The sequence below is a fragment of the Virgibacillus sp. GM2-2 genome, from assembly GCF_055329585.1.
In genome coordinates this window covers 1-112361 of the sequence record NZ_JBUZWC010000011.1, presented here as the reverse complement: position 1 = coordinate 112361, position 112361 = coordinate 1, and the positions used below count along the sequence as shown (strand labels likewise).

Sequence of the window (112361 nt, the reverse complement as noted above, 5' to 3'; positions counted from 1 at the left end):
CAGGAAGTGGTTTTCTTCCGAGGAGGCTGAAGCGTTGCCCGCGGAAAGCGAAATGATTTTCCGTAGCGGTAGGTTATCTTCTATCAGAGTAGTTCGCAGTTTACCGATACTGGGAAAAAAAACATCTCATTAATGAAAGTATAGTAGCGAAGTGGAAATTAGCGGACCTCAGAGCCCTTATTTGAACAATATCAGGGTAAATGTGGTTGTTCGAGGACACAGGAGCCCTTATTTAGTAAAAAAACCTGATTTTAACCTGTGTTTTTACCTATATAAGGCACCCAGAGTCCGCTAGACCCCTAAAACATGCCCGAAAAGTAAAAATAAGGGCTTCTGTGTCCGTTACCGACTAGTGACTAGTCACTTTAGACTAGTTCACAGTTTACAGATTTTGTATCAACTACAATAACCTTTAGAAAACAGCAGTCTTACATTCATGGGGAGTGAAAAATAAAATGAAATATGGATTTTGGTTACCAATCTTTGGGGGATGGCTACGTAATGTTGAGGATGAGAATATGCCTCCAACATACGATTATGCAAAGCAAGTTATTCAATCCGCAGAAAAGTGGGGGTATGACACCACATTAATTGCAGAGCTGTATTTAAATGATATTAAAGGAATTGAGCATGATTCTATTGAGGCATGGTCCACTGCTGCGGCACTCGCAGCAGTTACAGAAAAGATTGAAATTATGGCTGCAGTAAGACCTGTTTTCCATAACCCAGCTGTTACCGCAAAAATGGCAGCAAATATTGACCACATTTCCAATGGACGATTTACATTAAACGTCGTTTCTGGTTGGTGGGAAGAAGAAGCACGCCAATACAATGGTGATTTCACAGAGCATGATGAGCGTTACTTACGAACAGAGGAATTTTTGGATGTCTTAAAAGGTATGTGGACAGAAAAAACATTCACTTATAAAGGAAAGTTTTATGAAGTTACGAATGCGCACTTGGAGCCAAAACCAGTACAGCGTCCGAACCCTATTTTATATGCAGGGGGAGAAAGCCCGCGAGGTAAGCAAGTAATTGTAGATGCATGTGATGCATATGTCATGCATGGAGGAACAGTGGAAGAGATAAAAACAAAGGTTGAAAATATGAAATCTCTTCGCGCCGAGGCCGGGAAACCCCCATTTAAGTCCTTTGGGTTAGCCGCGTACATTATTTGCCGCGATACAGAAAAAGAGGCTTTGGAAGAGTGGAAGCGTATTACTGACGTTAAAGAATCTAGTGGTTATGCAGGCTACCAGGACTTCGTTGGAAAATCACAGCTCGAACAACAAGTGAAATTAAATGAATACTCTGTTTCGAACCGAGGACTGCGTCCGAACTTAATCGGTACACCAGAACAAATCGCTGACCGAATTATTGAGTTTGAACATGTTGGTGTAGATCTATTACTACTTCAGTTCTCTCCACAATTGGAGGAAATGGAACAATTCTCGAAAAAAGTTATGCCTTTAGTTGAGGAAAAACGTAAAAATAAGAAAGCGTGAGCCCTAAAATGGTAAACACAAAAGAACAACAGGAGGTCTTTTTGTGACGAAAAAAATTTATATCATTCACGAAAATAAAGAATGGACTGCGCATCTGATAAAACGACTAGAGCAATTAGAGCTACCATATGAAGAATGGCATTTGGATGAAGGAATGGTTGATTTATCTGCCGTCCCACCAGAGGGAATCTTTTATAGTCGCATGAGTGCTTCCTCCCATACGCGTGACCATCGTTTTGCACCCGAGTTAACCGAAGCCGTTCTTGCCTGGTTAGAACGACATGGACGGACAGTAGTAAATGGTAGTCGCGCACTTCGTTTAGAAGTAAGTAAGGTAAACCAATACATGGCCCTTGACGCTGCTAATTTCCGAACGCCGAAAACAATTGCTGCCGTTGGCCGAGATCAAATCATCCAAGCAGCTAGGGAGATAGGCGTTGATTCGTTTATTACCAAGCATAATCGTGCAGGAAAGGGACTTGGTGTCCAGCTATCTCATTCCATCGATGCTTTAAAAGAATATCTCGATGGTCCATCATTCGATCCGTCCATTGACGGCATCACGCTAATTCAAGAATATATTCAGGCCCCTGAACCATACATCACACGTTGTGAGTTTGTCGGTGGTAGATTTGTATATGCTGTGCGTGTAGATACATCGGAGGGATTTGAACTATGTCCTGCCGATGCTTGCAAAATCGATGATTTACTTTGCCCAGCAGGCGAAGAATCCGTTGAAAAGCCGAAGTTTCAGGTTATCAATGATTTTGAAGATCCTATTATTAAAAAATATGAACAGTTCCTAAAGCAAAACGACATCCAAGTTGCTGGTATTGAATTTATCTATAATCAAGATGGTGATATTTTCACCTATGATGTCAATACGAATACAAACTATAATTCTGATGCCGAAGCGAAGGCTGACAAATACGGAATGCTAGAATTGGCAACGTATCTCGGTAACAAATTACAAACCATATAATCACGGTATAACCCCACAACTGTTGCTAAGTTGTGGGGTTATTTTTGTACAGAAACCTAGGTTATAGATCTACAACAAAAGCACTTAGTCCCTCCCTATCCCACTTCCTATGATAAACTTAAAGGATAGTAATTATAGGTAAAAGAGCAAATGGAAATACTAGTCGTAAAATAGATTCAGCTTGATAAAGGAGATAATTTTATGGTTAAAGATGTAACATTACATCAACTTTTTGACCTACAACAGAAAGAAAACCATACATTAGTTGATGTACGTTCACCAAAAGAATATAACGAAGCAACAATTCCTGGAAGTATTAATATTCCAGTTTTCGATAATAATGAGCGAGCTGAAGTAGGAACTATTTATAAACAAGTAGGACCTGAAGCGGCAAAAGAACGTGGCTTGGAAATATTTTCAGCAAAGCTCCCTGAATTCATAAAGTCTTTTCAACGCATTCGTACACCTAAAGCAGTATTTTGTTGGCGTGGTGGCATGCGAAGTAAAACCGCTGCCACAGTCCTTGAATTAATGGATAATAATCAAACATTTCGTTTGTCTGGGGGGATTCGGGCATACCGACAGTGGGTCGTTCAACAACTAGCAAACTATAAAATGACCTCAAAAGCTTATGTGTTAAATGGGTATACAGGATCCGGAAAAACCATTCTATTGAATAGGTTAAAAGAAAAGGGCTACCCAGTACTCGATTTGGAAGGCATGGCAAACCACAGAGGATCTATTTTTGGCCAAATTGGATTAAATCCTAGTAACCAAAAGAAATTTGACTCTCAATTAATAGAGAAATTAATGGCATATGAAAATGAATCATTTATTTTTATGGAAGGTGAAAGTAAACGGATTGGAAAGATAGTAATACCAGATTTTTTGTACAACCACAAAGAAAATGGATTACAACTATTCATTCATCTACCGATAGAGGAACGTGTAAAAAATATTCTAGAAGATTATCGCCCGTGGAACAACCCAGAAAAATTCATGGAAGCTTTTTTACTGATAAAGAAACGAGTCCATACACCAATTGCGAAGCAAATTCATGATCATTTAACCAATGAGGAATATCAATCTGCCGTCAAATTACTGCTCGAATATTACTATGATCCAAGATACGAGCATGCTGCGGAGGCATATCCTGAGGACAAAAAGATTATGATCACTGCGCAAACAATTGAAGAAGCCTTTCAAAAGATTCAACATCTACTATACGAAGTGAAATCGCTTTAGAAAATTTTTGCTTACCCTTAAATGTTCATGGCGACCGCCCTTGGCGTATCGCCAAGCTTTAATGACGAAAACCTTAGTTGCCCATTACTGATATCCTTAAATCGTATACATTTCTATCAGTGTAAAAAGGAGGATGACATTTTTGAAGATTTATGTAGACGCTGATGCTTGCCCTGTGAAAAATACTATCATTTCGATTGCAGCAAATTCGCAAATTCCAGTTACATTGGTAAAAAGCTTTGCTCATTATTCGCATGAAGATGAAGCACCAGGTGTGCAAACAATCTATGTTGATACCGGAGCCGACTCTGCTGATTTTCGAATTATGCAATTGGCTCGGAAAAATGATATTATTATCACCCAGGATTATGGATTAGCATCACTTGCATTAGGAAAAGGGTGCGTTGCTCTTCATCATAAAGGATTCGAGTATACCCAGGAAAACATCGATCAACTATTACACACCCGTTACACAAGCGCTATGGCTAGAAAAAGTGGCAAACGAACGAAAGGACCAAAAGCCTTTACCGAGGAAGATCAGCAGAAATTCAAGAAACTACTTCTGAAAAAGATTGGGTAGTATTGATCAGCTACCTAATCGTTTCTGTAAAAAATATAAATCAAATCCTTTTGGATGGTCCTCTATTTTCCCAAATACTTCATAGCCATTTTTTTGATAAAATCCAGGAGCTTGAAAGCTGAACGAATCGAGGTAAATTAAACGGCATTTTTCTTCTTTTGCATATTCCTCTAGTTTTTTCAGTAATATTGTTCCATATCCTTCTTTGCGATAACGTTGGTCCACCCACAAAAATTCGATGTGAACATGATGCCAAAACATATTAGCGGTGATGCCACCAATTATTTCTCCTTCGTCATCCCTTATTACGAAGCCAAAATCGACATTTGGTGTTTTAATAGAATCGGGCAATACCTCCATATTATGCTCGACGACCTTTTTCTTAATTAAATCAAAATCTTTAGCTATAATATTGCTTGTTACATTCAATAGATATACCCTCTTTCTATTCCATAATTTATTAAGGTGAGATATGGATCCCCGTGCAGTTCTAGCACATCGCAAAACGCAGATTCCGTCTTGTATCCTTGTATTTTCCGTTCAACTACTTTTTCTTTTATCACAGGGTTTTTCTTCATAATCTCATGCTCAATTTTCATATGAAGATAAGCAAATTGTTTATGTACTACCTGATCCTGACCAAATAATTCAAATTCAAAGCCATTAAAATCAAAATTTGCCTTGAGAACATCTCGGTCTCGTATTCTCGTTTGTTTAATCCTGAAATTCGGTAGTTTTCCATATAAAGCTAATAATTTTTGCTTAAAATCTTCAAAATCAGTTACGTGAAAAATAATATCTAGATCGGAATTATCCAAGTCTATATTGATTGGTATCGTCCCACATAAAACTGGAGTGTACACTTCTAGATCCTTCATGACGCCCAAATCCTCAATTGCTTGAAATGCCTTTTTCTGTTTTTTATTTCCGTCCCTCAAAAGCTTCATCGAATCAAGCACACCCTTACCTCCCCACAACCTTTTATATACTAACAGGAACCTGGTGCTTTTACCAAGCACCAGGTTCATTTTTTTATAACTTTCCAATATAGTTTAACGTTTCAACATCTTGTGCATCTGTACTACCGTCTAAAATCTTTCGGACATCATTAATGGTATCGTGGAGACTGACTGATTCTCCCTTTTGTTTCGTGAATTCTTCGGCAACATAAAACGGTTGGGTCAAGTATGCTTCTAACCGTTCACCACGTTTGTAGGTCGTGATTTCCGACTTCGGAATACTTTCCATTCCTCTAACATTTACCAATGAACGTAATTCATGATATCTGCGTAATAACTTTTGTGCCCGTTGCTGGGTAGTAAGATGATTCTGGTCAATATGTGCCCCCTCCAAAACGGAAGAAGTTGAATAAACCGGATTCACTGCTGGGTATTTGTACCTGAAAGAGAGATCCGCATCGAAACGCCAAAGTGTTTCCAACGGACCATAAGGAAGATCTTCATCGACAACATCTCCTTTTAGATCAACTAAAAATGTTGTGACACCTTTTATATCAATCGCATTTAATTTTTCTTGCAGCTCGTAAACTTTACCTGTTAATACGTGACTACGGTCTGCAGCAAAAGCAATTTCTTTGTCTTTTCCAGCAGCAGCCATTTTTTCGTAAGCATCGTCAATCGATGTTGCAACAATATCTGCATAATCAAGGATGTCATTTACTTCTGGATAATCGCCCTCCGGCTTCAACAATACCGTTACAAAACCTTCATTTCGCAAACGATGGAATAACTCCGTGACAACAACCAATTGTCCCATACCTGGTCGCGATACCAATCCAACTGTTCCACCCTTTGCAAGCGGTGCAAACAAATCGAGCGTCTTAATTTTCGTTTCAATCATCTCAACCGTCTCCCCTCGAATAATTAATTCATCCAAACTACATTCAGCAAGTGATGCTAACGCAACTAATGTGCGCACCTCTGATCTGCCAACAGGAATTTTTCCAGTACACAGGTTGGATACTGTTGCAGGGCGTAATCCAACAGACTTTGCTGCACTAGTTAAGTTGGGTACACGTCTGCGAAGCAATGAAACATTTAAGCTAAGATTTTCCATGTCATCTCCTCCTTACTTTATATAGTAATTTATATTACGTTTAAATGCAACAAATAATTACTTCAAAGAGTAAAAATAATTACACAAACCATATTAAGATGTTTTATGATACAATTAACAGAACGAATGATCGCATTTTAGAGAAGGAAGTGATATAGGTGAAATCTGCATTAATCATTATTGATGTGCAAAACGGAATGTTTCAAATGGATCCCCCGGTATATGAAGGTAAAAAACTTTTACAAAACTTGAAAAAACTTATTTCTTTTGCACGTAAAAATAATCATCTTATCGTATATGTACAACATAACGGGCCAACTGGAAGCCCGTTAGAACCAGGTACAGACGGTTGGAAAATTCATAAAGACATTGAACCTAGAAAAACAGATATAATTCTAACCAAAAATACGCCCGACTGTTTTTATAACACTGATTTGGAAGAACACCTGAAAAACTTTGAGGTTGAACATTTCATTTTGTCAGGCATCCAGACGGAATTATGTGTAGATACAACTTGTAGACGAGGATTCAGTCTCGATTACGCTGCAACACTTGTCACAGATGCCCATAGTACGTTTGATAAAGCGGCGATTTCTGCTCAGCAAATAATTACGCATCATAATGAATTATTACGTTGGTTCTCGGCTACGAAAACGGTTGATGAAACTGTATCAAATTAAGGTCCCTGCTGATATACTGTAGAAGGTTACTAAAGAACAGTTTGAGGAGGAATTTACATGTATCAGCGCATACAAAAATTACCCTTGGCAGAACAAATTGAATATATTACTCGCAAGCTGGTTTCAATTGAAAGTATTAATGGTACAAGTGGCGAGGTCAACTTAGCTAATTCTGTTAAAGAATGGCTACAATCTTTTCCTTATTTTAAAAACAATCCCACCCATGTCTGGGAACAATTAGTTCCAAATGATCCACTTGGGAGAAAAAATATATTTGCTTTTATTCGGAATCCTTCCCATTCAACGAAAACGATTATTTACCATGCACATATGGATACGGTTGGTACGGATGATTTTGGCAACATGAAAAAAGCTGCGTTAGATACAGATGCGTTGGAAGCATATTTTAAGGACTATCCATTTAATCAGGACGTTCAAAAAGACGCACATTCCGGCGATTATCTATTTGGGCGAGGATCAGTTGATATGCAAAGCGGCCTAGCCGTTCATCTCGCAAATTTGCTTTATTTTTCAGAGCATCTAGATGAATTACCTGGCAATATTTTATTTATGACGAACCCTGATGAAGAAAGCCAACATAAAGGCGTTACTTCGTCTATTGCAGAAATTAATCGGTTAAAAGCAGAAGAAAACCTTGATTACGTCGTGGCAATAAATACGGATTTTATCACCCCAATGTATGAAAACGACCCACATCGCTACATTTACACTGGTTCCGCTGGTAAACTTTTGCCAAGCTTTTATATTTATGGGAGAGAAACACATGTTGGAGACACATTATCTGGAATTGATCCAACACTTATCTCCTCGGAACTCAATAGACGGATTAATAACAATTTGGATTTAACCGAAAACATCGATGGAGAATTAATTTTACCACCCTCGTGTTTATATCAAAAAGATACGAAAACGTCCTACAACGTTCAAACAGCAAAAAGTAGTTATTTATATTTTAACTATTTCATTTATGAAGCAACTGCAAAAGAAGTAATGGATAAATTAGAAAAAATAGCAAACGAAGCATGTGAACAGGTGGCCGAAGAAGCAGCGAGACAATATGGGGAGTTTGCTCGGCGAAGCAACTTACCTGCTGTAAATGGTCGAAAGTGGCAGATTGAAGTAACGACCCTTGCAGACTTTATTTTAGAATTAGAATCGATGGGACTACATCCGAAAGAAGTATCGAAGCGGGTAATTGAGGAGCACAGCTATTTGGATGAACGAATGTTATGCTTTAAAATCGCTGAGGAACTACAACAGTTAGACCCAGATAAAAAACCAAGGGTAATTATTTTCTTTGCGCCACCATACCTACCACATAACTTTTTGAACGAGACAAATCAAAAGGATAAGAAGCTTTTACAAGTCGTACAAGAGTCAATTGACCATGCTCGCAAGGAAACGAATGAGATATTTGCCATCCATAAATTTTTTCCATATCTAGCAGATGGAAGCTTTCTTTCCTTACATGAAACGGACGAGGAAATTGCAGCATTGATTAACAATTTTCCAGAAATTGAGACGCTGTACCCAATACCGTTTGAAGAAATAAGAAGATTGAATGTCCCTTCCATTAACATGGGTGTTTACGGAAAAGACGGCCATAAATGGACAGAACGAGTCTATAAACCTTATTCATTCGAGGTGCTTCCTACTCTAATACGAGATACTACAATTCGTATGCTAAAAGCGTTTCATGAAGCTGGAGTGCAAGTTGAACAGTAAAAACATAGAAGGAGATTGGAACATAACTAGTCCTATCAATTTAAATGACGAGCAACGATCTATATTAGCTCCGGAAATATACGTAGACTCCTGCGGGAGGAATGGCATCGGTGAGACCCCGGAGTGCGAAGCACGAGGAGGCTCACCAGCCACCCGCGGAAAGCGAAGTATATTTCCGGAGCGGTTTTTTTACACCATTTTAAATTATGGTTCGGATTCTCTTTGATAAAGTAACTTTTATCCCAACCTCATCCTTAATTTTCATTTGCAATAATAGCAGGCAACTCAATTAAGTCCGCTACTGTATAATCCGTCACAGGAGCATTATAATGGTCATCCTGTTTCCAAACAGTTTTCATCCCAACCTTCTTTGCTGCTTGGATATCATTCTCCGGGTGATCGCCCACAAACATACATTCATTCGATCTAACACCAAGCTGATGAAGTGACTTTTGAAAAATTGCAGGATCAGGTTTTTTTAGCCCTTCCCACTCGGAAATAAGAATCGAATCGAAATAATCCTTAATTCCTAGCGATTTAATGTTATCCAATTGAAATTGTCCTTGTCCGTTTGTAATCATGCCTAGCCGAAGTGACATTTTTCCAAGTTCATCCAACGTTTCAACAAGATTCGGAAAAGACACGACATGATTTTTAAATTGTTTCACATAGTCGTCTAGTAGAAAGGCCGGAGATAGTTGTATATTATTTTCTTCTACCAATTGTCGATACACTTTATCCTTCCAAACATAACCCCTGTTATCTAATTCAATAAATCTCGAAATATAGATTGATTTTGGAATGTGACCTAGATAATTTTTCAATCGCTCGTATTGATCAGTTATAAAATCTTTAACCGATGCATCCCGGTTCAACAACGTCCCATCCAAATCAAATATAACTGCCTTAATCATTCGTTCACCCCATTCTTCTCGTTTCCACTTCTCATTATATCAAGCTTTATTGGAGACTAATGGCAATTTATCGGGTTTTCGAACCACCCAATGAATCAAGCATCCTACTTCTTTTCAAGAATAACAACTTTCAGGTAGTTTCCTTGTGGATACATAGGATTCGTTTTAAAGTCTGATGGTAATGAAAACTCCTCTAAAATTTTATACTTCGTGTTCAGTTCGTTGAATGCTTTATCAATAAATCCCTTAAACTTCCGCATGCCGAATGATGCATTATTCGTTGAAGCGACAATCACACCATTTTTCTCCGTGATAGCTATGGTATCCTTGATCAATGCAGGATAATCCTTTGCTGTACTAAAGGTATGTTTTTTTGACCGAGCAAAGCTTGGTGGGTCTAAAACAACCATATCAAACTTTAATTCTTTCCGTTTGGCATATTTAAAGTAGTCAAATACGTCCATTACCCTTATAACCTGCTGCTCAAAGTCTATTCCATTCACACTAAACTGTTCAATTGTCTTGCTTTTACTTCGCTTTGCGAGATCCACATTTGTAGTTGTTGTTGCCCTACCTAACGCAGCAGCTATAGAAAACGCACCAGTATAAGAAAATGTATTTAATACATTTCGACCTTTAGCGTATTTATCCCTGATAGCCTTCCTTACCTCACGTTGGTCTAAGAACACGCCGACCATCGCGCCATCATTTAAATACACCGCATAATTCATTCCGTTTTCTTTCACGATGATTGGAAATTCACCGCGTGTTCCTTTTACAAAGTCATCGTCATCAATGTACAGACCTTTTGTATCAAACCGCTTCTTCTCATAAATTGCTTTATAGTCACAACGTTCATCAAGTGCACGGATAACTTCGTCTTTAAATGAGTAAATTCCCGCGCTATACCAATTAATCAAATAAAAACCATCAAAATAGTCAATGGTAAGCCCGCCAATTCCATCTCCCTCACCATTAAAAACTCGAAATGCGGTGGTTTCATCACTTTGATAAAAAGATTCCCTAGCATTCAAAGCAGCATCTATTCTTGATTTAAAAAAGGCATAATTTATCTCTTCATTTTTGTTATAGGTTAACACCCAGCCAAGTCCTTTATTTTGCTTTCCGTGGTAACCCTTAGCGATAAATCGACGATTGGAATCAATTAGCTGTACGATGTCCCCTTCTTTTTGAAGTACATTTACATTCGAAATAGTATCATTGCTAATCAATGGATACCCCTTTTTATATTCAGATACAGCGTTTGGTTTCACATGTAGATCAATAGTTTTCGTCATGCTTTCATCCTTCGACTTTGTTTTCTCCTATTATTACACGGGAAAAAGAAAAGCGAAAGGAATACCAAAACAGCAATTAGAAAAACTCCCTCTGTATGATTGAGTTTTCTTTCAAATACTCTATTATTCGCAGGATTTCTAACCATCTTGAACTAGTAAAAACTTGACATAACCAAATCGGCAACCCGTTTTAGGCAAAAAAAGGGGGGAGTGCTGTTGGAATAGACACTATTCCATAATTTTTCCATATAAAGCACTTGCTCCAAATGCCCTTGGTGATTCACCCTCCCATGTCTCAACGGGTCATTTGCCCTTTCAATCCTTCGTTACATCTGTCCAAGAGTGGAGCCTGACTTTTGCTCGGCTAACGGGTCTGTGCCCTATTGTTTTTCTACATCAGTCCTCTTTGTGCTTGTTTATGAAATCCCACGAATAATTAAATATTCGATAATAATTCTTATCAAGTTAAAAGTAATTCGTTTTTCTATTCTAATTCTTCCCTCATGGGAAAACCTTGTCCACATATAAAAACACGATTTCTTTATGCAGCTCTTTCGACCTGCGGGATTACCCGTTCTGAGCTATAAAAGGTTTTATGTCTCATCATGCCCACCATCATGCGTGCCAATTTTCCACATAACTTCATAATCGAATTAATTTTTTTCATACCCTTTTCCTTAACATTTCTCCGGTGTAATTCCCAAAACTCTTTATTGTTCCTAACTAAACTCAGTACGGCCAGAAATAGCTGCTTCCTCAAACGTGACCTACCTCGTTTTGTGATTGTAATTTCGCCTTTATGCTTACCAGAACTGTTCTCTCCTAAATGGAGTCCCGCCAGACGTAAGATTTGATTTCCATGCTTAAAATTGGGGATGTGCCCTATTTCAGCTACAAGGCTTGTGACTAGTAAAGGACTTAGTCCCTTTATATCTATTAATGGTTCATAAATCGATAGATCCGCAATTAAGCCTATTGCTTTTTCCTTTATTTCCTCAATCTGTTTTGTTAACTGTTCATATTGTTCTAGCAATAATTTCAGCATCCAAGTAGCCTTATCCATCCCATCTTCACTTGCAATACTACATTTCGCCTGCTTGATAAGTTCTTTCGCATGAGCTTTACTAATCCGTTTAACATCCTTTTTCCATGCTTTTAAAATATCCTCCTCACTCATTTCCCTGATTTCTTTTGGAGACGGGAATCGTTTCAGGGTTGAGATTGACATTTTACCAGTCCAATCTTTGAACACCTTCGAATACTCGGGAAACCATTTATCCAACCAACGGTGTATTTGATTTTGAACACTTACGCGTTGCTTGGTGATGAACTCATGAAGAGACATTAATTCACGTAAATCTTTATATGGCCCCTGAGGTAAATGTAATACTGAATAGTATCCATTTTTAATCATATCCGCAATTACTAAAGCGTCCTTTACATCATGTTTGGTTGGTGAGTTATCACGATTTTCCTTATTCTTTTTTACAAGATACGGATTCACCGTAACAACTTCTATATCTTTTTCCATCAACCAGTACGCAAGGAGTAACCAATAATGACCGGTTGGTTCCATGCCAATGATCACTTGCGTTTTCTGACTATCTTTTTGTAGCGACTCAACCCAAAACATCAATTGTTCAAACCCAGCCATGTCATTTGAAAATTTAAGAGACTTTCCAAGTTCAATTCCACGAAAATTAACAGCTCTAGCGACGTGAATTTCTTTAGCGATATCAATTCCAACAATTAAATGATCAGGTGAAATATGTTCAATACGTTGATTTTGGATTTGTTTTTGTTTAAACTTCATAATATAGAGCTTCCTTCTATTGATTGATTTTTTAAGGGCTTTTGACCCGTTGCATATTTCAATCATAAGAGGAAGTTCTTTTTTGTTCAAACCCTAAATTTAACGCCCTACAGGATTGCTCGGCGTTCGCCTTGTCCTTAATAGCGAATGCCGAAGTTTTTCTTATAAGGTCTACCATAACTTAAGCTTTCTGACGTTAGAACAAAAAAAAGAGGCACATAGGTACCTCAACAATTTCTATAGCTTCCTGACTTTAAAGTTATCGGTTAAGACTGCCCAATTTTCAGGGAATGGGTTTCCTAACACCCAATAGCTAACACCTCGTAAACCATACTCTTTTACTGTTTCGTATTTTGCTTCTACACTGCGAGCATCTTCAAACCACACTTCATGTTCTTGCCCTGTTTCATCAACGTAATGGAAAAATGGTGATTCGTACGTTTCATGGTATTGAATCGAAACATTGTACCTTGCCGCAAGTTGAACCGCTTCCTTTGGGCTGACTAGTGTCGCAAAAGTACCCTCTTGCCACGGGATTTTCCAATCACGTCCATATAATGGTACACCCATAAGAATCTTTTCAGGAGGTATTACCGTTACAGCAAAATCTAACACTTCACGCACTTCATTGAGCGGAGCAATAGCCCAAGGTCTTCCGCCTGCCCAGCCCCATTCATACGTCATAATAATCACAAAATCAACGATATTTCCGTGAGCTTCATAATCATGCGCCTCATACAATAACCCTTGTTGGTCTGCACTATCCTTAGGAGCTAAAGCAGTCGACACAGTAAAACCTTCTGGATGTAACCGAGCTACTAATCGTCGTAAAAAGTCATTATAATTTTCCCGATCTTCAGGATACACATATTCAAAATCTATGTTTATACCCGTATAGCCTTTTGTCCGCATTATTTGTAAGATATTTGTAATTAACGTTTCCTGTAATTCTGGGCTTCTTAAAATAGTTGCTGCTAGATCTGAACTGAATTCACCATCTGTAAAATTTGTTAAAACTAAAAGTGGTGCAGTATTCGTTGCATCCGCTGCTTGAAGTAATCCTGCCTCTTGCATTTCAGTTAGCGTTCCATCCGTCCGCATACTATACATAAAAGGTGATAGATAGGTAAAATTACTTCCAAGTGCGAGTACCTCTCTACGTGCCTGTTCATCTGTTTGTGTAATATAGGTATTGACTTCCTTTACCGGTCTAATTGCATTTGGAATCCGAAGCCGCTGCCCAGGATAAATATACGATGGGTTAGCTATATTGTTCGCATCCACGATTTGATCAACTGGCACACCATATTCTTGTGCGACACCCCACAAAAACTCCCCAACTTGAACAATATGAATGGAATACGGGATTTGTAGTAATTCACCAACAAAAATCAACGATGAATTCGTAATGTTATTTGCTGCCGCAAGTTCAGCAACTGTTACCCCGTAACCCTGTGCAATTTCCCATAACGTATCGCCTGGAGTCACAACATATTCTTGATCAGGATTCGGAATTACTAGCGACTGACCTATAACCAATACATCAGGATTATCAAGTTGATTAACTAATATAATCTGATTAATATCTACATCATAACGCTGCGCAATTCTCCACAACGAATCACCACGCTGCACTACATAAATATCCATTTCATCTCTCCTCCAAATATCATATCTATCTGTCATGATATTCATAAGGAGAAAATTGGTGAGTCGTGGAGTTTTTATCTACGTTTTCGTTACCCTTCCCATAAGTATTCAATTCCTAGAAAACCATTTTGTTTTACTTTTAGGTCCATAGGTACGCTGATTAACAGGAGTTGGTCACCTCGTCTAAAGGTGCTATCCATTCCCATTAAACTTTCACCTAAAAATTGCCTTACTGATAATGGTTGTTTATATGTAGTAAAATTCAACTCTTGTTGTGCAGGCTTCCTTATCGTTAATATATTTGATGATACGTCAAGTCGTGGTGGTCGAATTTCATCTGATATGTCGACACCTTCTACGTATGCCGGGGATTGATAAAACGTTACATCAATTCGTTTTTCATTATCGGCTCTTCTCTCAACAAAGATGGAGATTTGATTAACATCATTTTCAGAGGCTGTTATCGTTAATTCATTACTTTTGAAAGGAAAGTCCCATTTCTTAGCAATGAATTTTCCGTCGATATCCTCTTGGTTACCATTTGATACTAAATTGTGTAAGTATGGAAAACCATAATCCTTTTCCATGATTTCAGCTGCTGCATCCTCATTATTCGGTATAAAAAAATTCAATCCGAGAGCAGCTAACAAAACTATTACATACGCTCCAACCAACCATCTCATTTTTTGCCCAGATAAAAAATTTCTTTTAGCCATTAGTTTCGTAACTAGAACAATTACACCAATAATAATGACAATCATAATAATTGGTAAGAATGAAAAAATCATATTCACTTTCTAACCTCCATTCTATTCGAAATTATAATTGAAAAGAAAAATAAAATTGCAGATGTAAGCACTACCTTAAGAAAAAATGACCAAAGGGACGGTTCTTGGAAAAAAAATTCACTTAGCGGTATTAATGGATAGGTGCCCGTTTGAAGACCTACCGTTGTTAATACTCCTACCAATAAAACAGGTAATAAAATAATAAATAGTTTACTGATCTGTACCACCATCCCGATAATATATCCAATTGAACCAAACAAAAACACAGCAAGACTGGTCGCCACCAATCCAACCAGAAATTCTTTAACAGTTAAACCTGAACTCAGCCCAACAATACTATCACTATCAATTACAAAATATAAAAACGCTTTTATAAAATAGCCCGATAATATTGCTGTAGTTCCACCGATTACGCTTGCCATCGCTAAAAAGATAACGTTTGAGATATTGGCGGTAAGTCGATTCGTTACAAAGGTAAAATCATCCTCCCTGTAGGCTCTAGTCGTTAAAAGAACCGCACTCACAAAAGCCCATATTATCGTAAATACGATAACAATATCAGCTGAATAATAACTAACATTTACATAAATTCCATAACTACTTCCACCATACATACCTGTATTACCTAACAAGGAAAACACCATAGCTATAATCTGTAAAACGATTAAAGGACCAAAAACTCCAATATAAGCTTTCAATTTATATTGAACCTGCTTTTTGACAAGGTTACTACCACTAATTGTTGTCAAAGACATCGTCAATCCCCCCTGCTTTTTCATTCGTTAAATAAACGCATAAATCACTCGAAGACACTGAAGTAAAAACAATCCCTGCCTCTTGCGCCTTTTCCAATTCTTTTTCAGAAAAATTGTTTCTTACCACCGTATGTATACGACCATCTCTTAAATCCCTTGTGTAAAAAACTTCACGCTCATTCATTAACACATTAATATTTTCTGTTATTCCAGTAGCAGCAATTGCATACTCTTTCAATTCATCAATTGGTAAATGGAGCCTTTCTTCTCCTCCTTGGATAAGTAAAATATCCTCTAAAATATCCTCCATCTCTTCTAAATAATGACTCGAAATGATAATGGACCTAGGATGAGCCAAATAATCCTTTAGTAAAGCTCGGTAAAAATCCTTCCGAACGCTTACATCCATTCCGGTAGTCGGCTCATCAAAGATGGTTAAGGAACAGCGAGATGATAATCCTAAAATCATATTAAACGTACTTTTTTTACCTTTTGATAGATTGCTATGGATCTGCTTTTTATCAAATGAAAAATAGTCAAAAAGGCGTAACGCAAGCTCTTGATCCCACTTCTCATATAGACGTTCAGCTTCCTTGAGTATTTCTGCCAGCGTTAATGCAGTTGGAAGATTCATCTGATCATCGATGAAAATAGTGTTTGCAGAAACTAATAAACTGTTATACGGCTGCTCAGAAAACACCTTGACCTCACCTGCAGACTTCCGCCAATATCCTGCCATTATTTTCAGTAAGGTTGTTTTACCAGCGCCATTTGGCCCAATAAGTCCCGTTATCTTATTTTCTTCAATGGAAAAAGAAATTTCATTTAACGCTTTTATCCGCCGATGCTTTTTTGATAAATTAGTGCATTCTATAACTTTCACTCATCTTCCCCCTTGTTCTTAAACGTTCTAATCATGCTAATTAATTCCTTCTCACTAACCCTCAGTCGCTCAGACTCTGTTACTATTTCTTTTATTAGTCGTTTTAATTTGTTGTTCTTTCGTTTTTCAGTAATGATTTCAATTGCGTTTCCCGAAACGAATTTTCCAAGTCCACGTTTGTTGAAAAGTATCTGTTCATCCGATAAGATATTTAATCCCTTTGCAGCGGTTGCAGGATTAATTGTGAACATTTCAGCAAGCGTGTACTGGGAATAGACCTTCTCACCTACCGTGAAGTTTCCACTCAAAATCTCCGTCTCAATCCACTCAGCAATTTGGATGTATAGTGGCATCGTCCCGTCCGTATTAAGAATCATAAAGATCCCTCATCTCTTTATCTGCATTAGTGCATTAGTCATGTAACTTAGTATACTACTAAAGTTTATTATAAACAATAATACGGGTAAAAATATTTTGACAAAATACTTCCAACGGAATATAATAAATCAAAAGTAAGGAAATGTAAGGAATGGAGGTTTGAAGATGTCAATGCATGCAAAAATAACGAGTAAAGGACAAATTACTGTTCCCATTGAAATCAGACGAATGTTAGATGTTCATACTGGGGATGTAATTTCGTTTGACGTTAATGAACATGGAATAGTTATAAATAAGTTAAATCACCCATTAACTATTCAAGAAAGATTTGCGAATTATGATTTTAAGAAGTCAAAAAAGCAATTAGATAACGCAATGAAGGAAATTGACTCGGGTGTAGATATCGGAGGGGAAGAAGTATGACATACAACGCCAAGCAAGGCGATATTATCCAAATAGATTTTAATCCACAAAAGGGACACGAACAAAAAGGTAGAAGACCAGCAGTTATTGTAAGCAACAACTTTTTCAATAAACTAAGTAGCCTAGCAATAGTCTGCCCAATCTCCAACACGCTTTCGGACTTTCCACTAAATGTTAATTTAGATAAGCGAACTAAAACAACTGGATCTATTCTTTGCCAACATATAAAGTCACTTGACCTTACTGCTTGTAATGCTACCTTTGTCGAAAAGCCACCAAAGGAGATCATACAAGAAGTACTTAACATTGTGCATAGTGAATTTTAATTGAAAGAAGGTGCCTGGTACACAAAACACCAAGCACCTTTCGATCACGCTCTCACATAATCGTCTTCCGGCCACGTTTCACACGTATATGCCATTTCCCAGAAAGCTAACTCTAATTGACAACTTTTCCGAAATGCTGTTCTAATTTTTTGTTTATCTGCCGGACTTGCCTCTTCTGCCAGTTGGTCTAACATCTTCCGCATTGCCATCGTAGTTTCTTCTACACTTTCATCTGCATAAAACGAAATCCATGGATAAAAAGGATGCCCTTCATCAGGTTGGAAACCTTTCATCAATTCTTGACCTATTTCTAAATATGTCCATGGGCAAGGCAGTAAGGCGGCAATAATTTCAGCAAGACTTCCCATATGTGCGTGATACATCATATGCTTGACATAATGATCAGCTGTTGGTGGAAGCGGATAACCTTGTAATTCTTCATACGTTAAACCAATTTGTTCACAAAAATTGTTGTGCGGATGAACTTCACTGTTCAGTACAAAGTCTATTTGATTGTTAAAAAAATGAATATCTTTACGTGTGCTAGACTTCGAGATTGCCACACCATAAATATACATAAATGCATTTAAGTATTCATAGTCCGCCTTAATATAATGCGCTAATGCTTCTTTAGGAACACTGCCGTTCCCAATTCCTTGCACAAAGTTGTGGTTAAAAATTGCTTCGTATACATCCTGATTTTCTTTTCGTAACTCTTCCGTAAATGTCATTTAAAAACCTCCTTAAATTTTTGATACCAAATGCTAAATATTCAGTGGGTTCGTTTGCTTTACACGAACCAACACCAGATACCCAATGATTGCGCCAGATACAGTACTCACTAGAAACGATGGTAAAAATGCGAAGGCACCAAGTGAGCTACCCATTAATAAATTCGCATACGGAACTGCAAATAACGATCCGATTATTCCAGTACCAACTATTTCACCAACAACGGCAAGAACTTTTTTACCAAATTTCTTATACAAATATCCTGCCAAAAACGCACCAATCATACCACCTGGGAAGGCTAGCAGAGTGCCCAGTCCAAGCATAAGACGAATCAATCCAGTCATGAAGGCAATAATAACAGCTGGACCAGGACCGAGTGTAATAGCTGCCATCACATTGATTGCATGCTGGGCGGGATAGGCTTTTGCGATTCCTGCTGGAAACCAAAGAAATTGTGCACCAACAATACCCAACGCTATAAATACTGCCATTGTTGTTAAAAGCCGAGTCCGATTCACTTCATCACCTCCTTATTGGATGGATATCTAGTGGCAATATCTAATTCACGCGCCGCTACTTCCACATCCTCTGCAACACTTATTGCAGAAATAACAGACACCCCCGCAGCGCCGGAACGTATAATTGTATTGGCATTCGTACGCTTGATACCTCCAATCGCAACAATAGGGATGGATACTTCCTTAGATATCTCCTGTAATCGATCAATACCAACTGGTTCTCGGGCATCCAATTTAGTGGTTGTTTCATACATTGGTCCCACACCAAGATAGTCAGCTCCCTGCTCTTCAGCAAGTTTTGCCTCCTCCACAGTTGAAACAGAAAGCCCTATCGCCATGTATGAAGGAATTTGCTTTTTTACCTCTATAATCGACTCATCATCCTGTCCAATATGAACCCCATCTGCTTGAAGGCTCATTGCCAGTTCCACATCATCATTCACAAAAAATGGAATTCGGTGTTTAAGACAAATATTTCGCAACTCAACTCCTAATTTAAATCGGGCCACGCCTGTTTTAGCACCTACTCCTTTTTCCCGATACTGAAAGGCTGTAATTCCCCCATTAATGGCTTGTTGCAAAACCTGAGCTGGCTCCTCTTTTGTATTCATGCTTCCCATAATAAAATAAACACGTAAATCACTTCGCTCGATCATAGGTATTACTCTCCTTTTAGTGAAAGCTCGCGGACGTTAGCCTTTTCTCTCACTTTCTCATCAGTTAGCCTATATAGTTCGTCAAGAAAAGCAGGCAAAAAGCTCCCCGGTCCATTCGCATTCAGCAAAGCTCGTTCCGAAGCCACACCATAGCTACATACGGCTTTGACTGACGCTTCATAAAAATCAACACCAATACTTAAAAACGCCCCGACTACCGCTGTCAATAAACAACCCGTACCCGTTACATTCGGCAGCATTTCAGTACCATTTTTACAATGTGAAAACTGGTAACCATTCGTAATTAAATCCGTTTTGCCAGTTGCAATAACAACTGCATCATATTTTTTCGCTACATACATGGCTACTTTCGAATCCAATTCACCAACCATGGAGTCAGCACCTTTTACCTCCGTATCCAACTCACCAAGAACAGCTATTTCACCAGCATTTCCACGAATCACCGTTACATTTATTTCGGATAAAATACGTTCTACAGATTCTGACCGAAATGTCGTTGCACCAATAGCTACAGGATCTAACACCACAGGAATACCCTTTTCATTTGCAGCTTTCCCGGCTAAAATCATCGCTTCTACCTGGGCTTGTGTGCACGTTCCAATATTTAACACTAACGCATCCGCATGAGCCGCCATTTCCGCCACTTCCTCAGGTGCATTTGCCATTGCTGGCGACGCCCCAAGAGCCAACAACCCATTTGCAGAAAAATTTGCCACCACCGTGTTCGTGATATTATGAATTAATGGTTTTTGTGTCCTTATTTGCTCTAAATAATTCATTGGAAAATCCCTCCACTCATTTTTGGTAATCCATGTAATCGGTAAGCCCAGTGATTTGTTGGCCCATTTCCTTTTCCAAGCTTTAAACTGTAGCTAATTGCGGCTGTAATAAACCTTTTCGCTTCTTTCACCGCTTCATATACAGATCTCCCTTTTGCCAGTTCAGCAGCGATAACTGCAGAATAGGTACAACCAGTTCCATGCGTATGTTTTGTCTGAATGCGTGTTGCAGGAAATCGATGAATGGTCGCACCATCATACAAAATATCGATCGCTTCATCATTCAAATGATGACCGCCCTTAACAACGGCTGCATTTGCACCAAGTTCATGGACAATTCGTCTTGCTGCATCCTCTGCATCTGCTATAGAATTAATAGTTTCTGAGAATAAAACTTCAGCTTCTGGTATATTGGGTGTTGCCACCGTCGCAAGTGGAAGTAATCGGTCAATCAACGTTTGTTTTGCGGTTACATCCATTAAATGATCTCCGCTTTTGGCAACCATTACAGGATCAATTACATAAGGTATCGAATTTTTACTAATTGCATCAGCTACTGCCTCCATCATCTCGGATGTAGCAATCATGCCTGTTTTGACAACATCGGGCGAAATATCAATCAGGACACTATCCATTTGCTTTTGAATAAATTCCACTGATAGATGCTCGAGTCCTTGAACACCTAAAGTATTTTGCGCAACGATGGAGGTCACTACGCTCATCCCATAAACTTCCCGCTCTTGGAAAGTCTTTAAATCAGCTTGAATTCCGGCACCTCCTGTCGGATCAGTGCCTGCAATGGTGAGAACTGTTGGAATAGAATGTTTCATAGAAGAACCCCTTTCATGAAGAAAATCCAATAGGGGCAGTGAAGAATTTCTGGTGTACGTTTTTTGAAAACAAAAAAACCACACCAGAAATTGGAGTGGTTTGTAGATAACGTTAATGAAAGACAATAATGCCTTTATATAAACGAATTAACCGACCTCCACTTTCCTACGCTAGTATGAACTAGATCAGGTTCAAAGGGATTAAGGAAATCCTTATCTCAGCCTAATGGCACCCCTAGTGGACTTTCTATTAAGTTATAACCTTACTAAAACATGAATGGCTTTTTTTGTCAATTGTACATTAGCCAGTACAAATCATAATGACATGTTGATCCGGATCTCGTACCGTAAAAAAGGAAAAGTCATCAAATTCAACCAGGTTCTCATCTAGTTCAATCTTTAATTCTTTTACAAATGCAAGCGCTGCGTGAATATCATCGGTGTGGAAATTGAATAACGGATAGGGTGAAGGAGTAATTTTTTTCTCCTGTTCTTCCGGACCAGCATCAAGTGTTAATCCTGTGTAGTCGTTAATTTCCATGTTATGTACAGGATCAGAAATTTCTTGTGGATTATACTCCTGGCCAAGTAATCTTGCATACCATTCCACCGATTTTTGCAAATCACTAACATGAACAAAAATTGTATTGATCTGATTTTTTACTGGACTAATCATCTGTATCCCTCCACTAAATAGTTTTGATCATTCGATAGTTAGTAAAAGCAGTTTCTGCTATAATTTTCGCTTGTTTCCGTTGTACTTGAAAACCATGTGCTAGAAAAAATGGTTTAGCAGTAATACTTGCTTCTGTAGACAATTGCTGTAGATGACGCCACCTTGCGTCACACTCCAGCTGTCCCAAAATTTTCGAACCAATTCCTTCCCCCTGATGGTCTTTATGAACATATAGTAAATCAATTAATCCTTCATCGGTTAGATTACCAAAACCTACAATATTCTCCTCCATAACCACTACATAAGTTAGGCTTTTTTGAAGACGAGCCACCCACTCTTCAAGTGTTGGGGAATTCCCCGCCCAAGCTTCTACTTGTTCAGCAGAGTAATCATTTCGATTTACAGTTAGGATCGTATCCCTAAATAATTGCATTACATCCTGAATCATACGCGACTTAAATCGTTTTAATTCCAACATTTTTACCTTAAATGCTGGAACGCGTCATTTTCATACAGGTCTGGTAAGAAAGCTTCCAACAAATTACCATCCGGATCAGTAAACTTGAAATGCGCTTCACTTCCACCTACAACAATTGAAACATCCATTTCGGTCAGTCTCTGTTTACATATTTCAGCTTGTGCTGTAGGAATTGCAAAAACTGGATGTGTTCCGTTCTCCAAATTTAATGGCAATGACTCATTTTCAGCTAGCTCGATCAAACATACAGCAACCGAAGAATCATTAAATCCCAAAACAACAGTCGTATCATAATCTTTTACTACCTTCAGACCGAGGACCTCCTGATACCACTTAGAAGAAATTGTCATGTCAGTAACCCGAATATTAATTTGATAAACTCCATTGAATAAATTCAACTTTCACTCACTCCTCTATTAAATATTTTAATGCTTCCGGAAATCTGTTTCTAAAAAAAGCATAGCTATGCTCTGCTCCTTCAAAGACTTCAAATCTAGTATTCTTCACTTTAGATTTTACAAGCTCAACCACCTCTACATTGGAATGTAAAAAGGCTTTACTGATTTTTTCATCACTCGTTTCTTTATCCCCACAATCCAAATAGATACGCTCAAGTGCTAACATATCAGTATTACGTATTAGGTCACTGAGCTCTTCCTGATTACGAAAAAATGCAGAAGAAATACCTGCTATTCGGGTAAAAGTTTCTGGATAACGACAACCTGCATAGAGCGACATCGAGCCACCAAGTGATATTCCTGCCATCGATGCCGATTTCCTATTTGTTCGGTATTTTTCATCGATTAGCGGTTTAAGCTCCTGTACGATAAATTCTAAGTAGCTGGCACCTTTACCACCAATTACTCGATCATCATTAAAATGCTCTTTACTGTATTTGCCATTCACCCATGGGCACAGCTCATTCACGCGTTCTTCAAAAACAGGATTTGAATCAATACCGACGACAATAATATCTATTTGATTTTCATCTAAGTAACGCTCAAGCCCTAGAGACACACCACCGATTGCTTCTTCATCATGGAAAACATTTTGACCGTCGTGCATGTATAAAACTGTATAATGGTTCAAGAACTGGGTATAGCTTTTTGGTAGATAGACGCGAATCATTCGATCATCCTTAAATGGGGTTCTCATCGAAAACGTATCAATCATTCGGAAACTTCCTTCCTCATTTTTACGAATTCGAAGCGACTACCATTTGTATCCTGCATAAACGTATTTACTTCTATGAATCCAGCTTTTTTATATACGTTAATCGCTCGCTTATTAAAAGTAGCAACTGATAACGTGAAGGTGGTTGGGTTATATGTTGACGTCGCGAATGCTAATCCCGCCTCCAAAAATTGCCTACCATTTCCATTCCCAGTTAAGTCGGGTCGCATGCCAAGTCCAATATCGATAGTTCCCGGATTGGTTTGACGAAAACTATAAAAACCAATTACCTCGTCATCACGCTTTACCACAAAAGTTGAATCTCCACGTTGCTTAGGATCGATAAATTCTTGAAGATCTTCCTCATCAGCTTGAATATCGTAAAACGCATATTCTCCATCGTAATGCCAATTGTACGCAATGTCTTCTGCCTCTTGTTGATTCATTCTAGAAAATTGATAGTTCATATAACGCCTTCCACCTTGAAAGTTATAAGGAATAGAAGATTCTAGTAATGCTTTTACTCCCGTCTCATGGTAGGGCATCAACTCAGAAGCAGTTTCTAAATCAATCCACTTCACTTCTGAAATTCCAACGTTAACATCCGTATCCTGAATAGCAATTTCGCCTTCGATCACTTTTCCCCTGAAGGTTACAAACAATGCATGATGGCCGTTTTGCTCCATAAATGCTTCATTTACCGATACAATTTCTCCTACCTCGATTGTTAAACCTGTTTCTTCTTTCGCTTCTCTTACAGCAGCTTGCTTCAATGTCTCTCCTGCCTCAACCGCTCCACCAGGCAATGTCCAGTTATTGAATTTATTATTTTTCACCATTAATACTTTGTTTTCTGACTCATCATATATTAGTGAATATGCCACATCTACTCGTTGCAATGTAGAACCCCCTTTATTTATTCTCTATCCAAAATCGTCGCTTCACATTTCCATCTTCTTCTGTAAAACTTTCATCCTCTATTCCGCCGTTATTCAAAATTACTTTTGCTGATCCAATATTATCTTCATCACATGTAACAAGAACTCGATCCATCTTTAGTTCACGACATTTAACTAGGGCTTCAGCTAAAATACGGGTAGCATATCCTTTCCTGCGCTCAGATGGACGGACACCATACCCGATATGACCTCCAACATTATATAAAAAGTCATTTAGTTCATGACGAATATCAATCATTGCTAAAATACGGTTTTTATCGTTTACCAAAAAATAATTGGTGCTAGGCAGCCACTTACCACTTCCTTTTTCACGATCGGCCAACGCTATTAAATATGCTTCGTAACGTTCAAATCCATTCAAATCAAAGCTACTCGGGACCATTCTTGCTTGTCCCCATTCTTTAGCATAGCTTTCATGTTCTTCTTTCCATTCCATACCTGGTCTTACTAATTTCATTTCAATCACCACTTACATGTTTTATTATTCTCGTAGGATTACCGTTAATTTCAGCATTTTCAAAGTCTATTAGAACCTGTTGCCATAACAACCAAGGACCATACGGAATATCTTTTAAAATACCCATCAACGTCATAACCTTCACCTCTTGTATTGATAATAATCCTGTACTTCATATGATTGGAATCCGCAATTCTCATATAACGTTAAAGCATGCTTGTTTTCAGCAGCCACTTCTAACAAGATGCCATTGCCAGTTTTCTCCTCGGCAATAACCGTTTGCGTCAACGCCATCCTTCCATAACCTTTTCCTTGGAAACGCGGGAAAACAGCGAATCCATAAATATAGCTTTCTCCATTTTCACGTGTGACCCCAATTTTGCCAATCGTCTCTTCGTTGACATCAATCATATAGGATATTTTCTTACTGTTTTCGTTCTTATTGAATTCACGTGCACCTGATTCGTCGAACCCAAAGCACGCTACATCTAATTTAACTTTAGTTTCAAAATCATCTTCGGTTGCTTTTCTTAATTGGATAAAATCGTTCCTTAACTTTAATTCTGTTGGTTGCCACTTCATTTGGTATTCGGAGAAATCATATGTTGCTGGATATTTTTTCAACCAACGCTTGGCAGAATGTGATTTCGCTGGTGCATTAATTAAAATCTCCGCTGCATTACTTGGAATCTCTTTCATCGCTTCTTGAAATAGGGCTGAAAAAATTCCAGCACCTCGATCAGCTGGATGAACCATTCCACAAATCTCATATTTATTACCAAATGGATAAATTGCTAGATATCCCACCAATTTACCGTTTTTGTGGTGAAAAAAATCTCGTTTCACATTTTCCTTTCTTGCCTGAAGCATTTCCCAATTCAACTTTAGCTGTATGTTTTCCTCATTTTCACATCTATTTTGTAATTCCTTAATAGCTTTTAATTGTTGTTCATTCAACATGGTCTTCACCTTTTCAAATTTTTTAGTTTCCTAACTCTATTTATTTCTTCATGAAATGGCGAAAATCCTTCATCAATACCGAAATAAACAAGAGAAATGGATAAATCATAATGTGTTTGTTAAAATCGGTCATAGGACGTACTTGAAGGAGAATGTGAAATGAAAATTGTTTCGATTGAACCAACACCAAGTCCACATTCGATGAAAATAAACGTGGATGAAAAACTCCCAGACATGCAGACAGAAAATTATAAGCATGATGATGATTTACGCAATGCCCCAGAATATATTAAAAAACTTTTTGCGGTAAACGGAGTGAAAGGAATTTATCGCGTGATAGACTTTATCGCTTTAGAAAGAAATGCTAGAGTTGCTTGGGAGGAAATACTCCCAGAAGTACGTAGTATTTTAGGATCAAGCGAGGATAATCTCGAAACTACTTCTTCTGAAAAAGCTGAACCTGATGAACACTTTGGCGAAATAAAGGTTTTCATCCAAATGTTCCGCGGTATTCCAGTTCAGGTAAAACTCCAAGAAGGTGACGATGAGCAACGTTTCGGACTTCCAGAACGGTTTATGGAAGCAACGATGAAAGCAACAGAAGCCTCAACCAACATGTTGATGGAACGTAAATGGGTGGAACAAAGTCCACGTTACGGTGATATAACCGAAATTGGCCATGACATCGTCGAAGAACTTTCTGCCAGTTATGACCAAGCTCGACTAAATGAATTGGTGAAAATCGCTTTATCTGATGATGGCCCAAGTGAAAAAATTACAAAGCCACAAAGTAAAAAGGTGACACTTGAAATGCTAGATAATTCAAGCTGGAAAGAGCGTTATGCAGCACTTGATCGAATGGATCCCACACTCGATGATTTACCCGTTTTGGATAAAGCATTAGACGATGAAAAAGCATCTATTCGCCGGCTTGCTACTGCATATCTTGGCATGATAGAGGAACCTGAAGTGCTTCCCTATTTGTATAAGGCGCTTAAAGATAAAGCAGTTAACGTGAGACGAACGGCTGGTGATTGCTTATCAGACCTTGGTTTTAAGGATGCTATCCCAGAAATGATTAAAACACTGACCGACAAAAGTCGGATTGTTCGCTGGCGTGCAGCGATGTTTTTATATGAAATTGGGGACGAAACTGCTATTCCCGCACTACAGGAAGCGATGGATGATCCAGAATTTGAAGTACGTATGCAGGTAAAAATGGCTCTTGCACGCATTGAAGGCGGCGAGCAAGCAAAAGGTTCGATATGGCATCAAATGACGGAAGCAACGAAACAAAAATAAGTTTATTCATGTAAAAAGACGCCTATACAAATGTATAGACGTCTTTTATGCGTTTACGGCGAAAAACCATGTGTTCACATTCACATGTACTACCTTGTTTCTCGTCTTATGCAATTCAGCTCATCGCAGAAAATAAGTATATCATAATTAGACGAATAAAAATATACCTACTTCACCAACTTTATCACTACACGAACAACCTCATCCTCAGCTTCCTGATACGCATCCAGCAAGCCTTTCATAGCAATATCCTTTTTTGCAACCACACGTTGTTTTACTTCAACATAAAATGGCTCTGTAAAAGGAAACTCCTCCAATGAAATAGTTCGCTCATCAACCCAACCTATTTCCAGTTTTTGATTCTTAAAAAAAGAAAAAGTATCTGGCACTGGAAATCCTTCTTTATAAAAATAATGCTCGTCCGCTTTTGATACACCGGGTTCATTTAGGCAAACATACAAGGATAAATTATCGCAAAAATTTAGTAAATCATAGTGAAATGGAAACAACTTAGAATCATAATTTTCCAATTGCCCTTTAATCTTGTGTTGACGCTCCTTTTCATTCCGAACAAATTCCCGCGCTTCCTCACTTTTGTCATCCTCTGCAAACCGAGCATAATGATGGCTACACAACATTGCCGCATAGTCATCCATCACCTGTACATCATCTATTCCATGCTTGTAAAAAACAAATTTAGATACATTCGGAAAATCCATAAAAGTGTATGGAAAATTTGTCTTATCATTCAAAAATGGCGCAGCATCAACAGGTATCCACCCTCTATCATGTTCTGCTATAGCAAGTTCAACTGATGCTCTTTTATCACTACCTAGAAAAAAAGAATCCTTCCATTGTAAAGCAAATTCTCCAGATATTCGTGCATGGTCATCCTGTGAAATCATGACAATATCATTCTGTCGTTCCCTGATAATCATTTTTTCGATCCTCCGATCAATTGAACGCTTATCGCAAGCTTTAATGGCAAAAGCCTTTAGTTGCACTATTTTAATATCCTTTAGTTATAAGAGAAAAATACCTCTTTGGATTAGCATATCCAAAGAGGTATTTCGTTGCAACAATTACCAAGCTTTAATCGGCCCGCAGCCAATTCGTTTCCCTGCATTTCCAGATGGCTGTGATCGATAATCATCTGGATTCTGGTGAATCATAATCGTCTTTCCAACAACGTCTTCCACCTTAAATCGGTTTGTAAAAAATGACATGTACGCGTACCCATTATTTGAAAATAAAACTGGAAAATCACCCGGGTGATTACCGTGCGGTTGGTTGTGTGGATTCCAGTGTCCTCCTGCCTCTTCATATGGCTCAGGTTCTTCCATACTCCCACATGTAGCATGTTCATGAATATGAAAGCCATGCGGACCAATTGGAGCTTTATTACCGTATCCAGGTTCATAATCTGGTAAACCCGTTACTTCCACCGTAACGTTCGTACCATAGGGGACATCTGTGAAAACAACATACCCATGCAACTCAGGTGCCAATTCACTTCCCCTTATTTCAGCAACAGCTCGGGATGTCATTTGACGATAAGGATCAAAATGGTATGCACCATATTTATTATAATTATTTGAATACATATTGCGTAATCCTCCTAAAAACTCTTATGATTACACATCATATGCCCATTCAATGATTTGGTGCGCCACGTGTACCATTCACAATACGGAACACTTTGTTTTGATCTTTTATTAAATGTCATGGATGGGGGCGATTCGTAGCTCTTGCAGGACAGGATAGTATCGGTGAAATTCATCAAAACTACGGCAAACTCCATTATTTTATCGGCGAAAAACAGATTTCCATCGGCTTTCGCGGTATTATGTAAACGCGTTAAAACAAAATTATATTAACGTTGCCCTTGCCATCATTCCCGAAAATCTAGCCTTCCACACTACACCAATTTTACCAACTATTAAAAATTCACCCTTCATGTTTATGCTGCAATCTTAGGATTTATGAATGTACTTTTATCGCTTTGACCTCATGCCTTCTAGTATCTTGATGTCCGAACGAATAAATGTATCATACGATTCCGACTCCATCGGAACAATCGCGATTTTCCCATCCTTATCATAATGACAACCAAACCCATGTGTTTTTACTAAAGATGACGCCCGTAGACATGCACGCGATTTACTGAAAAAAACTTCCCTTTCCTCTTCCGTTCCATTCAAATTATTTCGAATGCAATGCGTTTGAAAGTCTAATTCGTCCTGTGTATAAGCATACGGTTTACCAGAAAGCATTTCATAATGTATGCGTGCCACTGTTTTCTTCGGTTTGTTTTGTGGCACCTTTGATTCTGTCCGCTTCGTGTCAGGTGAGACTTTAATGAAGTTATCTTGTAAGCCATTCTCACTGTCTCCTTAGTTTTTCGTTAGTTACCATGGAAATCCAAATAAATCCTTTGATTCATCTAACTCCATTCCAAGCTCGTTTGCTGTAATAGCTAGCAACTCTTTACAAAAATAATGGCTCTTGTGAGTGATTATTTTATCGTTTTCGATTTCAATCTCTGTCACGTCCCACAGCTTTTCGACAGCATCAATCGTCCGTGTAAAGACTACAATATTTTTTCCCCATAGACTTATCATCTCACCATGAATAGCAATCGAACGCGGTCCGGAAGCCCAGTCCCCCATAGAGTTAGTTCTAATTTGAGCTTTTCCAATATCCATCCCAGTTCCGACAATATGGTTTGTTGCATGCTCATCTAGCAAACTACCAATGGTTTGAAAATCACCTTCCATAAACGCATTCATATACTTCGTAGTAATCGTTTTTTCCGTTTCAGCTAATGGTTTAGCTTTAAAATTAACCCTATCCTTTTGGCTGATCGATTTTATCTTTTTTCTTGCTAGATGAATGTTCGAGTTGACAGCGCCTTCAGTAGACCCAATCAGTATCGCTGTTTCTTTTGCGGTAAAATCAAATGCCTCTATTAACAAAAATACAGCCAGTTGTTTCGGTGTTAGATTCACCGTTAAAAATTCCATGGCATCTTCCATTTTGTCTTCATCTACTTGCCCCTCAGTAGCAACTAATTCTATCTCATAGGACTGAATATCCAATTTATTTCTTCTACATTGATCAATCCATGTATTAGATGCGATTCGAAAAAGATACGACTTTGGTGATATCCGTTGCCTTATTCGTGTTAATGAAGCAAATGCCTTTAACATGGTTTCCTGCACCAGATCTTCCGCTTCCCAAGGGGATCCAGTTAAATAGCTACAGTACCTCCACAATTCTGATCGGTAAGGCTGAATGAGTTGGTTAAAATCATCATTTAATGCCTGGGAAGTCGTTCCAATTTCATGTAAATCGTTTTGATTAGCCACGTATGTACCCTCCTATATATTACTTACTACTATATAGACGAAAATAATAGGTAAAACCATACTAGGAAATAAAAAATTTTTTTAGCGAATTAACTATCACTGTTGAACAAGCTGAATCCAATTTCCGCATGTATCATTAAATACAGCCACAATGGTTTCTCCTATTTCCGTTGGAACCATCCCAAATTCAACATCTAATTCTTTCATTCTTTCATACTCACCATGAATATCCTCAACCGCAAATGAAGTAAAAGGAATGTCCCCTTCAAACAGTTCCTTTTGATACGTCCTGGCCGGTTCAAAGGCAGGTTCTAATAATAGTTCCACACCATTCTTTTGATCAGGCGAGACAACTGTGACCCATCTCCGATCACCCGCAGATTTGTCCATTTTTTTAACAAATCCAAGAACCTCTGTATAAAATTTCAATGCCTTATCTTGATCATCAACGTAAACATTTGCTATGTAAATTTTCACGTTATCACCCTTTCTCTCTAATTTATTTATAGTCATTGTATCACTTTGCGCAGCACACAACATTTAATAGAATTCAAGCCTCCATGCGATAATCCAATGACCACATAAATCAATTCCTTGTGCTAAAATTACACTAAACGATGAAACGGGGTGTCTTTTTGAATAAACTAACATTAGGTAATAGTGAGTTAAAGGTGCCAAACATTGCATTAGGTTGCATGCGAATGAAGGATCTATCCAATCAGGAAGCAGCGTACGTTATTCAGAATGCATTGGAAAATGGTATTAACTTTTTTGATCACGCAGACATCTATGGTAAAGGTGAATCGGAACGAATTTTTTCACAAGCTATTAACATGAATCCGTCGGTTCGAGAAAAAATGATTTTGCAAACAAAATGTGGTATTCGGAAAGGGTCTTTTGATTTCTCCAAAAGCCATATAGTAGAATCCGTCAATGGCAGTCTTGAACGATTGAACACGGACTATCTTGATATTCTATTACTCCATCGACCTGACGCATTAATGGAACCTGAAGAAGTAGCTGAAGCATTCAACGAGCTACAAGAAAGTGGAAAAGTACGGCACTTTGGAGTAAGTAACCATAACCCCTTACAAATTGAACTATTGAAAAAACATGTAAAACAAGATTTAATTGTGAATCAACTACAGTTAAGTCTTATGCATACTAGTATGATTGATGCTGGACTTAACGTGAATATGCAACATAATCCCTCTCTTGTAAGAGATAATGGTATACTCGATTACAGCCGTCTAAATGACATGACAATTCAAGCATGGTCTCCTTTTCAATATGGAAAGATAGAAGGCGTGTTCGTTGGAAATAATGATTTTCCTGCAGTGAATGCAAAACTGCAACATCTTGCTGAGAAATACGGAGTAACGGATTCAGCAATCGCCATCGCCTGGATCTTACGTCACCCTGCAAAGGTTCAGCCCGTTGTTGGAACCATGAATCCAGAACGCCTAGGAGGTATTGCTAAAGCTTCACATATTAAATTAACGAGAGAAGAATGGTATGAACTTTACCTTGCAGCAGGAAATAATCTACCTTAAACATAAGAAGAACCTAGTTGCCACTAGGTTCTTTAAAGAATAAACTGCGACGAAGTTTTCTTTCTAGAGGAAATTGCACAGTTGCGGACACTGGATTCGCTATTTTTATTTTTGGGGCGTGTTTTATGGGTTAAGTCGACACAGGATACCTTATTTAGGTATAAACACGATAAAGTTACTACTTTTTGACTGTGTAGGGTCTCCTATGTCCACAAACAGTCACATTCGATCTTTTTATACACAAATAAAGTTTCTTCTGATGTCCGCTTACCACAGTTCAAAATGCAGAACGACAAAGAAGGCACTGCGGATCTTCTAATGCATTACATTCTACTAATTTTTGTTTAAACTCCAAAAAGTAATCAACTTTTCTTCTTTCCCGGAAACCTAGCTTATCGCCAAGTTTCCGAGCAATAGACTTCATTTTTTTATTCGTTTCAATAAATCGATAAAGTTAATTAGCTTATCTAAAGAACTAATATTGGCATTACACTTCTCATTATCCTGACAAATATAATTTCCTTTAACCGTATAGGAATCCCTATCCTGACCTTTGTTTTTTGTTGTAAACAACCCTATTTCTGCATAGCTATTACAAATCGTACACATTCCTTTTTGATTGATTCGTTGAAATGTACCTTCTAGCCCAATCAATCTTCTTTCATATTCTGTAACAATCAATCGTTTATTCGAACCGGGATCATCCCAAGCCAAATAAATAAGTTCCCTCCTATCGACATTTTCCATTTTAGGCACTTTGAGCTTCTTAACCTTTGGGAATAATCGCTTAATCGATTGCTCTGAAACTTCCTTAAAAGGTATGACATATTCCTTCAATCTAGAGAAATAGACTTCTGCATCATTACTATCCTTAATTGCAAGAATTGGTTCTATCAACTTTTTTTGCTCCTTACTAAGGTCTTCAAAACAATTTAGCACTTTTCCCATTATGAGGGACTTTAGTGCGTTTAGAACATCATTATCGTTTACCGTTGCATAGCCATTAATCAGATTCTGCACTTGCTGCCTAATAAAGTTATATTGTTCACATCTTATAAAAGCTTCCATATAATCACCTCGTCTTTATACCATATATTAGTATACGTTTACGTGTCTTACAGGAAAAGGCAGTAAACAACTAATAATCAAACTTTACATACTGTGCTTAACTTTAGTTTATCTCATCGCGGTATCCACAGCTTCTTAAAATCAAAATGACCAAACGACTGGAATTCAACATCCTTAATCATTGGATGAAAGGTTCGTTCTTTAAAAGGATGATGCTGGAAGATAAGTAAGTTGTTCGCTCGTATATATGATTCAATTTCTGACATAATTACTATTCTTCCAGCTTTGTCCAATTGCTTGAATCTCTCTAACTTTTGATCAATCCACTTCAAATCCTTAGAAGAAAACATCCGTCTGAATAAAAGTGTTTCATTACTAAAGGCACCTAAAAAGGATAAATGTTCATCTAGTGAGGACACCTCTCCCATAAAAATTAAGTCCGCATCTTCATCCATTTTCTGACCGTAAAAATCATTGAAATCATATGCGCATAAATTAAATTGAATTCCGTATTCTTCTGCCTCTCTAACGAACCACTCCACTTCTTCTTTTGCACGTGGAAAATCTAAATGGTACACCTTTAAAGGCTCTCCATTATACCCTGCTTGCTCTAATAATTCTGGTATTATTGCTGCTTCCTTCGTTTGTTTAATGGATCGCTCTACCGAAAAACTACTTGCCTCAATCCAGTTTCCCCAGCCCATCGACTTTGCCATTTTATCCATATTCAACAGATGAAAAATTGCCTTACGAAAGGGCGGTTCCAGCACGATGTTTTGTTTGTGAAAATTAAATGTTAAAAACCGAAACCCAGTCTCAATTTCTTGTATTTTATAAGGATCCACCATTTCTTCCTTATCAACCGTATAATTTACTAATCTTGCAGCTTCACTAGAAACCTTATAAAAGTGGACCTCATCAAGGAGTGGACGTTCTTTAAAGTAACCGTCAAATGCCTCTATAACCAATTTATCTGGACGTCGCTTCTTCAGCATAAATGGCCCTGTTCCAATCCATTCATATTCATCAAAGGTAACGTCAGCGGGCAGTATACAGAAATTTGACGAGGCTATAAACCGAAGAAAAAAAGGATTTGGTCTCTTTATATGAATCCTTACCTTATACGCCCCTTCGCATTCTACTCGTTCAATCTCTTTCGCTAACCATGAATAAGAAGCTGGACCTTGTTTGACTCGGTCAACTGTAGCTGCTATATCACGACTAGTAAGCGTTTTTTGATGATGAAAAAGAACTCCTTTTCGTAAATAGAAGGTCCAAACCGTTCCGGTATCATCTAATTCATAATGATGAGCTATATGCGGAATGATGCTGTCCGTTTCCGCATCATACTTCACAAGAGAATCGCCCAGTTGTTCAATCATGTGTGCTTCGAACGAGATAGCAGTTCGAAGTGGATCTAACGTTGTTACTTCTCGTGAAATAAGGGAATGAAGTACATCTTTCGCTCCCGTATCTGTTTGAAATCCGAACATATTTCGTATATCATTAGAAGCTTTTGCTATCCATGTTTTTGGAAGGGGAAGACGAAGTAATTGTGCTGCTTCATCCAAACGATCATTTTCAAGACAGTCTTTCATGAAGCTATTTATTTCCTTTTTTAGCGACTTAGTAAAAATAAGGGTAGATGGGTTACCTCTTCCTCTTCCAGGCTTATACATTAGTTTTTCTGCTTCCTCAAATTGTTTAAGTATTCGTTTGACATTTTTAGGTGAGCAAAACCATAGTGACGATAACTCCGACAATTTAAATTGACATTCTCGCTTCCGTTCACGTTTATAAAAATGAGCTCGCATTGCAAAATAACGATTATCCACCGTGTTACAACTCCTTTAAAAGGGGACATTAATTATTCAATTATACCCTTTTTACCCCTTTTAGAAAATACTATACTACGCATAAGGGAGGGAGATATGGTGCTAAAAACGTTACACCCTAATATACGAATTCGAATTTATACATCTTTTCTAAGCAGGGTTGTTGGGTCAGCAGTCTTTCCATTTATGGCTATCTATTTCACTGCTCACATCAACGCTTACGTTGCTGGAATTCTTGTCCTTATTCAGGTTGGTGTACAATTTTTCACTGGATTGTATGGTGGGTACTTGGCTGATATTATCGGACGGAAGCGACTAATGGTAACAGGTGAACTTCTTAAGGTTGGGGCATTTATTGGCATGCTAATCGCAAACTCACCATTTCTTGTCTCACCTTGGATTACATTTGTTATGCTCCTAATCATTGGGGCATCATCGGGACTTGTGAATCCTGCTGCTGAAGCTATGTTAATTGATGTAAGTACAAAAGAAACAAGAGCATTTATGTACGCGGTGAACTACTGGGCAGTAAACATGTCGATCATGATTGGACTAATTGTCGGTGGATGGTTTTTCGAAAACCATTTATTCCAGTTAATAGCAGTATTAATTGTGATGAGTTTGATTACATTATGGATGACAGCTGCATTAATTACGGAAACATATCAAGCAACAGAGGCTCAATCAACACAAGGCTATGGAGTTAAGCCATTGTTAATGAGTTATCGGCTTGTTATGAAAGATTGGCCGTTTCTCGCTTTTACAATCGGAGGAATAGCTGTCCTAGGTATCGAATTTCAACGCAATAATTATATTTCAGTTCGATTGGAACAAGATATTATTCCAAGAACGATAGATCTATTCAATCTATTTTCCTTTCAGCTTGATGGCATTAAACTTCTTAGCCTTTTAACCGTTGCCAACACACTAATCATTGTATTTTTTACCGCAGCAGTTTCCAAATGGATTAAAGGTAAAAACGAGCAATCAATCATGTATGTAGGATTCATTCTATTTGGTGCTGGTTATGCGTTCCTTGCATTCAGCAACAATATACCACTCATGTTCCTAGCCGTTATCGTACTGTCCGTTGGAGAGTTGATGTATGTTCCGACGCGACAATCCATCCTTGCTGATATCGTAGACGATTCAAGAAGAGGTGCCTATATGGCTTTCAACGGTCTTGTATTTCAGTTAGGAAAAATGCTTGGTGCCCTTGGACTAATAGTTGGTAATATAGTGGGGGGACTATGGATGTCAGCAGGATATCTATTGCTGGTACTAATCGGGATCCTGTTTTCAAGTATCGCTATAAAAGGAAGATATGAAAAGAGTCATCAAGTCGTTTATGCAAAAAAATAAAACAATTGACATATGATCAATAAAGTGGTTAACTATTAATAGATTTCAAAGGGGAGTAGCTTTAACAGTATTGTCGTCATTTCAGAGTGGAATCACTCTCGGCTTTACTGGCAACCTACGGCGTTGTTAGCAAGACCTTTGCCATTGTGGTAAAGGTCTTGCATTTTTTTCGGGGCTTTTTACCATAATAAAGGGTAAAGCCCTATTTTTATATTTTGGAAGGAGAAGTTTCGTTGGAATCAATTTGGTTAGAATACGGTTGGACATTATTAATACTTATTGGTCTAGAAGGGTTATTGTCAGCTGACAATGCGCTTGTATTAGCGGTAATTGCAAAACACTTACCAGAAGACCAAAAAAAGAAGGCAATAAATTACGGCATCTTGATGGCATTTGTTTTCCGATTTGGTGCACTTTTTGCAATATCTTTCTTAGTCAATGTATGGCAAATACAAGCTATTGGAGCGTTATATCTACTGTACATCGGATTAAAACATGTAATTGTCGATAAATTCGGCTCGGAAAAAGATGAAAAGGACGAATTGGAAGAAGAATCAAAAGGAAAAGGCTTCTGGCCAACTGTAGCTAAAATTGGTGTTGCAGACATGGCATTCGCCGTTGATTCCATTCTTGCAGCAGTAGCACTTGCATTAGCTTTACCAGATTCACCTTTTGGAGAATTCGGTGGAATGGACGCAGCTAAATTTACAGTTGTTGTTATTGCGGGAATAGCAGGACTAGTGTTAATTAAGTTTGCGGCAACATGGTTCGTGAAACTTCTTGACGTAAGACCAGGAATTGAAACAACAGCTTATCTGATTGTTGCATGGGTCGGTGTAAAGCTAGCGGTTATCACGCTTGCACATGAAGACCTTCATATACTACCGCACGACTTCCCACATAGCACTGGATGGACGATATTCTTCTGGGGTGTACTTCTTTCTATTGCTATTGGTGGTTGGATCCTTTCAGGCAAAGAGCCTAAACGTAAAAATTTAGAGGATTAATAAAAAATCCTAACAGCTTAACACGCTGTTAGGATTTTTTAGTTTGACCAATCTTTTGGTGGCGTTTTTAATACTCGCAACCGGAAACTATTTAATGCTGTCTCACCTAGATGTTCGAGAAGGTTATAGTTAGCATATGCACCAACAATAGCTCCAAGCCCTGGTACTAGTTGCAGCATTTTAACTAAATCAATATAATCCCTATATTCTTGTTGAAATTCACGCCAATCCATATCAACCAGTTTTTTCTTCTCTTCCTCCCAGTTTTCAATAATTCGAAACGTTTCTTTACGTTTTTCATCACTTGAAAAAGCTAATTTGAACACGTGCAGAAGAAATAACCGCTCTTCATATTCTTTTGTATCATATCCATAAATCGTCGCCGCTTCATATAAAAATTTCATCTTGATTGATAATAACAATGGAAAATCAGCAAGTCCAAGCAGGATACCGCCTGCACCGGTTCCAGTACCTTCAATAACAGCTGTCTTCCGATAAGACGTTAACTTTTTTCTAAGAAGTTCATCACGTTCTTCAAGATCCATTCTAGTTGAATCACGTTTCCTGGTCGTGATATTTGACCCAAACAGTGTTGCCTTTACCATGCCTTTAATACTTTCTGTTAGTACCTTGTGGACTTTTTCAGGAATCGCCTCCGTTATCTTTAATTGCGCCTTCTTGGAAATTCGGTTCACTAGACCTTGATCCTTCAGTAATTTTCTTTTCCATACCTCTATATCTTGATAGATCTTAGCTTCATACTCATTCATTTGTGTACCTGCCTTAATTTTATGATATTTACCTTCCTTTATATTAAACATCACGTTTCCACTTTTAGGCAATGGGTTTATTGTATTCATCCGATAACCCAAATCATACGCTAGAATTCTTCCCTAGTTACAAGTACTTAGTTTCATTCTCTCAGTTCATAAAAATAACTGTAAAATTTTGTAGGATAATGGGCAGTCTTATTTTTACATTTTTTTAACAATTCTAAACGCTAAATTCATATTTACTTAATGAACATTAGGTAATCTGGAAAGTGAATCAAATAGGAGGGAGAGAATGCACAATGCTTCAAAATATCGGGGTGCCTGGAATAATTATTTTACTTGTAATAGTGTTAATTATTTTTGGGCCTTCTAAGCTACCAGAAATTGGCCGGGCATTTGGTACAACTTTAAAAGAATTCAAGAAATCAACAAAAGATCTAGTTTCCGGGGATGACGAGGATGATGCTAAGTCTAAAAACTACTCCAGTTTGCACGAAACAGAATACGATTCAAAAAAAGGACCACCCAAGTTAGTGAAATATGAAAAACAGTAAAATGGCAGTTCTGGATCATCTAGAAGAATTGAGGAGACGCATAATCATTACCGTTTCTGCCTTCCTGCTTTTCTTTATCGCTGCATTGTTTTATGCAGGAGAAATATATGGATGGCTGGTAAAGGATTTGGAGATACAACTTGCGATTCTTGGACCTACAGAAATTTTATGGGTCTATTTAATGCTAGCAAGTGCTGTATCGATAGCCGTAACAATCCCAATCGCTGCAGGAGAGGCATGGCTTTTTGTCCGTCCAGCATTAACAAAAAAAGAACAAAAAGTTACGTTAGCTTATATTCCAGCGCTATTCTTCTTATTTATTATGGGAATTTGCTTTGGTTATTACTTGATATTTCCCATCGTTCTTGAATTTCTGTTGACACTAGCTAATGATCACTTTATGACATTTTTTACTACAGAAAAATACTTTCGATTTATGTTCAGAATGACGTTGCCCTTTGGATTACTATTTGAACTACCAGCAATTGTCATGTTCTTAACGAGCCTTGGGATTATTAACCCTTACCAATTGAAGAGAATACGCAAACAAGCTTACTTTGTTTTGATCTTAATTTCAGTTTTAATTACACCGCCAGATCTTCTATCAGACGTTTTAGTTATTTTACCACTATTGGTTTTATATGAGTGCAGTATTAGTTTATCGAAGATTATCTATCGAAAAAAACGAGACGCTTCGGTAGCAGCCGCTTAGCACACTGACAAATGGAGATGGAAAATGAAGTAATCCAACAATTTTAGGAGGTAGCTATTTTGACTAATGAAAAGAATTGGAGCAAAGAGGTCAGCAGAAGAGATTTATTAAAAATGGGTGGAACAGGTGCTGTAGCAATTACAATAGGGTCCGCGTTATCTCTACCATTTTCAGGCGAAGTATTAGCTAAAGGAACGCCGGTTCACCCAAAATCCAATCATCCTGGAACGGCTGGATACGGGCCGATGATAAAAGATCCTGGTGGAATTCTCGACTTACCCAGAGGGTTTCAGTATCGAATCATTTCAGAAGAGGGAAACAGACTTTCAGATAGCCGACCAATACCGGGGAATTTTGACGGGATGGCTGCTTTTCGAGGAAAAAATAATTCAACAATCCTAGTTCGTAACCACGAATTAACTGGTGATACCGAAAACCCCGTAGTAGGGAAAAATCCATACGATAAGGACAATACTGGTGGAACCACGACTTTAGTTGTTGGACGTAATAATAAAGTACTGAAAGAATATGTAAGCTCTTCAGGGACAATTCGCAATTGCGCAGGAGGAGCAACACCATGGGGTACATGGATCACCTGTGAAGAAACCCTTGAAAAAGGACACGGTTATGCGTTTGAAGTCGACCCAAATGACCCTGAAAACAAGTTGTCCAAGACCCCCATACGAGAGATGGGCGCATTTTCCCACGAAGCTGTTGACGTCGATCCGGCAACAGGCATTGTTTATTTAACGGAAGATGGCGGCCCAAGCTTCCTTTATCGTTACATTCCGAATGACCGGACACCAAAACCAGGCGCTCTCCAAAAAGGAGGCAAGTTACAGGCTGCTGTGATGGAAGAAGTACCTGCTGCACTTGCGGAGTCATTTAATACTGGAAAAAAGTATGGAATTATCTGGAAAGATGTTGATCCAGAAAAACCAACAGATGATGCGATAGCAAAAGACTGTATACGGTTCGATCGATTAGAAGGAACCCATTTTGTCGCGGGAGTACTATGGTTTAGTGACACATCTGCTGGTTACAGTAACGGACAAAAAGGCCGAATCTACCGTTATACACCAGCCACGAATAAACTAGAATTGTTCTACGAGGCATCCAGCGCAAACAAGATGGAGATGCCTGACAACATCGTAGTTGCACCGTGGGGGGATCTCTGGTTTGTCGAAGATGGACCGGGTGGTGACCGAATTATGGGCATCACACCAGAAGGAGAAGTCTATCAATTTGGTCAAAACAGACTTAACGATTCCGAATTAGCCGGTCCCACTTTTTCTACTGATGGGAAAACATTTTTCGTAAACATTCAAAACCCTGGACTTACTTTTGCTATTTGGGGTCCATTTGCACGCGGAAATCATGGAAGAAAACATAAAATGGGACATGCTGCACCACCAAAGAGCTTTGCACCGCATTTGTCGGACAAAGTAATTAGAGCAGCCCAAGCTCAAGGCATGAACCATCTTGAAGCTGCCGCATTTCAGCGACATGGCGTTCCATTATTTTAGTTTTATGAAAGAAAAGCGCAAGCGCCTCGAAAGACACGACAAGCATAAGCAGAACACTGCAGTGTGGTGGTTCTTTACCACACGGAAGTGGACTGCTTATGTCTCGAGTGTCTAGGCGCTGGAGCTGGACATAAGAAAAGCGCAAGCGCCCGTTTAGAAGCGGACGCATAAGCAAGGGACCGTAGAACGCATGGGTTTAAGGAAGTTCGACTAAGGTCGCCACATCCGTGGCAACATCGAACTACCCCACGTCCTGTGGGGCAGAAGTGTCCATTGCTTATGACGGCAGCTTCTGGGCGCTGGAGCTAGACAGCTTTCCGTTTATAATTCTTTGCTCTTCAATAAACCCCTTCTTGCGAAAAAACATCTTTACAAGAAGGGGTTTTTAAGTTAATACATTTTACACATCCCATGTGAATTAGGATACGTATACCTAAACCCAAATTGTTCATACAATTTGTTTGCAGGATCATCCGCAATCAAACTTACGTAAGACCCCGTATATGTATGTTGATCAAGGTATGTCATGATTTCCTTCATAATAACCTTTCCTAATCCGTTTCCTTGATGACTTGGCTTTACGACTATATCGACCACTTGGAAAAAGGCTCCACCGTCACCTATTACTCGACCCATTCCAATTAACGTTTTTTCTTCATAGAGACTTACCGCAAACAAGGAGTTTTTCAACCCTATGGTGGCCGCTTCAATAGATTTCCCACTCATTCCACCTTCTAGCCGCAAATCATTATATTTGGTTGGAGTTGGAGCTCCATAAACTATGTTCATCTTACTAGTCCTCCATTCAAGTTAATCGTTCGGATTTATAATAGCTAGTACTTGATGATCTTCCCATTTACCGTTTATCTTGACATTCTTTCTTGCAAGCCCTTCCTTATGAAAACCGGCTTTTTCTAACACACGAATGGATCCAATATTATGCGGCATTACACCAGCTTCAATTCGATGTAGCTGTAATTTCTCAAATCCATATTTTACAATCAATTCAGTTGCCTCCGTTGTATACCCTCTACCATTATGTTGTTTATCCGAAAAGTAACCGATAAACGCGCTTTGCAATGATCCCCGTAAAACTTGAAAGAGGCTGATCGTACCTATTAATCTGTTATCATCTATTTTAAAGATTCCAAATTGATAGCTTTTATCATTTTTTACATCCTCTTCGTAATTTCTTATTCGATCTAACTGACCTTCTATCGTGTAGAAATCTTCTTCTCGAGACATAGAAAAGTTCTCAAAGAAATTGCGATTTTCATTTTGTAGTCGTAGCAGTGCTTCTGAGTCATCAGTGGTCAGAAATCTTATATAAATGTTATTCCCTTGCACGTAACTACCTCCCTTTAATCTTTATATATCTTTTGTGCCTCGTATTTAAATCCAAGGTATTTATACCCTTGTTTTTGATACATTTCTCTAGGTGTGTCTTCCCCGTCAGCCACCAAAATGATTGTCCGGTCAGAAAATTTATCCATCACATACTTTTGCAACCTACTTCCAATACCTTTTCGTTGCATATTATCCAAAACATTAAACCCATCAATTTCAGCCGTAACATCGGTAATAATAACGTCTAAAGAACCAGCAGCCACATCTTTGTAGTACGCCATCACCTGTAATATATTGCTAGATTCCAGGTTTTGTTTATGTAAATCAATTTTTTGTTTGGCAAAATCCTCGCCGAATTCCAAATCCTGCTGATACTGTAGTTTTTGAAACACCTCAAAGTTTTCCTTCGTAACAGCCACGACTTTAATGTCCTCATGGTCTGTTACATTGATAAAATCTTGTGGGTTAACCGCATATAGCTCCATATAACCAACATCGTAACCTGATTCCTTTAAATAATTTATAAGCTCTGATGTCGGTTTTGTATTTTCCGGAAAACAAAACTTTACATGTTTTTGTCCTCTTTGCTGATGAAAACTTCTTAGAAATTGTGCCGTCTCCTTAAACTCATCAACCGATGGTACCGCTTTAAACTCTATGAAGTTACTATCATAGCGAAGCAGCATCTCTGGATAGTGAAAATGCTTGTATAGCTCGTTCTCAAAAATTTTATGACTTAGTGTAAAGATATTATCAAATGTTATCGAATTCATTTCAAATTCTCCTTTAGCAAACTATGTGTCGCTATATTTTAATTAGAAATCCTTACTTCTTAACACAGTGAAAAAACACATTACTCCAATTTTATTGTAATCGAAATTATGTGCTTTTAACATGAAAATATTGATTTTTTAGCCATTTTCACTGGAACTATTATGGATGCAATTCATATTAACCACTTTGGAAAGGACTATCATTAGTGCCTTTGCAGGAGGGGGAATAATAGCTATGGTCGCTTCCACTATGATGCCAGAAGCGTTCAAAGACGGTGGACCTGCAGTTGGTTTATTTATTACATTATTACTTGGCCACTTATAGGAATAATTTTCATTATCATCTTCTATTTCCTTAACCTTCATGGTATCTTATATACGGTGATAAAAAACATGATTATAAAAGATCTATTCACAAATCTAACCGTTTTAGTATCTATTCTATTTATCTATAGTCAAATTACCGATAATCGCCCATTAAATCGAACTTCTTCGCTTAAAAGAAAGTTGACTGTGGGCGTATTAGGCGGAGTTCTTGGATTTATTCTAATGCAATACAGTATTCATATTAATAATACAATTGTAGACCTAAGACACATTCCTATTATTCTACTAGCTTTTTACGGTGGAGCGATACCAGCTTCTTTGGCTATGACCATAATCATTCTTGGCCGTTTTATCATTGGGGTAAATATCTCGGCTTTTTCAGCTATTCCATTAATGGTTTTAATCACACTTGGAGCAATTCTTCTATCAAATGCACGTTTTTCAAGAAACCGTAAAGTTTTTCTAATTCTGACTTGGAGCAATGTAATTTTCACCATTATCATCAGTTTGCTTATTAAAGACTTTGACATTTTATCATTATTAATACCTGGATATTGGATTATTTCTTACCTTGGCGGATTTGTAGCATTTTACATAATCGATTCCATCAGGGAAAGTCAGTTGCTTTTCCATAAATACAAGAATGAATCATCCATTGACGGATTAACCGGCTTGAATAACTATCGTAAATTCGATGATATCTTTAACAACTTAATCAAAACAATCGATGAAAAAAATGAGAAGCTCTCGTTGCTGTATATCGACATTGACTTCTTCAAAAAAATTAATGACACGTACGGCCACACGCAAGGCGATGAAGTATTAAAACAACTTGGGGAAATTTTACAAAGCAACACACGGTCATTTGACATCGTAAGCAGAAACGGCGGAGAGGAATTTACTGCATTGCTACTTGATTGTCCGGTCGATAAAGCAACTGAGATCGCCGAAAATATCCGCAAAAAAGTTGAAAACCATGCTTTTCAGCTAAAAAAAGAAAACATAAATATAACGGTATCGATTGGCATTTCGTGTTATAAGGATACAACAGATGATGTGAATTATATTGTTGAAGACGCTGATAAAGCTCTTTATCGGGCTAAAAATACTGGTCGAAATCGCGTTTGTGTTGCTAAATAGCAAAGCCCCATTAATTTGGGGCTATACTAAGATCTACTTTCAGGGTTGATGTAAAAGGCGAATGGAAAGTATTAGTAGCGGACACCAGATCCCCTATTCATCCAAAATCAAGGCAAATGCTTCTGTTAGCGGACTCAGGATACCTTATTTAGGTGAAAACAGCATGAATTCGCTCTTTTTTACCAAATAAGGTATCCTGAGTCCTATCAACCCTTAAAACATGCCCAAATAAGAGAAATAAGGAATCCTGAGTCCGCTTCTGCGTTCACAGACACTATCCTTTGTCCGATACCTAATTCGCAGTGTGTTAGAAGCAACGAACCCTTAAAAATCAGTAATGTAAAAAACCCCTTGAAAGATTTTCTTCTCTCAAGGGGTTTACTATATATATTATTTCCAGCTTTCCAACAACTCTGTTGCAGCATTGTTTAACGCTTCTTTAGCTTCCGAAGAAATGAATTTATCCATTCCTCTATTATTCAGATGCTTCACGAAACCGTTCATTTTTTTCATAGCTTGTTTATCATGACCTTTATCCATTTGATGTTCCGCTTGCTTCAATTTATTCGTTAGCTGCATAGCAAGTGGATGGCCAATGTCACCAGCCTCTACAAAGCCAACAACGTCTTCCTTAAGTGTCTCAAGTGTAACAGGCTCTGGGTCAGCACCAGATAAATCAATCGCATATTCTGCAAAGCCATTCATTCCTTCCCCAATATAAGAAATGTTTCCATCAGGTTGGATAAATTGCTGTGCATTTGGCGACGATTGGAAAGTCAATTGCGGGTTACCATCCACTGGTGCAAATGACCAGTTGCCATCTGCAGAAGGATCAATTGTTCCGTTTTCTTGGATATACTCGATTACTACTTGACGATTCTGTATCTGTGGTGAAAGAACAATTTGACTGCCATCTAAATTCGGGAAGTTGCCACCTCCGCCAGCACGATAGTTATTTGTTGCTAATAAAAATTCCTGCTCGCCCTGCACTGACTCCCCATTGTATTGCAGGTTTACAATTCGGTGTGCATCCGGATTGATTAGTTCTCCGTCATTGTTGTAACGCGCGGGCTCTGTTACATCAATCTCGTATGTTACACCATCAATCACGTCAAAGTTATAGGTAGAAAAATCTAGATCAACTAATGATTGTTCCTCCGTACTTGTTGGATCTATTTGGTTAAATTGTCCTGCTGACATTTCCAACCATTCGCGAATTTCTTGACCAGTCAGTTTTACAACCTTCAACGTATTCGGGTACACATACAAGTCTGCTACGTTTTTAATAGCAATCGGTCCCTCTGGAATGTAGGTGTAATAATCTGGTCCACCTCTGCCACCAGCTTTAAATGGTGCCGCCGCTGAAAGAATTGGTAAGCCTTCATATTCCGTTCCTTGTACCGCTTGCTCGGTATACCACTTTTGTGCATTCGAAACAATTTGCACTGAAGGGTCATCTTTTACTAATGCAAAATAGCTGTAGATAGGTGCAGTAGTTTGTCCAACCTCAGAACGAATATATTCAAGTGTTGCCTGGTGTTCTTCTGCAATTGCATTCATAATTTCTTGATCTGGCTCCACTAGCGGCTCACCAGTTTCTTGATCTTGAATTGCCCGTGCCTCAGAGCTTGAATCAATTACGTCCCAGTCTTCTCCGTTCTTTTCTAGCTTCAAATCAATAATACCTAGGTGATCTCCCCAGAATCCTGCTTCCACGGATGGTACACCGTTAATTGTACCTTTTTCTAGGTCTACACCTGGAATTCCAGCAAACGATTCACTTGGAAAAACTTCATGAGCATGTCCGAACATAATAGCGTCAATGCCATCAACCTGTGTTAGATTGTACGTAGCATTCTCTTCACGCTCTTGGAGTTCAACTGAACCAAGACCAGAATGCGGAATTGCTACAATAATATCTGCTCCCTCTTCCTTCATAATCGGTACATATTTTTTAGCAGATTCATAGATTCCCTTGGTGATTACTTTACCTTCAAGATTTGTTTTATCCCATTGCATAATTTGCGGCGGAACAAAACCAATTACCCCTACATCAACAGTTTGCGTATTACCATTTGTATCTACTACTTGCTTTTGAATAATGCGGTAAGGGTCAAAAAACGGCTTGTCATTTGTTGGGTCATTGTCCCCGTCGTCGTAGTAGACATTCGCATTGACGTACGGGAAATTCGCATCATCAATAGCTTCTTTCAAATAATCTATTCCATAATTAAATTCATGATTTCCGATGTTTGCAGCATCATAGTCTAGTAGATTCATTGCTTGATAAACAGGATGAACCTCTCCCTCTTCTAATCCATTTCTGGCAACATAGTCGCCAAGCGGATTTCCTTGAATAAGGTCACCATTATCAAACAGCATACTGTTTTCTACTTGTCCACGAGCCTGTTTAATCAACGTTGCAGTCATTGCTAAACCAAATTCATTGGTTTCTTCGTCTTGATAATAGTTGTAGTTTGCTAAATGTACATGAATATCCGTTGTTTCCATGAGTCTCAAGTTCACGATGCTTTCAGTAGATTCCGCATTCGATGTATTTACACCAAACGGGGTAAACAGAAGCACCACGACTAGGAGCATAAATGAAACTTGTCCAATAATTCCTCTACCCATTTTGTAACCCCTTTCAAAAAATTGTCACTTTCCATGGTAAAGGATTACTAGATAGATGGAAATAGTCTAATTGTTAGGGTACGAATGAACTACAGACAATCGAACGGTTTTTTAAGCTTTACCCTTCCATAATCTTCACATAAAACGTTCTTTCTCTTGGTCCATCAAATTCACAAAAATAGATACTTTGCCACGTACCCAGAACTAACTCTCCATTTGAAATGATTAATATTTCGCTTGCACCGATAACAGATGACTTCATGTGTCCATCTGAATTGCCTTCCATATGCACGTAATCATCCTTATTGGGAAATGTCTCGTCAAGTCCTAGCTTCAGATCTTTTTTCACATCTGGATCTGCATTTTCATTAATCGTTATCGCACCTGTCGTATGTGGGCAATATACGACCATTATCCCATCCTTTACAGCCGTTTTTGTTAGTGCCTCTTTTACATAATCATCTAGGTTTGTGAAGGATTGTTTTTCATTTGTCGCTATCGTGTAACTGAAAAGTGTTTTGTCCAATTTATTCACTCCTTTGTTTAGTTAGCTTCTCTTTTTTACTTTTTCTCACATTATTTATCCAAGCTTTATCCTCGTCCATCATTTTCTTAGCTGCGTATATAGTTAGAAATTGAATAACAATGATTGGCAATCCCATAAGTCCTGAAAGAACCTCTAACGGAGCCAACCCGCCTATTCGCATCAACACAAGGGCAATAACTGTAATGATTGCAGCTACAATAATACGTAAACCCTTTGAAGGCTCGGCCTTACTCATATTCCGTGTACCTGTATACGATGCAATCGTGTACGTTGTCGAATCCAGAGTTGTCGTCAAGAAAATAGTTGCGACAATGACAAACACGGTAATTGCAATCGTAGAAAGTGGTAAGGTACCTAAAATCTGTGGTATAGCCGCAAGCGAGTCCCCTTTTACAAGGTCTAGTACTGGCAACTCACCAGTAATATATCTGTGGACACCAAGTCCACCTAACACTCCAGTCGCAACCCATGATAACAAGGTAGGAGCGAGTAAATACGTTAGGATCATTTCTCTAATCGTTCTTCCCCTAGAAATCTTAGCTGCAAAAACACTATGAAGCATAGCCCAAGTTGCGCTGTACGCAAACCAAAATACGGTATACGTCTCAATGTGTGTACTGCCTTCTAGGTCAAGTGAGTTTGTATATAGCGACATATTTACATAATTGGAAATTAAAAAACCAACACTGTCAGTGAAATAATTAAGAATAAATATACCTGGTCCAGCAATTAAGACAAATAGAGCAAAGCCGCCCGCAATGTACATATTCAGTGTACTTAGTTTTTTTATCCCTTTTTCTATACCTAAATACGCACTTAATGAAAACAAAAATACCCATACAACGGTGACAATTAATGTTAGACCAAACGTTACCTCCATGTTAAACAACGCTGATAAATTATACGTAACAATCGGCGCACCAAGTCCTAACGTAACGGCTGCACCTGATAGTATACTAACAAGGAAAATGACATCTAGTATCTTACCACCTAAACCATCGGTGAACTTGTCGCCAAAAATGGTACGGCAAGCCTCTGAAATTCGCATGAATGGTTTTTTTCGAACGTGTAAAATATAGCCCATAGCTGGAGCTGCCATAACGAAAATAGCAAATACCTGAAAGCTCCATAGGAACATGCTGTATGAATTACCCCACAATAACGCCTGTGTTGAACCAGGATCTACACCAAACGGAGGATCATTTGCGACAGCTGCCCATTGCAGCATTCCTGTACGCATAATCGTAGATCCAAGACCCATCGCAATTAAAATAGAAGAGTACTCGAATAACGAAAATCTAGGTTTCTCTGTAGGATCTCCCAGAACAACGTCTCCGTATTTCGAAAATGATAGGAAAATACCTGCGGCCACAAGAATAATTCCGTACCATATGTAACCCCACGTAAACACTTCTACTATCTTATTAAATATACCATTTAACAAATTTAATGATTTCGTTTCATACATCGAAAACGGTATCGTAATCGCAATAATGATAAGTAAGGACGGGAGAAATATTTTATAATCTATCAGTCCTTTACCCATTCCTTTGTTACCTTTATTCATTTAAACTCCTCCAACAGTATTATTCAAATCTATTTCTCTTATTACCGCGTTGGTATATTGTTAAACTAAACTGTGGAGTTGAAAATAGAAGAAAACTCTCAGAATTAATCTAAGAGTTAGGTTGATTCCCTATTTTTTCAGCTGAGATGATGAGGAACATTGGTCTACGATTTTCATCAATCATACTCGGGTTGTTTTTTATCATTTCATCAGTAACCCTTGTTTCTTCAACCGCTTTAACTACAAACCCAGAACGAATAACATCATTGATATACGTTGAGAGTGTACGGTGATATTTCATGACATCATCGGCTAAAAATGCGGTTCTTCGTAACCCTTCTGTTTGATAATGATCAACCGGCCAGTGAAGGCTGTTTCCTTCTTCATCGTAATACCAATCTTGTTCATCACGGGAGGTAAAAATAGGATGTTCAACGGAGAACAAAAACTCCCCTCCCGGCTTCAAAAATGCATTAACTTTCTTGCAAATTACTGCAAACGATTGAATGTAATGAAAAGCTAATGAACTAAAAACCACATCAAATTGTTCATCACGAAAGATACTCTCCTCAATAGGCTTTTGTATATACGTAATTGCTGGATCATTTGTCAGCTTTTGAGCTTGTTGTAGCATTTTTTCTGAAATATCCACACCTACTACTGTATTTGCGCCCTGTTCACGTGCATAACGACAATGCCATCCAAATCCACACCCTAAATCAAGTACAGCTTTATTCTGTAAATTAGGCATTAATGATTTCAATAAAGGCCATTCCCCTGCCGCTTCAAGCCCCTTTACAGAACGAGGCATGTTCTTATAAGCAGAAAAAAAGTTTGCATCATCATATTTATTTTGTTTCATTATTACATTTCTCCTTTTGTGATTATAGTTTACTTCTAAAGGAGCGAAACTGGAACAGCAACATCAATGACGTTGCTAAGCTTAAAGCCGTTAGGAAATCCCCTCGTTTTTATTAGTGTCCGTATCAAAATCTATAGTGTTTCGTTGATTTACCTCTTTGATTGCCTGAATCAACATTTGTTTCGTGAAATCTGGAAAATACGTGTCGGTGAACCATAAATTTGACATAGCAGCCTGCCATAGCAGAAAGTTACTAAGTCTTTTTTCTTTGCCTGTTCGAATAATAATATCTGGATCTGGAAGTCCACCAGTGTACAAATATTGATTGAAAAGTTCTTCATCTATATCTTTCGAGTTTACATTGTTGATTTTCATCTCACCAATGATTGATTTTATTGATGACAAAATCTCTTGTCTTCCACCATAATTTAAAGCGAAATTCACAATAAGCTTGGTATTGTTTCGTGTTTCATGAACTGCAGTCATTACAGCCTTTTTCGTATGAGACGGTAAGCCCTCGATATCTCCCGAGACGCATACCTTTATGTTCTTTTTCATATATTCGGGTAGTTTTTTTCGCAAATATTTTGCAGGAAGCTTCATCAAGTAATTGACCTCTTCCTTAGGTCTTGACCAGTTTTCAGTCGAGAATGCATACAAAGTAATAATTTTAATTCCCAATTCTAAACAGGCATTAATAATATTTTCCATTGATTTAGAACCTGCAAAATGACCCTGACTTCTTGAAAGGCCCCTTTCTTTGCCCCACCTGCCATTTCCATCCATCGTAATCGCTATGTGCGTTGGAAATCCTTCATTCATTGAAATCCCTCCTTTTGGGAATAGAAATACCAGCTATCTTAACCGCGACATCAACAACATTTTGTATTCCAGATTAGTTTTAACGTTAAACAGCTGAGCTGACTCGTTAACTAAGTTGGTATTATCTTAACGCATTATTTATCGATTATCAATAAATTAATATTAAAAAACAGTGTTTTTTTGTTGAACAAGCATATACATATTTGTAACAGGACTCCCAACTTCTTCCCTAATTCTTTTAACATGTATGAAAATGATAATTAATAATAATTTATCGAAATTCAATAAATAATTATTGACTTATGAATTTTTATTGGATTATACTATCGATAAACCAGCTGTGATAAGTAAATACCCTGTTAAAGTATTTAACAGCGTTTTTTCACGTTAAAGAATATAAACAATAATATTACATGGAAGGGGAACAAAACATGAAATACGTTAAAGACCTAGTTCATTTTGGCTATAATCAAGCATTATGTTGCATTTTTCCTGTGGCTATCTTTGGTACACTTGCCTTGTCAAAGATTATTGAAATACCAGGTTTATACCGTTATGATTTTATTTTACTTATTTGTCTCCTAACACAATATCTTATGGTTAAGACTGGTTTAGAATCAAGGAATGAACTATTCGTAATCTGCGTTTTTCACTTGATCGGTCTTATATTAGAAGTATATAAAGTTTATTTTGGTTCATGGTCATACCCGGAGGATGCTTGGACAAAGGTTTTTGGTGTTCCGCTGTATAGTGGATTCATGTATGCAAGTGTAGCCAGCTATATTTGCCAGGCATGGCATCGATTTGATTTAAAAATGATTGGTTGGCCGAAAAGTTACTGGGCTGTACCACTTGGAGCAATGATTTACGTAAACTTTTTTACCCATCATTTTATTGTTGATCTCCGTTGGGTCTTAACGATTCTTTTATTCATTGTCTTTTCTCGTACATATGTTAAATTCTCCGTACGAAAAACCGAATATCAAATGCCACTGTCCCTCTCTTTTTTTCTAATTGGCTTCTTTATATGGATCGCTGAAAATATTGCCACCTTTTTCGGAGCATGGCAATACCCAGGACAAGAAGACTCCTGGAGTCTCGTGCATGTGGGTAAAATTAGTTCCTGGTTTTTGCTTGTCGTGATCAGCATCATGATTGTTACACAACTTAAAATCGTGCGTGACAAAAGTTCCCAAACTATGGAAGAACATCGTCCTACAGAAACTTACTGATAATGCTTTTTAATTTTAGGAATCAGTAATATTTATAAATTTAAATAGTTCAGGGCGTTGATATTTTTTTGCGCCCACCCGTATCTTTTTGACCTAGTTTTTCGTTTAATATAAGTGAAAGGCAAAATACAAGGAGGGATTTACAATGCGGCCGCTTGTACAAAACACTCCTAAGGAAGCGAATGAAACCTTTGAAGAAGCCGTTCAACCATATATGGAGGACGTAAAAAAATATTGTTGTTCCCTAATGAAATCAACTTGGGATGGAGAAGATCTGTTGCAAGATACACTATTGAAGGCATATAAAAGCTGGTCAACAACATTCAAACCAATTTCTAAATCCTTTTTATTCCGAATCGCATGTAATACATGGATTGATGGTAATAGAAAACGAAAGCCAATAGAAGATTTTAATCAGGATATCACGAAGTTGTATGAGGAAAAAGCAATAGATTCAGATTCCCTGATGGAAGCAATGCAGCTTTTGTTACAGGAACTCTCTCCAAAGCAGCGCATAGCCGTGCTCCTGGTGGATGGATTAGGTTATACAGTACAAGAAGCTGCCACGATGATGGAGACGAGTGAAGGAGCTGTGAAGGCAGTTCTTCATCGGGCCAGAAGAAAATTAAAGCTAATGAAAAATCAGGATATTATTTATTCGGAAGACAACAGTGTCACAACGTATATCACCGCCTTCCAAAATGGGAATTCTGAAAAGCTTATCGACCTTTTCCAGACAGAAATTGGAGGACCACGTTTGACAGGAACCACAATCCAATCAGGTTCTAGCCCACAGATGCTTTCTCAATCAGTTGAACTATCAGGCGCTTCATTCATCATTGTTTCAACTAGAGCGAAAAATGGATGTCTCATTCTAATGCCGTTTACGCATTCAGAGTGGATAATTTTCTTCAAAAGGTTAACGGAAAGGTTCTCATTCGCGGCATAAGAAAAGGGGTAACTAGTATGGCTAATGTAATTCCATATGTCGTGGAACAGACAAACCACGGCGAACGCTCGTATGACATTTATTCGCGGTTACTGAAGGATAGAATTATATTTCTTGGAACAGAGGTTACGGATGAAATAGCAAACAGTATTGTCGCACAACTACTGTTTTTAGCAGCAGAGGATCCAGACAAAGACATTTCTTTGTACATTAACAGCCCAGGTGGATCCATCTCTGCAGGATTTGCAATCTATGACACGATGCAGTTTATTAAGCCAGACGTTCAAACCATTTGCACCGGTCTTGCAGCTTCATTTGGCGCAATGTTACTTGTGGCAGGGACAAAAGGAAAAAGACTTGCTTTGCCAAATAGTGAGGTTATGCTTCATCAACCACTTGGCGGAGCCAAAGGGCAAGCCAGTGATATTGAAATCAGTGCTCGACGCATTATTCAGATGCGAAAAAGAATTAATGAAATCATCGCTGATCGGAGTAATCAATCACTCGAAAAAGTAGAAAAGGATACCGATCGTGATTTTTTCATGACGGCGGATGAAGCGTTGGAATATGGGTTAGTTGATAAAGTGTTAAGACGTACTGATTTGGTTTAACTGGGATTGTAAAAAAAATAGTAGCACAAACCAAGACCGTGGTTTGTGCTACTAATGTTAGTATGTGATACATATCTATTTATTTTGGCCCGCGTTTCTTAGCATTCAATAATCGTTCCATTTTTTCCTGCCTGCTTTCTGTACTGCTTGTTTGGTCGGGCTTGGCCTTATAATTCGGTTTTGGTTCTTTTGGTTTTGTTTTCAATACCTCTTTCTGATCGGAGGCTGGTCGTTGTCGGATTACTTGTTTCCGTTGGGAAGCGGATTTTTGGATTGAAGCCTGCTTTAATTGACTTAGCTTTGTTGACCGTTTTTCCGTGACTTCCCGTACCTTGGCCTGTCGACTTTTTAACCCAGAACCAATTTTAGTAACAAAAGCAAAATTGATTCGGAAACGTCTTACCGCTACGTCCAGCATAAATAAAAATAACGCCAAGATTAGTAACAGATAGAACAAATCCTGTTTTTCATATCGGGGTGGCAAATTTTCTGATGAGAACGCATTATCCAGGTTTTTAACGACCTGTCCACCGCCTGCTTCGGCTACTTTTTTGATTAAATGTTCATTCTTAGGTGTGAATGTGTATTCCTTTGAATATGGTACAACTACTCCTGTTTTAAATGAGCCGACAACTTTATCACCTTTCTTTTCCGTGATTTGCAGAAAATACACGCCGGATTCATTTGCTTTAAAAGTTCCCTCATACTCTCCAGGAGCTTTTGGTTGCAAGTCAAAGGCAACTTCCTCTCCCGATTCGTTTACTAAAGCAGCATGTAAGGCAGTTGGACTATGATCTGCTGCCGATACGGTGAGCGTGACTTGATTTCCTTCCATTTTTTTCGATACTTGATAAGATTTTTTTTCATATTGCGGAAACGTCCAGGTGACAATATCATTCCATAACGGTGACCAGTTTTTCCACTTTGGCCAGTTACCAGCCCATTTTCCAGTTAAGTCGGAAGTCCAAGCAACTGTTTTACCCAATCCATACTGCCACCTTGCCAAAACGGGGTCACCCTTTTCACTAACTAGAATTTGTTGTGCACGTCCTTTTGGGGTTGTAGCAATATAAGCGTTCATTTGCGGAAGACCACTTTCGAAATAGGAACCCCATCCAAAACTGCCTGCAACCTTGGGATAAAACGGATTGTCTTCTATATAAGTTCTGGTGACCAAAGCGGTTTCCCTGGATAAAATGGTTGGGATAGTAGAATTGTTCTGCACCAAATAAAAGCGTCCACCACCCAACTTTGCCATTTCTTCGAGCAGTGGGGCATCCGCTCCCATTCCAATTGCCACCGTTGATAAAGTTATCCCTTGCTCATGTGCTTCTTTAATCATTTGCTGGTAGTCAATTGTCGTCGCTGACTGACCATCCGTTATCAAGATGATGTGCTTACGCTTTAACTCAAGAGGCTCCATTTGCGAATAAGCTTGAGATAACGGTGTGAATATATCGGTTCCACCACTTGCTGTAATGGAGCGAATTTTTTTCAACACGGCTTTTTTATCATTGATTGGTCCCAGTTCAACCACCTGCCATGGCGATGAATCAAAAGCAATTACACCGAGTGTGTCTTTTTCCCGAAGTAGTTCAACTGACCGGGCAGCAGCTTCACGGGCAAGTGCAATATTATTTCCCATCATGCTTCCTGATTTATCAAGCACAATCGACAGTCCCAATGAAGGCAGTTCCTTTTTCCCTTTTAAATCCATATTAACTGGCAGCACCCGCTCAATTGGCGTTTTGAAATAACCACCAACACCAAACGATTGGTCGCCACCTGTCATGATAAACCCGACCCCAAAGTCTTTTACCGCTCGTTCAATGACTTCCATTTGCTGATTCGTTGTCATGTGTGCAGACACATTACTAAAAACAATGGAATCATATGTCAAGTAACTGCTTAATTGACTCGGTAACAATTCAGGGGGGATGATTTCCACTTGTACTGCAGAAGCATTAAGTGCCTTCTTTAGGTTTGTCGCTGCATTCTTTTTACCTTCTACAATCAGAACATGTGGCAACCCCTTTGTTTCAGCAAATGCCGACAACTGATTGTTTTCAACGACCTGATCACCCTTACTGACTATTTCCGCATTAAACGTATGAAATCCATCGGTTGAAATTAACGGATTAAAAGCCAATTGATTGGTGCCCTTACTCAATGTAACTGTTTGATCAATGATTGACTTCCCATCCATCATTATGCGAATCTGACTTGTTGTATCAATGGAGCTATCAATTTTCATGGAAAGCTTTGCACGTTCACCTAAATAGATATTTTCTGGTACATCAAACGATGAGATCGCAACATCATCTTTGTAAACAGACGAAAACGGTAGCACATCTACAACATAGCCCCGTCGATTCAAATACTCCGCCTGTCTGACTGCATCCCCAATATTTTCATTGCCATCCGTCATTAATACAACCCGGCCCATATCGTCCGCTGAAAACAGACTTCCGGCCAGTTGTAAACCCGATGCCAGATTTGTATAAGAACGATTTATCTTAGTTTGAAAATCCTCAATACCGTCTGTCCTGTCAGATAAAGGCGTTTCCACAACTGACTCTTTACCGACAGACACCACACCCGCTTGATCTTCTGGAGCTTTTTCATGAATTGCTTCATTCACTTCTTCCAGCATCCGATGTTCGTTATCAGCCATGCTATGTGATCGGTCTACAACCAAAACAGTTGCCATCTGTTGGATTGGCCACAGTACTTGCACCCCTGCAAGCGCAAGAATTATAAAAGTGAAAACAATCGTGCGCAATACGGTTAGCACTATTTTTCTTCCGCCAGATAATAACGTGTTCGACCGCCAATATACATACATTACGACGATCATTGGAATGAATGCGAGCAACCATAAGGCATTATCGACTTGAAATTCCATGTCGATACACCTCCCACTCAATGAACAATAGAACTAAGGCAAATACTGCGACGATACGCCAAAATTCTTGTTTGGATTGTTGGACTTTACTTTTTTCTAGACTATTATCAATCGAAAATGATTTAGCTGTTTCTGCGGTTCGTTCTTCATTGTCCAGTTGAACGACAAAATAGCGAAACAATGATCCAGTTGCGGTTGTTTCGTGTAGCTGATAGATTCCCGGTTCAGCTGGCACCGTTACCTCTGATTTTCTGGGGTTAATTTGTTTCATATCCTCACCGTTCAAGTGTTCCATCATCACTTCATCGGTTCTTATTGCTAGTTTAATAGCTGTTGTCTCCTGAGGTCTATAGTATCCGAGCGATTCCCCGTTTCCTTTCAGCTCTGCTACACTATTCGCTAACAAAATAGGGAAACCCGGATGCAGCGGCCAGTCTGAATCATTTACGTCAAAAGCAAACAAAATCAGAGGAGACTTTTTATACATTCCTTTACCAATTATCACTTTGTTACCGCTTTGTGCAAGCGGCTGCAACCCATTCCAAGCACCAACTGGAAATGCCTGTCCCAAATAAACGTTGTTAACATTGGTATAGGCTAATATTGAATCGTCTGTCACTTGTTCTAATCCATATTTCAATTCCACTTTTTCCTTTATATCAAAAGGTCCCCCTGTAGCAGGGGAAAAAACCAATTTCGGTCCAGCTGGCCATTGGTCAACTCCAACTCCGGATAATAGGTAAATGGATTGACGCTTTTGTTCTGGAAAAGAATATTTTCCATTCTCATCTTTGGGTACGGTTGTTACCTCGATGCCAGCTGAAAGAAGCGCCTGTTTAATAAACGGATTGACATCACCCGCTAAATAGACAACAGGAGATTGCTGTTTTGGCAGCAAAGCATACATTACATTATCGAGCGAATAAGCATCATCATTAGTTTTCACTTGATAGTAGTCATGCACTGGTAAACCATTGAGTTGAATTGTCTGTTGGCCGTTTGCTGGGACTTTTTCTGTTAATTGCTTCAGTACATCTCCGTCATGACGGACTGATAATGCAATTTCAGCTACTTCTGACGATTCATTTTTTACGGTCACAATGGCAGAAGCTTGATTGCCCATTTGTTTAACACCAAACGCTGTAATTGAGAAGTTCTCTTGTGATACTTTGCTGTTGTGGACTGTAATTGAGCTGGAAAGCATTTGATCAGTCAGGCTTTTCTTTGTGAGATTGTCCGTAAAAACGTGTACCTCACCCGTACCCTGTTGAATCAGTGATTGGGCAAGTTGAAGGCTGTCACTCAGATTTTCATGCTGATAAGACATCTGCAATGCTTCCATTTTTTCACGAGCTACAGCATGATCCGTCTGTTTGGAAACCACCAGGACGGGGTCTTTTTTGGCATCGATTACACTAACCTTTTGACCATCACCCAACTGTTCAATCAGCTGCTGTGCCTCTTGTTTCGCGTTAGCAAATCTCCTTTCACCGTTTTGTTCAGCCATCATGGTTGCAGATGAATCCACAACAATAACCAAATGATCGCCGCTTATCTCATCCCCCATAAGATAGGGCCTAGTCAATGCAAAAATTAGAAATAATAGAATCAGTAGCTGTAGTAATAGTAATAGGTTCTTCTGCAGTTTGTTCCACCAGTGATCGGACTCCCATTCCTTTAGAGTCCGTTCCCATAGATAGATAGACGAAACGGTTTGCTGATCATACTGCTTCTTGAAAAAATAGAATAACAGTAAAATTGGAACAGCACTTAACAACCAGAAAGAAACCGGTGCCAAAAACCCCATGCCTTCACCTCCCTATCCAGCCATTACGTAATAATGTTGAAAAAACTGTTTCTTCCAGGCTGGTTGCAGTTGGACAGTAAATCAAGTCCATCCCCCGCTTTTGACAAAACGATTGAATGGTTTCCATATGATTTTCAAATAATTGCTTGTAATTGCCGATAACCTTTGGCGACATCGATACTTCACGAAGTCCAGCCGTTTCGATGTCAATAAGCTGAAGATCGCCAATGTAGTTGGGATCCGCTTCTTCGGGCAATAACACTTGCACAAGTAATACCTGCTGACGTCGTGCCTGCATTTTCTTAATTGCCGCAAATAAATCAGCGGGGTCATCCAAAAAATCACTTATTAGAACAGTAAGACTTCCCTTTTTACCTTTGCTTGCTTTCCTGATCAGATGCTGACCAAACCGTTCTTCCCTATTTGATAAGGACGTCTTTTCAATAAAATCTATTACTCTATTCGTCATAGCCCTTCCTTTTGTATAGGGATAAATGTCAGATGGGGACCCAACTGGTATAAAACTTAACCTGTCAGCATTTGCTAAAGTCAAAAAGGTGAATACGGCTGCCAATTGTTTTGCCCGCTTCCACTTCTCATTCGTGACACCCATTGATTTGGTACAGTCTAAATAAACAGAAACTGCCAGCTCCTGCTCATCCAAAAAGCGCTTAATATAATACTTTTGTGTTCTTGCATATGTATTCCAATCGATTTGCCTGAGGTCATCGCCGGGGCTATACAGACGATAATCGGAAAATTCAAGGGATGATCCCTGTCGCTGTGATCGTCGCTCACCCTTATGACCACCACGGACAATTCGCTTGGAAGTAAGTTTAAAATTAGCTAGACGCTTTGACAGGACTGGTGATAAGAGTGTACCCACCGGATCACAACCTTTCTTCACGTGTGCTTGATCATGCCATGTTACCTAACCTTTGGTGTATCTTCCTCTACTGCTTTAAGCAATTCAGCAATCAGGTGATCTTTGTCCACTTGTTCTGCTTCTCCCTCAAAATTTAAAAACAAACGATGACGCAGCACGGAACATGCCACCTTTTTGATGTCTCCCTTTGACACGTTGTACCGTCCATCAAATAACGCGCGCACTTTTGCAATGGCGATTAAACTTTGTAGTCCTCTTGGCCCCGAGCCATAATGAACGTATTTCTTTACATCTTCTGTTGCATACTCATTATCTGGATGGGTCGCCATCGTGAGGTTAACGGCATAATCCAACACGTTATCTGCCACTAGCAAATGTTTGGCCAGTTGCTGGGCATGTACAACAAAGGAATCATCAACAAACTTTTCTAACGTCTGAACCACTGCTCCTGTTGTGCGTACTGCTATTTCCTTCAGTTCATCACGGGTAGGATAAGCAACATCAATTTTCATAATAAACCGGTCCATTTGTGCTTCTGGCAGCGGATATGTCCCTTCCAGTTCGATCGGGTTTTGCGTGGCGAGTACAAAGAACGGTTCGGGCAATGTATGCATTTCCCCCATTACAGTAACCGTTCGCTCCCCCATCGCTTCAAGCAATGCACTTTGGGTTTTCGGTGTTGCACGGTTAATTTCATCCGCTAGAACGATATTGGAAAATAGCGGACCAGGATGGAAAGTAAACGACTGTCCTCCTTGTTCGTTTGGTTGAATCATGTTTGTCCCCGTAATATCGGTCGGCATTAAATCCGGAGTGAATTGTACACGTGAAAATTGCAAATCCATTACTTCAGAAATTTTTCGAACCAGCATTGTTTTCCCAAGTCCTGGCAGCCCCTCCAGCAACACGTGTCCTCCAGCAAAGATTCCCCATAAAAGCTGTTCAACCACGTCTTGCTGTCCAACGATGAAACGGCTGATTTCCGTTTTCACTGATTCCATCCGTTCCTTAACTTCCATCAGTTCGTGTTCATTTAATGTTTCCATCTTAATTCGCTCCTCTCACCGGCTTGATATCGGAAAAGTAATCCTTAATTATTTTCTGTAAATGATCTGGATAGTCATTTCGTTCCAACGCCTCGCGATACGTATTTTCATAGTGCTGATAAACCTTGTCATATGAACGCACTTCCCCTGGAAGAATTGGTGCACCTGGAGCAAGTTGTTGCTCACTTGACCCTGAACCCAATTCACCTGTATCCACCTCTTTGTTTTGCTTGCCGTCCAGTTTTTCAGGTACGGTTAAGTTGTGGTTGCCGGCACCTAACCCCGCTCCATTTCCACCACTTCCTGAACCGGTTCCAGTGCCGCTGCCTGAACCCGAGCCGCTTCCAGATCCTTTTCCTGAACCGCTTCCAGATCCTGTGCCACTCCCTGACCCTGAGCCACTCCCGCTTCCAGAGCCGGATCCTTTTTTCCCATTTTGTCCAGGCTTACCTGATTGATTACTTGCCCTAGGTGTACTGCCTGTTGAAGAAGCGCCACTTGAAAATGTGAGTGACCCCGGTGTACCAAGACCAGCAGCTGCCAATTGTTGGTTCATATTCATGGCAAGCTGTTGTAGTTCCTGCTGAGCGGCAGCTAGCTTTGGCATATTTCCAGCATCTTTGGCCAGATTCTTCAGGTTTTTTTCTAGCTTCGTCATTAACTGCTTCAGCTCTTCCTTGGATAAATCACCTTTCGAAAAGTATTTATTTTCCATGTTCATCGCTTTGGCTGCAGCCTGCAATTTTTCTTGCAAAGCCTTTAATTCTTTCTGATTAAAACCGTCTATTTCTTTCTGCAGCATTTCCATTTGTTTTTCCAATTGATTTGGGTCTCTTTGACTAATAGCTTTCGCCAGGTTGTTTAATCCTTCTTTCTTTATTTGTGCTGCTACCTCATTTAACTGCTTTTGACTTTTTTTGAACTGTTCCTTCAGCTCGTTCAGTTGCTTTTCAGCATGCAGCAAATCTTCCTTTAACTCTCCAGCTTCCTTTTCTTTTTTAACTTCATTAAGAAGCTTCTCCAGTTTTTCGTCTGCTTTTTCACCGACTTTTTTCTGATGTTTTTCCGTGAACTGTTCAACTTTTTCTTGGTTTTCTTTTACAATTTCCAGTTCATCTTCCTTGTCTTGAGCAATTTTCATCGTGTGACTTGGAAAAAGAACGCCAATATAAGCAAGCAGCAACAGAATAACAGCCACTGTCAGCTTCTTCCACTGGAACCAGTCAGCTTTCTCTTGCTTGATATCTGGTAATACCTGTTTCATTTTTTTCAGCGTATCTTTTCGTTGTAACTCAACAATAGACGATGTTTCATCTCGAAATTGATAAAAAGTCATTGCTCGGTCATGGAGCCCTTCCTGGTCAAACTTTCTGACTGCGGCAAGCACATCCGGTTTTTTCCAAAAAAGAGAGGTAATCGAAACAGCAACAATCAGCCCTATGGTGATCAGAATTGTCGTATCCAGATACAGAATCACGAAAAACCTGCCTGCCACAATCCATAGCAATGTTAGCCCTGCACATGCCAGTAAGGCGGTATACAAGATACGTACTGCAACATGTAGCCACAGTTTTCTTTTCACTTCTTTTAGTAGTTGAAAAAACTGATTACGCTGTTCCATACACTACACCTTCTTTGATTCATTTTTCCTTGTCTTTGTACTTGGCCTCAACCGTTTAATTGCAATCAGTAAAGTGATCAATGTAAGTGTGAAATAAACAAGCGTGAACCCAATCCAAAGTGGCCAGTCAATTCCAAGCTGCTGAAATTGATAAGCAAACATTTGCATATCAAACGAAGCAACCATCGCAGCCGCCGGATTAAACATCAACACAAGGTACGGCAAAATATTCGTTTGGGTTCCGCCTCCCATTTGTCCCTGAGATGCTCCAAAAATTAATTGCATCAGAATTAAAAACAAAATAAACGTTCCAACTACTAACAGTAGCATAAATCCATAGGTGGTAATGGTAGATACCATTGTTTTCTTAATAAGCGTCGAGAACATGATTCCAATACTACCTATTGCCAGCATCGTTAATAATTGGTAACCAAACATTATAAGTACCATTTGTGGAGAAACCCCACCATACAGGAATACTATACTGTAAAATGGCAGTGATGCTACTAGCATTAACATTAGAAATAGAAGTGATGAAAAAAGCTTGCTTAAAATAATCGATGTTGATGATTGCTGGGTTGTCAACATAATATTCAAGGTTTGCTTTTCCCGCTCTCCACTAATCGACCCAGCTGTTAGTCCTGGGGTAATAAAGACGATTAAACCAAGCTGTCCCATCGAAAGTAGCATAAATAAATTTTTGCTATCTGAAGCGGTAAAACTATCATAGGAATAGTTTGTTTCCACATAGATAAATGCCAGACAAACCGCGCCACAAACTGCCAGGAAAAGAAAAATACCCAAAAAGTTTTTGAACGATCTAAATCTTAGTTTTACTTCCTTATTTAACACTGGGTTAATAAATAATGACTGTAGCTTGCTCATTTACTCACCCCCCTTGGTAATTTCCATAAAGATATCTTCCAAATTCGTTTGCTTTTGCGAAAGTGTGAGGATTGCTATCCCACTGCCCACGGCTTGTTTTAATAATGATACCTGTTCCTCATCGTTTCCCAGATAAGACAACTGCAGAAGTCGCATATTCTGTTCATCACGTCCAATTTCAAGGACATTCGGGTCATCCTCAAAAAATGAGATAGCCTGCTCCACGCCATCCTTTACCGTGACCAATAGAATTTTTTGTGCCTGCAACTGCTTTTCAATTTGGCTGACGTTTCCATGTGCAATCAATTGACCATTTTCAATAACCCCCAACTCATCACAGAGCTCTGACAACTCTGGAAGAATGTGAGACGAAATAATGATTGTCTTATCCATAATCTTCAATTCTCTTAATATACCCCGCATCTCAACCCTCGCACGCGGATCAAGACCTGAAGCAGGTTCATCCAATATTAATACTTCCGGGTCATGAATTAATGCCCTCGCCAGACAAAGACGCTGCTTCATCCCTCTTGATAACAGGTCAACATACGAATCGGTTTTGTCCGTCAAATTGACAAGTTCCAATAATTGGGGAATGATCACTTTTCTCTCTTCACTTGGAATACGATAGCTTGCACCGTAAAAATCCAGATATTCGTGTACCTTAAACTGATCATAAACACCAAAGAAATCAGGCACATATCCGATATGTCGTCGAACCTGCTTCGGATTTTTGGTAACATCGTAACCATTAATGTATGCCTTGCCAGAACTAGGAGCTAAAAGCGTTGCCAAAATAGAAAACGTCGTTGATTTCCCTGCACCATTTGGACCGACAAACCCGAAAACGGTTCCTTTTTCGATAGTCAATGTTAGATTGTCAAGTGCTGTAAATGTGCCGTATCGTTTTGTTAAATTCTGTATCTCAATCATGGGTTTATCACTCCTTCTACAGTAACAGCCGGAACTTCTACTGGACCATCGGCAGCTGAACTTACCCTAATTACGATTGCATGGTCATGGAGATATTTCTCGTTAACCTTTTTGTTAAATGTAGCCAATTTTTGATCAATCGTATCGTAAGCATCACTTTGTGCGTTATATAGTGAAAAAGTGATGTCATTTCGTCGATTTTTAATACTGATGTTTAATTCCTTTAACGTAAATGAAAGGTCAATTAGTGTTTCCGGCAGTTTATACGTTAAAAGGTATGTTCCACCGCTCGCATCAAAGAATGGCTCACCCTGCACGATACCATTGTGAAAAATCTGCCCCGTCTTAGCAGATACCTCTGGCAGTTTAATTTTTGATGTGAGTGAACTTGTTTCATTTTCCGGTAATTGAATCGCAACTGGTTGAACAAACAGGTGCAGATTGTTCTGTGCAGCTTCTTCCCCGTTTACAGTTACCGGATACAGTGATTCATCTGTAAACCCAACTATCAGCGGTGTATTACGGTTACTATCCATATGATTTCTAATGGCATTGGATAGAAGAGCAGACTTTAATTGCTCATCATTCTGTCGTCCCATTTGTCCTGGTTGTCCAAATAATTGATAGGCAACTTGCTCAGTTGGTTGTTGGAAAAAGGATTTATTTTTCACATTAAAACGTACCTTTTTTGTTTCACCAGCAGCAAGCCCCTCGATTTTCCAATAATCGCTTCCGCTGATCAAGTATATTTCCTGAAAGGCATGGTCAAAATTATTGGTGATTTTTCCTGTCATTTTATCATTTGCAATTTTCAACTCTGGTGCAAATTGACCGTACTTCTTAACAGGATAATTTACTTCAACACTTCTAGGTGTCCAAAACTCAACGTTACGAAAAGAAACGGCTGCTTTTTTTCCTTTTGTTTCAACCATAGGTAACTCTGTATATGACTGTTGTTGTGGTAAATCGTAATATCGTTCGGCAGGAAATGGATCAAAAGCACTGTCTACGGATAACTTATACGATCCAGAACCTTTGGACAACAAAGCTATAGCTCCTTCTCCACTTCCCTGCCCCTGTTCATTAACGGAAATTATAGACGCCAGATTCGTTTTCACTGCGCCTCCACGGTCTTTTGCGCCAACTGCATACAAACCAACACTTGAAACAATCGCCAACACAGGAATGATAATCCATGCCCACTCCCGTTTATCCATTCGCTTTAAAACAAAGTAGAGCACAGGGAGTATTACTAGTAAGTATCCTGCAAATAACAAGGAAAGTGTTAAAAAGTTAAAATTCGCCAGGCTCGGAAATGTTCTGACAATGTTCCCTAAGTCCTCTCCTGGATATACATTCCTAACTTGTGGATTGCTATTACTATTAATGTCCCCCACTGCTTGCCATAGGGGATCATTGCCTTTCCAATCCGACAGTGACGGATGCCCTAAGTCAAACGTAAATTGGGTAATTGTCCCATTACCAATGTTCTTCTCAACCACTAAAGGAATAGAACCTTCTTGATACAAGACAGCAGCAGTCTTATCGACTTGACCTGTAAAAAGCTCAAGGTTATCGCCCTGAATTGGTTTTTTATAAAGCTTTTTAAAGCCCTGTATTTTTTGAACAGTTTCTTTCCCTGTAATTGTTACTGGCAACAATTCCGCAAGCTTACCGAATTGCTGCTTCAATCCTGGTTCACTGCCTACAACAAGTGACCCGCCATTTTGGACCCAATTTTTAATCGTTTCCTGCTTCTGTTCGGGTAGTTTAGCAACTGAATAATCATTGATAACAAGTAAATCAAGAACGTGTAGCCCCTCTGATTCTTCCGGAATATCGTCTTCCTTCATTGCGAGTACTTCAGGATTATTACCATAAAATGATGTAAGTTTTACATAATTCAAACTGTCTGGTCGATCTGAAAGGACACCAATCACCAATTTGTCAGATGTTATGTATGCAGGGGACAGTTTCAAGCTTGAATCGACAGGAACCTTTTTACCATCTTCCCAACTATCCTCGTATAAATGAAATTGCTCGGTATTTTGATTTGGTCCTAGTCCAAACCCGCCCATTTCCTCTATAGCAGGTACCGTGAAGGAAATGGTTTTGGTTGTCCCAGACGCAATGTCTAAGGGAATTACTTTGTTACCAAACGGCAATGTAACGACAAGATCTCCTGTGAAATCCTGTTTGCTGTTGGTAACCGTTAACGTGACAGGATAACTTTTAGACCTTTTCGCCTTACCATTTAAACCCGCGTCTACTTTTATTTCCAGTCTAACCTGTTCGTCGGCATGTGCTGTATATGTATAATCTATTCCTAAAAAAGTAAAAATCAGCACAAAAATTCCGATGATAGCTATTTGTCTTCTCATCATGTTCCCCCTAGTTACCATTTTCAAGTGGACAATTTATGTTTGTAAAAGATCAACAGAAAATCTGCTCATTGTAAAGGCATAGTTTTCTTATTTCTAAAGTGAAGGATTGCATAAGAATATGCATTTTCATTTATTGAGGTTACCTGTCTTATTACAAATCTATTAAAATTGTAACATAATCTGGAAGGGGAATTCGCAATTTTATAAAATTTGCCCAAAAAACAAAAAAATACTAAAAAGCTTTCGTAATCATAGGTTTACTATCAGTTTGAAAAAGCGAATTTATTATTTTCATATAACTTACATCTGAAATCTCCATCAATCCCCATTTTAAATAAGAGTACGCATTCTCGACTCCCATCACCAAAGAAGAAAACTCTGCTATATTCATTCTTAATTCAACATCAACTGGACCATCTTCTTTGATGTCTACAATTCTTCCTCCTTTAATGTTCAAAATAAAGGGCGAAGAGTTTATGGGAAAGAATTCATCTCTAATTTCAAGTTTAACTGAGATTGTAATACCAGGGTTAAAAAGGTGCTGTCTTTCTTTTAGTTCCTCAAAAAAATCAAGGCAATTAATAATTCGATACATGATCCCGGTTCCTACATTTGCAATGTGTTTATAGTCAGGGGAAGAAGTAAAATCAACCATTGTTGTTTCTCCGCTTTCTGGAGAGTTTACAAAATGTAGGATTTCGTCAAAATTAGAGTTAATGATTACTCGCTTTATTTGGTCTGATTGACTATTAAGGAAAGTTGAGAATTCTCTAATCACATCTGGAGACTCAAAGAAAAGTTCGTGAATATGTAAATCTTTTTCCTCGATACTATACACAAAATAACCCTTAACTTCTCCTTCGATTACATAACCAATTACCCTTCCAAACCAAAAAGGTCTATTCAATTCCCTTTCAAAAGGAAATCTTTTCGTCATACCGTGTGTTCGGGAATAAACCCTATTATAACAATCAAGAATTTGCCCTCTTTCCTCAACAGTTATCTCCTTCAATTTGCTCTTTTCTTTATAGTTAGGAAACTCATTTGGATTTAAGTAGAATTGATAATTCTTTGTCCCAATACCAAATCCCATTTTTTTATAGAAACTAACTTTAAATGGGTTTAACATAACCAGATTAACCTTTGCCTCTGAATTTAATTTTAAAAAATACTGTAATAATTGATAAGCGTTTTTTTCTTTTTTATGTAACATATCAACGGCTAACATCCCTACTCCACCAACACGAATGGGAGTTGACGAATAATTCATTTCAAAATCAAAAGTCCTCATACCTGCTAATAAATTGTCTTCTTTAAACACGCCATATAAACTTTCTTTTGTGGTTTCTTTGATATGGTTTTCAAGCCATTTATCAGCATTTAACCCCTCGAATGCGGAATTTGCTAGTTTACTAAATTTTTCATAGTTGTTACCAGTTATCTTTTTTATTTGTTTATCCATCGAATTCTCCTATAATTTTTTTCACCTATACTCGCTGCTAACTTAGGATAAAGTTTATTAACTTCCTTTACTTTAAGAACAATTAAGGCGATACCTCCTTTTTTGAAGTATCGCCTATTAGTAAATGCATTAATAAGACTAAATATCTTTTCACTTTTAATCACCTCTTCTTTATTTTCCAATTAATAAAGAGGTTATTCATTTATTATTTCAAACCACTGTTATTCCGCAAAATTATCCGTATATGGTGTGATTCACTAATAATAAATGTCGCCATGAAAATCACTTTGGAAATATTCTTCCCCCATTGGTCAGGTTCATGTTTGCCTAAAAATAGTTTCGAACTAATAGGACCATATTTATTAATGAATTAATGATGCTCTCAAGGTATTAACGTCATTTTCTAAATAAGCCTTTAAGCAGCTTAACATATATACCCAACCTTCTTTTTGGCCCATCATTTTAGCTACTACCTCAGGATCATCTTCTGATAAACCAGATTCATTAATTTCAATAATTGTACCAGTTTCATCCTCTTTTAGTGTAATTGTAACCACCGTTTCTCCCCATGAGAACACAATTTTCTTATTGTCAATGACATCTAGTACATTTATATCCCCTTCAGCATCGTACTCATTATATCTCAATGTAATCATCTTGCCCTTTTCCCATCTTTCAGAACTCGATGAGAACCAAAAATTCCCGATCTTCACAGGATCTACAATGGCCTCAAACACCTCATGGGCAGGTTTATTAATTTTAAATTTCGTCGTTACTTCCGTATTCATACTAAATCATCCTTTTTAGATTATTATCTGTCCTATCCTTACTTAAAATTCTTATTCTTATTCCGTTAAAGGGCCAAAATACGGAGGCTGAATTCATTTTTTGTTATTTTTATCCGAATTCACCACGAACAGTTCTGCTCACATCGATTACCTTTGTCACTTGGTTATATAAATCCTCAATCCGCTCATCGTTATCAACCTTCTCCAAAACCTTGCGATGATGAGCCTTACTATGGTACCGGTTAATCTCCATCATCAGGATCTCATTTTCATGGAGTTCAACTGCAGATACCATTCCTGCACAACCATATTCGGGCTGAATAGATGCAGCTGTAAATGTTTCGCTCTCAATCGCACCATATTCTTTGTAAATACGTTCAGCTGCTTGATTAATTTTTAAAAATTGTTCTTTGTTTTCTTCTAGTACTGGATAAAGATAAATTTCTAAATACATGATTACTCCTCCTTTAAATAAACGATTAACGTTATTGTCTGAGTAAAGTTTAGCACATATAATCCTCTTATCTACGAAAATGACATTTTATAACTTAATTGAGAAAAAGAAATACCACATCCTAGAGTTCTCAAAACTTCTTGGATGTGGTAATAATTTTTTTATACGCTCTTTAATGTAGCTTTAAAATAAAGTTTGAACAAAAATACCTTGTAAACCCATATTTTACGATAAATAAAAAGAATCCATTTTGAAAAAAGATTGATCAAAATGGATTCTTCTCCAGCAGTTTTAAATTAGGTTTTTATAAAAAAGTTTGATCATTTTCTACCTACGTTGTCCCACAATCGCGCCGATCGTATTGCAGAATATTTACCTTAATAACCACTCATGGGACTGATCCGATAAACTCTGAAGACTATTCATAAATAATCCTGCATGATAACCATCACAAACAGCATGATGAACTTGTAAAGACACTGGTAGAAATATACCATTCTTTTTTTTCACAAACTTACCCGCTGTAATAATTGGGAAAAGAAAATTACCTCCATTATTTATATTAAGGTTAAAAGCAGTAAACGAACTCCACGGGATCATCGATATAGGAAAAGTGTTATCAGGAACAGGAGATTTTGGGAATAAACCTCCCAAACCATTAAATTTATTTAAATCCTCTTCATAATCCTTATGGAATTGTTTAAAGTTGTCAGTTACTTCTGTCCAAATACTTGAGAAAGCTTCTGAACTTTCATCAAAGATAGTGTAACTTGGATTTAACTTTTCCCAGTAACCTAAACACCCCTGGTTATCAAAAGATTTTCTGAATGCAGTATTGCTATTCACGACGTTTGTTACCATGTAGATGAAGGTTGGATAAAACTTGAAATCGAATTTTTTTATATTTTTATATAAAATACTAATATCTATCTCAGACGTCATGCTGAACGTTGTTTGTTGATTCAAATAATGTTCGAAATATTCCTTTCGATGCCAATTCTCTAAGTTAATCCTGTTAAAACTCATTATTGTATGCCTCCTAAATTTTACTAATTTCTTATTTAGGAGGCTATTTTCTCTGCTTTCTTCATTGATTACACCCTCCCTCCAAAAACAGTTACTCTGGAAGATTTATAATGCTTCTATTTCAGAATTTAATTCTTTTAAGTTTTCTACAGCTTGATTTGTCTTATCGCTATCTGTTGAAAGAAGAGAAACAATTTCATCGATTCGTTTTTTGTAGTTTATAGGCTTTATCGAAAAACCTTGAATCATGGCTACAGCCTTCTTTTCATTGATACAGTACACCTCGTTCTTCGCAAAGAGAACTTGATTCAAGCAAGAAATACTTCGAAAACAATGTCCCATCACATATGAAATATCATCTTTATTAGCATTGGTTTCCATAAACATAAGGGAAAATGAAGCTTCAAAAGAAAAATACTGAATCATCGCTTCTTTAAATTTCTTGGAATAGGGCTCCATTTTCTTTTTAAAATTATTTAATGTGCCTTCAGGGTCAGATAATACTTTACAAATAGCTAATTCACCCATATACATAGCATTCAAATAACCATGAGGGTGTCCTGTTTGATAATGAATGGATACTAGACCTGACAGACAATCATCAATAACTTTACTGACTCGTTTGATATCACGAAAAATAAAATCTACATGGTAACCATGTACAACTAACCAGCCACCACCATTTATCCATTCGCCCCATTCACCTAAGTAAGTGATTAAATGATCTTTTTTTTCGTCATTTAGATTGAATGCTGATTTCTCTATATCATTGGTATTAAATCCTTTTGATTCATCATAGTAAATTCCAATATCTATATCAGAATTCGGACTATGAGTCCCTCTTGCCCTAGATCCACCTAACACGACTCCTACTACACCTGGCAGTCCATCTAGTTCTTCTTTTATGTCTTGAATTAAACTATCTACAGTTGCCATAATGTTTCACTCCAATCTTATTCAATAAAATGTTCCTTTGGGCGCTAATACTTATTCCTGATTAGCTCTCGTTTGATGATAATCGTGGTTTTTCCGAGAACTTGCTCAGATGCTATAAATGAGACTCTATAGAGTTCCTCATATAATTAACAAGCTCTATCACCTCGGAATCCACCTTTTCCCACTTATCAACATACTCTCCGCGATAAGCTTTTCTAGCTGCTTCAAGTAAATGTGCGTGTTCATTAGGTAAACGAGTTATAGCCCATTCTGCAGCTACATCCTTTGGGGAGATTTCACTAACAGCCACTGTCTGCCACATTCGAGCCAGAGTTAAAATTACATTACGTTCGTCTCCCTTAATCCCTTCAATTAATTCTGGTAAAGATTCCTTAATTGCCCTTCGAATATCTGTTATCGGAACGGGAGCAAGTATATCTGAAGCAGGGGGACCGAATAGAGAAACGCTATTTTTTCGCGCTTGTGCTAAGACAATAGCCAAATCAGGGTCATAGGATGACTCCTGAATTTGTCCTTTCTCAAAATCGTTCCTAAGCCATTCACCATAGATGAATTCATTTCTTGGAGGATACTGCCAAGGGATGACATCTTTATGATTTATAAATGTGACTTCAAGTGGTCGCACAGAATCCTTATTTCCTATCTTTCCAGATATAAGCATTAGTCTGTCTGTTAGATTTTTTCGGTTCACCTCAGATAAGCGATGATTCACTACCACTAGGACATCAACATCACTGTTAATGCGCAAGCCACCTTTTACTGCAGAGCCAAATAGATATACCCCGACTATCGAACTTCCAAGCAACTCCCCTACGATTTTTAATGCTTGCATCGCTTGTTTTGGTAATTTATCGTTACTCAAATTGCTCATCAACTACAAACTCCTCTCCTCTGATTTTGTTCGCATAATGTACGTTTATATTGGTTTCATTGGTATTCAATTAAATATCGATTACTGAATACAAGAAACATTTTTCACAGAACATTTTATCAAACTTAATATAATTGATCATACTTTGTTTCAAAACCTCATTTCCACTTTAGTTTCAATCCTTGTGTCAAATAAAAAGAACCGAAGGTCGGCTGATTTGGCTCAGATGATGAGCAGAGTTTCCCCTGCTCCTTTTAATATTAATTTCTCAACTTCAATTGTTTATCCTCTATGACATATACACTATCAGCTACACGATCAACAAATGTCCTATCATGTGATATAAGAAGGACTGTACCTTCGTATCCTTCCAAAAATTGCTCTAATGCTTCAATACAAAAAACATCTAGAAAGTTTGTTGGCTCATCCAAAACTAACACATTATATCTTCCTAAGAAGAGTTGACACAGTACTAAACGGATTGCCTCCCCACCACTTAAATTACGGACATTCTTTTTTAAGTCATTTCCTGTAAAACTCATGGCGTGAAGGACAGATCGTATCTTACTCTCATGATAATCGCTTCTATCTTTCATATAGTCTAATACCGTTTCATTTTTACGAAATTGATAACCCATTTGTTCATAAGATCCTATGACAGCCTTTGGCGAAATAGTAATTCCTTTCCCCCGTTGTAAAATATAATGAATCAACGTTGTTTTGCCCGAACCATTTTTTCCTGTAATCGCAATCGTATCACCTAATGGGAATTGAAAACTTGATTCTTCAATAAGCGTTTTATTCCCTGCCTTTAGCGTTAAACGATCTGCCATAATCGGAAACTTATTGTGTAATTGAAGCGCATTTGCCTGATGAAAACGAATCGATTGTTCCTCTTTTGGAGCCTCCACAGCCTCTAGTTGTTCCACTCTCTGCTCAACTGCTTTTGCCGCACGCTGTATGGCTTTTTGACTCGTGCCTTTTGACTTTGTCTCAAACATGCGATTTGCTTTTGTCTTCGATTCTTTTTTCGACAACGCAGATGATTTAGCTATTTTCTCAGCCTTTTTCATCTTTTCCTGGGCCGCTCTTTCGAGTCGGCTCTTTTCTTTCACGTATTGTTCATGCGCTTGGATTTGTTGCTCATGCGCCAACCCCTTCTGGGCCATATATTCACTGTAATTTCCAGAATATACGGTTACTTTTCCTTCATCTACTTCCCAAATTGTTGTAACGAGTTCGTCTAATATAGCACGGTCATGACTGATCAGCACTAGCGCACCATAGTAGTACATAAGTTCATCGAGTAGAAAAGTAATACCATCCTGATCCAGATGTGTCGTCGGTTCATCAATTAATAGGGATTCGTAGTAGTGTGTGAACAATTGTGCAAGCTTCAGCCTTGTCTGTTCACCACCACTTAGCCCATCAGCAGCGTCTGATACATGCAATTTCCCCAGTAACCGAGGATCAGCCTCACGGGTTTTTGGAGCCTCTACTTGTTCAAAATACCCGAAATCTACATGACGATTTACTTTTCCCCTTGATGGTTGAACGATACCTGCAAGTAACTTTAGTAAAGTACTTTTCCCTGCTCCATTTTTCCCAACGATACCGATTCGATCAAATTGATGGACTGCTAAACGTCCAATCTCTAATACCTTTTTATCTAAATAGGTCACTTCAACATTTTCTAATTCAAAACATATTTGTTCCATCTTAGCTACCTCCCGAAATATAGTGATTTCGTATCGATAGCTCACGATCGATACGCGCTTCTCAATCCAGCCCGCATCAAAAGAATAATAAAAATTGCATCGTATTTATCCTCCTATTTCGCCCTTATTGTTATAACTCCATTTATTATAATTAAGACACCAATTATAGAAAATAGTACGGCAACACTTGTTAATTCAATCAATACTCCAGCTACCGCATAGCCAATTGGTGTCGCTAATAACGAGAGACTTGTCACGAAACTAAAAACTCTCCCCAGTAAATGAGGCTCAATTTCTGTCTGGATAAAGGCATAGAATGGTGCTGAAAACAATGGTCCAGACAAACCGACTAAACCAGCCAGAACAATAAAAACATAGAAAAATGATGGTGAGAGTAAACCAGAAATAAATAATGCAACGCCCATCAACATCATTCCTGCTGCCATTGTTTTAACTTTATCAAATCGATCTCCCAGTACACCTAGTAGTGAACCTCCCATTATTAAACCAACAGCAAAAACAATCTCTACGATTCCAGCCTCGACAACACCCTTTTCAAAATAATTCCGTGTTATAAGTGGAAAGTAAGTGCCTAGCGGAATGTATAACACCGCAACAACCGTCATAACGAACGTTAGCTTTAACAAGACGGGATGCTTTACAAGTGCGTCATACCCCTCTTTCATTTCAACAAGAATGCTGGTAGGGTCTATTAATTCTGTTCTTTGTACCTTTGGGATGTAAATAAATAGTAAAATACTACTTGCAATAACCGCACCAAGAACATCTAACAATAACACCCACTCAATTGAGCTTGCAGCTAGTAATGACATCCCAACTGCCGGACCTGCAATATTGGATATGGAACTTACTGTCTGTCCCCAACCAGCAACCTTTGTAAGATGTTCTTCGGGTGCAAGCAGTGGAATAGATGCTTGCATTGCCGGCATATGAAATGCAGTTGCTAATGAACGAATAGCCAAAACAAGTATTACAAATGTGATGCTTGCCTCATAAAAATACAACGTTGTAAATAAGATTAAACTTCCAAGTGCGACGGTCATATCTGCCAGAATCATCATCAATTTTCGTGAATAACGGTCCGTAATTGTCCCTGCAAATGGACCTGCTAATGCTTGTGGTAAAAACCCAGCAAGACCTGCCAGCGTCAGTACCAGTGGCGAACCACCTGTTGTATCCGTCAGCCACCAAATAATACTAAATTGAACAGCTGCACTACTTAATAAAGAAAAGAACTGTCCTGTATATATTGCAAAAAATTTCTGTTTCCATTTTTTGCTTTTCATTTTAATCGATACCTCCTAATTTTTTACGTATCGATTTTTATCGATACGAGTTTGTTAGATGAACGAAACTCGTATCAATAATAAAGTAATGTCATCATATAAAAGCCTCCCAATCAATTTTAAGAACATAAAAAAACCACAGACTGTTTGCCTGTGATTTAGAGTAAAGGGGAAGAAAACCTATTCTCATTAGATTAAGTGAGAAGTCAAGATAGCCGTCATCAAAAATAAACCTTCCTTTTGCAAAGGAAAAAGAAGTATACATTAATGAAAAAAGAAAGGTAGAAAAATCCACCTTTCCTTACATTACATATTTTATACGAAATGAAAGATTATTAAAAAAAGACAGACTTATCCCGTTTACTCTGCACACACAAGCAGAGTCTTTGAACGTATTTAATTACTGGTTCAAAGTTGGGAAACGAAGTCTCATAGCATGTGTCATTTTTTAATAATCCTCCTTAAAACAATTTAAAATTTAGATATACACATAGTATTATAACCAGCTTGTTATTAAAAGTCAAAGATTTTATCAACCTTGTCAGACTGGGGCGAGTTCACTTATAAGAAATGTGAACACTAGAAGGGGATGATTTCGATGATTAAGATCATTAATCAAATGAAAGGTACTAATCCCCCATCAAAGTATTATTTCTAAGATTTGTGAATTTCTGGTCACATAATTTTTGGGGGCAATCAGCCTACCTGTTCATTATAGTATCATCGATTTGTTCTAATAACTCTATCATTTCTTTGACAACTGTTCTGTCAAATTCCTCCGTTCTTTCCTCTTCGTGTGTTCCCTTATTAAGGTAGTTCCATTCGAAAGGATGCTTGTTCTCCATTCCCAACAAAACGTTTAACGATGAAACTACATTCTCATATCCATCTATTTTATTCTTGGAAATAAACTTTCTTAGTGCTTGAGCAGTTGACATTAATTCCGGTGGCCTCCCAGGAGAACGCATTGGTACACTTAATTGAACGTTATATTTTTTGGCTAACTGTTTCCAAAGTTTATTGATTAAGCTTTCAAGTGACCTTCTCCCGTTCGCTAAGCTATCACGATGTTGACCTTCATCTAACCTTTGTTGAGCAAGAACTAAATAATTTCGTGGCAGATCTAATTTTACTGTAATTTTTTTGGGTTCATCAGTTTTAAGAAAGTCTATTCGTGTTACCTTCTCTGTATAATCCTTTTTAGGAATATTATTTTCTAACTGTTTTACAAATTCTTCTCCATGGGTAGTAATAATAAGTTGCTTATCCTTTATATAGTCATTCTCCAATATAGTTTCGATAATTCCTCGTCTGTGTTCATCGTCAATTGCGTTTACCACATCATCAAATATTACTACTGGCAAATTGTCCTGTACATTCTTAGCTAAGAGGATGGATAAACCCAAGCACCTTATATGCCCCTCACTCAAAACATGTAATGCATCTAAGTTTCCTCCATTTTTAAAGCGGATTTCTATCTTTTCGCTGGAATTAGAAGGAAGATTGACACCTTCCAAAAGATCATATGGATGGTCATATCTGTTGATTGCGTTATAGAACTCCATTGTTTTAGCATTCAAGTTAGATGCCAATACAGATGGTAACTGACGGTTATATTCTATTAAACGGGCTTTTAGTGAAACATATGCATCATGATATTGGCAATTACGTGCTACTAACAGCTTTTCCTTTTCAACCTGCTTAATTAATTCTTTGTTGTCCTGGGTAAATTCCTCCACAGCTTCAATTGCCTTCTTTTCACCTTCATTAATAGATTCTATTCTTGTCCGAATTCTTGATATCTCTTCTAGAACTTCGTCTAATCGTCTATTTTCTGCTTTTAGTTTTTGAATTTCATCCTCAGCTTCCGTGACTTTTTTGTTGTAAATAATCAGATGTTTTTTAAAATCATTAAAAACATCAAAATAATAGATAGTCGTTGCTATTGCATCACTTAAATTTTGTCCATCTTCCTTAGCATCCAATATCTGTTGATTTAAAGCGTCAATGGTATCTTTTTTTGGGAATTCTATTGATTCTACAATCGTTAAAATTTGCGTGAGTGTGGTTTCAAGAAACGTGAGTTCTTTAGGTACCTGCTTATCTATTTGAGTTACTCGTGTTTCAAGTTTTATAGCTATCTCAAATTCTTGTACTTTCTTAGAGGCATGGGAATAAGGGTTTAAAGGAACTGCAAGGTTCCCGTCTATATATAACTCTGATTCACACGCTGGACAAACATCTTGAAATTTATCTTTATTTTGTAAAATAGCGGTATACAGATCTTTTAAAGATATTTGGTCTTTATAATCCTGTAAAGATGCCATTGCCTCATTACGCTCTTTTATTAGTGAGTCTACACGTTGGGTACTTTCCATCAACTTTTCAATACCAGGGTCCGGTATATTTTTTAAATTCCCTAAACTCGCAATGTGTGCATTATTTTTTTGTATAAGTCCCTCTGCTTCTTCCGTTCCTGATAATTTTTCTTTTAATTCTTCTAAAGTATTAACATCAGTATACTTGCTAAGTAATTCATCTGTCTGTTGCTGTACCTCTTCTCTTTTTTGAGGCAGAGTTTCTAAATTTTGTTTATGTAATTCGATTTTCTTCTCTTCTTCAGAAAGTTTCTTTGCAAGCTTTCCTTCACAATCAAGATAATTATCAAACCGTTCATTAAAATTCGCAACAAAGGTATTAAAATCCTCTAATCCAAATAAAGCAGCAAGTCGTTGTTGCTGAGCCTGTGGTGTATTAGCGGAGACTCGGGCAAACCCTTCTATACGGTTTCTTTCTATAAAGCAAAATTCATTAACTTGGGGCATTGGTTTTACATCAATTTCACAATCCTCGGAATTTACTCCTTTTAAAACAGGTAGTTCTGAACGTCCTGTATATGCATTCTTAATATATGTATCAAGGCCAATTCGCTTTGCATCTGCCTCATGAATTGTCCCTAAAAGTGCATATTCGAGGGCTTCACAAAAACTCGATTTTCCACTTCCATTAGGACCATAAACAAAAGTATAGGGGTTCTTAAATTCAAAAATATGCTCATCAGAGAACCCCCTGAAGTTTTTTACAGTTAGTTTCGAAAGACGATTGATTTGATCTTCAGTTATTGCTTCAGATGTTTCATCTAATGAAAACTGCCCATCGACTGAATCACCATGCTCGGTTACTAAACTAGCGATAAGTTTACCTCTTCTTCCCCCAGCGCTACTAGATTTTTCAATAGAAGTAAAATTGTCTAAAATAATACTGGCCAATTTCATTTCGTAATTAGACAAATCCCCTGTGTATTTCTTTAGAAATTGTTTATACTCTCTTAATGCCTTGGACATTAATCTTCCCCCTTGTTTGAAAAAATATTTTCGACACTTTAATTCCAACTTGGGTTATAGTCAATAGCCCCATTTGAATGAAGCTATTTTAATTTAATAGACTAATTTTATGTTAATAATATCCCCAACAGTCACAAAAGTTTGCTTAGCAAAATTTTTGCTCTATGACGAACCCCTTTACTGCTATGCTTTGCCTTTGTAACACCAATTCCTTTTGTTTCAATGGATTTTAGAAACTTACTATTCCATGTTCCACAAGCATTAACAAGGTTCACAAGCAAATAATTATATATCATACCCCAATTTTGTTCGGAATTAGATGTTAAAATAATCGTTGATAGTGGACGGTGTTCACGCTCAACCTCAATAACATTGAAACGATTGTCATTTATCATAAATACTTCAGCAATTACATAACTTCTTTTTGTAATACCATCACTTAACTTTGTATATTTCCTTTCCCCCATGCCTTCTGGTAACACATCAGTAAATGCCTGAATTGTTTTTACCTCTGGATATTGTTCCAATACTTTTAAGACATTTATAAAGTCCTTCAACTCCCCCTGAGTCTTAACTTCATGCAGCATTTGATGTTCCAATCCCCTAGCCAACTGCTGTCCACCACTATCTGCTGTAGAGCGAATGGAATTACTCTCACCATAGTACCTCTTTGTATTTTCATCCTCTTCCAAACGTTGTTTGGCAAACTCACGTTTGATCCGTTTGACTCTAGGGACTGAGGTATATTCATGACTCAATTGATTCATCTGCACTAAATCAAAATCCTCCGTAGATCCATCTACTTGTTCATCTAACGTAAAACCTTCCTCATCCCCGTATTTATTTATAGAATGGTATGTATATTTTTTTGCCTCTTTTGACTGCTCTTTATCTTGAATTTCCGGATGTGAGATCGAGATATTTTCATATGGAATATGCTTGTTCTTTACATTCACAATTTGTAAAACCGTCCATGTATTATCTTTCTCCTTTACACGGGCAGTTACTGTGATTGGTTGTGTGAAATTCCATTCAAACTTCAATATCCGTTCCTGCAACCATGTGAATGCAAGGCTTTCATAGACTTGACGTAAATCACGATTGGTTAATAGCCACACCAATTGATAGATGAATGGCGTTTTTGTGTATTTCATTTCATATAGTGATGAGAAGCTAAGATGAATTTTGTTTGGTTCATATGTTTCAGTGAAAAACTGCGGAAATGAATTGGATTCAAACAAACGATGTAAAAAAAATCCGTTCGGTGCTAATATACTGCGCAACACTTCAATAACTGGCAGAATGACATTCTTGCCATCAAAGAAGAATATGAAACTACGAGAAATTGCTAGATCAGTACTTCCATAAATGTTCCATGGCTTTTCATAATACTGCACTCGATTAGGATAAATAGTAATATCTACTTCTTGCGCACCCTGGGGAGGCTGACTTGCTGTGATTACACCGCTACTATAATAATGTTGGATAGCCAAACACGGTAACGTACCCCAGTCCAGTAGTATTTTCTTTGTAACCCCCTTTGAGCGCAAATACGCATACAGCATTATTTTATTATCATAACGAATAGGATCACCAATCCAAATTAGTCTTGCATTCTCTCCTTTTACGAACGGCCATTTAATTTTAACTTGTTTTGCACTCATCATTAACCACTTCCTATTTTCATGTCTATGTACGCCTCTAAATGCGGTTTTATTTCATGAAGATGATGCGATTTAACAGCACCTATGCGCTGGACTTTCCACAATACTACCGGTTCTTCCTCTTGAATCATGCAGTCTATGATTTTACAACAACGTCGAATTTGAAATTGCGAAACCGATTCTGTGATGTTTCCTAAGAGTTTCTTAGTCTTAGGCAGTTTGTTAAGGTGCTTCTCTAAATTAGATAAGATTCCTAAACGTTTTCCGATAAGAGAATTTGTTATCCGGACAGGCTTTTCCAATGCCATCAACTCGTTATGTAGCTGTTTTATTTTTGCGCAATAATCAGCATCCCGTGCAGACCAATCAACAATTGTATTATTGGCATGTGCCTCTTCACATCTTCTGGGTAATTGTTTCAATAGCCAATTCCTATCATGGCGATACAGATAAATATATTCCTTTTGAAAAAGCTCCCTTATTTGTGTTCTGGAATCGTTAGGAAATTGTTGCATTCCTTCCAGCAGTTTGCTCCGGTATTGCTGTAACATTTGAGGGCTCACTTTACTTTCAGCTTTTTCTTTTTGTCCATCCTTAGATAAATACTTTTTCACCGTCTTAGAATCTACCCCAAGCATTTTAGCCATTGCCCTAATACTCAAGTCTTCCTTGCTTGCTAAGACTTGTAATTTTGCCTTCCACGTATCTCCAAACGCTTTTACTCGGCCAATGCGATATATTTCCTCTCTGGATTTATCGGGACCCTTTCTGGCATAAACAAAACCACACGAACACTCAAACGTACCAATAGGGGCAGATGATTTATAATCCCTTGTAATATCCACGGGTTGGATTACCAGTTGCTTGTAATGTTCAGCAGCCTTATTCAGGCATGGCCACGGACCTTTACCAAATGGACCTACATCTTCTTTAACATGTAAAAGCCCTTCTACATCTTTACCTAAAAAATATAGGAAGAATAAATGACGCAAAGGATGCACATGACGCTTTTCATTGCGGGTTAGTACCTTTAGCCAATTGTATTCGTTTTCCTCATTTAACTCAGACTCGTACTTTTTCAAAAACCCTTTAGAGAACTTTGCTTGAAAGGCTTCAAATAATCCCTTTTGCCTTACTTGATTCGATGTAGTAATTAAATTCTTTTCCCTAAGAAGCAATCGATACATTTTAAAGACATTTTCACGTGAGAATGCCTCAATATCAATATTTAATAATTGATATGCCATTTTTGCTAGCTTTACTTGGGTATCAAAATAATATGGAGACTTCACTTCCTGCAAAGCTGAAAAATTCATTCTTTTTGCCTCAAACCGGATAAACTTGATTCGACTTTGCTCGTTAAAGTCAACCGGGTATTTTCTTAGTTGTAAATAATGGTGTGCGCACAAGTCTATACCTTGTAATTGGTGTTCCCGATGTATGTATGGTTCACCATATTTATCAATATCAGCACGGGCGCATTGTGGACAGTAGTATAATACATCTTTCTTGCAAATACCCCCTGCAACCATACCAATCCTTGTATAAAGACCCTTTCCATCACCTTGAACATCAAGCATTACCTCTTGTTGTCGATGTTTAGCAAGGAACGGAGCATAAAACGGATAAATAGTGTGTTTCGCCAATAAATTTCCTATTGAATAATGATTTCCCATTTGTTGAGACAAAGCATAAAAATGGCTACCAATCTCTACACTCGGGATCACAGAGCGACTTTCAAACACTTCTTCCAATGAATCTTTGTAATCAATATTTCCACTGTAAAAGTGATAACGGGCAATCGCTGAATAAATTATTTCATCTGGATATGGATCCGTAAAGAATGGCAGCATTCAAACTCACTCCTAATAGAATTCCTCCAAAGGATTTTTAATGTACCCATTTGCCTTCAATAACTCATGGGGATGTTGCTTTTTGTCCAATGCTCGCTTTCTTAGCGTTAACAATGGTAGTACATCCGCATTTTTCGTTTTAGCTTTCGTTTTTTGTTCCTTCTTTTGTTGATTTAATGCAATTCCCTGCTGAATCACATCCGATTTAAGCTGGTGAAAGTCAGTATCAAGTGGACTTTCTTCAACTATATTTTTTGTCAATTTTTTAATGTCTTTATCTTTCAATCTATCAAAAATACCAAGTGCAGCTACCTCAACACGTAAGTTTTCAATCGTGTCTTGCCGTTTATACTGGATTGTATTTTGTCGTTCTTTAAACGCATCTTGAATACGCCCTGTAATTTCTGTATTTCGCTTATGGTTGAGCATTACCTCATCCAGGTTGATCATAATATCTTCATATTTCATCATATCAGCTAAATTATTGGTTCGAATAGCCGTCATCATTGGTTGAATCGTTTGCATATCTTCTTTAGCAGTCTTTTTTATTACTTGTGGTGTAATGGTTTCATTTGGATTATCCTCATCAAATAATGCTCGTTCTTGCGCTAAAATAAAGAGGTTTACAGCAACAGCAGTAATTCCTTGGCATTCATAGTAAAATGCCTTCTTTGTCTGCTCAGTAAGCTCAGAATGGGTTTTTAAGCACTGTAATTCCCAAAGTGTTTCAAGGAAGAATTCCCATTCCTCACTATCTTCCGCCATACGATCCCAAATAATTGCTCCATCGCTTGCTGCCCGTCTTGCCTGTCTGAAATTCCCTTTAAAAAGTTTTTGTGCCTTAGAAGTCCCAATTAAGACCGTGGGAATGCCAACTGTATTAGACAGCGTTACAAAAAAATTCAACATTTCTTCCTGATCATTTTTAGAATGTAGTAAGTGCTGGATTTCATCAATGACTAATACACCGATACCATACATACTTGCTAATGATGTCATATGCAAAAGCATTGTCGATGTCACTCGATTCAAATAACCATACTTTTCTAAATAACGCGTACCAAGTAGGTCATCAATTGCCTTGAAAAAGCTTTTACAGAGCGTTGATAAGCTACCGTCATATGGACAGTCAATTTTAAGCCAAACAATTTGTGTACGGTTAAAAGGTTGTCCTCCGTAAGTTTCATGTTTGATGACTTGCGGATACATGAGCAGCAAGCGTTCAATTTCAGTGGTTTTGCCGATACCAGAGATACCTATAATAGATAAGCTATCAGCTGTAGAGCGAATATAATTTAAACGCTCCTTGATATGCTTATGTGCAATCTCCTCTTCTTCACGCAATTCATGTAATACACGAACTCGCTCTAGAAATGTAGAATCTAATGGATTTCTTGCTAAGTAGCCTCTGCGAATCAACGTTGATAATCGACGCTCTACCTCAAAATGAATCGGTAATGGCTGAATAAAGTTCCTCACACGTTTTAATACGTGATAACGAATATTGGATTCACTTAACTTATCTTGATCACTAATCCGTGGGGTCACCATAAATCGTTCTAGCACAACATCCTCACTTAAAATCGGTGGAAGAGCCTCGATAAAAGGATTATTGGCATATTCACTTAAAGGTTGTTCCTTATAAACGCCTTTCTCAAATTCTCCTTTTAAAACAACCATGTCATTTGTTTTTCCCAAATTCCTCATCTCGCTTTTTCTTTAATTTTTGCATTAGGCGTGAGGGTGATTTCTTTGGTGGTGTATCATTAATCCTCTCTTTTGTAGTGAAATCGATTACTTCAGTTTCCTCACTAACCTTTTTAGGTGATAAATCAAATTTTTCAGTTTCACGGTTTAATTGTTTTTCAACATCCTTATTGTCTCGAATAGAAGCAATTTTTGCTTTTTTACTTGTTGGTTGGTTGAAAGATTCTTTTTTGTTCTTCACAGCTTTTTTTATTATTTCTTCCATTGTTGCATCTGTATTTATTGTTAATTGAATTTGATTTGTACGTTCTACTTTTTCTAGTTCATTCCGAAGTTGATGTTGAAATACAATTTCCTCTAAGAAATCACCTTTATATTGCTGACTAGGTTCTAATAAAATACAAGTCTCAAAGTCCATTCCGTTATCATGAGGAATATAGATTTTTTCAATATGGCGTGGATCATAAACAACTTCTACGCTTTTATTTTTCAACTTCAAATACCAATGTTCCTCAATCGCTCGTTGGGAACCATATAGAAGATTTTTAAACTTGATACCAGCCCTTGAAATTGTCGCTTTTCCACGCGGAAGCACGTTCAGGCGAAGAATATTTCTATCAACTGTTCTAAGCCTTCCCTTGCGGTTTTGAATACCCCAATTCCATAAATTAATCGGCGTTGGTACTAATCCTGCAGCGACCATTTCTTTTTCAATAGGATATTTATCAATTACCTTTTGGTTATGATGTAGCGCCATTGTAATAATAATGGACGTAAATTCCTTTAAATTCAGTGTAGCATTTAAGCGATAATCCTGATCACCACGTTCTCTATATTCCTTTTGAATTGCTCCCGGTGCTTTTTGCTTCACCTTCCCATTAAAAGTACGGAACTTCCGTTCAACAATCCCTTTCAAATCCCCACGATAAGCCGTGGTATTCTCTATTTTAATATTAAGATTATTAATTAAGTTGTCTATCGAATATCCTTCAAATTCGCCCCTGTCAGCAATTATAATTTCAGGCAAATGATGTGTTGGCCATTGCTCGGGTGTAATATCTATTCCACATTGCTTACAAAATTCTACTTTGTCTGCGACCATATTATCTAAAGCCATCATTGCACCAATCCATGATGGGCCTTCTAGTCCCACATAAAGACCAGTAATAATACGTGAATACACATCAAGTACCGCATAAATAACTGGTCGACCAATTACTTTATTTACATCAAGCGAACTAACTAAATAAATATCTGCAATGGTTGCATCAATTTGAAATCTAGTACCAGGACCATTTGTTTCCGATTTAGCATCGCCTAGAATAGGACGATATTTCAATTCATATTCCTTCGTACTTTTACGAAACTGGATATCTTTTTTCGGATCTTCAAGCTTTTTAAACCAGTAGTAAAACTGATGGTATGAAGGGAGTCGTGTAGCATCCCAGATACGGTACTTCAGTTCACCGCTTTCCTTATAGCGGTCAGAATAAAAGTCACGAAGAACGAAATTATAAACGTCTTTTAACGAATAGTTATTTGTAGCTCGGTAATACTTTTTAATTGCATGTTCAAATTGAACTTTTACTTCATCCGTAATATTAATACCTGTCTGGTATTCATTACTGAGAACCCTTCGAGGACGACCTACCTTTGATTTATTTAAAGTTTTTGTTTTACCCTTTCCTCCCGAATTCGAGTAGTCGGGGAGCATCGCATTTTTTGTCATACCTCGCTGCCAAAAACGACTAAGTAGCTTTTTTACCTTAGTAGGAGTGACTTTTAATTCTTCCGCAATTTCCTTTATCTTCTTCTCCCTGCCACTTTTTTGAAAGAGTACTTTCATATGTTCCAAACAGTATAGTTGAATAGCTTCCCAATCATTTTCGCGCTTTTGAATTTGTACTTCTGTTAAGTCACTATCGATTACAACTCTTGCAAAAGGATCTGGGATTACTAATAATACTTTTTGTTCGATTTCTGTAGCTAATGTAGCATAAAGCTCTTTTTTAGCCATAGATGTGTGTGCATCAATATCTACAATAAATACATAAGATTCATCTATTTCAACAACTCGAATCCGTTTTGAATCCTTTACATATTGAAGCACTTGATTAATATAAATCATCCGAATTTCATCTTCTTCAGCCTGCTTTCATCAATGGATTTAATATCAATCTGTTGTTCTAAACTAAGTGGATTAAGCATATCTATCGCTATTATTTTTTGAGCAATTAAATGATAAAAAAGTGTTACACCACTACCAAAAGGTAAATGGGTATCGGTATCAAATTCATTCGTAATTGTACGGATACTATGTTTATTATTTAATAACCTTTGCATTAATGATAAGGATATATCTTCAATATGTTGTGAACTCATTTGCTCGAACACATCATAATCTCGAATATCATAATAATCATGTATGTAGCTAATGTTTCGTGCCATTGTTTTAGGAACCTCTTCCTCTGTAACAATGCTCCAGTCTATATCCTTCCGTTTCCAATACTCTCGTTCAATCTCAAACTTTTCAAGTACACGTTCCTTCAGTAATTCGTCCTTCATTTTGATTGTACGAGCTACTTCAAACACATTTTGTCCTTTACCAACTGTCAATAGAAAATCCGTAGTCATCACAATAGGATCGCCTGTTTTTGGATCAGCTGGATGATTAATTCCAAGCTCATCTGCAATAACAATCGTTTCCTCTTGAGGTAATAATGGAAACTGCTCGCGAATATCTAAGATAGCATCAGAAAATTCAGATATGTAAAAATAGTTTCGTTCCAAGTCTGATAAAAATTCATGTTGTCTGTTGGTTTTTATTCCTTTTAATCTCGTTGACCGACCTAATGAGGAAACGCTTGAATTTTTAGCCATGGCTTATATTCTACCCCACTACCAGTTCCACGGCCTTCTTTAATCCACTTATCGACTTTAGATGTTCTTTTTCTTTTCGACACAAAAACACCCCTTTAGACAATCATATCCAAAGGGGCAAAACAGTGCAACTTTTTTATAAACGGTATAACTTTATTTTAAACGGTACATCTTTTTTGCAAACGGTACGACTTTATTTTAAATCAACAAATTGTTCTTTGTTTTCTTCTAGTACTGGATAAAGATAAATTTCTAAATACATGATTACTCCTCCTTTAAATAAACGATTAACGTTATTGTCTGAGTAAAGTTTAGCACATATAATCCTCTTATCTACGAAAATGACATTTTATAACTTAATTGAGAAAAAGAAATACCACATCCTAGAGTTCTCGAAACTTCTTGGATGTGGTAATAATTTTTTATACGCTCTTTAATATCTCAAGTTCTAAAACCCTACTCCACCGTAACACTCTTAGCCAAATTACGTGGCTTATCAACGTCACAGTCACGATGTAACGCTGCATAGTACGCAAGCAACTGCATTGGGATAACACTCACTAATGGTGTTAACAGTTCATGAACGTGTGGGATAACGAATGCATCGTCGTCTTGTTCTAGACCGCGCATGCTTACTACCAATGCGTTTGCACCACGTGCTACAACCTCTTGTACGTTACTACGGATAGCGTAGTTTACGTCTTCTTGTGTTGCAAGTGCGATTACAGGTGTACCTTCTTCAATCAAAGCAATTGTTCCGTGCTTCAATTCACCGCCAGCAAAACCTTCTGCTTGGATGTAAGAGATCTCTTTTAGCTTTAATGATCCCTCTAAACAAACATAATAGTCACTGCTTCGTCCAATGAAGAAAGCGTTTCGAGTTGTTTCTAAATAATTTTTCGCTAAATCTTCAATTGTTTCTTTTTGATCTGTTAAAATTTCAATTGCGTTTGCAACAATCGCAAGCTCTTGCATTGGATCAAAGTCGAGTGACAGACCTTTTGCTTTTGCTGTATCTACTGCTAGGATTGCTAAAACAGCCATTTGTGCTGTATATGCTTTTGTTGATGCAACGGCAATTTCTGGTCCTGCATATAGATTTAATGTGTAATTCGCTTCACGAGAAAGGGTGGATCCTGGCACGTTTGTAATTGTTAGTGCTGGATATCCCATTTCTTTAATTCGTACTAATACCGATCTACTATCAGCAGTTTCTCCGCTTTGTGAAATAAACACAAATAATGGTTTTTCTGATAATAATGGCATGTTATATGAAAACTCACTTGCTACGTGAACTTCTACTGGAATGTTTGCTAATTTTTCAATGAATTGCTTTCCAACTAATCCCGCATGATAACTTGTGCCACATGCGATGATATACACACGATTACAAGCTTTCATTGCTTCCCGGACATCGGTATCAAGTTTTAATTCGCCGTTTTCATTTTGGTATTCCTTAATGATGCGACGCATAACAAATGGTTGTTCATCGATTTCTTTCAGCATGAAGTGTGGGTACGTACCTTTTTCTGTATCACTCACATCAATCTGTGCTGTGAAAGGTTTACGACTTACAGTGCTTCCGTCAAGCTTCTGAATCTCAACAGAATTACGGCTAACTAAAACAACCTCTTTATCGTTAATTTCTAGATACTGATCCGTTTCTTTAAGTGTTGCCATTGCATCACTTGCAATTACATTGAAACCTTCGCCTAGACCAATCAATAATGGGCTTTTATTTTTTGCCACATAAATGGTTTCCGCGTCTTCACGGTCAATTAGACCTAGCGCGTATGAACCTTTTAAAAGGCTAACTGTTTCACGAAAGGCTTTTGCAGTATCTTCGTATTCGTTAAAAAGCTTTTCTACAAGTTGTACGATAACTTCTGTATCGGTTTCACTTACAAAGTCAACATCTTGAAGATGACTCTTTTTCAAATCTTGATAGTTCTCAATTACACCATTGTGAACGAGTGTAAAGCGACCTGATGTGCTTTGGTGTGGATGAGCGTTTTCAACACTTGGCACGCCATGGGTTGCCCAACGTGTATGACCAATTCCCATTGTGGCATGTGTTGTTTCATCTACACGATCGCGAAGTGCCGCAATACGTCCTTTTACTTTAAAAATGTTCATTTCACTGTCATGTAAAACAGCAATTCCAGCGGAGTCATAGCCGCGATATTCTAATTTTTCTAGTCCAGTTAATAAAATTTCTTTTGTATCATTTTGTCCGATATATCCTACAATTCCACACATAATGTGTATCCTCCTTGTACAGAAGGGGCAGACAAACGACCTATATTCAACTGATATTGGGGCGTTTTACTGCCCCTTTCTCGTGATTGTTAATGTTATCATCTTGCTTTATCCATTTGGCCAACAAGTTACCTCATTGTTTTTTGAATAAAGCATGCGATTGAGATGTGCAATCGGGAGGCATCCGCCGAAAATCGATAAACCTCCTCCTCGTCAACTATTCATAATGTCGTCGCTGTGAATAGTTCAGGCGCTTTTCTTACTAGTCAATATGCCTAAGCTCCTTTCTATGTTTGACTAAAGATTTATGTGATAGTGTATCCAATCACAATACAATATATTTTAACCGATATAGAATTGTTTGGTCAATTATTATTTTCGGATGGTGTTATAAGTGTATGATTTTAACGATGATATGTGTATAAAATATGAAAATACAGGCAGGGCTAACCAACCCCACCTGTATGATTTTATCCTCTATGTTTATCCAAAAAGTCAATCATCTTTGAATAAGCATTTATTTCATTTTCTTTTTTCCAAAAACCATGGCCTTCATCTTCCATTACAAAGTACTCCACATCCCGGCCTTTTTCCCGAAGCTTAGCAACAATTTGGTCGGACTCGGCTTTAACAACACGCGGATCCTTTGCACCTTGGATAACGAGCATTGGCTTTGTCATGGAATCCAGGTAGGTAACAGGTGAATCCCGAATAAATCGCTCTTTATCACGTTCTGGGTCGCCAATCCAACGATCCATGATTGGTTTCCAATGATCAGGAACCGATTTAACAAATGTGGTCAGATCGGATGGACCAAAGATGTCAACGCATGCTTTGAAATACTCTGGATGGCGTCCGTGTAATAACAGTGTCATATAGCCACCAAAACTACCCCCAAGTAAGAACAGTTTATCCTGATCTGTTACTTCGTTTTCAAATAACCACTTAATTCCCGCTACACAATCAAGTCTCGGTCCTTCTCCCCAATCCTGTTCAACCAGTTTTACAAAGGAAGAGCCATAGCCTGTGCTCCCACGAAAATTCGGGGCAAAGATGCTGTATCCTCGGTTCGTAAAACATTGAAATAACGAACGAAAGGTTTTTCTTTCTGCATGCTGCGGTCCACCGTGGGGCCAGAAAATGGTGTGTCCATTATCTAGCTCTGGAGGTGCCTTGAATAGTAAAGCTTCAATCTCCATACCATCAAACGATTTGTACGACACTACATCAGGTTCTACCATTTCTTCCTTGCTAACACCTAGTACGGTATTATTTGTAAGCTGCTCCCAGCTTAAGCCATCACTGGACTGAAAAATGTTGTGTGGAACAGTTGCACTAATGCCTAATACAAAAAGTGATCCAGACGGTGTTACATTCAATTGATTGATCACGTCAACGGGTAGCGCTAGTTTTTCAAGTTGATTATTTCTAAGATCATACTTATATAGGTTATCTACTACCCCTTTTTCCGAGAGGACATAGAGTATCTGTTGATTTCTATCAAGTTTTAACGTTTTTACACTTTCGTTATCAAGCGTTAAGACTGATGAAAATTCTTTGGTTTCTAAATCAAATTTAGCAACATAACTGTATTCACTATCATAATCAGTAGCAAAATAAATAGTAGATTCATCGACAAAAATCGGATCAAACGTGATGTGAACTTTTTCTAAGTCAGGTGTGAGGCCATACTCCTCATCGCCAACTTTAACGAATCCTGTCACATACGTATTTGCGTAGGACATCAAGTAAGCAAACCTTTTTTCATCACTCGACACAGCTGCTAGTTCAGTAAGCGCGTCTTTTCCTGTATGGAGTAGCTGATTTGATCCATTATTTAAATCGCGCACATGTGTATTTAGAAAAGATTCGTTTTCTACCGAAGTCATGTAATAGATGCGTTTCCCATCCTCACTTAAGTGAGCAAAGAAAAACTTGTCTTCTGGACTTCCCGTTATAAGTTGTTGTGGTAGTCCACCCTCGTAAGGTAGAGCATAAATTTGATGATTTTCGTCACCATCATTGTCAAAACCCGATAGTACGTATTGATTATTCGGATCAATTTGAATAAAACTACTAAGCTGTTCTTGATGAGCAAAAAGATAAGGAAATGTATCTGGTAAATCCATCGCCCACAAATTCATTTTGCCATTTAGATTTGCGTTAAAGATGAGACGTTTTGCATCTTTACTTACTGCGAAATTAGTAATGACATACGTGCGGAAAAATTGCTCTACGGTCGGTTTCGGAAAATTAATCATCATAGTCCCCCTGAATAGTTGATTTCTATGAAGATCTAAGATGTCTATTGTTACATAGTATAGCTTAATTTTATTCACTTTGATAGAGGCTGATGACTGCGGATCGTAATTAACCTGATTCAGATCGTGTTTTTGAAATCTGGATCGTATTTAGCGAATTCGGATCGTAAATTTGCCATTTCCGATTGTATTTCTCAAATCTGGATCGTATTGTGCTAACTAACATTATTTCGAAGCCTGTAACTGGGTAGACACCTCACCCTTAACCAGCTTCCCATCCTTTATTTCAATAATACGATCACACAGATGAAGAACACGTTCATCATGGGTAACCATTATCCCTGATTTATTACGGTTTTTAATCTCGTCTGCTAGCATTTCAACTACCTCTAGCCCCCGCTTCGAATCAAGACTTGCAGTTGGTTCATCTGCAAAAATAAGATCTGGGTCATTCATCAACGCACGAGCAATCGCAACCCGTTGTCGTTGTCCGCCCGATAATTCAGAAGGTAAATGATTCATTCGATCAGCTAAGCCGAAATGTTTTAGCAAATCAATTGTTCTTTTCTCAATTGCTTTTTTACTAAAACCACTCAGTTTACCAATTAGGGTAAGCTGATCTTTTATTTTCAAATATGGAACGAGATTCGCTGCTTGAAAAATGAAGCCTAACTTATCTAATCGTAGCTTCGTAATCTTTTTTGAAGATAACGAAGATAGTTTATTGCCAGCTATTTGGACCTCTCCGCTTGTTGGAGTTAATAGTGCTCCGGCGATGGAAAGTAACGTACTTTTACCAGACCCCGATGGTCCAATAATCGCGACGAACTCACCCGCTTCAACAGTAAGTGATGCCTCGTCAATCGCTCTAAATTCTTTCGGCCCGTCATGATAAATTTTCGTAACATTGGTCATTTCTAATGTTTTCATTAATTGACTCCTCCTTCTATCGCACGAATCGGATCAATTTTCACGATTTGAATTAGCGATAATAGTGACCCTAGAACGGTAACAGCAAGCAATATGGATGAAAATTGAAGCATGTTCACTAAATTTAGTACAAATGGTAAATCAGCTGGAAACACGGCTGATGCCCCATACGTTAACCCTAGTGCAATTCCAATACATATCACGGAAATTAATACTACCTGTGTAATCACATTTCGCATTAAATAAGAAGTTTTCGTTCCAAGTGCCTTTAACACACCAAACTGATCGGTTTTTTGTAAAGTCAACACATAGAAGAAAACGGCTAATACAAACGTCCCGATAACAAACAAGAAGATAATCATCATGTTGAGTGACGCTTGTTCCTGGGAATAACCAGGAATTCCTTTTAGTAATTCTTCTTTTGTTAATACCTCAAATTCACCTGAAAGCTGATCCTTAATTAGGTCAACCTTATTTTCGTCCACCTGAAGCGCTACAGCACTTACCTTTCCATTTGTGGTATCTGGTACTTTATACGCTACTGGAGTATGGCTAAAGCGTTGTCCCTCAGCAAATCCAACGACGGTAAATACTTGGTCAAATCCCGCAAGCGTTAATTTATCCCCAATCGTAATTCCTTCCTGTTTCATGGAAACATCAACAACCAACTCATTTTGATCTGTTATGGTCTTACCTTTCGTTACTTCTGGCATAAGCTTCCCATCAGGATTTGTAGCAAAAACCGCTACATCTAACTTCTTTTCCGACCCTTTTTCCGCCGCACTAGTCATATTGACGGAGAGTGCAGTCGCTCCCTTAACACCTTCCGTATTCCCTATCATGTCCACGCTCTCTTCTGAAAACTTGGATTGCGTTATCCGGTTTTCTACACCTTTTTCTACTACCACATAATCAGCTTGAAGGTTTTGAATCGAAGAAGCATTGTCTGCCGATAACCCTTTTGCAAGTCCAGAAATGATGAAAATCAACATCGAAATTAACACCATGATTACGCCTATTAAGATATATCTAAACTTAGAATGTACTAATTCTCTATTTGCTAGAAACATAAAAATCGTTCCCCCCTATTCAATTCTTACCTTTAGTTTACAAAGGTAATATGAATAGAAGATGAACGATTGATTACTTTTTCGGAAGGAACACATAAAAGGTAGTACCTTTTCCGAGTTCACTTTCCACCTCGATTGTGCCATCATGAATTTCTATTATCTTTTTTACAATAGCTAGACCTAAACCAGTACTTACTTCGCTCCTTGTTCTTGCTTTATCAACCTTATAAAATCGATCAAATATTTGTGCCACGTCAGTTTCTGTCATTCCTATCCCCGAATCACGAATAGTGAAATGAACGCCCTCTTTATCCTCTTCCGTTACGATGGAAATGCTTCCGCCATTATCTGTATAGCGAATGGCATTTGTCATCAAATTCATCCATATTTGATGGATTAAATCTGATGAACCAGTAATGATACCTGCATTTAGCTGTAAATCAATATGCAAGTTTTTCTCCCGCCATTGCCATTCCGTTGTAGAAACAACATCGCTAATTTGATCATTGATTGATAAAGAAGTTACTGAACTGCTACGATCTTCATGATCAAGCATCGACAAAGTTAAAAGCTGTCTGCTTAACAAAGAAAGTCGCTTGGACTCCTTTTCAATAATCGTCAAGTAATGATTACGTTCTTCTTCGGTCATTTCTTCATCCCTTACCAATTCCGTAAATCCTTGGATGGATGTCAATGGAGACTGAATTTCATGGGATACATTCGAGACAAATTCCTGTCGTTTTGTTTCAGTTTGTTCCAAGCTATTACTCATTTTGGTAAAATCCTGTGCAAGCCGGCCAATTTCATCTTTACGATTAACATTTAATTTCAAATGGTAATTTCCAGCTGCAATTTTTTTCGTAGCCTCCGTTAACCGCCTAATTGGTTTTACGATATAGCTTGTACTAATTAACACTAATAAAAATGAAAAAACAAGTGCTAACACAAGCATACTCGCAAGGAAAAACCGCATTTCACCAAACTGTTGCATGGTGTTTGGTCGGACAAACAATGCATAGTTTTGCCCATTCACTTCTAACGGAACACCAATTGTATTTTTTAATTCATTATCAAAAAAACCTGTCACAAATGGCTTCCATGGGAAGTTTTTTACCCCGTGGTAAACTTCGCCCTGCAGTACTTTTTCAATGTATTTACTGTCTAGTGAATTTTCACGAAACGGTTCACCAAACACACGCCCATTGCCCGCTTCATCCACCAAATAAAATTTGTAACCTAGGTCCGTCATCTCTTTTAGATACGAAGCTATACCCTGTTTGTTATTTGATTTGTAAATATCAACAATATTTCGGCTGATTTGCGTGATTTTGGCATCGTTTTTTGGCTTTAAGTAATTTTGATAATAAATATTAGAAACAAAGAATGCGATAATCGAGCTTGCTATCATGATGACCATCGTTACCACGATAATACGCACATAGAGCGTTCGCATAGTATTCCTCCAGACTTCCTCATTTTGTTGTAGAATAGCGGTTATTTATGAACAGAACATGAACAAGTTATTACATACGTTCGAACTTGTACCCTACTCCACGTATCGTCTTAATGGTGAAATCATGATTCGTATCAGAAAAACGCTCGCGTAATCGCTTGATATGAACATCAACTGTCCGATCATTACCGATGTAATCATTCCCCCAAACCAAATCAATTAATTGTTCGCGCGTGAAGATTTGATTTGGATAATTGGCAAGCTGAGCGAGTAATTCGAATTCCTTTAGCGGTAAAATAATCGTATTTCCGTTTACCCGTACTTCGTAGCTTTTGCGATCAATCACTGTATCACCAAGATGTATAATCTGTTCGTTCATCATTTGAAATCTTCTGAGGAGTGCCTTTATGCGAAATAAAATTTCCTTTGGTTCAAATGGTTTTACAATATAATCATCCGTTCCCGCTTGAAAGGCTTTCTCTTTATCAATTAATTCACCCTTTGCAGTTACCATCATCACCGGAATATCATAATATGTACGAATTTCCTTACATAACTCATACCCATCTATATTCGGCATCATAATATCGACAATAGCGAGATGTATAGCTTTCATTTCGAGTTGTTTTAATGCAGCCTTACCATCTTCTGCTTCAATGGTTTGGTAACCTTCTTTTTGCAAATAAAAGCGAAGTAATTCTCTTATATGCGCATCATCGTCGACCAGTAAAATGGAAATCATCTAACGTCACTCCCGTGCATATTTGCTTTTATCTTATCATATTTATTAATAGGGCTTGTATTTTCATAATGAATTTGGATGCGTAAAATGATGTTCACATAAATATTGCCAGTGAACGCTCCGTATCGGACTGAGGATTCCTTATTTTTCCTTTTTTGGCGTGATTTTGAGAATTAACGGACTCAGGATCACTTATTTAGCTAAAAAACATGATTTCCACCTGTTTATACGCAAATAAGGGATCCTCTGTCCGCTAACCGCCACATTTACCCTTATTTTTCACAAATAAGAAACCCTGTGTCCGCTAGCTTTTAGTCCCACAAAAATCTTTTACTGCCCACAGTGGAAATCAACGTCGCCGTCACTTAGTCTGCTTTTCACAACATCGACTTATGATGTATACACTTTCCATATAAAAAAACTGCCCCAATAGAGGCAGTTTTCATCATCAAAATTATTTAACTCCAAGCAATTCATCAATTACACCAACAACACGATCAACATAGCGTTCACAATCATCCTTCGTTGGCGCTTCTACCATTACACGAACGAGTGGTTCCGTTCCTGATGGACGGACAAGCACACGCCCATCTCCATCCATTTCCTTTTCAACCTGATCGATAGCTTCCATTATTTTAGGATTTGTTAGGGCACTTTTCTTATCCGTTACCCGTACATTCTTCAACACTTGCGGAAAAATTTCCATCTCCCCAGCTAGTTCTGATAATGGTTTACCAGTTTCTTTTATGACGTTTACAAGCTGTAAAGCTGATAACAACCCGTCTCCAGTTGTGATGTAATCAAGGAAAATAATGTGTCCTGACTGTTCACCACCAAGGTTGTATCCACCTTTACGCATTTCTTCCATTACATATCGGTCACCGACAGCGGTCTTATCGCTACGCATTCCATTCTCTTCTAATGCCTTATAGAAGCCTAAATTACTCATAACGGTTGACACAACGGTATTATGGTGAAGACGGCCTTTTTCATTCATATATTTACCACATATATACATAATCTTGTCGCCATCAACAATTTGACCTTTCTCATCAACAGCAATTAAACGGTCACCATCGCCATCAAACGCTAAACCAATGTCAGCGCCTTTTTCAGCTACAAACGCTTGTAACGTTTCTGGGTGTGTTGATCCAACACCATCATTGATATTCAATCCATCAGGAGAGCTACCTATGGTATAAATATCCGCTTCTAAATCAGCAAATAAATGCGATGCTAAACTTGAAGTTGACCCATTGGCACAATCTAAAGCAATCTGCATACCTTCAAAATCATTATCAACCGTTTCCTTTAAGAAGGAAATATACTTTTGTCCACCTTCAAAGTAATCACTTACTTGCCCCACATTTGCACCAACTGGACGCGGTAATAAATCTTCACTATCCATTAATTTTTCAATCTCTTCTTCTTGGTCATCGGTGAGCTTGAATCCATCAGGACCGAAAAACTTAATCCCGTTATCTTCAACTGGATTATGAGACGCTGAGATCATTACTCCTGCCTCTGCTTTCGTAGCCTTTGTTAAAAATGCTACACCTGGTGTAGAAATAACTCCAAGACGCATTACCTCTGCCCCAATCGACAATAATCCAGCAACTAATGCGCCTTCAAGCATCGGACCAGAAATTCGTGTATCTCGTCCTATTAGTACTTTTGGATTTTTCGTTTCTTTCGTTAATACGTATCCTCCAAAACGACCAAGTTTAAACGCTAATTCAGGGGTCAATTCTTCATTTGCAACACCTCTGACCCCGTCTGTACCAAAATATTTACCCATGCAAGTACCTCTCCTTTTGTTCCTGAATATCCTAACGTCGTTGTATGATACTACAACCTATGATTAACTGACTCATGCAGGAACTCATTACGTAATTTCAATTGTAACTTCTTCTAATTCTGGTGTTATTCTAACATTTTCTGGACCCTGGATGGTTATCGGCACTTTATGTTGCCCTTCATCCAATCCTTCGACATCCACGACTAATTGTATATCTTCAGCATTCAAATCACTTATATTTTTTTCTGAACCCGCTACAATAACTTGCATTGTAGCATCAGCAGGATTAACAAAAGCTACATCTTGTCCATCATCAAGATTTTCGACGTCAATAGCTACATCCTCTATTGTTCTTGTTCGCTCCAATTCAATTTTCACCTCGACCGTTTCCACTTCTGGAACCCTTGCCCCATCAGGGAGGTTGAGCTTTGCCTTGATTGTTTGCGATGAAGTAATATCTGATAAATTAATTTCTTCCGTATTCACTTTTTCAATATTTTCTAAAACAGCATTTGTTGCAAATACCTCAACCTCATCTATTTTTGCAGAAATCGATGAAAGTGTATAGTTCTCAGGCAATTCACCGGTGGTTGGAACAGCTACTGGAACTGTTTTACTTGGATTTAACAGTTCAGCAGATACAACCACGTTTTTCGGCTCGACATTTGCGGTCAATTCATTACCTTGACTATCATATACATTAACAGGAACCTCGCGGCTGTCAATTGATTCTGTTAAACCAGCGACATCAACAAATACTTTTACAATACTCACCCGATCAATAATATCTTTCGAGCTAGTTATCGTTACCGTTTTAGGTTCAATTTCGGTTGAGCCTATTTCATATCCCTCAGGCAGTTCATCTGTGTTAATAAAGTCTACCGTAACACCGAATTCCTCTGAAGCACGCTCTTCAATTGTTACAGTTATTGTTTTAGGCTCAATATAAACCTCTAAATCATCTGGTACATTATCATGCTCTATTTCAACTGTATGTTCCCCTGGTTCTAAACCTCTCAGGTCAACGTACAAATCAAAATTCCGCTGGCGTGCAGTCGGTAATAACACTCCTGAACTTCCTTCAAGCGAAACGGTTACAGCCTCAGGAACACCACTAACTACATATTTTTCATCATCGATTCGGATACCAACAGGATAATTTTCAATCGTTTCTATATCAGCAGAATCGTCAAATGGTAATCTTGCGTCACTGTTTTCAGCTTCTAAGTCAATATTTACTATGACATAAATCAATATTGCAAACGCTAATGAAATGACACGTACAAACCATTTACTTTTAAACCAATTATCCATTCTTCTTCCCCCTCCAACTCCATGACTTTGATTCAGGGGCTTTCATTGCAAAAGATAAATTCTCTCGTAAAAATTCACGCAATCCATCTAATTCCAAGTTTCGATGCATTTCACCGTTCTTCGTACACGAAATACTACCTGTTTCCTCCGATACAACGATAGTTAATGCGTCGGTTACCTCACTTATGCCCATTGCCGCACGGTGTCTTGTTCCAAGTTCCTTAGATATAAAAGGACTTTCTGAAAGCGGTAAATAACATGCAGCCGCAACAATTTCTTCTCCCTGCATAATTACGGCACCATCATGAAGCGGTGTATTCGGTGTAAAGATATTGGTAAGTAATTGGTGGGTTAATTTTCCCTTGATCGGAATTCCAGTTTCAGCATAATCACCGATACCCGTATCACGCTCAATAGTAATTAGTGCGCCGATTCGGCGTTTTGCCATATACCCACAGGATTGTATGATTGCTTCTATGTTTTGTTCTAAAATTTCTTCCTCAGACTTGGTATTTCTTGTGAAAAGATTTCCCCGACCTAATTGTTCTAAAGCCCGCCTTAACTCAGGTTGAAACAAAATAATGATGACAAGAAATCCCCATAAAATAGCTTTATCTGTTATCCATTGAATCGTTTGTAAATTAAACAAATGGCTAAGTAATCGAACGATAAAGATTACAACAATTCCCTTAAGTAATTGAATTGCTTTCGTTCCTCGAATAAGCATTATTAGTTTATATAATACATACCAGACGACAGCTATATCTACGCCGATACGTAACAGGTCTAAAGCATCAATTCCCCCGTCAAGCATGTTTACACATCCCTCTATCCATAGCTTCTCATATACGTTATCTATTATATCATATTCTACCGTCCCACATGCCAGTAATACGCTAACAAAAACGTACACACTTTTATAGACCATGATGAACTACTACCAACTAACTGACGGTAACAAAATCCCGATAAATTGTTGAAAGTGGCTGATAAAACTGGCAACTTACTGATAAACCATCGGAAGTTGCTGATAAAATCACAAAACCGACTGATAAATTCAAAATGAAAGCACCCTCCCGAATTCTGGGAAAACAAAAGAAGCCTTCCATTATAGAAGGCTTCCAAAATAGGGGGAGGGTCATCCATTAACCCATATTTGACCAAGTGAGAAAATGCTTTTAAAAATTTCCTGTAGGTTATACCACATCCACTCAAAGACTTGATCAACTTGTTCGAGGTCTCCATTTACCTCGCCGGCTGAGGCTAATAAACCATCAGCTTTAATTGATTGTTCATCTATTAAGTTACTGTTGATTAGGGTTACATTCCCATCAACCGTACCATCAATTCTCAAATTACCATTCTTTACAACTAGGTCACCTGAAACGGTAACCCCTTCAGGTACAATTACTGTATCGCCTTCGATAATCAGATTTTCCTGTTTAGAAACAACTAGTTCACTATTTTGATTCCAAGCTGACAATACACCACTGAACATAAAGATAAAGAAAATGGCAGCTGCCGTAATAACCGGATGCGTCTTAAACCAGCGTTTATAGCTAACCCTGCGCTTTTCTTTCGGTAATTTATCCATTACACTATTGGTGAATCCTTCAGGCGCGGATATCTTTTCAGCACTTTGTATCCAAGTAATCGTGCGTTTTAACTCATGAAAATGCTTTTGACAATCCTCACAAGCCTCCAAATGTTTTCTGAGACTTGCTTCTTCAGACTTTTTTAAATCCCCATCCAAATATTTATGCATAAGCATGATCGCTTCTTTTTCGCATTTCATATCATTCACTCCTTTACACGTGACGAAGCTTTTTACGTAAAGCTTCCCTTCCCCGGTGAATCCTTGTTTTTACTGTTCCCAAAGGAATATCTAAGATGTCGCTTATTTCTTGTAGGGAAAACTCCTCTAGATATCGCAAAATAATAATCGATCGATATTTAGGTGGAAGCTCGGAAATTTCATGGTGAATATAACCCTTTAGTTCGAGATTCTCCACTTCATCCTCCGGCAAAAGATTATCTGACTCAAGCTGGGAATACATGGTCAGTCCATCTGCTCCCTTAACTTCTGCATCAAGATAATAATCCGGTTTTCGCTTACGTATACGATCAATCGTAAGATTCGTCGCAATACGATATAACCAAGTAGAAAATTTTCGATTTATATCATACGAATCAATATTCATGTATGCTCGTATGAACGCTTCTTGCGCTATATCCTCCGCCTCGTGTGCATTACCAAGCATTCGATAACAATGCTGATAAATTTTATGCTGGTAAAAAGTTACCACATCTTCAAATGCAGTTTGATCCCCTTTTTTTACCTGTTTAATTTTTTCTTTTATAATTAAATCCATAAGACAGTACCCTCGCTACTATTGCGGTATTTATGTTACGAAATAAACCAACAAAAGGTTTCATAATTAAAATATATTTTTTTAATGTTTATTAATGTAAATATCTGGGTATGTTTTATTATATTATACTAGATTGGAGGAACGTTTTGTGGATAATTATAATTTATTGAAAAATATTGAGCAATGTAGAAAAGAAATGATTACATTGAGTTATTCTCACGACTATACTTCTGACGCTGTAATTAAATCTAGTAAAAAATTGGATACGCTACTAAATAAATACGAAAAAATAAATAAGAGTGCATAAAAAAGGAGACGGCCAACAATAGGCTGTCTCCTTTACTTTATTAATTTATTTCAAGGTTTCGCCGAATAATGCACTAATCAAATTGGCTGCGACAATACCCGTTTTGTTTTTGTCATCAAGTAGTGGATTTACCTCCACAAACTCAGCTGATGTTAAAACATCTGCATCTCGTAGCATTTCCATTGCATGACGAGTTTCGCGGTATGACGGACCACCGATAACTGGCGTACCTACACCTGGGGTTTCATTTGGATCCAACCCATCTAGATCAAGGCTTAAGTGAATACCATCTGTACGTTCCTTCAGATAATCAATTGACTCTTGAATGACAGTCTCCATTCCCTTTTCATCAACTTCACGCATAGAATACACTTTAATTCCACATTCTTTAATTAATTCTTTTTCACCGGGATCTAAGTCACGTGCGCCAATTATGATTAAGTTCTCTGGCTTCACTTTTGGTTGATCTCCGTGAATAGATGTTAGCTTGTGGTGACCGATACCTAAGCTAACTGCAAGTGGCATCCCGTGAATGTTACCAGAAGGTGATGTTTTACTATCGTTTAAATCCCCATGCGCATCGTACCAAATGACGCCTAAATTTTTATAATGCTTGCTAATTCCTGCAAGACTTCCAATTGCCATACTATGGTCCCCACCGAAAAGTAATGGGAATCGCTTAGACGCTACAACATCGTCTACCTTTTGAGCGAGTGTTGTATTTGCATCAATAATCGATTGCAAATTTAACAAATTATCCTCACGCTGTTCTTCACCTGTTACTGAGTCAATCTTTATATCTCCTAGATCTTCAACATCATGTTGTAAACGCTTTAAATTTTCAATAGCACCTGCATGTCGAATTGCATCTGGCCCCAAGTCTGTACCTGGACGCGGTTGCCCTAAATGCATTGGCACTCCAATAACCGAAATATTTTTCTTCATAAGATATGTCCTCCTTGTCTCTCTTCTATAGTTTAACGAAAAATCTGTAAATGACTCAACTGGACATAAAATTGTCTATATATACCTTGGATCTAGAGGGTGATAGCGATTGTCCGCAGCAGAAAACAACATAGCAACAGTTACTCGTAGTTTACTTCAATTGCCCATTATCTTCTACTGCTGTTGAAACTCAAAGTAACACTAAAATTATCTGCTTTCTAATCTTTCAAAAAAGCACCTGTTCATCACAGGTGCTCAATTTAGGCTTTTTTTCGATAAGCTTGCTCTGAATCCGTCATTTGGAAATGCTCATGTGTTAATACAGGAGTTTCTTGTTTAACTGATTTTTTCTTCCGAAGCTTCCATTTTCCAAGCTTGAATACAACACCAACTTTAGCTTGTTGTACTTCTTTTACACCTTGAATGATAAGCTGCATTGCAAAAATGGAGAGCATAAATGCGATTAGTACCCAACCAAGTAAATGATATTGGCCCTCACCTTTAAAGGCATACCTGTTCATTGCGATTAAGCTAGACCAATCATATGTAATCGATCGTGGTGGACCTGCCAAGAATCCGGTTTCAACAATTGTACCTCCTAGAAACAGGTTATAAACACCAAGGTGGATGAATATTAACAATACCTGAATAAACTGTTGGCCAAACAAAACAGTCATTCTTGGTCCAATGTGGGGTACAACGTGACGCCAAAATATATGGAACCTACTACCACCAAGCACTTTTGCACTCAATATAAATTCATTTTGTAGTACTCGGTTTATATCTTTACCGATTAATACAGTTGTAAGTGGGAGAACCAGTACGGTTAAAATCACGCCCTCAACTATAATCCGCTCCGTTACAGTAGTAGCAAATTCAGATCTTGACCCAAAAACAATCATGCTTAATAAAATATATGCAATTACGCTTAATGGAACAAAATGAATAGAATCTACCATTTTGCCAATCCACTGCTGTGTTCTTGACTTTAGTTTAAATGCGTAAAAAACTCCAAAAACCAAACCACCTAGGACTCGCAACAAAGCAATGGCTAGCCCCACGATCAACGTGTACTTAGCACCAACTACCAGTTGATCCAATAAACTGTAGCCATGACGATCGGATCCAAGTAGGAACGGCTCCGTAGGTTTATGTGGTGGAGCACTAATTAAAGTGCCATCATCTGCAAATAAAAATTTCACCTGCTCAATATGACTATCTGTTGTAATGGAATAGTACAAACTGTAACTAATGACAATAACAAAAAATAAACTTCCCACAACAAATTTCCAGTTTTTTAAATGATTGAGCACCGCGATGCTGAACGCCATAAGCGGACGCCAGAACCGCATTTTTCTTATATTTAATTGCTTAAACCAAAAGAGAATGTTTCTTACTTTGCGGTTAATCCAACCTCTTACTTCAACAAGGCGTAGCTTTTTCCACCATCGTTGTTTTTTCTCTATGGTGTATGTATGTAACTCATCAGGATTTATCCAGAGGTCAATAATTTGGAAAAAGAAATAAAATGGTGTGAAAATCATAAACAGTGAAATTGCACTATTTAGTGGGACAAGATTTGCGACCAAGAAGGAAGTAAATCCATTTATATTGTATAAACGTTCAATAACAAATTGGCTTGATAATGTCGCCCAAATAATGATTTTCATATGATGAAATGAACTTGGCATGATATTTTTCAGTACATGTCTCGTGATAATTCGTATTTTTTTAATGCCTTTGCTTTTCAAAAAAGATACGTAATCTTTTAGTAGCTCTTCTTCGATCATAAGCAATAAAATCTTGAACATCGCGACCATTGGCAATATGGAAAGCGTAATAATGGGAGCTAAATAGGCGCGTTCATCGCCCAATGTCGCCACACGAAAAATATCAACGGCAAACGTTTTGTATACATATACGGAGATCATTTGTAAGGCAATTGCGATAACAACATCGGGGACTGATTCTAAGAAGTCTAGTACACGTTTAACAGGCTTTAAGATGTAATTCGGAAAAAAATTAGCCGTGATCGCCAAAATAAATGCTAAAGATAATCCTAGAAGGACAGCAGCAATTAAAATTTGCATGGAATATACGTATGGATCCCAAAGAACCTCCAATAGCGGTACCTTTTCTACATTTACTGTCCACGGTAAAGAATACATCCATGTTTCAGGTTTAAAGAGTTGTTCGATAAACCGATAAACCATCTCTACTATTCGAAACGGATTCCATATCTCACTGTAAAGAATTAACGGCGTAATACAAATACTTAAAATACCTACTATTCCAATCAAATAAAATGCAAACATCTTTACCACTCGCATAAGCATAGCGTGACCCCCAATTAACACCTGGACTCTCTTTTTTTGTCGTCCATTACTAATCAAATATTCCTATAAATTGATTATTTTTTTAATATTACTACTCTTTTCAAATTAATTCAATGTGCATTTCCGTATTTTTCCTAAGAAAGCTTCCAACTGCTCCTATCCGAAAGATCCGGATTCTTTCAAAATATGTACTCTATTATTCGAACCCCATTTTATTTTTTGTTTGAAGCATCTTATTCTTAAATTTTAATACAATAAAAGATTCTGGCACAACTCCATCCCATATATAAGTGGCATCTTCTACATACTCTACTTCCTTTCCAGATTGCGATTCTCCTCCATAAGAATCTGGTGGCCCTAGAAGTTCAATGACATCATCAAAAGTCATACTATTATCCAACTGATTAAATTCCTCTAGTGTTACCAATCCTAGATCTTCTTTGGTCTCTTTCTGTGAGCAACCAACCAATACTACAATAAAAACAAATCCAATCACTAACAATTTGTACCAATTCATAAAGTGTCCCCCTCGTTTTAGTTATTATATTTACGATTAAGTTGTAATAAAGTTTCGCGAAATTTTCATTAAATTAAAAAAACAAGTATTATCTCCCTTGAACGAAGTAATACTTGTTTTTTATAAAGTAATAAATATATTAAGTGAAAGTGGCTTAATACCGTTTTTCAACCAATCCCTTTTTACACGTTCAGCCGCTTCCTCGCCATCAAAAAACGCAATACCACAATCTCCACCGCCAGCACCAGATGGTTTCCCAGCACCACCATGTTTTTCAGCAATGTCGGCTAATTGTTTCAACAATGTTGTTTCAATTGGCGCATCCGCATGGGTGCCTAACTCCGCTAGCGCCTTTCTATTAGCTGTAATTCCTTCGAGCACTAGTAGACTGTTGTTCGTTTCTACACCTGTCATAATCAATCCAACAGCATTTGATGATTGTACAATAAACTGCTCATACAATTCTGGTGAGGAGATCTTAAGTTTGTTAATTTTTTTTATAAAGTCCTTCGTCGAAGCCGGGCTGCCTGTCCATCCAATCAACATTTGAACATTATCTGGTAATGAAATTGCTTCTACAGATAGATATGGCCAATTTTGATTTACCAAATCAACTATTGTGGATGATGCACGATACGCATCTTTTAACCAATCCGCCTGAAAAGACGTATAAGCAACCATTCCCCCATACGAAGAGGCAGCAACATCTGCACCCGATCCGCTTCCTTGAGTCTCCACATGTGCAATTGCAGCAAGTTTAAATAGTATTTCTGAAGGACAAGGTATCTTGTGGTATTTCAAAACCGCCTTTACAACTGCAGTAACAACCGCGGCACTCGAACCCAATCCATATTTAATACCCGATTCATCATCTAGCTCACTATTAATTGTTAAATCGAATGCCTCCAGTGAATTCCCTTGTTCCATAATGTAGCGACACACGATATCCATCGCATTTTCAACAAAATTTACCCGCGAATCCTTCGTTTTAATATGTATTTTTTCACTATTGACTTCCCATGGTATATTTTCAAGTCCTAACTTCGGAAGAGAAACCCGATTCTCACTAGCACTACATATCGTAGTATAAACAAAACGATCAACAGCCGTTACTATTGATCGTTGATGGGCTTCTAATATTGCATACTCGCCTGCTATCATTAATTTACCTGGGACCTTGATTGTCATTGACTCGTTTGTCACTATTTTCATCCCCTAGCTATAGGTGACTCCTTGACCTGATCGACTTAAAATGACTTTCGTAACACCAGGTATTTCACGGAGCGTTTGTTCAATTACTACCTCGTTTTCAGGCTGGTATAAAACTTTTACATTGGGACCAGCATCGATTGTAAAATATGCTGGTATGCCTTTTTCACGTAAAGCTTGAACGGTTTGCATAACCGTCATCGTCGTATCATGCCAATACGTAAATGGTGGATTTGCACCAAGTGTTGTGGCATGCATTTTTTGACAATTTGCTTCAGCAACAGAACCCAATTTATCAAAATCACGTTCCTGGATTGCTTCTTTAATAGTTGCCAGATCAGTTGGAATCGCATCAACCCAGCCCGGATAGAATGGAGAAGTTTCTACCGTTCGGCGCATACCAACACGACTGGAAACCTTTTTCATTTTTGAAGATAAAACCACCGCTGCAACACGCACATCCCAATGATTTTGTGGTGCAACTGGCACAGCATAGGAATCAGACCCGTCTTCGAGTTTGCCCTGTTCCCATTCAACAAAACCACCGTAGATGGAACGACATGCTGATCCAGAACCGCGACGTGTTAATCGAGACAGAGTTGCATCATCAACCTCTAATCCCAGTGCACGCGTTGCTGCTGCTGCAAGTGCAGCAAACCCTGAAGCCGATGAAGCAAAACCTGCCGCAGTTGGCACTGCATTCGTAGACCTTACTTCAGCATAAAGGTTCTGTTTTCCAGCAAAATCTCGTATCAAATCAAGGTATTTTGTAACTTTTATATATTGATCACCCTGAATTAATTCATTATCAAGGTAAAATACATCCTCCGTAAGATCCGTTTTAAATGTAACTGTTGTTTCTGTATAAAACGCATCTAACGTTAACGAAAGGCTATTATTCATTGGTAAAATCAACGACTCATCGCGCTTTCCCCAATATTTAATTAAGGCAATGTTGGTATGTGCCTTTGCCGTTGCTTTCATCCATAATCCCCATTTCTACCTTCAGTTCCTAATTGTGCTTTCGTAAAACAAATGGCCAGACAGCATGAGCACCAAAGCTTTTTAGCTTTTCACATAAATGCTTCGAGTGTGCCTCATTACGGGCTAAAGCTATAATGCAACCTCCGTTACCGCCACCAGTTAACTTTGCACCAAGAGCACCTTCCTGACGCGCAACATAAATAAGCCGATTAAGTCCCGCATCACTCACTCCAAGAGCTTCTAATTCTTTTTGTGCTTCATTTAATGTTTTACCTAAAATTTGTTTGCTGGCCTTCTCTAACGCTCTTCTAGCTTGATGCGTTATTTCGCCAATTCGGTCAAGACTAGCTTGAATTTTCTTCGGTGCAGACTTAAGTAGATCTGCTACTGATTCTACCGCTAACCTCGTATCACCTTTTCTTCCTGAATCAGCCACAATGAAATGAAAGTCTGTTTTCGGCTTAATAAAATGAAAAGGTCGATCTTTTTCATACCAAACTGGTGATTCTGAGGTTATCGTAAGTGTATCTATTCCACTAGGAGAACCGTGTGCAAATGTTTCCGAAATATTTGCGAGCATTAATAACGTTTCCTCTGTGAGTTCCTCATCTGCGTACGCAAATATGGACCGTATAACGGCTATTGCAACTGACGCACTAGAACCTAACCCTTTTCCGGGTGGAATTGACGATTTAATTCGTATCAATAAATCGCGGTGTGGTATTTCCAGATGATCGAGTGTGGCTGTAATACAGTTTACCAATCCGTCTAAAGCATCTGGTGCCTTGTTAATTGGACCATGGTAAAATGTACTGTCAATTTTCACTGCACCTGGAACATTATCTACCAATGCTTCTATTCCTACCAATGGAAAAGGAATAGCTATTGCTGGTTGTCCGTGTACAACCGCATGCTCGCCAATTAAAATTAGTTTACTATGAGCTATCCCAATAGCTGTTTGTTCTGAAGTTGTTGCTTTCTCTACACTCATTTTTTACTCTTTTCCACCAATTCTTTAGCTTTCCCTACACGGATATCTTTTTCATTAATCAATTGTTCAGCAATGATATCAATCAGCTCTCCTTTAGCCCCTGCTGCCATCGCAACAGAGCGAGAATGTAAAGCCATATGACCCTTCTGAATACCATCCGTCACCAAAGCCTTTAAAGCTCCTAAATTTTGCGCTAGACCCACAGATACAATTACCTGTGCCAACTCTTCTGCAGACTCTATTCCTAATATCTTATGCGCAATTTGTGATATTGGGTGAACCCGAATAGATCCTCCAACAGTTCCAACAGACATTGGTAATTCTAGTTCACCTACAAGGTTACCCTTATCATCTACATACCATTCTGTCATCGAACTATATTTTCCAAAGCGTGCTGCATACGCATGTGCACCAGCTTCCACCGCGCGCCAATCATTTCCGGTGGCAATAACAATCGGATCAATACCATTCATAATACCTTTATTGTGTGTTACTGCACGGTAAGGGTCTGATGCCGCAAATTCATAGGCATGTACTACTCCATCCCGAACCTCTTCTCCCGAGAAGTCCCCGGTCTCCAATAAATTCGGTGGTATAACACATTTAGCACGAGCAACACATCTATCAGCAAGGTTAGAAAGAATTCGTAAATAAACTTTCCCTTTTGTTAAATCCTCTACTACCGGAGCAAGTGCTTCCACCATCGTATTAATAATGTTTGCACCCATTGCATCACACGTATCTATATACAAATGCAATACGAGCATTTGGCCATATTTAGAGCCTGATTCGTCGTTCAACATACGTACTTCTAGATCCTGTGCACCGCCACCTCTTGAAACGATGCTCGGGTATGCAGCGTTTGCACCCTCAAGAAGCATTTCTTTTTCCTTCAAAAGTGCTTCTTTAGCAAAATTAAAATCAGGGCATCCTACAACCTGAATTTGGCCAATCATTACTCTACCAGAAGATTCCGTTGTAAAACCGCCAGCATTACGAACAATCTTAGCAATATAACTAGCGGACGCTACTACAGATGGTTCTTCAATAGCCATTGGCACTACATAGTCTTTCCCGTTAATAAGAAAGTTCAATCCTAACCCTAATGGCAACTGATATGTGCCAATCACATTTTCTATCATATTATTAGCCGTATCCAAGGTTAAAGGATTTGTAGAAGAAAGATGTTCCGATTCCGCTTCGGTCAAGTCTGCTTGCTCAGCAAGTAATTTTCTTCGCTCTTCTACACTCATATTATAAAAACCAGGAATTCTAGAAGTACTCATACAAATCATCCTTTTGGGTATCAAAATATATAATAATTATTTAGCTTAATTTTATTGTTATGATAATAATTTTCCTCTATCTATTATGTAAAAAAATAGCGCAAAATGCAAATAAACAAGGTTGTTTACTACAAACGACCTTGTTCATTACAATTATACTATGTATTATATCTCAATGCCAGTGTTCTTTTTGATGTAAATGGTGAGCCATGAAGGATTCGAACCTTCGACCCTCTGATTAAAAGTCAGATGCTCTACCGACTGAGCTAATGGCTCGTTTATTTCTGATTTTTCTTTTAGAATACTTGTCTTATTTGCACTTATGCAATAAGAAAGGATTTATACTTTCTTACCTGCCAAAAAAGGGCCTAAAATACAAAAACCACGTCATATCGTGGTAAGTTTGATACACAGGGTAAAAATTATAAATGGCTGGGCTACCAGGATTCGAACCTGGGAATGACGGGATCAAAACCCGCTGCCTTACCGCTTGGCTATAGCCCATCAAAAAAATAAAGTGGTGGAGGGGGGCAGATTCGAACTGCCGAACCCTGAGGGAGCGGATTTACAGTCCGCCGCGTTTAGCCACTTCGCTACCCCTCCATATAATTTCCAAAAACGTAAAAGTTATACATAAAAAAATGGTGCCGGCCAGAGGACTTGAACCCCCAACCTACTGATTACAAGTCAGTTGCTCTACCAGTTGAGCTAGGCCGGCTAAATGGTGGAGGATGCAGGGCTCGAACCTGCGACCCCCTGCTTGTAAGGCAGGTGCTCTCCCAGCTGAGCTAATCCTCCAGATAATGGTGACCCGTACGGGATTCGAACCCGTGTTACCGCCGTGAAAGGGCGGTGTCTTAACCGCTTGACCAACGGGCCTAGAGTTAACTTTTTGATATGTAATGTCAAAAACCAACGAATTTTATTATATACAGATTCTCTCTCTTTGTAAAGAGGAATTCTACTTTTTTCTACTTTTTTTTAGCATTTATTTCTCTTTTGCTATTAACACATGCTTTTTAGTCTTAACAATTGAATTTATTATATACAGATTGATACTATTAATGAAAGAAAAAAGTACTTTTTACGAAGGTGGTTCTTATGAAAGTTGTTAATAATATAACAGAGTTAATCGGTGAAACACCCATTGTAAAGCTAAATAAACTTGTACCCACTGAATCTGCAGATGTCTACGTTAAATTAGAGTTGCAAAATCCTACTAGAAGTGTAAAAGATCGTGCTGCTTTTAATATGATAAAGAAGGCTGAAGAACAAGGGATTATCAAACCTGGAGATACGATCATTGAACCAACAAGCGGGAATACCGGTATCGGTCTTGCTATGAATGCAGCTGCAAAGGGCTACCGAGCAATACTAGTAATGCCAGATACAAGTACCAAAGAGCGCATTTCTTTATTGAAAGCCTACGGTGCAGAAATTGTTCTTACTCCAAGCGAAGAAAAAATGCCTGGAGCAATTAAAAAAGCAAAAGAATTAAAACAAAAGATACCAGGGAGCTTCATTCCTCAGCAGTTTGAGAATCCAGCAAATCCCGATATTCACAGAACAACAACCGCGTTAGAAATTTATGAACAAATGGAAGGCAAACTGGATGCATTTATTGCAACCGCCGGCACTGGCGGCACAATTACTGGAGTTGGTGAAACATTAAAGGAAAAAATCCCAAATCTTTATATTGCAGTTGCTGAACCAAAAGGATCTCCTGTCCTGTCCGGGGGCAAACCTGGGAAACACAAATTAGTTGGTACTAGTCCTGGTTTTATTCCAGAAATACTTAATACCGATATCTTTGATGAAATACAACAAATTGCAGACGAAGACGCAATTGAGATGTTTAAACGCATACCTAGGGAAGAAGGTCTATTCGTAGGACTATCCGGTGCAGCAGCGATTTTCACCGCCTTAGACATCGCCCAGAAACTTGGTAAAGAAAAAAAAGTTCTTTGTGTAGCACCAGATACTGGAGAACGATACCTTAGCATGAATTTATTCGATCATTAATAAAAAAGCAATTCATTGTTCTATGCCAATGAATTGCTTTTTTCTATGTATTCGTTAACGCTACAAACCATATTATTACAACTGCAGGTACTGATGTATAGAGTGCAATAGATGGTTTAAAAACCTTTTTCTTAATAAGAAAGATAGTTAATAATATCTCAAAAATAGTAACTACAATTGCAACAATTACTAACATCGGTATTTCACTTGTCATCTTCATATCCCCCTCTATTTTTCATATTCCTTCTCAATTATAACAAAGATTGGAAAAAATTCTCACGAGAATTTAAAGCGTGTTTTTTAAAAAATTTTGATTCGCACAAAAATGTATACACTTGTAACCAAAAAGGCGAACTGGAGACTGCTCAGTAGCGGACACAGAGGGCGCTATTTATACTTTCCGCACATGTTTTATGGGTTAATAGGACACAGGATACCTTATTTAAGTAAAATGGCGATGAAATCACTTCTTTTTGCTGCATAACGGATCCTGAGTCCGCGAACAGATGCATTTGCCCCAATTTTGCACGAATAAGGGATCTGGTGTCCGCTTATCCCAAATTTGCTTATATTACGCACCTCTGGAATCCTGAACATTGCATAGAACACTCTACAAAAACGTGAATTTTAGTAGATAAAGCACTTGTGCCTTGAATAGCGAAAGCGACTGTCCACCGTGAAAATCAACTTGTTGCAGTCACTCCAGATTAAAAAAAACATAATTAAAAAAGCAATAAAAAAAAACACCTAGCACTTAAAAAGTGTTAGATGTTTAATAAAGAGCTTCCAAGCGGACTTGAACCGCTGACCCCCACCTTACCATGGTGGTGCTCTACCAGCTGAGCTATGGAAGCGTATGTATGGCTCCACAGGTAGGATTCGAACCTACGACCGATCGGTTAACAGCCGATAGCT

General features: G+C 38.1%; 102 protein-coding genes, 7 tRNA genes, 3 pseudogenes and 1 riboswitch. Of the genes and pseudogenes, 22 read left to right on the top strand and 90 right to left on the bottom strand.

Features of this window, described 5'->3' with window-relative positions:
* Nucleotides 1–455 precede the first annotated feature (455 nt).
* The 4 genes from ACY9Z2_RS13545 to ACY9Z2_RS13530 all read left to right on the top strand — a co-directional run bounded on the left by ACY9Z2_RS13545 (nucleotide 456) and on the right by ACY9Z2_RS13530 (nucleotide 4312).
* Nucleotides 456–1505: an LLM class flavin-dependent oxidoreductase gene (locus tag ACY9Z2_RS13545; protein WP_463610180.1), complete on the top strand. Its 1050-nt coding sequence runs from the start codon at nucleotides 456–458 to the stop codon at nucleotides 1503–1505.
* 43 nt (nucleotides 1506–1548) lie between these two features.
* Nucleotides 1549–2487: an ATP-grasp domain-containing protein gene (locus tag ACY9Z2_RS13540; RefSeq protein WP_463610179.1), complete on the top strand. Its 939-nt coding sequence runs from the start codon at nucleotides 1549–1551 to the stop codon at nucleotides 2485–2487.
* 201 nt (nucleotides 2488–2688) lie between these two features.
* Nucleotides 2689–3732, top strand: a complete 1044-nt coding sequence (mnmH, locus tag ACY9Z2_RS13535; protein WP_463610178.1) for a tRNA 2-selenouridine(34) synthase MnmH — start codon at nucleotides 2689–2691, stop codon at nucleotides 3730–3732.
* 142 nt (nucleotides 3733–3874) lie between these two features.
* Nucleotides 3875–4312 carry a YaiI/YqxD family protein gene (locus ACY9Z2_RS13530; protein WP_463610177.1) on the top strand — a complete coding sequence of 146 codons (438 nt, stop codon included), beginning with the start codon at nucleotides 3875–3877 and terminating at the stop codon, nucleotides 4310–4312.
* A gap of 6 nt (nucleotides 4313–4318) precedes the next feature.
* On the opposite strand, the gene ACY9Z2_RS13525 is transcribed toward ACY9Z2_RS13530, so the two are convergent.
* The 3 genes from ACY9Z2_RS13525 to ACY9Z2_RS13515 all read right to left on the bottom strand — a co-directional run bounded on the left by ACY9Z2_RS13525 (nucleotide 4319) and on the right by ACY9Z2_RS13515 (nucleotide 6388).
* Complete coding sequence (locus tag ACY9Z2_RS13525) at nucleotides 4319–4741, bottom strand: GNAT family N-acetyltransferase (protein WP_463610176.1); 423 nt, start codon at nucleotides 4739–4741, stop codon at nucleotides 4319–4321.
* Nucleotides 4738–5271 carry a DUF4269 domain-containing protein gene (locus ACY9Z2_RS13520; protein ID WP_463610175.1) on the bottom strand — a complete coding sequence of 178 codons (534 nt, stop codon included), beginning with the start codon at nucleotides 5269–5271 and terminating at the stop codon, nucleotides 4738–4740. Before ACY9Z2_RS13520 ends, ACY9Z2_RS13525 begins: the two co-directional genes overlap by 4 nt.
* 73 nt (nucleotides 5272–5344) lie before the next feature.
* Nucleotides 5345–6388, bottom strand: a complete 1044-nt coding sequence (locus ACY9Z2_RS13515) for an ATP synthase beta subunit C-terminal domain-containing protein (protein ID WP_463610174.1) — start codon at nucleotides 6386–6388, stop codon at nucleotides 5345–5347.
* A 158-nt stretch (nucleotides 6389–6546) separates the two neighbouring features.
* On the opposite strand from ACY9Z2_RS13515, the gene ACY9Z2_RS13510 reads away from it, so the two are divergent.
* Both ACY9Z2_RS13510 and ACY9Z2_RS13505 read left to right on the top strand, forming a co-directional pair.
* Nucleotides 6547–7068, top strand: a complete 522-nt coding sequence (locus tag ACY9Z2_RS13510; RefSeq protein WP_463610173.1) for a cysteine hydrolase family protein — start codon at nucleotides 6547–6549, stop codon at nucleotides 7066–7068.
* A 57-nt stretch (nucleotides 7069–7125) separates the two neighbouring features.
* On the top strand, nucleotides 7126–8814 hold the full coding sequence (locus tag ACY9Z2_RS13505; RefSeq protein ID WP_463610172.1) for a M20/M25/M40 family metallo-hydrolase: 1689 nt from the start codon (nucleotides 7126–7128) through the stop codon (nucleotides 8812–8814).
* A gap of 254 nt (nucleotides 8815–9068) precedes the next feature.
* On the opposite strand, the gene ACY9Z2_RS13500 is transcribed toward ACY9Z2_RS13505, so the two are convergent.
* From ACY9Z2_RS13500 to ACY9Z2_RS13465, 8 genes are all read right to left on the bottom strand, one after another.
* Entirely contained in the window at nucleotides 9069–9728 is a 660-nt protein-coding gene (locus ACY9Z2_RS13500) for an HAD family hydrolase (protein WP_463610171.1), read from the bottom strand.
* A 104-nt stretch (nucleotides 9729–9832) separates the two neighbouring features.
* Nucleotides 9833–11026 (bottom strand): class I SAM-dependent rRNA methyltransferase, encoded by a 1194-nt coding sequence (locus ACY9Z2_RS13495; RefSeq protein WP_463610170.1) that lies wholly within the window; start codon nucleotides 11024–11026, stop codon nucleotides 9833–9835.
* A 541-nt stretch (nucleotides 11027–11567) separates the two neighbouring features.
* Entirely contained in the window at nucleotides 11568–12839 is a 1272-nt protein-coding gene (locus ACY9Z2_RS13490) for an IS110 family RNA-guided transposase (protein ID WP_463610169.1), read from the bottom strand.
* Between the two features lie 237 nt (nucleotides 12840–13076).
* Complete coding sequence (locus tag ACY9Z2_RS13485) at nucleotides 13077–14489, bottom strand: LysM peptidoglycan-binding domain-containing protein (RefSeq protein WP_463610168.1); 1413 nt, start codon at nucleotides 14487–14489, stop codon at nucleotides 13077–13079.
* Nucleotides 14490–14578: 89 nt separating this feature from the next.
* Nucleotides 14579–15283, bottom strand: coding sequence for a hypothetical protein (locus ACY9Z2_RS13480; protein WP_463610167.1), 705 nt, complete (start codon nucleotides 15281–15283; stop codon nucleotides 14579–14581).
* The gene (locus ACY9Z2_RS13475; protein ID WP_463610166.1) at nucleotides 15280–16032 is read right to left on the bottom strand and encodes a hypothetical protein; all 753 of its coding nucleotides are present in this window, start codon (nucleotides 16030–16032) and stop codon (nucleotides 15280–15282) included. The genes ACY9Z2_RS13480 and ACY9Z2_RS13475 overlap by 4 nt, the downstream gene beginning before the upstream one ends.
* Complete coding sequence (locus ACY9Z2_RS13470; protein ID WP_463610165.1) at nucleotides 16013–16915, bottom strand: ATP-binding cassette domain-containing protein; 903 nt, start codon at nucleotides 16913–16915, stop codon at nucleotides 16013–16015. The genes ACY9Z2_RS13475 and ACY9Z2_RS13470 overlap by 20 nt, the downstream gene beginning before the upstream one ends.
* Nucleotides 16912–17292 carry a GntR family transcriptional regulator gene (locus tag ACY9Z2_RS13465; protein WP_463610164.1) on the bottom strand — a complete coding sequence of 127 codons (381 nt, stop codon included), beginning with the start codon at nucleotides 17290–17292 and terminating at the stop codon, nucleotides 16912–16914. The genes ACY9Z2_RS13470 and ACY9Z2_RS13465 overlap by 4 nt, the downstream gene beginning before the upstream one ends.
* Before the next feature lie 166 nt (nucleotides 17293–17458).
* On the opposite strand from ACY9Z2_RS13465, the gene ACY9Z2_RS13460 reads away from it, so the two are divergent.
* Both ACY9Z2_RS13460 and ACY9Z2_RS13455 read left to right on the top strand, forming a co-directional pair.
* Nucleotides 17459–17716: an AbrB/MazE/SpoVT family DNA-binding domain-containing protein gene (locus ACY9Z2_RS13460; protein WP_463610163.1), complete on the top strand. Its 258-nt coding sequence runs from the start codon at nucleotides 17459–17461 to the stop codon at nucleotides 17714–17716.
* Nucleotides 17713–18042 carry a type II toxin-antitoxin system PemK/MazF family toxin gene (locus ACY9Z2_RS13455; protein ID WP_463610162.1) on the top strand — a complete coding sequence of 110 codons (330 nt, stop codon included), beginning with the start codon at nucleotides 17713–17715 and terminating at the stop codon, nucleotides 18040–18042. Before ACY9Z2_RS13460 ends, ACY9Z2_RS13455 begins: the two co-directional genes overlap by 4 nt.
* Before the next feature lie 44 nt (nucleotides 18043–18086).
* On the opposite strand, the gene tenA is transcribed toward ACY9Z2_RS13455, so the two are convergent.
* The 14 genes and pseudogenes from tenA to ACY9Z2_RS13385 form a co-directional block, all read right to left on the bottom strand.
* Nucleotides 18087–18773, bottom strand: a complete 687-nt coding sequence (tenA, locus tag ACY9Z2_RS13450) for a thiaminase II (protein WP_463610161.1) — start codon at nucleotides 18771–18773, stop codon at nucleotides 18087–18089.
* Nucleotides 18774–18806: 33 nt separating this feature from the next.
* Nucleotides 18807–19292, bottom strand: coding sequence for an energy coupling factor transporter S component ThiW (gene thiW, locus ACY9Z2_RS13445; protein ID WP_463610160.1), 486 nt, complete (start codon nucleotides 19290–19292; stop codon nucleotides 18807–18809).
* On the bottom strand, nucleotides 19289–19948 hold the full coding sequence (thiE, locus tag ACY9Z2_RS13440; protein ID WP_463610159.1) for a thiamine phosphate synthase: 660 nt from the start codon (nucleotides 19946–19948) through the stop codon (nucleotides 19289–19291). Before thiE ends, thiW begins: the two co-directional genes overlap by 4 nt.
* Before the next feature lie 5 nt (nucleotides 19949–19953).
* Nucleotides 19954–20748, bottom strand: coding sequence for a hydroxyethylthiazole kinase (gene thiM / locus ACY9Z2_RS13435; protein ID WP_463610158.1), 795 nt, complete (start codon nucleotides 20746–20748; stop codon nucleotides 19954–19956).
* Nucleotides 20745–21578 (bottom strand): bifunctional hydroxymethylpyrimidine kinase/phosphomethylpyrimidine kinase, encoded by an 834-nt coding sequence (gene thiD / locus ACY9Z2_RS13430; RefSeq protein WP_463610157.1) that lies wholly within the window; start codon nucleotides 21576–21578, stop codon nucleotides 20745–20747. The genes thiM and thiD overlap by 4 nt, the downstream gene beginning before the upstream one ends.
* Nucleotides 21579–21724: 146 nt before the next feature.
* Nucleotides 21725–21825: riboswitch (TPP riboswitch) on the bottom strand.
* 54 nt (nucleotides 21826–21879) lie between these two features.
* A complete protein-coding gene (locus ACY9Z2_RS13425) occupies nucleotides 21880–22254 on the bottom strand; it encodes a VOC family protein (RefSeq protein WP_463610156.1) in 375 nt (124 codons plus the stop codon).
* Nucleotides 22255–22267: 13 nt separating this feature from the next.
* Nucleotides 22268–22702, bottom strand: a complete 435-nt coding sequence (locus ACY9Z2_RS13420; protein ID WP_463610155.1) for a GNAT family N-acetyltransferase — start codon at nucleotides 22700–22702, stop codon at nucleotides 22268–22270.
* 32 nt (nucleotides 22703–22734) lie between these two features.
* Nucleotides 22735–23130 (bottom strand): VOC family protein, encoded by a 396-nt coding sequence (locus ACY9Z2_RS13415; RefSeq protein WP_463610154.1) that lies wholly within the window; start codon nucleotides 23128–23130, stop codon nucleotides 22735–22737.
* Nucleotides 23131–23137: 7 nt separating this feature from the next.
* The gene (locus tag ACY9Z2_RS13410) at nucleotides 23138–23905 is read right to left on the bottom strand and encodes an alpha/beta hydrolase (RefSeq protein ID WP_463610153.1); all 768 of its coding nucleotides are present in this window, start codon (nucleotides 23903–23905) and stop codon (nucleotides 23138–23140) included.
* Nucleotides 23902–24372, bottom strand: a complete 471-nt coding sequence (locus ACY9Z2_RS13405; RefSeq protein WP_463610184.1) for a GNAT family N-acetyltransferase — start codon at nucleotides 24370–24372, stop codon at nucleotides 23902–23904. The genes ACY9Z2_RS13410 and ACY9Z2_RS13405 overlap by 4 nt, the downstream gene beginning before the upstream one ends.
* A 93-nt stretch (nucleotides 24373–24465) precedes the next feature.
* Nucleotides 24466–24789: pseudogene (locus tag ACY9Z2_RS13400) on the bottom strand (NUDIX domain-containing protein); the annotation flags it as partial.
* Nucleotides 24790–24817: 28 nt separating this feature from the next.
* Entirely contained in the window at nucleotides 24818–25321 is a 504-nt protein-coding gene (locus ACY9Z2_RS13395; RefSeq protein WP_463610152.1) for a GNAT family N-acetyltransferase, read from the bottom strand.
* Between the two features lies 1 nt (nucleotide 25322).
* Nucleotides 25323–25457, bottom strand: a complete 135-nt coding sequence (locus ACY9Z2_RS13390; protein WP_463610151.1) for a hypothetical protein — start codon at nucleotides 25455–25457, stop codon at nucleotides 25323–25325.
* Nucleotides 25458–25462: 5 nt separating this feature from the next.
* The gene (locus ACY9Z2_RS13385; RefSeq protein WP_463610150.1) at nucleotides 25463–26281 is read right to left on the bottom strand and encodes a GNAT family N-acetyltransferase; all 819 of its coding nucleotides are present in this window, start codon (nucleotides 26279–26281) and stop codon (nucleotides 25463–25465) included.
* Between the two features lie 159 nt (nucleotides 26282–26440).
* Between ACY9Z2_RS13385 and ACY9Z2_RS13380 the strand changes: the two genes are divergently transcribed.
* Nucleotides 26441–27583 carry a conserved virulence factor C family protein gene (locus ACY9Z2_RS13380; protein ID WP_463610149.1) on the top strand — a complete coding sequence of 381 codons (1143 nt, stop codon included), beginning with the start codon at nucleotides 26441–26443 and terminating at the stop codon, nucleotides 27581–27583.
* A gap of 167 nt (nucleotides 27584–27750) precedes the next feature.
* On the opposite strand, the gene ACY9Z2_RS13375 is transcribed toward ACY9Z2_RS13380, so the two are convergent.
* The 5 genes from ACY9Z2_RS13375 to ACY9Z2_RS13355 all read right to left on the bottom strand — a co-directional run bounded on the left by ACY9Z2_RS13375 (nucleotide 27751) and on the right by ACY9Z2_RS13355 (nucleotide 31428).
* Nucleotides 27751–28521, bottom strand: coding sequence for a DUF3891 family protein (locus ACY9Z2_RS13375; RefSeq protein ID WP_463610148.1), 771 nt, complete (start codon nucleotides 28519–28521; stop codon nucleotides 27751–27753).
* Between the two features lie 144 nt (nucleotides 28522–28665).
* Nucleotides 28666–29187, bottom strand: a complete 522-nt coding sequence (locus ACY9Z2_RS13370; RefSeq protein ID WP_463610147.1) for a superoxide dismutase family protein — start codon at nucleotides 29185–29187, stop codon at nucleotides 28666–28668.
* 390 nt (nucleotides 29188–29577) lie between these two features.
* Nucleotides 29578–29943, bottom strand: a complete 366-nt coding sequence (locus ACY9Z2_RS13365) for a DUF6157 family protein (protein ID WP_463610183.1) — start codon at nucleotides 29941–29943, stop codon at nucleotides 29578–29580.
* Between the two features lie 48 nt (nucleotides 29944–29991).
* Nucleotides 29992–30951, bottom strand: a complete 960-nt coding sequence (locus ACY9Z2_RS13360) for a sigma-70 family RNA polymerase sigma factor (RefSeq protein WP_463610146.1) — start codon at nucleotides 30949–30951, stop codon at nucleotides 29992–29994.
* Nucleotides 30952–31047: 96 nt separating this feature from the next.
* On the bottom strand, nucleotides 31048–31428 hold the full coding sequence (locus ACY9Z2_RS13355; protein ID WP_463610145.1) for a VOC family protein: 381 nt from the start codon (nucleotides 31426–31428) through the stop codon (nucleotides 31048–31050).
* A 158-nt stretch (nucleotides 31429–31586) separates the two neighbouring features.
* Between ACY9Z2_RS13355 and ACY9Z2_RS13350 the strand changes: the two genes are divergently transcribed.
* Nucleotides 31587–32504 (top strand): aldo/keto reductase, encoded by a 918-nt coding sequence (locus ACY9Z2_RS13350; RefSeq protein WP_463610144.1) that lies wholly within the window; start codon nucleotides 31587–31589, stop codon nucleotides 32502–32504.
* 420 nt (nucleotides 32505–32924) lie between these two features.
* On the opposite strand, the gene ACY9Z2_RS13345 is transcribed toward ACY9Z2_RS13350, so the two are convergent.
* Both ACY9Z2_RS13345 and ACY9Z2_RS13340 read right to left on the bottom strand, forming a co-directional pair.
* A complete protein-coding gene (locus ACY9Z2_RS13345; RefSeq protein WP_463610143.1) occupies nucleotides 32925–33572 on the bottom strand; it encodes a FusB/FusC family EF-G-binding protein in 648 nt (215 codons plus the stop codon).
* 113 nt (nucleotides 33573–33685) lie between these two features.
* The gene (locus ACY9Z2_RS13340) at nucleotides 33686–35407 is read right to left on the bottom strand and encodes an ABC transporter substrate-binding protein (RefSeq protein ID WP_463610142.1); all 1722 of its coding nucleotides are present in this window, start codon (nucleotides 35405–35407) and stop codon (nucleotides 33686–33688) included.
* Between the two features lie 99 nt (nucleotides 35408–35506).
* Between ACY9Z2_RS13340 and ACY9Z2_RS13335 the strand changes: the two genes are divergently transcribed.
* Both ACY9Z2_RS13335 and ACY9Z2_RS13330 read left to right on the top strand, forming a co-directional pair.
* Nucleotides 35507–36769 carry an MDR family MFS transporter gene (locus tag ACY9Z2_RS13335; RefSeq protein WP_463610141.1) on the top strand — a complete coding sequence of 421 codons (1263 nt, stop codon included), beginning with the start codon at nucleotides 35507–35509 and terminating at the stop codon, nucleotides 36767–36769.
* Nucleotides 36770–37002: 233 nt separating this feature from the next.
* The gene (locus ACY9Z2_RS13330) at nucleotides 37003–37776 is read left to right on the top strand and encodes a TerC family protein (RefSeq protein ID WP_463610140.1); all 774 of its coding nucleotides are present in this window, start codon (nucleotides 37003–37005) and stop codon (nucleotides 37774–37776) included.
* A gap of 38 nt (nucleotides 37777–37814) precedes the next feature.
* Here the strand turns inward: ACY9Z2_RS13330 and ACY9Z2_RS13325 are convergent, their stop codons facing one another.
* Nucleotides 37815–38546: an EcsC family protein gene (locus tag ACY9Z2_RS13325; protein WP_463610182.1), complete on the bottom strand. Its 732-nt coding sequence runs from the start codon at nucleotides 38544–38546 to the stop codon at nucleotides 37815–37817.
* Between the two features lie 302 nt (nucleotides 38547–38848).
* Between ACY9Z2_RS13325 and ACY9Z2_RS13320 the strand changes: the two genes are divergently transcribed.
* Genes ACY9Z2_RS13320 through ACY9Z2_RS13310 form a run of 3 tightly spaced genes read left to right on the top strand, consistent with a single transcriptional unit; the run spans nucleotide 38849 to nucleotide 41341 of the window.
* On the top strand, nucleotides 38849–39103 hold the full coding sequence (locus tag ACY9Z2_RS13320) for a twin-arginine translocase TatA/TatE family subunit (protein WP_463610139.1): 255 nt from the start codon (nucleotides 38849–38851) through the stop codon (nucleotides 39101–39103).
* Entirely contained in the window at nucleotides 39090–39815 is a 726-nt protein-coding gene (tatC, locus tag ACY9Z2_RS13315) for a twin-arginine translocase subunit TatC (protein WP_463610138.1), read from the top strand. Before ACY9Z2_RS13320 ends, tatC begins: the two co-directional genes overlap by 14 nt.
* Before the next feature lie 59 nt (nucleotides 39816–39874).
* Nucleotides 39875–41341 (top strand): alkaline phosphatase PhoX, encoded by a 1467-nt coding sequence (locus ACY9Z2_RS13310; RefSeq protein WP_463610137.1) that lies wholly within the window; start codon nucleotides 39875–39877, stop codon nucleotides 41339–41341.
* A 390-nt stretch (nucleotides 41342–41731) separates the two neighbouring features.
* Here the strand turns inward: ACY9Z2_RS13310 and ACY9Z2_RS13305 are convergent, their stop codons facing one another.
* From ACY9Z2_RS13305 to ACY9Z2_RS13295, 3 genes are read right to left on the bottom strand one after another with little or no spacing between them, the layout of a single operon-like run.
* A complete protein-coding gene (locus ACY9Z2_RS13305) occupies nucleotides 41732–42130 on the bottom strand; it encodes a GNAT family N-acetyltransferase (protein WP_463610136.1) in 399 nt (132 codons plus the stop codon).
* A gap of 21 nt (nucleotides 42131–42151) precedes the next feature.
* Nucleotides 42152–42688, bottom strand: coding sequence for a GNAT family N-acetyltransferase (locus ACY9Z2_RS13300; protein ID WP_463610135.1), 537 nt, complete (start codon nucleotides 42686–42688; stop codon nucleotides 42152–42154).
* A 14-nt stretch (nucleotides 42689–42702) separates the two neighbouring features.
* The gene (locus ACY9Z2_RS13295) at nucleotides 42703–43461 is read right to left on the bottom strand and encodes a GNAT family N-acetyltransferase (RefSeq protein ID WP_463610134.1); all 759 of its coding nucleotides are present in this window, start codon (nucleotides 43459–43461) and stop codon (nucleotides 42703–42705) included.
* 202 nt (nucleotides 43462–43663) lie between these two features.
* Between ACY9Z2_RS13295 and ACY9Z2_RS13290 the strand changes: the two are divergent.
* Together ACY9Z2_RS13290 and ACY9Z2_RS13285 are read left to right on the top strand one after the other, a co-directional pair.
* Nucleotides 43664–43786: pseudogene (locus ACY9Z2_RS13290) on the top strand (ZIP family metal transporter); the annotation flags it as partial.
* Nucleotides 43787–43854: 68 nt separating this feature from the next.
* Nucleotides 43855–44928 (top strand): GGDEF domain-containing protein, encoded by a 1074-nt coding sequence (locus ACY9Z2_RS13285; protein ID WP_463610133.1) that lies wholly within the window; start codon nucleotides 43855–43857, stop codon nucleotides 44926–44928.
* A 390-nt stretch (nucleotides 44929–45318) separates the two neighbouring features.
* On the opposite strand, the gene ACY9Z2_RS13280 is transcribed toward ACY9Z2_RS13285, so the two are convergent.
* The 5 genes from ACY9Z2_RS13280 to uppS all read right to left on the bottom strand — a co-directional run bounded on the left by ACY9Z2_RS13280 (nucleotide 45319) and on the right by uppS (nucleotide 51360).
* Complete coding sequence (locus tag ACY9Z2_RS13280; protein WP_463610132.1) at nucleotides 45319–47562, bottom strand: bifunctional 2',3'-cyclic-nucleotide 2'-phosphodiesterase/3'-nucleotidase; 2244 nt, start codon at nucleotides 47560–47562, stop codon at nucleotides 45319–45321.
* Between the two features lie 118 nt (nucleotides 47563–47680).
* Entirely contained in the window at nucleotides 47681–48088 is a 408-nt protein-coding gene (locus ACY9Z2_RS13275; RefSeq protein ID WP_463610131.1) for a secondary thiamine-phosphate synthase enzyme YjbQ, read from the bottom strand.
* Between the two features lies 1 nt (nucleotide 48089).
* On the bottom strand, nucleotides 48090–49676 hold the full coding sequence (locus tag ACY9Z2_RS13270) for a BCCT family transporter (protein ID WP_463610130.1): 1587 nt from the start codon (nucleotides 49674–49676) through the stop codon (nucleotides 48090–48092).
* 109 nt (nucleotides 49677–49785) lie between these two features.
* Complete coding sequence (locus tag ACY9Z2_RS13265; protein ID WP_463610129.1) at nucleotides 49786–50538, bottom strand: class I SAM-dependent methyltransferase; 753 nt, start codon at nucleotides 50536–50538, stop codon at nucleotides 49786–49788.
* A gap of 90 nt (nucleotides 50539–50628) precedes the next feature.
* Nucleotides 50629–51360, bottom strand: coding sequence for an undecaprenyl pyrophosphate synthase (gene uppS / locus ACY9Z2_RS13260; RefSeq protein WP_463610128.1), 732 nt, complete (start codon nucleotides 51358–51360; stop codon nucleotides 50629–50631).
* A gap of 431 nt (nucleotides 51361–51791) precedes the next feature.
* Between uppS and ACY9Z2_RS13255 the strand changes: the two genes are divergently transcribed.
* The 3 genes from ACY9Z2_RS13255 to clpP all read left to right on the top strand — a co-directional run bounded on the left by ACY9Z2_RS13255 (nucleotide 51792) and on the right by clpP (nucleotide 54152).
* Complete coding sequence (locus ACY9Z2_RS13255; protein ID WP_463610127.1) at nucleotides 51792–52592, top strand: DUF817 domain-containing protein; 801 nt, start codon at nucleotides 51792–51794, stop codon at nucleotides 52590–52592.
* A gap of 145 nt (nucleotides 52593–52737) precedes the next feature.
* Nucleotides 52738–53541, top strand: coding sequence for an RNA polymerase sigma factor (locus ACY9Z2_RS13250; RefSeq protein WP_463610126.1), 804 nt, complete (start codon nucleotides 52738–52740; stop codon nucleotides 53539–53541).
* 17 nt (nucleotides 53542–53558) lie between these two features.
* Nucleotides 53559–54152 carry an ATP-dependent Clp endopeptidase proteolytic subunit ClpP gene (gene clpP / locus ACY9Z2_RS13245; RefSeq protein WP_463610125.1) on the top strand — a complete coding sequence of 198 codons (594 nt, stop codon included), beginning with the start codon at nucleotides 53559–53561 and terminating at the stop codon, nucleotides 54150–54152.
* Between the two features lie 79 nt (nucleotides 54153–54231).
* Here the strand turns inward: clpP and ACY9Z2_RS13240 are convergent, their stop codons facing one another.
* From ACY9Z2_RS13240 to sigW, 34 genes and pseudogenes are all read right to left on the bottom strand, one after another.
* Nucleotides 54232–57057, bottom strand: a complete 2826-nt coding sequence (locus ACY9Z2_RS13240) for a VWA domain-containing protein (RefSeq protein WP_463610124.1) — start codon at nucleotides 57055–57057, stop codon at nucleotides 54232–54234.
* Nucleotides 57038–58864, bottom strand: coding sequence for a vWA domain-containing protein (locus ACY9Z2_RS13235; RefSeq protein WP_463610123.1), 1827 nt, complete (start codon nucleotides 58862–58864; stop codon nucleotides 57038–57040). The genes ACY9Z2_RS13240 and ACY9Z2_RS13235 overlap by 20 nt, the downstream gene beginning before the upstream one ends.
* 4 nt (nucleotides 58865–58868) lie before the next feature.
* On the bottom strand, nucleotides 58869–59771 hold the full coding sequence (locus ACY9Z2_RS13230; protein ID WP_463610122.1) for a DUF58 domain-containing protein: 903 nt from the start codon (nucleotides 59769–59771) through the stop codon (nucleotides 58869–58871).
* A gap of 20 nt (nucleotides 59772–59791) precedes the next feature.
* On the bottom strand, nucleotides 59792–60796 hold the full coding sequence (locus tag ACY9Z2_RS13225) for an AAA family ATPase (RefSeq protein ID WP_463610121.1): 1005 nt from the start codon (nucleotides 60794–60796) through the stop codon (nucleotides 59792–59794).
* 1 nt (nucleotide 60797) lies between these two features.
* The gene (locus tag ACY9Z2_RS13220) at nucleotides 60798–62417 is read right to left on the bottom strand and encodes a DUF8809 domain-containing protein (RefSeq protein ID WP_463610120.1); all 1620 of its coding nucleotides are present in this window, start codon (nucleotides 62415–62417) and stop codon (nucleotides 60798–60800) included.
* A gap of 3 nt (nucleotides 62418–62420) precedes the next feature.
* On the bottom strand, nucleotides 62421–63302 hold the full coding sequence (locus ACY9Z2_RS13215; protein WP_463610119.1) for an ABC transporter permease: 882 nt from the start codon (nucleotides 63300–63302) through the stop codon (nucleotides 62421–62423).
* Entirely contained in the window at nucleotides 63303–64235 is a 933-nt protein-coding gene (locus tag ACY9Z2_RS13210; RefSeq protein WP_463610118.1) for an ABC transporter ATP-binding protein, read from the bottom strand.
* Nucleotides 64232–66616 (bottom strand): DUF8725 domain-containing protein, encoded by a 2385-nt coding sequence (locus ACY9Z2_RS13205; protein WP_463610117.1) that lies wholly within the window; start codon nucleotides 66614–66616, stop codon nucleotides 64232–64234. The genes ACY9Z2_RS13210 and ACY9Z2_RS13205 overlap by 4 nt, the downstream gene beginning before the upstream one ends.
* Before the next feature lie 235 nt (nucleotides 66617–66851).
* Nucleotides 66852–68081: a GNAT family N-acetyltransferase gene (locus ACY9Z2_RS13200; protein ID WP_463610116.1), complete on the bottom strand. Its 1230-nt coding sequence runs from the start codon at nucleotides 68079–68081 to the stop codon at nucleotides 66852–66854.
* A 362-nt stretch (nucleotides 68082–68443) separates the two neighbouring features.
* A complete protein-coding gene (locus ACY9Z2_RS13195; RefSeq protein WP_463610115.1) occupies nucleotides 68444–68869 on the bottom strand; it encodes an SRPBCC family protein in 426 nt (141 codons plus the stop codon).
* 109 nt (nucleotides 68870–68978) lie between these two features.
* Complete coding sequence (locus ACY9Z2_RS13190; protein WP_463610114.1) at nucleotides 68979–69323, bottom strand: DUF1428 family protein; 345 nt, start codon at nucleotides 69321–69323, stop codon at nucleotides 68979–68981.
* A gap of 372 nt (nucleotides 69324–69695) precedes the next feature.
* Nucleotides 69696–70349: a type A chloramphenicol O-acetyltransferase gene (catA, locus tag ACY9Z2_RS13185; protein ID WP_463610113.1), complete on the bottom strand. Its 654-nt coding sequence runs from the start codon at nucleotides 70347–70349 to the stop codon at nucleotides 69696–69698.
* Between the two features lie 105 nt (nucleotides 70350–70454).
* Nucleotides 70455–71285, bottom strand: coding sequence for a nucleotidyltransferase domain-containing protein (locus ACY9Z2_RS13180; protein WP_463610112.1), 831 nt, complete (start codon nucleotides 71283–71285; stop codon nucleotides 70455–70457).
* A gap of 112 nt (nucleotides 71286–71397) precedes the next feature.
* A complete protein-coding gene (gene ant(9) / locus ACY9Z2_RS13175; protein WP_463610111.1) occupies nucleotides 71398–72177 on the bottom strand; it encodes an aminoglycoside nucleotidyltransferase ANT(9) in 780 nt (259 codons plus the stop codon).
* A 260-nt stretch (nucleotides 72178–72437) separates the two neighbouring features.
* Nucleotides 72438–73895 (bottom strand): Msr family ABC-F type ribosomal protection protein, encoded by a 1458-nt coding sequence (locus tag ACY9Z2_RS13170; protein WP_463610110.1) that lies wholly within the window; start codon nucleotides 73893–73895, stop codon nucleotides 72438–72440.
* Between the two features lie 113 nt (nucleotides 73896–74008).
* Entirely contained in the window at nucleotides 74009–75202 is a 1194-nt protein-coding gene (locus ACY9Z2_RS13165) for an MFS transporter (RefSeq protein ID WP_463610109.1), read from the bottom strand.
* Between the two features lie 400 nt (nucleotides 75203–75602).
* Entirely contained in the window at nucleotides 75603–75647 is a 45-nt protein-coding gene (locus ACY9Z2_RS13160) for an erythromycin resistance leader peptide (protein WP_142301762.1), read from the bottom strand.
* A gap of 256 nt (nucleotides 75648–75903) precedes the next feature.
* A complete protein-coding gene (locus ACY9Z2_RS13155) occupies nucleotides 75904–78546 on the bottom strand; it encodes an AAA family ATPase (RefSeq protein ID WP_463610108.1) in 2643 nt (880 codons plus the stop codon).
* 131 nt (nucleotides 78547–78677) lie between these two features.
* On the bottom strand, nucleotides 78678–80210 hold the full coding sequence (locus ACY9Z2_RS13150; RefSeq protein ID WP_463610107.1) for a Tn7-like element transposition protein TnsE: 1533 nt from the start codon (nucleotides 80208–80210) through the stop codon (nucleotides 78678–78680).
* A gap of 2 nt (nucleotides 80211–80212) precedes the next feature.
* Nucleotides 80213–82063 carry a TnsD family transposase gene (locus ACY9Z2_RS13145; protein ID WP_463610106.1) on the bottom strand — a complete coding sequence of 617 codons (1851 nt, stop codon included), beginning with the start codon at nucleotides 82061–82063 and terminating at the stop codon, nucleotides 80213–80215.
* Nucleotides 82064–82075: 12 nt separating this feature from the next.
* The gene (locus ACY9Z2_RS13140) at nucleotides 82076–83743 is read right to left on the bottom strand and encodes an ATP-binding protein (RefSeq protein ID WP_463610105.1); all 1668 of its coding nucleotides are present in this window, start codon (nucleotides 83741–83743) and stop codon (nucleotides 82076–82078) included.
* A gap of 1 nt (nucleotide 83744) precedes the next feature.
* Nucleotides 83745–85898, bottom strand: a complete 2154-nt coding sequence (locus ACY9Z2_RS13135; protein ID WP_463610104.1) for a TnsB C-terminal domain-containing protein — start codon at nucleotides 85896–85898, stop codon at nucleotides 83745–83747.
* Nucleotides 85895–86733 (bottom strand): annotated as a pseudogene (locus ACY9Z2_RS13130) (TnsA endonuclease N-terminal domain-containing protein). Before ACY9Z2_RS13130 ends, ACY9Z2_RS13135 begins: the two are co-directional and overlap by 4 nt.
* A 373-nt stretch (nucleotides 86734–87106) precedes the next feature.
* Nucleotides 87107–88909 carry a glutamine--fructose-6-phosphate transaminase (isomerizing) gene (gene glmS, locus ACY9Z2_RS13125; protein WP_463610103.1) on the bottom strand — a complete coding sequence of 601 codons (1803 nt, stop codon included), beginning with the start codon at nucleotides 88907–88909 and terminating at the stop codon, nucleotides 87107–87109.
* A 470-nt stretch (nucleotides 88910–89379) separates the two neighbouring features.
* Complete coding sequence (locus ACY9Z2_RS13120) at nucleotides 89380–91170, bottom strand: S9 family peptidase (RefSeq protein ID WP_463610102.1); 1791 nt, start codon at nucleotides 91168–91170, stop codon at nucleotides 89380–89382.
* A gap of 225 nt (nucleotides 91171–91395) precedes the next feature.
* Nucleotides 91396–92100: an ABC transporter ATP-binding protein gene (locus tag ACY9Z2_RS13115; protein ID WP_463610101.1), complete on the bottom strand. Its 705-nt coding sequence runs from the start codon at nucleotides 92098–92100 to the stop codon at nucleotides 91396–91398.
* Nucleotides 92100–93170: an ABC transporter permease gene (locus ACY9Z2_RS13110; RefSeq protein WP_463610100.1), complete on the bottom strand. Its 1071-nt coding sequence runs from the start codon at nucleotides 93168–93170 to the stop codon at nucleotides 92100–92102. Before ACY9Z2_RS13110 ends, ACY9Z2_RS13115 begins: the two co-directional genes overlap by 1 nt.
* Nucleotides 93171–93243: 73 nt before the next feature.
* Nucleotides 93244–94623, bottom strand: a complete 1380-nt coding sequence (locus ACY9Z2_RS13105) for a sensor histidine kinase (RefSeq protein ID WP_463610099.1) — start codon at nucleotides 94621–94623, stop codon at nucleotides 93244–93246.
* 70 nt (nucleotides 94624–94693) lie between these two features.
* Nucleotides 94694–95365: a response regulator transcription factor gene (locus ACY9Z2_RS13100; protein WP_463610098.1), complete on the bottom strand. Its 672-nt coding sequence runs from the start codon at nucleotides 95363–95365 to the stop codon at nucleotides 94694–94696.
* 454 nt (nucleotides 95366–95819) lie between these two features.
* On the bottom strand, nucleotides 95820–97163 hold the full coding sequence (gene glmM / locus ACY9Z2_RS13095; RefSeq protein WP_463610097.1) for a phosphoglucosamine mutase: 1344 nt from the start codon (nucleotides 97161–97163) through the stop codon (nucleotides 95820–95822).
* An 87-nt stretch (nucleotides 97164–97250) separates the two neighbouring features.
* Nucleotides 97251–98477, bottom strand: coding sequence for a CdaR family protein (locus ACY9Z2_RS13090; RefSeq protein WP_463610096.1), 1227 nt, complete (start codon nucleotides 98475–98477; stop codon nucleotides 97251–97253).
* Complete coding sequence (gene cdaA / locus ACY9Z2_RS13085) at nucleotides 98470–99291, bottom strand: diadenylate cyclase CdaA (RefSeq protein WP_463610181.1); 822 nt, start codon at nucleotides 99289–99291, stop codon at nucleotides 98470–98472. The genes ACY9Z2_RS13090 and cdaA overlap by 8 nt, the downstream gene beginning before the upstream one ends.
* Before the next feature lie 324 nt (nucleotides 99292–99615).
* The gene (locus tag ACY9Z2_RS13080; RefSeq protein ID WP_463610095.1) at nucleotides 99616–100272 is read right to left on the bottom strand and encodes a zf-HC2 domain-containing protein; all 657 of its coding nucleotides are present in this window, start codon (nucleotides 100270–100272) and stop codon (nucleotides 99616–99618) included.
* A gap of 13 nt (nucleotides 100273–100285) precedes the next feature.
* Nucleotides 100286–100849, bottom strand: a complete 564-nt coding sequence (gene sigW / locus ACY9Z2_RS13075) for an RNA polymerase sigma factor SigW (RefSeq protein ID WP_463610094.1) — start codon at nucleotides 100847–100849, stop codon at nucleotides 100286–100288.
* A gap of 148 nt (nucleotides 100850–100997) precedes the next feature.
* Between sigW and ACY9Z2_RS13070 the strand changes: the two genes are divergently transcribed.
* Nucleotides 100998–101156, top strand: a complete 159-nt coding sequence (locus ACY9Z2_RS13070; protein WP_463610093.1) for an aspartyl-phosphate phosphatase Spo0E family protein — start codon at nucleotides 100998–101000, stop codon at nucleotides 101154–101156.
* 45 nt (nucleotides 101157–101201) lie between these two features.
* Here the strand turns inward: ACY9Z2_RS13070 and rocF are convergent, their stop codons facing one another.
* The 13 genes from rocF to ACY9Z2_RS13005 all read right to left on the bottom strand — a co-directional run bounded on the left by rocF (nucleotide 101202) and on the right by ACY9Z2_RS13005 (nucleotide 110303).
* A complete protein-coding gene (rocF, locus tag ACY9Z2_RS13065) occupies nucleotides 101202–102101 on the bottom strand; it encodes an arginase (RefSeq protein WP_463610092.1) in 900 nt (299 codons plus the stop codon).
* A gap of 260 nt (nucleotides 102102–102361) precedes the next feature.
* The gene (locus ACY9Z2_RS13060; RefSeq protein WP_463610091.1) at nucleotides 102362–104437 is read right to left on the bottom strand and encodes an ABC transporter permease subunit; all 2076 of its coding nucleotides are present in this window, start codon (nucleotides 104435–104437) and stop codon (nucleotides 102362–102364) included.
* Between the two features lie 196 nt (nucleotides 104438–104633).
* Nucleotides 104634–104954, bottom strand: coding sequence for a hypothetical protein (locus ACY9Z2_RS13055; protein ID WP_463610090.1), 321 nt, complete (start codon nucleotides 104952–104954; stop codon nucleotides 104634–104636).
* A 120-nt stretch (nucleotides 104955–105074) separates the two neighbouring features.
* Nucleotides 105075–106166: a phosphomevalonate kinase gene (locus tag ACY9Z2_RS13050; protein WP_463610089.1), complete on the bottom strand. Its 1092-nt coding sequence runs from the start codon at nucleotides 106164–106166 to the stop codon at nucleotides 105075–105077.
* 3 nt (nucleotides 106167–106169) lie between these two features.
* On the bottom strand, nucleotides 106170–107147 hold the full coding sequence (gene mvaD / locus ACY9Z2_RS13045; RefSeq protein WP_463610088.1) for a diphosphomevalonate decarboxylase: 978 nt from the start codon (nucleotides 107145–107147) through the stop codon (nucleotides 106170–106172).
* 28 nt (nucleotides 107148–107175) lie between these two features.
* Complete coding sequence (mvk, locus tag ACY9Z2_RS13040) at nucleotides 107176–108138, bottom strand: mevalonate kinase (RefSeq protein ID WP_463610087.1); 963 nt, start codon at nucleotides 108136–108138, stop codon at nucleotides 107176–107178.
* The gene (locus ACY9Z2_RS13035) at nucleotides 108135–109424 is read right to left on the bottom strand and encodes a hydroxymethylglutaryl-CoA reductase, degradative (RefSeq protein WP_463610086.1); all 1290 of its coding nucleotides are present in this window, start codon (nucleotides 109422–109424) and stop codon (nucleotides 108135–108137) included. The genes mvk and ACY9Z2_RS13035 overlap by 4 nt, the downstream gene beginning before the upstream one ends.
* Before the next feature lie 200 nt (nucleotides 109425–109624).
* Nucleotides 109625–109700: transfer RNA gene (locus ACY9Z2_RS13030), tRNA-Lys, on the bottom strand.
* Nucleotides 109701–109853: 153 nt separating this feature from the next.
* Nucleotides 109854–109928: transfer RNA gene (locus tag ACY9Z2_RS13025), tRNA-Gln, on the bottom strand.
* A 14-nt stretch (nucleotides 109929–109942) separates the two neighbouring features.
* Nucleotides 109943–110027: transfer RNA gene (locus tag ACY9Z2_RS13020), tRNA-Tyr, on the bottom strand.
* A 39-nt stretch (nucleotides 110028–110066) separates the two neighbouring features.
* Nucleotides 110067–110142: transfer RNA gene (locus tag ACY9Z2_RS13015), tRNA-Thr, on the bottom strand.
* Nucleotides 110143–110146: 4 nt separating this feature from the next.
* Nucleotides 110147–110222: transfer RNA gene (locus ACY9Z2_RS13010), tRNA-Val, on the bottom strand.
* A 6-nt stretch (nucleotides 110223–110228) separates the two neighbouring features.
* A tRNA-Glu gene (locus ACY9Z2_RS13005) sits at nucleotides 110229–110303 on the bottom strand.
* Nucleotides 110304–110525: 222 nt separating this feature from the next.
* Here ACY9Z2_RS13005 and cysK point away from each other — a divergent pair.
* The gene (gene cysK / locus ACY9Z2_RS13000) at nucleotides 110526–111446 is read left to right on the top strand and encodes a cysteine synthase A (RefSeq protein WP_463610085.1); all 921 of its coding nucleotides are present in this window, start codon (nucleotides 110526–110528) and stop codon (nucleotides 111444–111446) included.
* Between the two features lie 43 nt (nucleotides 111447–111489).
* Here cysK and ACY9Z2_RS12995 read toward each other — a convergent pair whose 3' ends face one another.
* Nucleotides 111490–111660, bottom strand: a complete 171-nt coding sequence (locus tag ACY9Z2_RS12995) for a hypothetical protein (RefSeq protein ID WP_463610084.1) — start codon at nucleotides 111658–111660, stop codon at nucleotides 111490–111492.
* 567 nt (nucleotides 111661–112227) lie between these two features.
* Nucleotides 112228–112300: transfer RNA gene (locus tag ACY9Z2_RS12990), tRNA-Thr, on the bottom strand.
* Nucleotides 112301–112361 lie beyond the last annotated feature (61 nt).

Bases quoted from the DNA above. Each gene is read 5' to 3' on its own strand.
- ACY9Z2_RS13385 (WP_463610150.1), bottom strand. From the start codon at position 26,281: ATGTTGAATGAACAACAATTAAAAGCTATTAAGGAATTACAAAATAGA.
- ACY9Z2_RS13250 (WP_463610126.1), top strand. From the start codon at position 52,738: ATGCGGCCGCTTGTACAAAACACTCCTAAGGAAGCGAATGAAACCTTT.
- ACY9Z2_RS13105 (WP_463610099.1), bottom strand. From the start codon at position 94,623: ATGCGAACGCTCTATGTGCGTATTATCGTGGTAACGATGGTCATCATG.
- ACY9Z2_RS13190 (WP_463610114.1), bottom strand. From the start codon at position 69,323: ATGTATTTAGAAATTTATCTTTATCCAGTACTAGAAGAAAACAAAGAA.
- ACY9Z2_RS13225 (WP_463610121.1), bottom strand. From the start codon at position 60,796: ATGGAAACATTAAATGAACACGAACTGATGGAAGTTAAGGAACGGATG.
- glmS (WP_463610103.1), bottom strand. From the start codon at position 88,909: ATGTGTGGAATTGTAGGATATATCGGACAAAATGATACAAAAGAAATT.
- ACY9Z2_RS13180 (WP_463610112.1), bottom strand. From the start codon at position 71,285: ATGGCAACTGTAGATAGTTTAATTCAAGACATAAAAGAAGAACTAGAT.
- ACY9Z2_RS13395 (WP_463610152.1), bottom strand. From the start codon at position 25,321: ATGAAATTAGTAAGACCAGGTATGGAATGGAAAGAAGAACATGAAAGC.
- ACY9Z2_RS13195 (WP_463610115.1), bottom strand. From the start codon at position 68,869: ATGAATACGGAAGTAACGACGAAATTTAAAATTAATAAACCTGCCCAT.
- ACY9Z2_RS13235 (WP_463610123.1), bottom strand. From the start codon at position 58,864: ATGGGGTTTTTGGCACCGGTTTCTTTCTGGTTGTTAAGTGCTGTTCCA.
- thiM (WP_463610158.1), bottom strand. From the start codon at position 20,748: ATGAATTATTTAGAGCAAATAAGGACACAAAAACCATTAATTCATAAT.
- ACY9Z2_RS13100 (WP_463610098.1), bottom strand. From the start codon at position 95,365: ATGATTTCCATTTTACTGGTCGACGATGATGCGCATATAAGAGAATTA.
- uppS (WP_463610128.1), bottom strand. From the start codon at position 51,360: ATGAATGAAGGATTTCCAACGCACATAGCGATTACGATGGATGGAAAT.
- mnmH (WP_463610178.1), top strand. From the start codon at position 2,689: ATGGTTAAAGATGTAACATTACATCAACTTTTTGACCTACAACAGAAA.
- ACY9Z2_RS13215 (WP_463610119.1), bottom strand. From the start codon at position 63,302: ATGAGCAAGCTACAGTCATTATTTATTAACCCAGTGTTAAATAAGGAA.
- ACY9Z2_RS13295 (WP_463610134.1), bottom strand. From the start codon at position 43,461: ATGAATTCGATAACATTTGATAATATCTTTACACTAAGTCATAAAATT.
- ACY9Z2_RS13080 (WP_463610095.1), bottom strand. From the start codon at position 100,272: ATGAAATGCGAAAAAGAAGCGATCATGCTTATGCATAAATATTTGGAT.
- ACY9Z2_RS13055 (WP_463610090.1), bottom strand. From the start codon at position 104,954: ATGAATTGGTACAAATTGTTAGTGATTGGATTTGTTTTTATTGTAGTA.
- cdaA (WP_463610181.1), bottom strand. From the start codon at position 99,291: ATGCTTGACGGGGGAATTGATGCTTTAGACCTGTTACGTATCGGCGTA.
- ACY9Z2_RS13050 (WP_463610089.1), bottom strand. From the start codon at position 106,166: ATGAAAATAGTGACAAACGAGTCAATGACAATCAAGGTCCCAGGTAAA.
- ACY9Z2_RS13120 (WP_463610102.1), bottom strand. From the start codon at position 91,170: ATGATTAATTTTCCGAAACCGACCGTAGAGCAATTTTTCCGCACGTAT.
- ACY9Z2_RS13150 (WP_463610107.1), bottom strand. From the start codon at position 80,210: ATGAGTGCAAAACAAGTTAAAATTAAATGGCCGTTCGTAAAAGGAGAG.
- ACY9Z2_RS13135 (WP_463610104.1), bottom strand. From the start codon at position 85,898: ATGATTTATATTAATCAAGTGCTTCAATATGTAAAGGATTCAAAACGG.
- ACY9Z2_RS13270 (WP_463610130.1), bottom strand. From the start codon at position 49,676: ATGAATAAAGGTAACAAAGGAATGGGTAAAGGACTGATAGATTATAAA.
- sigW (WP_463610094.1), bottom strand. From the start codon at position 100,849: ATGGATTTAATTATAAAAGAAAAAATTAAACAGGTAAAAAAAGGGGAT.
- ACY9Z2_RS13115 (WP_463610101.1), bottom strand. From the start codon at position 92,100: ATGAAAACATTAGAAATGACCAATGTTACGAAAATTTATCATGACGGG.
- ACY9Z2_RS13110 (WP_463610100.1), bottom strand. From the start codon at position 93,170: ATGTTTCTAGCAAATAGAGAATTAGTACATTCTAAGTTTAGATATATC.
- clpP (WP_463610125.1), top strand. From the start codon at position 53,559: ATGGCTAATGTAATTCCATATGTCGTGGAACAGACAAACCACGGCGAA.
- mvk (WP_463610087.1), bottom strand. From the start codon at position 108,138: ATGAGTGTAGAGAAAGCAACAACTTCAGAACAAACAGCTATTGGGATA.
- ACY9Z2_RS13505 (WP_463610172.1), top strand. From the start codon at position 7,126: ATGTATCAGCGCATACAAAAATTACCCTTGGCAGAACAAATTGAATAT.
- ACY9Z2_RS13495 (WP_463610170.1), bottom strand. From the start codon at position 11,026: ATGACGAAAACTATTGATCTACATGTGAAACCAAACGCTGTATCTGAA.
- ACY9Z2_RS13145 (WP_463610106.1), bottom strand. From the start codon at position 82,063: ATGCTGCCATTCTTTACGGATCCATATCCAGATGAAATAATTTATTCA.
- tenA (WP_463610161.1), bottom strand. From the start codon at position 18,773: ATGACATTTACGGAAGAGTTACGAAAAGAAAATCAGGATGTATACGAA.
- ACY9Z2_RS13320 (WP_463610139.1), top strand. From the start codon at position 38,849: ATGCTTCAAAATATCGGGGTGCCTGGAATAATTATTTTACTTGTAATA.
- ACY9Z2_RS13090 (WP_463610096.1), bottom strand. From the start codon at position 98,477: ATGGATAATTGGTTTAAAAGTAAATGGTTTGTACGTGTCATTTCATTA.
- ACY9Z2_RS13140 (WP_463610105.1), bottom strand. From the start codon at position 83,743: ATGGTTGTTTTAAAAGGAGAATTTGAGAAAGGCGTTTATAAGGAACAA.
- ACY9Z2_RS13370 (WP_463610147.1), bottom strand. From the start codon at position 29,187: ATGTATTCAAATAATTATAATAAATATGGTGCATACCATTTTGATCCT.
- ACY9Z2_RS13425 (WP_463610156.1), bottom strand. From the start codon at position 22,254: ATGATTAGTCCAGTAAAAAATCAGATCAATACAATTTTTGTTCATGTT.
- ACY9Z2_RS13325 (WP_463610182.1), bottom strand. From the start codon at position 38,546: ATGAATGAGTATGAAGCTAAGATCTATCAAGATATAGAGGTATGGAAA.
- ACY9Z2_RS13255 (WP_463610127.1), top strand. From the start codon at position 51,792: ATGAAATACGTTAAAGACCTAGTTCATTTTGGCTATAATCAAGCATTA.
- ACY9Z2_RS13455 (WP_463610162.1), top strand. From the start codon at position 17,713: ATGACATACAACGCCAAGCAAGGCGATATTATCCAAATAGATTTTAAT.
- ACY9Z2_RS13380 (WP_463610149.1), top strand. From the start codon at position 26,441: ATGAAAATTGTTTCGATTGAACCAACACCAAGTCCACATTCGATGAAA.
- ACY9Z2_RS13515 (WP_463610174.1), bottom strand. From the start codon at position 6,388: ATGGAAAATCTTAGCTTAAATGTTTCATTGCTTCGCAGACGTGTACCC.
- catA (WP_463610113.1), bottom strand. From the start codon at position 70,349: ATGAGTTTTAACAGGATTAACTTAGAGAATTGGCATCGAAAGGAATAT.
- ACY9Z2_RS13265 (WP_463610129.1), bottom strand. From the start codon at position 50,538: ATGAAACAAAATAAATATGATGATGCAAACTTTTTTTCTGCTTATAAG.
- ACY9Z2_RS13375 (WP_463610148.1), bottom strand. From the start codon at position 28,521: ATGATTATCAGGGAACGACAGAATGATATTGTCATGATTTCACAGGAT.
- ACY9Z2_RS13305 (WP_463610136.1), bottom strand. From the start codon at position 42,130: ATGAACATAGTTTATGGAGCTCCAACTCCAACCAAATATAATGATTTG.
- ACY9Z2_RS13465 (WP_463610164.1), bottom strand. From the start codon at position 17,292: ATGATTCTTAATACGGACGGGACGATGCCACTATACATCCAAATTGCT.
- ACY9Z2_RS13420 (WP_463610155.1), bottom strand. From the start codon at position 22,702: ATGATTCAGGATGTAATGCAATTATTTAGGGATACGATCCTAACTGTA.
- tatC (WP_463610138.1), top strand. From the start codon at position 39,090: ATGAAAAACAGTAAAATGGCAGTTCTGGATCATCTAGAAGAATTGAGG.
- ACY9Z2_RS13220 (WP_463610120.1), bottom strand. From the start codon at position 62,417: ATGGAACAGCGTAATCAGTTTTTTCAACTACTAAAAGAAGTGAAAAGA.
- ACY9Z2_RS13410 (WP_463610153.1), bottom strand. From the start codon at position 23,905: ATGATTGATACGTTTTCGATGAGAACCCCATTTAAGGATGATCGAATG.
- ACY9Z2_RS13490 (WP_463610169.1), bottom strand. From the start codon at position 12,839: ATGAAGTTTAAACAAAAACAAATCCAAAATCAACGTATTGAACATATT.
- ACY9Z2_RS13545 (WP_463610180.1), top strand. From the start codon at position 456: ATGAAATATGGATTTTGGTTACCAATCTTTGGGGGATGGCTACGTAAT.
- ACY9Z2_RS13240 (WP_463610124.1), bottom strand. From the start codon at position 57,057: ATGGAATTTCAAGTCGATAATGCCTTATGGTTGCTCGCATTCATTCCA.
- ACY9Z2_RS13485 (WP_463610168.1), bottom strand. From the start codon at position 14,489: ATGGATATTTATGTAGTGCAGCGTGGTGATTCGTTGTGGAGAATTGCG.
- ACY9Z2_RS12995 (WP_463610084.1), bottom strand. From the start codon at position 111,660: ATGACAAGTGAAATACCGATGTTAGTAATTGTTGCAATTGTAGTTACT.
- thiE (WP_463610159.1), bottom strand. From the start codon at position 19,948: ATGATCGAGCGAAGTGATTTACGTGTTTATTTTATTATGGGAAGCATG.
- ACY9Z2_RS13200 (WP_463610116.1), bottom strand. From the start codon at position 68,081: ATGGATAAACAAATAAAAAAGATAACTGGTAACAACTATGAAAAATTT.
- ACY9Z2_RS13475 (WP_463610166.1), bottom strand. From the start codon at position 16,032: ATGTCTTTGACAACAATTAGTGGTAGTAACCTTGTCAAAAAGCAGGTT.
- mvaD (WP_463610088.1), bottom strand. From the start codon at position 107,147: ATGAAAGCAACGGCAAAGGCACATACCAACATTGCCTTAATTAAATAT.
- glmM (WP_463610097.1), bottom strand. From the start codon at position 97,163: ATGGGTAAATATTTTGGTACAGACGGGGTCAGAGGTGTTGCAAATGAA.
- ACY9Z2_RS13205 (WP_463610117.1), bottom strand. From the start codon at position 66,616: ATGAGAAGACAAATAGCTATCATCGGAATTTTTGTGCTGATTTTTACT.
- ACY9Z2_RS13035 (WP_463610086.1), bottom strand. From the start codon at position 109,424: ATGAGTACTTCTAGAATTCCTGGTTTTTATAATATGAGTGTAGAAGAG.
- ACY9Z2_RS13345 (WP_463610143.1), bottom strand. From the start codon at position 33,572: ATGGAAGCTTTTATAAGATGTGAACAATATAACTTTATTAGGCAGCAA.
- ACY9Z2_RS13390 (WP_463610151.1), bottom strand. From the start codon at position 25,457: ATGACGTTGATGGGTATTTTAAAAGATATTCCGTATGGTCCTTGGTTG.
- ACY9Z2_RS13170 (WP_463610110.1), bottom strand. From the start codon at position 73,895: ATGGAACAAATATGTTTTGAATTAGAAAATGTTGAAGTGACCTATTTA.
- ACY9Z2_RS13210 (WP_463610118.1), bottom strand. From the start codon at position 64,235: ATGATTGAGATACAGAATTTAACAAAACGATACGGCACATTTACAGCA.
- ACY9Z2_RS13460 (WP_463610163.1), top strand. From the start codon at position 17,459: ATGTCAATGCATGCAAAAATAACGAGTAAAGGACAAATTACTGTTCCC.
- ACY9Z2_RS13405 (WP_463610184.1), bottom strand. From the start codon at position 24,372: ATGAACTATCAATTTTCTAGAATGAATCAACAAGAGGCAGAAGACATT.
- thiD (WP_463610157.1), bottom strand. From the start codon at position 21,578: ATGAAACATTCTATTCCAACAGTTCTCACCATTGCAGGCACTGATCCG.
- ACY9Z2_RS13165 (WP_463610109.1), bottom strand. From the start codon at position 75,202: ATGAAAAGCAAAAAATGGAAACAGAAATTTTTTGCAATATATACAGGA.
- ACY9Z2_RS13155 (WP_463610108.1), bottom strand. From the start codon at position 78,546: ATGTCCAAGGCATTAAGAGAGTATAAACAATTTCTAAAGAAATACACA.
- ACY9Z2_RS13060 (WP_463610091.1), bottom strand. From the start codon at position 104,437: ATGCTTATGCGAGTGGTAAAGATGTTTGCATTTTATTTGATTGGAATA.
- cysK (WP_463610085.1), top strand. From the start codon at position 110,526: ATGAAAGTTGTTAATAATATAACAGAGTTAATCGGTGAAACACCCATT.
- ACY9Z2_RS13500 (WP_463610171.1), bottom strand. From the start codon at position 9,728: ATGATTAAGGCAGTTATATTTGATTTGGATGGGACGTTGTTGAACCGG.
- ACY9Z2_RS13280 (WP_463610132.1), bottom strand. From the start codon at position 47,562: ATGGGTAGAGGAATTATTGGACAAGTTTCATTTATGCTCCTAGTCGTG.
- ACY9Z2_RS13285 (WP_463610133.1), top strand. From the start codon at position 43,855: ATGATTATAAAAGATCTATTCACAAATCTAACCGTTTTAGTATCTATT.
- rocF (WP_463610092.1), bottom strand. From the start codon at position 102,101: ATGAAGAAAAATATTTCGGTTATTGGAGTGCCAATGCATTTAGGGCAA.